The organism is Amycolatopsis azurea DSM 43854 (assembly GCF_001995215.1).
Classification (GTDB): domain Bacteria; phylum Actinomycetota; class Actinomycetes; order Mycobacteriales; family Pseudonocardiaceae; genus Amycolatopsis; species Amycolatopsis azurea.
The window spans coordinates 104,748-215,026 of sequence record NZ_MUXN01000023.1; the positions used below are offsets into that span (position 1 = coordinate 104,748).

The window sequence follows — 110,279 nt, forward strand, 5'->3', positions numbered from 1 at the left end:
GACGCCGCAAGCCCGCCAAGCTGCACGCCGACAAGGCCTACGACCAGAGCGCTCTCCGACGATGGGTCCACGACCGCGGCATCACAGTCCGCATCGCCCGCAAAGGCATCGAATCCGCGGACAAACTCGGCAAGCACCGCCGGGTGATCGAGCGAACCATGGCCTGGCTCACCGGATACCGCCGCCTCACCCTCCGCTACGAACGCAAAGCCGAACACTTCCTCGCATTCCTCACCCTCGGAGCCGCCCTCAGCTGCCACAAGAAACTCCGAAAACTCACCACGTAAGACACGCTCTTAATGCACTGACCAGGCGGAAACCATGGACAGTTCTTCACACACAACCCAATGATCATCCACGGGTACGGTGTACTGTCCGCCAGCTGAATGACATCACTTGATCCCGAATTTCCGCGTCCTTAAGCTCTGATTCCAGAGTGAGGTCTTGCAGCCAGCCGTCACCACTGGGCTCGGCTGCCCGGATCTGCTTCCGAAGGCCCGGCCTGCGTCGCACGGTGTGCCTGACCTCGAGGTTGGAGGCAGGGTGACGCCAAGCAAGATCGACCTCTCCCGGCTGGGCGTCGACGGGATCACCCTCTCCATGACGACCGCCGCCATCCTCGAGATGACCTGGTTCAGCGACGAGACCAGCGCCCGGCTTGACGACGACCAGTACTCGGCGGGAGAAGGGCCGGTCTTCGACGCCACCACCGGCCACGGGCCGGTCCTGTGTCCCGACCTCACAGCGACCTCTCGCTGGCCAGGATTCACCGCCCACGCCCTGAGGCTTGGCGTGCGTGCTGTCTTCGCCTTCCCCATGCGCCTTGGACCGATCTGCGTCGGCGCGATGATGTGCCATCGGCGAGAGACCGGTCCGATGAGCGACAAGCAGGTAGCCGCAGCCCTGGCATTCACCACTTTGCTCAGTTCCGAAACGCTGGCATGGAATTCCGGCAGCGGCGAAGCAGAGGGCACTACGTTTCATCGGGCGGAAGTACACCAGGCCGCCGGGATCCTGTGCCACCGCCTTGCCGCCCCGGTCGACGACGCCCTCGCCCGCCTCAGGGCCTACTCCTTCAGCCACCAGCGCGCGATCACCGACGTGTCCCGCGACATCATCGCCGGACGTCTCTGTCTGCCCCAGGACGACCTCTGACCACGATCCATTCCGAGCCCAAATGCAACCCACGAGACCCACCCAGCGCCCGGCGGAATAACCGAATCTTCGCTGACATGGCCGACACTGGAACGCTGTCAGGCACGAAGGCCCTCGCGGCCGAGGCTGGAGCGGGGCAGGACGAATACCACAAACGCATGCCGCGCCAAGCAGGCACAGGCCATAGCTGCACGCTACCCCGGCTATTGCTGCCGCAGAGGCAATAGCGAGAGACGATCTCATCCGCACTTGCGGATCCATCCTCTCGGGACGCTCGCGGAAAGCGGGGCCCAATCCGCGGCCCGTCGTGTACCGAGGAAGGTAAAGGTGTCCCGAAGGGAGATCGAGGTGGCGGACCGTACGTGGTCGGGTCGGGCGCTCGACCTGGCCTCGGTCGTGCTGCCCGGCGTCCGTCGTGTCCGCGCGCAGAAGATCCCGTTCGCACGCGCATGGTCGGAGGCGAACCAGGAAGCTCTCGTCTCCGGTAAGTCGTTGTGGGTCGCTCTCGGTGACTCGATGACGCAGGGCATCGGAGCCCGGACCGTCAGCGGCGGCTGGGTACCGCGCCTGGACGCCCGGCTCGGAGACCGCTTCGCGGTGGTGAACCTGTCGATGTCCGGCGCCCGGATCGCCGATGTCTTGGACGACCAACTCCCCCGCATGCTCGCATTGACTCCGGCGCTGGTGACGGTCCTGGTCGGCGCCAACGACATGCTGACCCCCGCCCGCCGCCGTGGTGTCGAGAAACGGTTCATCGATCTGCTCGACCGGCTCCCTGCCGGGCGTTCGGTGGTCGCCACGCTCCCGCACGGCAACGCCGCGGCGGACACGGTCAACGCGCTCCTGGACACCGCGGGCGCACGCGGCCGGATCCAGGTCGCGGATATGCGTGGGCCCGCGCTGGGGCCGCTGCGTGGCAGTCTCGCCGACGACTGGTTTCATCCGAATGACGTCGGCTACGCCCGGATCGCGGGGATCTTCGAAGGCCCGGTACGCGCGGCGACGTCATTCCGGGTCGGCGACTGACACCGCCCGGCGGATCTCGTCCGCCACCCAGGCCATGGTCGTACGGGCCCGGACCGGGTCATCGGTGAGAAAGTAGTGGTCCACTCCCGGCGTCCGGTCGTACACGACGTTCACTCGGGCTTCGCGCAGCCGGGCCGCGTACCGGTCACCGTCTCCGCGCAAGGCGTCGTGCTCGCCGGTGAGAACGACTGCGCGCGGCAAATCGGTCAGGTCGGGAGCCAGCAAGGGCGAGGCGTAGGGGTGCCGCCGGGTCGACGGGTCCGGGAAGTACACCCGGCGGACCAGGTCGCGCAGGCCCGGCGAGATCATCCCGCCCGCGGCCAGATCCGGGTCGCCCGCGAGATCCAGCGCGGGTACGCCGAGCACCTGAAGCGCAGGCCGCCACGAGCTCTCATCTCTGGCCTGCAGGCAGACGGCCGCCGCGAGCCCTCCACCGGAGGAGAATCCACCCACCACGACCCGTGCGCCAGTGGCCACCCAGGACGCGGCGTCGAAACACTGGTGCTGCGCCACCGGGAACGCGACGTAAGGGCCGCATCGGAAGTCGACGTTGTACACCGCCACCCCCGCTGTGGCCGCGACATAGCGGCACCACCAGTCGTCCATGGCCGGATACCGCATCAGCCAGGCACCTCCGTGAAAATGCACATACGCACCGCACGGATTCGGTGGCCGGTACACGTACACGCGGACTCGGCCATGCCGGGTCGGAACACGAATGACCGTCGGCGACGGCAGATCGCTCCCCGCGAACCGCAACTTTTCCCCGTACCGCACGGTCCATCGCGCCGACGCGTGCATGATCGTCGCCGCGAGCCTGTCCCTGAGCCTCATGCAGGTGGTTCGGATCCGCTCCTCCGGTGGACGGGTGCCGGCCGCCGCCGTGGCCATGGAGTGAACCAGCGACGGCGACGACCGGCGGAACGCTGCCGAATCAGCGTTCCCCCGCGCCAGGGCCACCTGCTCCCGGACGCAAGACAGTTCAGGTGGATTTCGGTTTCAGGACCTTGTCGATCACGAAGACGGTCGCATTCCTCTCGGGAACGTTGCCGCACAGGATCTTCGCGCCGTCGATCGTCATGTTCTCGCCGAAACCGTCGATCTTCACCGGGCCGCCGGTGCTGTCGAGACTCGGCACGGAACCGGCGACCGCGAGCCCTTTGGCGTCGTACCGCTTGCCGATGACGTGGAGGCGCAGGATCGGCTCCGGATCGGTGTCGCCGAGTGCCTCGTCAGCGGGAGCGAAGACCGTGACGGCGGTGCCTATCAGACCCGCTGCCCCTGCCGCGGCGAGAAATCGGGAAGGCTTCGAGGAACACTTCGGGCCGAAGACGTCCGCCGTGGTGGTCGAGCCGTCCGGCGATCCCGTGAGGCCCGCGGCGCCTGCGGGAACGGACTCCGGCGAGAACGTCATCCTGCCCGGTGGGCCAGCGACCTGCGTAGCGCTGCCGCACGCCGTGAGTGCCGCCGTGGCGGCAACGAGAAGCCCGACACCGAAGACCCGAACCTTGGCCACAGTCAGGCTCCAGTGATCCAGTCGTGGAGGATGCCTTCTCCGGGGAGACAAGGCACCCTCCACGACGTCCGATGTGGACAGTGGCTTACGCCGCCGGGGGCATCAGGACCGAGTCGATGAGGTACACGGTCGCGTTCGCGGTGTGCACGCCACCGCAGATCACGTTGGCGTCATTGACCTTCAGCGCGTCCTTGGTGCCGGTGACCTTGACGACACCCTTCTCGACGGAGGTCTGGTCGCCGACGATCTTGTCGGGCGCGATCTGGCCCGGAACCACGTGATAGGTCAGGATCTTCTTCAGCAGCGCGTCGTCGGTCTTGAGCTTCTCGATGGTGGCCGCGTCGATCTTCGCGAACGCGTCGTCCACCGGGGCGAAGACGGTGAACTCGCTGCCGTTGAGCGTCGAAACCAGGTCCACCTTCGGGTTCAGCTTCCCGGAGACCGCGGACACGAGCGTCTTGAGCAGCGGGTTGTTGCTCGCGGCGACGGCGACCGGGTCGGCCGACATGCCCGCGACGGAACCCGGGCCGCTGGGAACCTTTTCCGCGTAACCCGCACAACCGGGGCCGACGAGGTCCTTGGCCGGGTCGGCCATGGCGCTGGAGGACGGCTGCTGCATGGCGGAGGAGGACGGGGCCGGGGTGCTGCCCGCGTTGTTCGATCCGCTGTCACTGCCGCACGCCGCGCCCATGAGCGCGAAGGCGGCGAGACCGGTGGCCAGGGTGACGCGGCGAGTACTGCGCTTCATGACTGGTAACTCCTAATGACTGAGGGAATCGGCCCACAGGGCTTGATGTGCCTCGGCGCTTTCCCGAGGCGACGAACAACCTGGTTTCGAAGCCCCCACCGGGCCGGATAGGCGGGTTCGATCATCGAGACCGTTCTGTTACCCGATGCACACGATCGTGGACTCTCGGTCACTCGCGACGCAGGGAGAGGCAATCCGGAGACGGTCGTGCGACGAATGCCTTGTGTCACCCACCCCACTCGATCCGCCTCGGGGGCAATCGTGCTCACACTCGCGCTGATCGGCCTCGTCGGCGGATTGGTCACCGGCATCTCGCCGTGCATCCTGCCGGTACTGCCGGTCATCTTCCTTTCCGGCGGCGTACAGAACGCGAAGCCGACCGTCCACAAGGAACAGAGCGGCGGTGTCGCCACGGCGGAAGCTCCCGCCGAGACCAAGCCGCCGCGTTCGCGCCCCTATCTCATCATTCTGGGGCTCGTCGTCAGCTTCACCCTGGTGACCTTGTTCGGGTCGCTGCTGCTGTCGATTCTCGGCCTGCCGCAGGATGTTCTCCGCTGGGCGGGCCTGATCGTCCTGGCACTGATCGGGATCGGGCTCATCGTCCCGAAGTTCGAGCACCTGCTGGAGAAGCCGTTCAGCTGGATCCCGCAACGCCGCCCCGACGCCAACCGCGGCGGCTTCGCCCTCGGTCTCGGGCTGGGCGCGGTCTACGTGCCGTGCGCCGGCCCGGTGCTCGCCGCGATCACGGTCGCCGGGTCGACCGGGCAGATCGGCCTCGACACCGTCGTGCTCACCTCGACCTTCGCCATCGGTGCCGCGCTTCCACTACTGATCTTCGCCCTCGCCGGGCGCCGTGTCGCCGAGCGGGTGAAGGCCTTCCGCAAGCGGCAGCGCGGTATCCGGATCACCGCGGGCATCGTGATGATCGCGCTCGCGATCGGGCTCGTGTTCAATCTGCCGCAACTGCTCCAGCGGGCCGTGCCCGACTACACCAGCGGACTGCAGAACGACATCAACAACTCCGAGCAGGTCAAGAAGGCACTCAACCTCGGCGGCCTGGAGAACGACCAGAACAAGGACCTGGACCTCTGCACCGACGGCGCCAAGGATCTCGAAAGCTGCGGGAAAGCCCCGGACATCAAGGGAATCCAGCAGTGGTTCAACACGTCCGGCGGTGCCCCGGTCGATCTGGCGCAGCTGCGCGGCAAGGTGGTCCTGCTCGACTTCTGGGCCTACTCCTGCATCAACTGCCAGCGCTCGATCCCGCACGTCACCGCCTGGGACAAGGCCTACCGCGACGCCGGCCTCCAGGTGATCGGCGTCCACTCCCCCGAGTACGCCTTCGAGAAGGAACCGGGGAACGTCAGGGCCGCCGCGGACAAGTTCGGCATCGGCTACCCGGTCGCGCTCGACAACAACCTGTCGACTTGGACCAACTACCGCAACCGGTTCTGGCCCGCGCACTACCTCATCGACGCCGAAGGCACCGTGCGGCACATCAAGTTCGGTGAGGGTGACTACCAGACGACCGAGAAGCTCATCCGCGAGCTGCTCACCAAGGCGAATCCGGACGTGCGGCTCCCCGCCGCGACCGGCACCGCCGACGACACCCCGGACACCGCCGCCATCACCCGCGAGACCTACCTCGGCTCGACCAAACGCGTCAACTTCGCCGGAACCGAGGACTACACGGCCGGCGCCAAGACCTTCACCTACCCCGCCACCCTGGCACCGGACACCTTCGTCCTCCAAGGCGACTGGACACTCACGAGCCAGAACATCACCCCCACCGGCGCCGGCGGGGAGATCAAGCTCAACTACCGCGCCAAGGAAGTCCGGATGGTCCTCGCGGGCAACGGCACCGTCACCTACACCGCGAAAGGCCAGACCAAGACCATCCGGGTGACCGGCACCCCGAACTCCTACCAGGTTCTGTCCACAAAGGACATCGAAGCGGGCGCACTCGACGTCACCGTCGGCTCGGGCGTGCAGGCCTTCTCCTTCACTTTCGGCTGATCACACAGGAACGGAAGTCATGAGCATGCGATCCGTCACCACCGCCACCTTCGCCGCCGAGGTCCTCGAACAGGACAGACCGGTACTGGTCGACTTCTGGGCACCCTGGTGCGGCCCCTGCAAGGCACTGGCCCCCGTCCTCACCGAAATCGCCGAGGAACACCGCCACGAACTCGCCGTCGTCAAGGTGGACATCGACGACAACCCGGAGATCGCGGTCGGCTACGACGTCATGTCCATTCCGACGGTGATCCTGTTCGTCGACGGCAAACCCGCAGCGACGATCACCGGCGCCCAACCAAAGGCCAAGATCCTCGACAGCCTCACGCCGTGGCTCTAGCCGGATGCTGAAGGTTCATTTCACCGAGGATGATCTGCGGCTGGTCACAGTGTCCGCCGTGGCGGAACCGATGTGGGAACTCCTGGCCAGTCTCTACCGGCTCGGCGGGGGCATCGCCGCCGTCCGGTTCCGACCGAACGAATGACGTGACGGCCTGTGCCCAACCATTCCCGCGGTGGTCCCGAAAACCTCTCGACCGGTGTCGGCAAGGGGGTGGGATGGACGGGGATTCGGAATCATACTCGGAAAACGTCGAGCTCGAACTGGATCGGCTGATCCAACGGATCATCTGGACGGCAGAAGTCAAGATCAGCCTCGCGAAACGCCCCGAACGGCGTCGCGTGCGCTCGACGATCGCCAACTGCCTGGGTTTCGGCCGCAGCAAAGAAGAACCGCTCGGCGCGGTCCTCCTGGTTCTCGACGAACTGATCGCCAACGCCTATCAGCACACGACCACGCCGGGCGAACTCCGGGTCACCAGGCAGGCGCACGGTACCTTGATCGAAGTCACCGACGACGATCCCGACATCGAGAACCTGAATTCGAGAACCACGAACCTCCTCGGTCAGGGCTATCACGGACTTCGTCTCGTTGCCCACTTGGCGCTTAGCTGGGGCGTGCGGCCGGAAGAAGCGGGAAAAGTGGTGTGGGCGTTGGTTCCGGCCCAGATGTACGACGAGCGCTGACAGCCATCGGACTCGATCAATTCGACTCCGATCTCCGCCGCGACCGCCTGATCCGGTGATCTCGACCAATCCATTCCCCGCGCGGGCACGAAATGAACGGTCAACGAAAGATCCAGCCCGCGCGGCCCGCATCCCGCGACGCGCGGGATACGCCCGGTGCCGTGCGCAGTCACCCCGGGAGGGAAGGAGATCGCCCGTGTTTGGCAAGCGCTTCGCCGCGTCGATGATCAACCGCAGTGCCGAGAACGAGCCGGATCGCCGACGTTTCCTGCGGGCCGCCGGAGTGACCGGACTCGGTGTCGTCGGTGCCGGTGCCCTCGGCGGGCTCACCGCCGGGACGTCCGCCGCGGCCACCGCCCGCCCGGCCGCCACCGAAGCGGCGGCCGAGGGCGTCAGCGACGCCGCCGTCCTCAACTTCGCGCTCAACCTGGAATACCTTGAAGCCGAGTTCTATCTTCACGCCGTCACCGGAAAGGGGCTCGCCGACTCATCCACCACCGGAACCGGGACCCGCGGCGGCGTCACCGGTGGGCGAGCGGTGAAATTCAAGACCAAGGCCGCCAAACAGTACGCCCAGGAGATCGCCTCCGACGAGAAGGCGCACGTCGAATTCCTGCGGTCCGCGCTCGGTTCCGCCGCGGTCAGCCGCCCGGCGATCGATCTGCAGGCCAGTTTCACCGCCGCCGCTCAAGCGGCCGGCCTGGTCCGCAAAGGACAGAGCTTCGACGCTTTCGCCTGCGAGGAGAACTTCCTCCTCGCCGCCTATCTGTTCGAAGACGTCGGTGTCACCGCCTACAAAGGCGCCGCGCCCCTGATCACCAACAAAACCTACCTCGAAGCCGCGGCAGGGATCCTCGCCGTCGAGGCCTACCACGCCGCCAACATCCGCAGCGCCCTCTACCAGCACACCGGCGGGATCCTCGGTCTCGGCCTCCTGGGCCGCGACCTCCGCGAAGCCAGCGTCAAACTCTCCAACGCCCGCGACAGCCTCGACGGGAAGACCGACCTCGACCAGGGTGTCGTCGACGGCCAAGGCCGCGCGAACATCGTGCCGACCGACGGCAACGGCATCGCCTACAGCCGATCCCCCGGCCAGGTCCTCAACATCGTCTACCTGAACCCGAAAGCCGTCACCTCCGGCGGCTTCTTCCCCAAGGGTGTCAACGGCGACGTCAACACCAGCGACCCCAACGGCTGACCCGCGAAACGCTGAGGAGCACGGGTCACTCAGGCCCGTGCTCCTCGTCGTCTTCTTCCTCAGCGGTCACCAACGAGCCCGCATGCGACCAGCAGAAACACAGCGATGCAGAACCTGGGCTTCCGCCCCCCATACGGACTCGGGCAAGAGTGTTCCGGTCAACCGATTCCAGTCGACCTCGCCGTGATTGTCGGTGCTGGATGCCATGATCTTCACGCTCAAGATCCCCTTGGGCTGGGTGGGTACCCGGCTGGGTTGCGTCGTCCCCAAAGGGCGCAGCCCAGCACCCATGCATGAGGCCGGAGCAGCATCGGCACCGGATGAGCCGGTGGGCTACCGTGGAGGTGGCGCCATGCTCCGATTGTCGTCGTGATGTGAGGGGATCGCGTGGAGTCTCTGTGGACGACGCTCGGTGTCGTGGCCGTTGTGCTGATCGTCGTCTTCGTGCTGATCGCCCTGTTCCTCGGGATCAAGCTGGTTCGGAAACACCGTCAGGTCCATCGGCCGGACACCCCGGTGCCGACCAAGGTCGCCTACTGGCTTTCCCTGATCTACACGGTGTTCCCGTTCGATCTCTTGCCCGACCCGGTCTACTTCGACGACATCGTGGTCCTGACCGGTGGACTGATCTACGTCAGCAGGTCCCTCACCAAGAAGACGCGCGACGACCGCCAACTGGACTGAAGCTCGGCGCGTTCGATCCGTCGCATGATCCAGCTTCTGGCACGAACCGCTCGCGGAGGGCGACGTGGCTCGGCCGCGACGGCAGCGCGGGTCCCCTCTGGGCTGATGGCCGACAGCGCCACAGTGCCGGACCACCGCGTCGCGTCGGACTCAGCTCGGCGTCGACGGCGCCGCGGAGATCACCGTGTCCAAGGCCCGGCGGGACGTGGTGAGGTCCTCGATGGCCTGGTCGAGCCGGTCGCGTTCCCGTCGCAGCTGCGCGATGAGGTCCGGGCAGGTCGGCACCAGCCGCTCACCGTCATCACGGATGCACGGCAACACCGAGGAGATCGTCGCGGTGGACAACCCGGCGGCCAGCAGGCCACGGATCCGGCGTACCACGGCAACGTCGGAGGACGGGTACTCCCGGTATCCACTCGGTCGGCGTTGCGGGCGGAGCAGCCCCTGCTCTTCGTAGTAGCGCAACAGCCGATGGCTCACGCCGCTGCGCCGGGACAGCTCGCCGATCCTGATCGTCCGCACCGACACTGCGACTCCCGCCACACCAGATTGACTCTCACATCCGTGTGAGACTTTACGGTCCGCCGTATGACACCCGCAACGGCCGCACCCCGCACTCCGGCATCAACCGCGACGAGACGGGCCATTCCGATCATCGCCGGATTCCTCTTGTGCATCTTCGCGATCGGCACGGCCGAACTACTGGTGAGCGGCCTGCTGCCGCAGATCGCGGCCGGCGTGCAGGTGTCCGTCGCCAGCACCGGTCAACTCGTCACCGCGTATGCCCTCGGCGTGGTGATCGGTGGCCCGCTGATCACCGTGCTCACCGCGCGGATGCCCCGCAAAGGTCTGGTTCTCAGCCTGATCGCGCTGTTCATCGCCGGGAGCCTGCTCAGCGCGGCGGCCACCTCCTACGGCCTGCTGGTGGCCAGCCGCGTGCTGGCCGCGCTGGCCCAGGGCACTCTGTTCGCCATCTCCATGGTGGTGGTCACGACCGTCGTGCCGCCCGACCGGGCCGGGCGCGCGATCGCCATCGTGGTCTCCGGGCTCACCGTCGCGACCGTGCTCGGGGTTCCCCTCGGGGCGCTGCTCGGCCAGGCCTTCGGCTGGAGAATGCCGTTCCTGGCCATCGCGGTCATCGCCGCCGCGGGCGGCGCGGTCCTGGCCGTGGCGCTGCCTCGCACACCAGCGCCGACCACCGGCGCCCGGTCCGAGATTCAGGTCTTGCTGCGTCGCCCGGTGCTGCTGGCCATCACCACCACCGCCATCGGCTTCGCCGGGGTCGGTGTCGTCCTGACCTACCTCATGCCTCTGTTGACTCAGGTCAGTGGCTTCTCCGCGGGTATGGCATCCGCTCTGCTGCTCGCCTACGGCGCCGGCAGCCTGCTGGGCAACCTGGCCGCCGGCCGGCTCACCGATGTCTCACCGACCATGACGGCGCGGATCGTGTTCCTCGGCCTGACGGTGATCCTCGCCGTCCTGCCGTTCGCCGCCCCCTCGCAGCCGGCCACCGTCGTCGCCGTGCTCGCCTTCGGCTTGCTGGCCACCGCCACCATCGCTCCGTTACAGGGCCTGATCCTTCGGCACGCCGCGGACGCGCCCACCCTGTCGATCGCGGTCAACGTCAGCGGGTTCAACCTCGCCAACGCACTCGGCGCCGCACTCGGCGGAGGGATCGTCGCCGCGGGCGCGGTGCGCTGGACCGGCCTGGCCGGAGCCATCCTCGCTCTGGCCGGTCTGGGCCTGTCCTGCCTGGCCACATCACGCACGACGACCGCCTCGCAGGAGGTATGACGCGCGCTGTCCAACTCGACCGGCCCAGCCGCTTCGCGGCCGACTGGAAACCCATCGGTACCCCGCTCCGTATCGGTCGACGGCTGGGTGTCAGACCAGGAGGCGGGCCTTCAGCGCGTCGATGGTCGCGGTGTCGAGGCGGAGTCCTTGGCGTGCGTAGGCGTCCATGGACCCGTAGAGATGGTTGACCTCGTCGAAGGCCGCGCGAAGCCAGCTCAGCTCGACGGCCTTGGGGTCGCCCAGCTTGTCGTTGCTGAGCATGAAGTCGGCCTCGACGGCCGCACGCGGCACACCGAGCAGGCTCAGCAGGATCGCCGTTCCCCAGCCGGTGCGGTCCTTGCCGGCCGAACAGTGGAACACGGTGGCGCCGGAACCGTTGGTCGCGATGGCACGCAGGAGGTCGCCGAACGCGTAATCCGCGCCCACGAAGTCGACCATGAACGGGTAGCCGATCGACTGGCCGAGGTTGTCGGATCCGTTGAGCAACCCGGCCGCGATGGCCTTCACCAGGGTGACGGCGGCATTGTCGTGGAACCGCAGCCCGTGTTCGAGCGAGACCACGTCGGCCACCTGGTAGCGGGCGCCCGGTGGCACTCGGTCGGACTCGTCGTGGCGCTCCTTCACGTTGCGCAGATCGACATCCAGCGAGACGTTCATCGCGGTGAGCCGCTGGAGATCCGTGTCGGTGAGCCGGGAAAGCTTGTTGGACCGGAAGACCACGCCGGTACGAACCGTGCGGCCGTCGGTCGTGGTGTACCCGCCGACATCGCGGAAGTTCCTGGCACCCTCCAGGCTCACCGCGCCGGCGACGACGCCTGGGGCTTCGATGGTCGCCCACGCCGGCACGTTCGCCCCGCTGACGACCACGGTCACCGCAGTGACTGCCACGAACAGCTTTCTCACACGCATGTCGCTCCCTCCGACAACATCCGGACCGAACGCGAACGATTCCCGCATACGCCGGGGAGGACAACCGCAACCGACGAAGGATTCGCGGGGAGTTCAACGAGCGGACACCCGGTCCGCCGGACAGGCCCACTGGATCCGCGACGTTTCGGCACCGATCATGCTCGCCGACCTCGTCGCCGCAAGCCGCCACCGGCACGTCGTCACCGAAACCGTGCGGCGATCCGGACCGCTCGCACCAGCAGCGCATGAATACTAAGGTTCTCGCTCCAGCCGTCGCTTCACTATTGTCTTTATTTGTTCAAACCATTCCAGGTAGCCGACTCATACTGCGCCTCGTACTCATCCAGCCAAAGCTTACGGGCCAGCTCCTCCGTCAAGCTACTCCCCTTAAGCTCATCTAACTCCAGGAGCACTTGATTCGAGACCTCGAATGCTTCGTCCTTTACGAAAGTACTTACAACTTCCGCCGCATTCTCCCCATGCAGATCATGGTCTTGATGGAAGTACGCGGAAGCCAGACGTCACCGGGCGGCGGGCTGGAACAGCTCGACCGGATTGCCCGCCGGGTCGTCGAAAACGATCTGGCGGCCACCGGGTCCGGTGACGACGTCGCTGCGGAACCCGACACCCGCGGCGCGCAGCCGGGCGACTTCGGCGTCGATGTCGTCGACGATGAGGTGGATGCGATTCCAGCCGCCCGGAGCCGGTTTCGTGCCGTCCGGCATCGGACGGCCTGCCGAACTGGCCGGGCCGCTGAGGAGCAGCCGGAGATTCCCGCGCACCACGTCGGCGAACGCCGGAAGCGCGCTGGTGCGCACGGCGAAGTCCAGGTGCCCGGTGTAGAACTCGACGGCGGCTTCGACGTCGTCGACCAGGTAACGCACGCTCACCAGTTCCGAGGTCATGCTCTTTTCACCTCATCGATTCGGGCGGTCAGGAACCCGATCCGGCGGTCCAGTTCGTCGGCGAGGCGACGGAACGCCGGATAGGCTCCGCCCGCGTCATCGGTCTCCTCTGCCGGATCAGGCAGGCTCCAGTGGACGACGCGCGGGTGCCCGGGAAACTCCGGACAGACCTCGCGGACACGGTCACACAAGCTGATCACCCAATGGAATCGCCGATGCCGAAGACCGTCCACATGGGATGGTTCGTGCTCCAGTGCGATACCGCGCTCGGCGAGGGCGCGCACCGCGCCGGGATGCACCGGCTTCGGATGACTGCCCGCGCTGAACACCTCGACCGTCGAACCGGCCCGGTGCCGCAGCAGCGCCTCGGCCATCGGCGACCGGCCACTGTTCCCGGTGCACACGAACAACACCTTGATCCGGGACGCGGCTCTCGTCGCATTCGCGGAGCTCGACGCGAGAGCGGGATGCAGCGAACCCCCCGCCTCGGCGAGCGCGCCCGCACACCGCCCCAGATCGAGGTGGTAGTAGGTGTCACGACCGTCGAAACTGCTCCGCCGCGCCGTGACCAGCTCCGCCACCCGCAGCTTGCGCAAGTGATAGGACACCAGGTTCTGCGGCTGCCCCAGCGTCTCCACCAGCTCCCGCACGCGGCGGTCGCCGTGCGACAACTCGCACAGCAGCCGCCAGCGCAGCGGATCACTTGCCAGCCGTACGAACGGCGGCGGTTCGAGCGTCTCGACGTTCGCCACGCACCGAAGGTACATCAATCCAGGTTGATATATCCAGACCTCGGCGGACGAGAACCTCGAGAAACGGCAAGGCGGATGCGTCGGGTCGGGCTTGGAACCGAACGGGACCACTCCGCCGAACAACCAGCCGTAAAGAGGAGCTCCTTGACCAAGAGCCATCACTACCTCGCCACGGTGCGCTGGACCGGCGTCACCGGCCGACCGCGAACGTGCCCTCGCGGTCCCCGGACTACCCGGTTCTCGCCGATCTCGGCGGACGCACTTCGCCGGGAGGAATACGGGCTCCGAGCGCCCTCACGGGTACCGGATATGCGCCTCGCCTCAACGGACCGTTCTCGAAGAGGACGACCATCGAGAGGTCCGTGCCACCGACCCAGGCTTCGAGCAGGCGCTGTCCCTCTTTGTGCCCGGCACGATAGGTCGACTCGACAGTGCGCAGTTCGATCACACTGCCGTCCTGGAATTCGACGGTGATCACGGCGGGTTCGAACGGGCCGCCGTCCGGCCTCCGCACGTCGACCGACTTCGTCGCATGCCAGCCCGTTCTCCGCACCGCCCGATACCGTCTGCCCCACCCCCTCATCGCCGCCAAGCTCATCGGGACCGCGAACACGGACACCAGCACGGCGAGCATGTGCGCCGCCGCCGCGAAACCGGTGAAGGCACCGGCGCCCGTGGCGATGCTCGTGGCCGCCACCAGGAAGGCAAGCGCCCAGAACGCGGCGGAGAATCCCGCGTTACGGCTCAAGGCACGCAGCCGCATGGTCGCCGCCTCGACCGCCGTCCCCTGGGCCTCGCTCAGCCAGGTGGTCACCTCGGCCCGCCGGACCTGATTTCCTCGCCGTACGGCCGCGAGCACGGCGACCACGCCCAGCACGGCCGACACCGACATCATCGTCAGGTCGACCACGAACTCGGTCCCGCCCACCCACGACCGGCCGGACCGGTTCAGGCCACCCCAGAGCATCGCGCCGAAGACCAGGAAACCCACGGCGCCACCCACCGCCGCGCAGATCAGCTGAAAGCGCCGCCACATCGCCCCATCCATCGTGTGGGGACCTGCGACAGCGCTGTGAGGGGACGCCTCCGACGCAACCCCGCCTACCCGGGTACCCACGATCGGGGAACGATCACGGCTGCCACCTTCCGGGACTGTCTTCCGTTCCTGCGCGGCCCGTCGTTGCCGGCGGTTCAACGGCCTGCCCACCCGCTCCTCGGTCATACCAGGTACACGCCCGATCCCGGCCGAAGGTTGTCACGCAAGGCAATCGGGTGTTGGTGCACTTTTGCTGACCGCGGCTCACCTCTACGCGGCGGATTTGCGTGGTGCCGACCTCCGAGAACCTGCCGGCGACCGGCCACGCCGGCGGGCCCCTGCGAGTTCAGTCCACGATTCGTGAGGTTTCCGGGACTGACGTGGCCGCGGTGACGAAATGCGGGCGGCCGGTGATCGGGTGCGGGACGATCACACTGCGCACCCCGAACACCTCGGCCACCCGATCGGGTTCCAGCACCTCCGCAGGAGATCCGGCGGAAAGCACCCGGCCCGCTCGAAGCAGCACCAGGCGATCGCAGTAGGTCGTCGCGTGATCGAGATCGTGCAGGGCCACCACGGTGGTCAATCCGAGTTCGCGCACGAGATCGAGCAGGCCGAGCTGCGCGCCGATATCGAGGTGGTTGGTCGGTTCGTCCAGCAGCAGTACCGGGGTCTTCTGCGCCAGCGCCCGCGCCACCAGGACACGTTGCCGTTCCCCGCCGGAAAGCCGGGTGAAGACCCGCCGGGCGGCCCAGGTCATCCCCACCCGGCCGAGCGCGTCCCGCACGATGTCGCGATCACCGGCGTCGTCCCGTTCCAGGATGCCTTTGTGCGGGGTCCGTCCCATGAGGACGGTCTCCTCGACCGAGAACCCGTTGTCGAGATCGTGGTCCTGGACGACGACCGCCGCCCGTCGACCGGCCTCGCGCGCGGTGCCCCGCCAGACGTCGGACTCTCCGATGTGGACGGATCCGCGGACCGGTTTCAACGCGCGGTAGACGCAGCGCAACAACGTGCTCTTCCCGGACCCGTTGGGACCGATGAGCCCGGTCACGGTACCGGATTCGACGTCCACGTCCACGTCGCCGAGGATCGGGAGGTCGTCGATCACCACGGACACGTCCCGTATCTGGATCTTCACCGCGGCGCTCTCCTCCGGCCGCGCAGCAACATCAGGAAGAACGGCGCGCCGAGCGCCGCGGTGAAGATGCCGATCGGCATCTCGTTCGGTCTGTTCACCGTGCGGGTGGCGAGGTCGACCAGTACCAGGAACACCGCACCGCCCAGCAGGGACACCGGGATCACCTTGCGATGGTCCGGACCTACGACCAGCCGCACCGCGTGCGGGACCACCAGACCGACGAAGCCGATCCCGCCGGCGACGCTCACCACGGTAGCCGTGAGCAGGGAAGCCGCCACGAGCAGCAGGACGCGCAGGCGGTTGACGTCGACCCCCAGCCCGGCCGCGGTGTCCTCGCCTGTCGCGAGCGCGTTCATCATCCGGCCCCGGCTCATCAGCCACAGTCCGGTGACCGCGGTCGCGGCCGCCGGGATCGCGAGGTCGGCCCACGAGGCTCCGGCGACCGAGCCGAGCAACCAGAACATGACGCCGCGCAGCTCCGACGGATCGACCAGCAGCTGCATCAAGCCGGTGCCCGCCATGCCGAGATAGGCGACGGCGACCCCGGCCAGGACAAGGCTGGTACCGACGAGCCTGCCCCCGCGTTGCGCCATGGCGAAGACCACGAACAGACTCACGGAGGAACCCACGAACGCACCGCCCGCGACGCCGATCGCCGCCGCGACCCCGGTCGTCATCACCACGACGGCGCCCAGCGACGCGCCCGCCGTCACGCCGAAGGTATAGGGATCGGCGAGCGGGTTCCGGACCAAGGTCTGCAAGCACAACCCCGCCAGGCTCAGTCCTGCTCCCGCCACCGCCGCGAGCAGCACACGCGGCGTACGGAACGTCCACACGATCTGATCGGTCAGCGGATCCAGCCCCGCCGTGTCACCGGTGAGATGCGCCCAAACCACGGCGACGACCCGCCCGACCGGGACATCGACGGTGCCGACGCCGACCGAGAAAGCGACCGTCGCCGCCAGCGCGGCGCCGAGCCCGGCGAGCAGAACGGTGAAACCTTTGCCCTGCACCAGATGCGGGCGCCGCTGGTCAACGCGCGGCATCGGCGATCTTCCGGATCGCGACCGTGTTGAGCGGGCCGAGATAGAAGCTGTCGGAGACGCTGGTGAAGGTCTTGCTCTTCGACGCCTGCCAGTAAGGGAACTTCGCGAAAAGGTCCTGGGCCATCACATCCGCTTTCTCTCCCGGCTGGAACAACCCGACGACCAGCACATCGACCTGAGCCGAGGCGAGGGCTTCGGCGTTGATCTCGGCGAGCTGGGTGTTCGTCTTGCCAGCGAACGGATTCACCCCGCCCGCACGATCGACGATGTCGTCGGAGAGGCCACCGCCGAACACGGCGGGCAGGCCGTTGTTGTTCATCATCGACATGCCCGGGTAGACCACCAGGACGTGCTTGCGCTCCCTGCCCGCCACTTCTTTCCGAATGGCGGCGATGTCGGCGCGGGCCTTGTTCACCTGATCGGCGGCGCGCTGCTGAACGTCGAAGATCTCACCGAGACTCAAGAGCAGCTCGTACGACGACTCCACAGACTGCTTTTCGTACCGTTCCTTGTCCTCCGGACGGGCGTTGAGATCCCCGTTCGCGCAGTTGGACGGCGTGACGAAGCTCTTGATCCCCGCCGCGTCCAGCTGATCACGGGTGACCGAACCGATCTTGTCGTCGAAACCGCCCGCCCAGGTGGAAACCACCAGATCCGGCTTGAGCGCGAGAACCTGCTCACGCGGGACCTCGAAGTTCTCGTTGAGCTTCAGGTTCGCCCGGGGAATCGCCTTGATCCTGTCCACGAAGGACGGATCGTCCGACACTTCGTAGGACTGGCTGTTGGCCAGGATGTGATCCTGGATCCCGAGGACGATGAAGCTTTCCACCTCGGCCACCGAGGTTCCGTTGAGCAGCACCACGCGCTTCGGCGGCGCGTCGAAGGTGACCTTGCGGCCACAGTTGTCGATCGTCAGCGGATACGTGGTGGGTTTCGCCACGGCGGGTGGTGGCGCGCTCGTCGCCGCCTGCCGACCGGCACTCGGGGAGCTACCGATGCCGCACGCGGCGACCGCGGCGAACAGCACGACCGACACCAGGACGCGCGGGATCAGCCGTCCGGCGCGGCGTGCGCCGTCAAGAGAGGACATGTCCCAAAGGTCGTCCGTGCGCGGGAAAAAGTTCCCACGAAGGTGACGGAACCTCATGGCCGCTCGATCCGACCGAGGTGTTCGCAGCGGACCTTTTCAGGACACAGCAGGCAAATCGGTCACAGTCCGGCGAAGTTTCTCCATCGCGCCCGACTTTCGGGCCTACAAGCCCGTGCGCCCGAACACTTATCGTGACATGGTCTAGACCTCTCAGGAGAGGAACGCTGCGATGAAGTTTTCCCGCTCCGCCGTCAAAGTCGCGATACTGACCGCCGTGCTCAGCACGGTCTCGGCACTCACCGCCGTCCCCGCCCTCGCGCACGGTTCGATGGGCAACCCGATCAGCCGGATCATGCAATGTTTCCAGGAGGGGCCGGAGAACCCGCGGTCCGCCGCGTGCAAGGCCGCCATCGCGGTGGGCGACAGCTGGCCGATCTACGACTGGGACGAGGTCAACATCGGCGACGCCAGCGGCCGCAGCCGCGAGATCATCCCGAACGGCAAACTGTGCAGCGCCGGCCGGGGCAAGTACAAGGGGCTCGACCTGGCCCGCAACGACTGGCCTGCGACCACGATGCCGGGCAGCGGCCCGTACACCTTCAAATATCAGCTGACCGCCGCACACCCGGGCACCTTCGAACTGTACGTCACCAAGCCGAGCTACGACCCGACGAAACCGCTCAAGTGGTCCGACCTGGAAGACACCCCGTTCTACAAGCAGGACAACCCGCCGATCTCCGGCAACGCCTACCAGCTCAAGGCGAACCTGCCCGGCGGGCGCACCGGCAGGCACCTGATCTACTCGATCTGGCAACGCCACTGGCCCGACTCCGGCGAGGCCTTCTACTCCTGCTCGGACGTGATCTTCACCTGACTCCGAGGCCCTTGGCGGCTACCGCAATCAGCGTGCACACGAAGTCCTCCGGTCGGTGAAGCGGTTCCCGGACAGCTCCGCTTCACGACCGGAGGCCTTTGTCAGCACCTCCGCCGACCCCGGCGTCGCGGCGCTCCGCGGTCAGCAGGTCGAGCAGGCCAGGGAGCCGTCGGTCGATTTCCGCCCGGCGCAACCGGATTCCCTTCCGGTTCCCGTAATTGATCTCGTGGATGAGTCCGGCCTCGCGCAGAACCCGGAAGTGGTGCGTCTGCGTCTGCTTGGACACCGGGAGATCGAACGAGTTGCAGGTGCGCTCGCGGTCACTCCCGTCCGCCGCCAGTTCCGCGATCACGGTGCGGCGATGCTCGTCGGCGAGCGCGCGGAACACTGTGCCCAGGTCGGCATTCCCGGCATCGTCTTCGGCAGGACCTGACCCGGTCATCGCCTCACCTCTTTCAGGTACGTCTTGCATCGTACCTGACGTCCATGCTTGACTGAAGGTACGACGAGTTACGTACCTGAGCGCCGGGCTTCGCTCGCGCACGAAGCCTGCCTGCGCGCTCGTCGCTTCCCTCCTCGGAAAGGTTGCGGCCATGACGCCTGTTCGCGTCCTGATCCACGGTGCCGGTATCGCCGGCCCCGCTCTCGCCTACTGGCTGGCCCGGCACGGGTATCGGCCGACGGTCGTCGAGCAGGCCAAAGAGCTGAGATCCGGCGGCAGCGCCGTCGTCGTCAAGGAACCGGCGCTGACGGTCGCCAGGAGCATGGGCGTCCTCACGCGGTTGCGCGACGTCGCCACCGGCTCGAGCGCCCTCTCGCTCCTCGGTCCGGACGGGCGGCAGTTCCTCCGGGTCCCGACGACTTCCCCGCGGTCGGTCGAAGTGACCCGGTCCGATCTGTCCGCGGTGCTCCACCAGGCAGCGCGCGACGACGCGGAGTTCCTCTTCGACGACACGATCACCGGCCTCCGGCAGGACCGATCGGGGGTCGAGGTCACCTTCCGCCGGTCACCGCCGCGCCGTTTCGACCTGCTCGTCGGCGCGGATGGCATTCATTCCCCGGTGCGCCGCCTGGTCTTCGGACCGGCGGAGCAGTTCACGACCGGCCTGGGCATGTACGGCGCGACAGTGCCGGTGGAGCCCGGCGCACTCGATGACCCGGACGTGGCCGTGATGCTGACCGCGCCCGGCCGGATGCTCACGATCCACCCGTCCCGAGGGAAGCCACTCGCGATGTTCACCTTCCGCGGAGGGCGGGTCCCCGGCTACGACCGCCACGACACCGCACTCCACAAGCGCATGGTGGCCGAGGCGTACGCGGGAATCGGCTGGCGAAGCCCCGAGCTGGTCGAGGCGTACCAGAACCATCCCGCGCCCTTCTTCGATCCGCTCGCCAACGTGCGGATGGACAAGTGGTCGCGCGGCCGCGTGACCTTGCTCGGCGACGCGGCATCCGCGGTGGCCCTGCTCGGCGACGGGTCCAGCATGGCGATGGCCGGCGCACACACGCTGGCCGAAGCGCTCGCAGCGCATCCCGGTGACCATGCGCGAGCCTTTCAGGCCTACGAGGCGAAGCACCGGCGGCAGGTGGACCCGAGGCACCGGCGCGTCGGCCTCGTCGCCACGCTGCTCGTTCCGCGAACTCGGCACGGGCTGGCACTGCGCAATATCGCGGGCCGAGCCGTCGGCCTCGCCACCCGCACCCGGAACCCCGTGCCCGACAAGCAGAACAGCCGGGCCTGAGCGCCTGACGCGGGCGCTGGACAGCCCGTGTCCGGCGTGCGCTGACCAACGTCCTGGCAACGGCAGCTACCGGCCATCTCCGTGTACACGGGTGTGCGCGGAAGGTAAAGTTCCTGCTCAGTGCCCGACTTTTGGACCCTGGGGAGGGGGACGTGTCAGACACACCCGCCGGAGACGGTTCCCGGCCGCCTTCGGACAACAACACGAAACGGACGGCGGAGATCCTCGCCCTGATCACCGCGAGCCTCACCATTCTCGCCTGGCTGGGCATAGCGAACGGGAAGGAGCTCATTGCCTGGCTGGACAAAGATCACCCCGCTCCCAGCTCGACCGCCAGGCCGGCCGAGCCTCCCGTGATCAGCCGGTCACCATCACCTGTCCGGAAGACTTCGGAACAGGACGAGACCACACCCGAGACGACGCCGCCGACAAGAACACCGACGACGCCGACAACAACGACGAGACCACCGTCACCACCGGCCGACGTCGGGGACTGCGTCGTGGTCGACAGCGGCGGGCGGTTCGTGGCGATCGGGAACTGCGACGGCAGCCGGGGGACCTATCAGGTGAACTCCGTCAGATACCAGGGCAGTTGCGTCGACACGGAGTCCCCTTCCATCGTGAAGGACGGATACCGGCTGTGCCTGGAGATCCACCTGGTGCGGGAACGCTGCTACGTGATCCCGGCACGGGGCTGGATCACCGGCGCGCCCAGATGCCGGGAAGCGGGAACCGTCTCCGTCGTCGACATCGTCGCCGGAGCCACGGACGACTCCGCCTGTACCCGCAGGTACCAATGGAACAAGTGGTACTCGTTCGACCACCCACGGGTGGTCTACTGCGTGATGAGGTACTGACCCGGCCCGCACCTGTCCATAGTGGACAGAGGTGCGGTCAGAGGTTGACGGCCAGCCACAGCGCCAGCCACGCGAGCAAGGCGACGACTCCGCCCACCCCGACGGCCAGGAGCACACGCCTGATGCCGAGTGTTCGATCAACGGACACGGTGATCGCCGCTTCTGCCGCCGGTACTCCGACTTCATCGTTCATGATCGGGAGTACCTCGGACGAGCTGGTCCAAACCACTGACTTCACGCTGATCGGCGAACGCTGTGTCAGTGAGAGCTCGTGGCCGAAGTCTCGCTCTCGATCACGCCGACCTCCTCGGGGTTCCGCGGGCCCTCCATGTGGCGGATGCTCGGGCTTCCCTTGTGATCGTGGGCACGGGAGTACTGGGAATCCAGCACACTCCTCACTTTGTGCGCCGCACCGGCGTACGCCTCGTCCACGGTCGCCGCATGATGGGTGACCACGACGGGCTGCTTACCCGCGGGGCGCACTTCGATCACGCACTTCTTGTCTTCCGGCTTGGCGCCCCCGTCGTCGCTGAGGTGCACCTCCACCCTGGTCAACCATTCGCCGAACCGGGACAGGCTGTTCTCCAGGTCCGTCTTCACGTAGGTGGCCAGTCCCTCGCCGCCGTGGACGTTGTGGTCGGTGTTGACTTGGATCTGCACGAGCACCCTCCGCGGAAAGACAGCGATGATCTTCTTCAATACCACGGGAAAAGGCGGCTCAAACCTCCGGTCTCCGGCGTTTGACCCGGGGCAGGCTTGGGCATTGAAGTCGACGATCCCCATCGTGACGGCAGGTGCACACCCGCCGCGCCAAGAAAAGAGACCAACCATGATCGTGCTCGGAGTCATCATCCTCGTGATCGGCCTGATCGCCGGCATTTCCGTGCTGACCACCATCGGTGCCGTACTCGCCGTCGCAGGTGTCGTTCTCGCGATCCTCGGTGGCACGGGACGCAAGGTGGGCGGCCGCGCTCACTGGTTCTGAGCCCGCCCGTAGTCCGAACCGATGGCCCCGCTCCGGCCGGACCGGGGCCATCGGTCTTCCCGGACCGGCGCGTCCGGGAGAACCCGAGGAGACCAGGCATGCGCCCCACCAGGTCGCCTCGCCGAGCAAGCCACGCCACCGCACTGTGGTCCGACTACTCCCGTATCCCCATGCCCCGCGAGGGTTCCGAAGAGGCGGTCTGGCACGGCGACGCGCTGATCGTGGTGCTGCGCGGGGATTTCGACGCGACGCGGAAGGCATCGCTGCGTGCCTGTCTCGCCGCCGCGATCGCCGCCCGTCCCCGTGCCCTCCTGGTCGACGCGACCACGATGACCTTCGGGTCGGCGAGCACACTCTGGGAACTGCTGACGGCTCACGCGGACGCACGCCGTGACGGGGTGCCCTTCGCCATCCACACCACCGCGTACGCGATCTTGCGGCCTTTGCGCACGCTAGGGCTCAACGCCAGTTTGGCGGTCCATCGACGACCGTCCGACGCGCGCAGGTGGATTCAGGACGCCGGTGTGCACAGCAAGTGAGCGACGATTCGCGCGACGGCCTCGTTCGCCTTTCACAGGCCGCTCGCCGCTCGCATCACCCAGTAGACGTCGGTGTTCTCGACCGTCCCGCCCAATCGGGCGGAGCCGGGGCCTTCGGCGGTGACCGGGGTGTCGGCGCCGGTGTGGTCGTGGGTCGTCCAGTCCACCGTGAACCGCAGCTTCGAACCCGGTACGTCGAACGGACCGTCCTGGTCAGGGTCGGTGTCGTCGGCGTCGTAGTTCTCGATGCCCAACCCGCCGGTCTCGTGGTCGCCGCCGATGATCACCAGCGTGTCGGGATGCGCGCGGACGAACCTCAGGACCTCGGCGATCGTGGCGTCGAGCGCGCGGCCGGCGTCGATCACGCCGTGCGCGTTGTTCTCGTGCGACATCCCGTCGGTGCCCTCTTCCTCCAAGAAGAGGAAGAAGCCGCGCGGGTTCTCGGACAGCGTGTCCAGCGCCTTGCGCGCCATCTGCTGGAGCGGCACCCGCGGCGCGTACTTCCCGACGCCGTCCGGGCCGTAGTCGACCATGTCCTCGTTCGCGAACAGGCCGAGGATCCGGTTCGCCCGCGTGTTCCGCAGCTCGTCGCCGTCGCGCACGTAGGTGTAGCCCGTTCGCTGCGCGCGTTCGACCAGGTTGCCGTATAGGCTGCGGCTCTCCTCCCCCGGCTTGTCCGGCCAGAGCCCGGGGTTCCCCTTCGGGTACCACCAGTCCTCACCACCGCCGAGCAGGACGTCCGGACGGCTGTTCTCGATGTACTGCTTCGCGATGTCGCTCTGCGAATCCCGGCTGGGCACGTGCGCCGCGAAGGCCGCCGGCGACGCGCCCGTCACCTGCGCGGTGGTGACCAGCCCGGTCGACTTACCCGCCCGTTTCGCCCGCTCGAGGATCGTTTCCAGCGGACGTCCCCTGGTGTCCACCCCGACGGCGCCGTTGCGCGTCTTGTGCCCGGTGGCCAGCGCGGTGGCCGCCGCGGCCGAGTCGGTGACGATCTCGTCCTCGTCGTCGGACGACGTCCGCACGAGACCGGTGGCCGCGAGCCCGTCCATCGCCAGTTCGCCGTGCTTGCCCTTGAGCGCCAGCCGCAGCAGGTCGCGCTGGCCGAGGCCGAGGCCGTCGCCCTGGATGTAGATGATGTTGCGCGCCGCCCGCGCCCCGGACCCCGCCGTCGTCGTCTCCGCGACGGCGGCCGAACCACCGCAGAGGACCACCAGAACCGTCGCCGCCGCCAGACCACGTCCGCGCACATCGCCTCCCATTAGTTAGGAACCTTTCCTAACAGAGATGTCACGCGAAAACCAGAGCCTCCGCCCGTGGAGCCATACCCACGAACGGTGAGATCCAGACCACACGATCGGGTCGTGACGATCTTCTCCGGGCTGGGTCTATGGAGTGTGGGAGCGAACCGGGTGACCGCGAAACTTCCGCCACAGGCAATGGAATCCGAACCGAGGAGAGTGCGATGACGAACACCGCCACCACCGCCAAGCCGAGCTCGAACTCGAACTCCGCCGCTCCCGCCTCCGGGAACAGCGCGCTGGCCTCCGCTCAGGGCGTCACCACGATCGCCGACACCGTCGTGCAGAAGGTCGCCGGCCTCGCGACCCGCGAGATCACCGGCGTCCACGCGCTGGGCGGCGGCGCCGTGCGCGCCTTCAACGCGCTGCGCGAGCGCATCCCGGGCGCCACCGCGTCCGCTGGACAGGGCGTCTCCGTCGAGGTCGGCGAGCGCCAGGCCGCGGTCGACCTGCAGATCGTCGTCGAATACGGCGTCGCGATCGCGGATCTCGCCAAATCGGTGCGCCGCAACGTGATCGGCGCGGTCGAGCAGATGACCGGGCTCGAGGTCGTCGAGGTCAACATCAACGTCTCCGACGTGCACATCCCCGGCGACGACGACGCCGACGAGCACAACGAATCCGGCCGCGTCCAGTGACCACCGGCGCCGGCCCGCGCCCGACACAGCAAGGAGAACGTTCATGAACGCCACCCATCTCGGCCTGCTGACCGGTCTCGTGCTCGGCGTGGCCGGCGCGTTCGGCGGCTTCGGCGCTTTCCTCGTCGTACTCGTCCTCGCCGTCCTCGGGCTGCTGGTCGGCCGGTTCCTCGACGGCAAGCTCGACCTTTCGGCCCTGGCCGGCCGCGACAGGGGCTGACCGCCATGAAGACCATGACCGCCGCCGCGCCGGACACGGACGGGCGCGGCGGGCTGACCGTGGCCGGCGGTGCCGTCGAGCGGATCGCCGCACGGGCGATCACCGAACTCGACGGCATCGGCGGCGCGGCCTCCCGGGTGCTCGGGATCGCGGTCGGCGGCGAGGACCTCGGACAGGGCGCCAAGGTGAGCGCGAACGTCACCGGCTCGACGACCACGCTGGACGTCCGGCTCTCGGTGACGTACCCGCTTTCGGTCCGCGCCACCACCGAAACCGCGCGCGAGCACCTGATCCGCCGCGTCGGCGAGCTCTCGGGCCTGACCGTCACCCGGGTCGACATCACCGTCACGGCCCTGCACTCCGATGAAGCCGAAACGAGGAGGGTCCGATGAAACGACGTCCGCGCCGCAGCGTCCCATCCGTGCTCGTCGCCCTCGTGGTGCTCGGCGGTTGCGTGCTGGCCGCCGCCGTCGCGGTCCAGACGATCATCGGGGAGAAACCGTGGATCAGCTACGACGCCGTCGCGTCCGCGCTGCACGGCACCCGATGGAGTGATCCGCTGCCGGCGATCATCGGCGGTGGAGTCGCGCTGATCGGCCTGCTGCTCCTGGTGAGCGCGATCGTCCCGGGGAGGCCGACCGTGCTGCCGCTCGACGGCGGCCCGGATTCCGGTGCCTCCCGGCGCAGCTACCGATCGACGTTACGCACCGCCGCGTCCACTGTGGACGGCGTCTCGGCGGCGAAGCTGAAGCTCAAGCGACGCGGGATCGTCTCGGTGGTGACCACCGGGCGGACGAACACCGCGGGGCTCGCCGACGCCGTCCGCGCCGCCATCGAGCACCGCCTCTCCCAGATCGGCCCCGCGACCGTTCCGGCCGTGCGGGTCCGGGTCAAGGCCACCAGGAGCGCGTCATGAGCGACCTCAACCGTCCCGCCCGGCTGAACCGCACCCTCCTCGTCCTGACCGGGCTCGTGCTGATCGCCGGTGGCGCCTTCGCCGTCGGCACCCATTTCGGCAAGATCCCCCTGCTCACTCCCGCCACCACGCTCGTTCCCGGGACGGCCCTGCCGCCCGGCTGGGTCTGGTACGCCGTCGCCGGGGGCGCGGTCGTCCTCGGCCTCCTGACGTTGCGCTGGCTCGTCGCGCAGCCCGTCCGCAAACCGAAGTCCCACACCTGGCGCTTCGACCAGGACACCGGCCGGACGGCGCTGGCCGCGAGCACCGCGGTGGAACCGTTCGTGGCGGAGGTGGCGACCTATCCCGGCGTCCACGCCGCGCACGCCACGCTGGGCGGCACGCAGGACGCGCCGGTGCTGGCCGTGGTGCTGAGCGCCGAACAGGACGGCGATCTGGCCGCCATCCGCGAGCGGATCACCCAAGAGGGGCTCCCCCGGCTGTGTCAGGCGCTGGACCTCGACGAGCTCCCGATGACCATCGAGTTCCGCTTCTCCGCCAAAGCCGGTCCCCGCATCAAATAGCACCCGTCCGCTCCCCCCTCGGTTCCGAACGCCTCGTGAGAGGTGTTCGGGTGAGGGGAGCTGGGCGTGGTGAGTGGTGGCCAAGCGGAGCTGGAAGCGGAACTCGACCGACTGTGCCGCCGCGTCGCCGGCGCCGCGGAAGTCACGCTCGACCTGCGGAAACTTCCCGAGTTGAGGGATATCCGCGCCGTCGTCGCCGATCAGCTCGGCTTCGGCCGCGGCGAGGACGAGCCGCTCGGCGCCCTGCTGCTGGTGATCGACGAACTGGTGAGCAACGCGTACCGGCACACCGACGAGCCAGGCGAGCTGCGCGTCAACCGGCACGTCCGGAGCTTCATGGTCGAAGTCTCCGACGACGACCCCGACCTGGAAGCCTTGCGCTCCGCTTCCGGAAGCGCGCACTACGGACTCCGCCTGATCCACCAGCTATCCCTCGATTGGGGTTTCCGCGAGGAGCCGACCGGGAAAACGGTGTGGGCACTGGTTCCCGCCCAGCTGTACTACGAGCATTGAAAAGCGGAACGCTGAGGAGCGCCACATGTCCATCGTGACCCGAGCCGCCGACACCGTCCTGGACCGGACCCTGCTCGGTTACAGCAGCATCGGGCATTTCCTGCGACGCCGCTGGTGGCCCGAGGACCCCGCGCCGGACGCGCTCGCGGGCAAGGTCGCCGTGGTGACCGGCGCGAAGGCGGGCCTGGGCAAGGCGACCGCCATCGGGCTGGCGAGGCTGGGGGCGACCGTCCGGATCGCGGTCCGCGGCGACGGGGACGCCGCCCGCGCCGAGATCGAACGTGCCGCGCCCGGCGCCCGGATAGTCGTGGACCACTGCGACGTCAGCCTGATGTCGTCCGTCCGCGACTACGCGAAGGACCTCGACGGCGAGGTCGACGTCCTCGTGCACAATGCCGGCGTGATGCCCGCCGAACGCTCGGAAACGGCGGAAGGCAACGAGGTCATGCTGGCCACGCATGTGCTCGGACCGCATCTGCTCACCGCGTCGCTCCGGCCGAAACTCGCCGACGGCGCGCGGGTGATCTGGGTCAGCTCCGGCGGCATGTACGGACAGCCCCTGCGCACCGACGACCTCCAGTACCGCCAGGGCGAGTACAAGCCCGCCGCCGGATACGCGCGCACCAAACGCATGCAGGTGGTACTCGCCGAACTCTGGGCGGACGAGCTGGACGGCTCCGGGATCACCGTGCACAGCGCCCACCCCGGCTGGGCCGACACCCCCGGCGTCGCGACTTCCCTGCCGACGTTCCAGAAGCTGACGCGACCGATCCTGCGCAACGCCGAGCAGGGCGCCGACACCTTCGTCTGGCTCGCCGCGGCCGAGGAACCCGCCCGGTACAACGGGATGTTCTGGCACGACCGTGTCCAGCGGCCCACGCATTACCTCGGCAAGACCCGGGAAACCGCCGCGCAGCGCCAGGAACTCTGGCAGGCCTGCGGGCGGCTGACCGGCCTCTAAGCCAAGTTCACCATCACGACCGCCGGGACGGTGGGGGCGGGCGAGCCTCCGGCGGGTTCCGCGGTGATGCCGACCCGGTCGATCCCGCCCGGCAGGTCAGCGAGGACCGGACGAGTCCGATGTGGACCGTCCTCGGCCATCAGCCCGGCGGAATGGACACCGCTCTTCCCGATGAGCCAGACCTGATACGCCTTGCCGGGCGCCAGCGGCGGGAGATCACCCGCCATCACGACGATCTTGCCCTGGCTCCGCGAGGTCACGACCGTGGTCGTCCCGGGCACGGCACCCTTGACCGTCGAGGCGTCGGGCGCGGTGAGCACCGCGTTCACCGAGGCGAGTTGCCGCTGCGCGGGGTCCGTCCCCGGCTCGGTGTTCGCGGTGACCAGGCCGAACACCAGCGCTCCGGCGGCGGCCGCCGCGGCACCCCACAGCGCAATCCGTATCGGTGGCTTCTTCGCCGGCCGGGGCCGCCGGACGGCCGCGACCAGCGGAGGCCACTGGCGGGTCTGGGCGACCTGCGTGAGCGTCGCTTCCCGCATCCTCTGTGGCGGCACGGCGGCGAGCGCCGAGCCCAGGCGCGCCGCGGTCTCCCGAAGCTCCTTGACCTCCTGGGCGCACGCGGGACAACCACGCAGATGCTTCTTGAACGCCTCGGCCTCTTCGTCCGGGACGGCGTTCAGCGCATAGGCCCCGGTCAGTGTGTGCAACTCCGCGGTCATTGCCCCACCCCCAAGCAGTCACGCAACCGGATCAGGCCGTCGCGAATGCGGGTCTTCACCGTGCCTGGCGCGGTCTTCAGCACTTCCGCGACCTCCGGGTAGGTGTACCCGTTGTAATAAGCCAGCACGACCGATTCCCGTTGCAGGTCGGTGAGCGCGGACAGGCACTGGCGCACGCGTTGCTGCTCCAGGTTCGTGATCGTCGACTCGGCGACCTCGTCGAACGGCCGCCGGAAGTCGAGCCTGCCCGCACGGTCGTCCCGGTCGAGCGCGGCCTGATGCGAACGCACCCGGTCCACGGCCCGCCGGTGCGCGATGGTGAGCACCCAGGCCAGCGTGCTCCCCTTGCCCGGTTTGAACCGCGCTGCCGTCCGCCACACCTCCACCAGGACTTCCTGGGTGACCTCCTCGGCGAAGGTGCCGTTGCGGACGACCCTGTTCACCACTCCCCACACCGGTCCCGCGACGACGTCGTACAGGTCGGCGAACGCCTGTTCGTCACCGGCCGCGACCCGTTGCATCAGGCTCGTCCCGGCGGCTTCCGTCCCGGCCCCGCTGCTTTCGCGCGGACTCGTCCGCACACCCTCGACCATCAAGCTGCCTCCACCTCACCCGATGCCCGGCTACGCGGTTCCATGGCATCTGAGAGGGATTCGACGCCGAGGGCGGCGCGGACTGGTCGGCGAGGTGAGAACACCCGAACGGGCGCGGCTAGCCCTGCTCTTCGAGCACCTTGTCCATTGTGGACCGCAGATGGCGCAGAAAGTTCTCGAACCGCTCGATCTCTTCCGCCGGGTACTCCGCGACCAGCGCCGCGAGACCCGCGCTGAACGGGCCGAAGAACTCCCGCGCGGGCCCCTGGATGTCGGCGCCGCTGCGCAGGGTCACTTTCCGCCGGTCGGTGCTTTCCCGGGTCCGCACGACGTAACCGAGGCTCTCCAGCCGGTTCAGCAGGTTCGTGGTCGCGCCGGAGGTCAGCGCGATGCGTTCGCCGAGCAGGGCCGGGGAGAGCGGTGAGCCGGTGTCCTCGGCGTAGAGGATCTCCACGAGCGCGGCGGCGTCGGTGGGGTGCAGGCCGAGCCAGTTCGCGAAACGCCGGGTGAATTCGGTGTAGTTCGCCCCGAAGCCGCGGAGGCCGTCCAGCAGCGACGTGCTCCGCGCCACGACGTCGTCCTCCATCACCCCTCCTCGGATCCGTGCTTTGACAACCTACCGGCCGCAAATATACCTTCACCGTGAAGCTACTTTCACATGAAGGAGTTGCGTTGCTCCCCGATCCCTTCGCCGCGACGACCCGCGGCATCACCGAGCCCGACCCCGTCCGCCCCGCGCTGAGGGCCGCCGGTCCCCTCGTCGAAGTGGCCGCCCCGGCGGGCGGAAGCGCGTGGATCGTGACCGAGGAGGAGCTGGCCCGCGAAGTCCTCTCCGACCCGCGCATCGCCAAGGATCCGGCGCTCGCCCCCGAGGACTGGACCGGGCTCGAACAGACCGCCGCCGAACAGCCGTCCCTGACCACGCTGGACGGCCCCGGCCACTCGGAACTCAGGCGAGCGCACGCACCGCTTCTGAGCGCCAAACGGATCCAGGCGCAAGCGGACCGGATCCACCGGATCGCGCGTGCCCTGCTCACGGAACTCGGCGACGGAACCGTCGACCTCATGGACGGGTTCTCCACCCGCTTCCCGCTCACGGTGCTGCTCGACCTGCTCAGCATCCCGCTTCACCTGCTCGACACCGCCGTCGACGCCTGCCGCCGCATGTCCGACCCCGAGCCGGGCGCCCAGGGCAAGGCCATCGCCGCGATCGCGGACCTGGCCGCGGCGGGACTGGCCCCGAACCGGCAGGGGCTCGCGACGGAACTGCGCGACAGCCTCCCGCCCGAGACGTCCGAAAAAGACCTGCGGTATCACCTGTTCGCGTTGATCTTCGCCGGACAGCTGACCACCGACGCCTCGATCGGCTTCCTGATCTCGCGTCTCCTGAACGGGGACACCAGCCGCGAAAGCGCCCTGGTCCGCGAAACACTCAGGCTGCACCCGCCCGCCCCGTTCACGCTCTGGCGGTTCACCCTCGAGGAGATCGACCTCGGCGGGATCCGGCTCCCCTCCGGGGCCCCGGTGCTCGTCGACATCCAGGGCATCAACACGGACCCGGCCAGGCAACCGGGTCCGGACCTGACTTTCGGCGCGGGCCCGCATTTCTGCGTCGGCGCCCAGCTCGCGCAGCTCGAACTGCGGGCGGTGGCGACGGTTCTGCGCACGGACTTCCCGAAGGCCAAGCTCGCCGTGCCTTATGCCGACCTTCGGCAGACGTTCCTCGGCGGCATCCAGGGCACGCGGCTCACGAGCCTGCCGGTGCTCCTGCACGGCTGACTCGCGCGATCGAAAGGGCCGGGGCAAGCGCTTGCCCCGGCCCGGAACGACTCGCTACTTCTTGAAGGTGTCGCGGATCTTGTCGGCCGCGTCGCCGACGGCGTCCTTCACGTTCTCGACGGCGCCCTTGAGACCGGCCTTCGCCTGGTCCGTCTGGCCTTCCGCGCGCAGTTCCTCGTTGCCGGTGGCGTCGCCGGCGGCCTCCTTGGCCTTACCGCCGAGCTCCTCGGCCTTGTTGCTGATCTTGTCGCCCAACGACATCGGGTCCTCCTCCGTCCGTGGCGCGCGGATCGTGCGCCCTACCCCTGAAGGACACGCGAAGATCAGGAGTCGTCACGCGCACGGACGGGTGATCGCCCTCACCCCATGCGCCAGGGCATGTGCTGGAGTGTCCAGGTGTTGCCGTCCGGATCGCTGAAGGCCGCGTAGAAGACGCCGCCCATGTCCTCGACCGGCCCGACCTCGGCGCCCCTGGCGATGAGCGCGGCGCGGGCCTCTTCAATGTCGGCGACCACGAGGTGCAGCCCGCGCAGGGTCCCGACCGGCATGTCGAGTGACGCGAGCCCGGTGGTCAGGGTGATCGAGCAGGCCGAACCCGGCGGCGTGAGCTGGACGATCCGGACGCCGTCGGCGGGCCGGACGTCGACGTCGAGGTGGAAGCCGAGCCGCTCGGTGTAGAACTCCTTCGCCCGGTCGATGTCGCTGACCGGAACCGGCACGAGTTCGAGCAGGAACGTCCCCGGCGGGACCGGGGGTGCGGACGGGGTGTCGGTCACGGAAGTTCCTTTCGCCGAAGGGCTCCTACTAAAGCAGGGAAGCCACCGCTGCGGCGAACGCCTCAGGAGCCTCCTGGGGAACGTTATGTCCGACCCCCGACAGAACCCGATGCTCGTACGGCCCGGTGAAGAATTCGCGGTCGCTCTCGGCGCTGGGCCCGCCGATACCGTCGTCACCACTTTCGAGCACGACCGTCGGCACCGTGATGACCGGTTCCTTCGCGATCAGGTCTTCGAGCGCCTGATACCGCGGATCCCCTTCCGCCAGGCCGAAGCGGTGGCGGTAGGAGTGGATGACGACGTCGACGAAGTCCGGGTTGTGGAGGCTGGAGGCGCTGGCCGGGAACGCCGCGTCGGCGCCGGTCCAGGTCGGTGACCAAGTACGCCACAGCAGAGCGCACAGCTCTTCGCGGTTTTCCGTCAACCCGCGGCGGCCGCGCTCGGAGTGGAAGTAGTACTGGTACCAGTAGGTCCGTTCCCATTCGGGCGGCGCCGGTTCGCCCGCGTAGGCGAGGTTTTGGACGTTGTAGCCGTCCACCGAGACCAGTCCGCGCACGCGTTCGGGCCGGAGCGCGGACACGATGCACGCCGCGCGGCCGCCCCAGTCGTATCCGGCGACGACGGCCTTTTCCAGGCCCGTCGCGTCCATGAACTCGAGCAGATCCTGCGCGAGCGCGGCCTGCTGCCCGGAGCGGGGCGTGGCGTCGTCGAGGAACCGCGTCCCGCCGAACCCGCGGAGAAACGGGACGTACACCGAGGCACCACCGGCCGCGAGGACCTGGGCGACCTCGTCGTAGGCACGCACGTCGTACGGGAACCCGTGGAGCAGGACCACCGGCGGCGCGCCCGCGTCACCGACGTGTTCGTACTCGATCTCCAAGACCGGTGTGGTGACACTCTTCGAGGCCATCACCCGATCCTTTCACGAAGATCAGCCCGACCAGCCACTCAGCCGGGTCAGAAGCCGTTCCAGGACCTCGGGATCGGCGCCGACGGGGTCACCCGAGACGGGCTCGTCCACCAGGGTCCGGCGATCGCCCCGCCTCGGCAGCTGGACCTGTCCGGCCGACAGGCCACCGGGCAGCGGCAGCTCGCACCAGAAGGTCACGCCGCCGGTCTCGCTCGGCGCCACCCCGGTCCGCTCACCCGGCGCGGGGGTCGGCACGGGAAGCCCGTCCAGCTCGTGGTCGACCTCGATGACCAGCACGTCCGACCGCAGGCGCAATCTCAGCGTCAGGAACGGCGGCTCCTTCGGATCGGCGGCGTCGACCAGCGTGCCCACCAAAGCGGCGGCGGCGGTCTTCGCCTGATCGAGCAACGGCCGCAAGGACCAGTCCGACAGGATGAGACGGACGAAGAGCTCGGAGCACAACACCGCGTTCGGTTGTGCCACCAGCCGGAGGTCGTCCACCTGGGAAGTGCGCGCGCTCAAACCAAGGCCTTCCTCGTCGACGTGCGAGCGTGCATCATGCCACTCCATCCGGTGACGGACTCCGGCCGCCTCGATCAAGCCTTTGGTCCAGTGGAGTGAACCGGCTTTGGTCCTGTCCATCGGACCAAACTGCGCGCAAAGTGGTCTGCGTGAGCATCGCCTTCCTGATCACCACGCTGATCGTGGTCGCCACGCCCGGCACCGGCGTGGTCTACACCTTGTCCGCCGGACTGGCCCGCGGCCGACGCGCGAGCATCATCGCCGCGACCGCCTGCACCCTCGGGATCGTCCCCCACATGGTGGCCGCGGTCACCGGCCTCGCGGCGCTGCTGCACGCGAGCGCGATGGCGTTCGAAATCATCAAGTACCTCGGTGTGGCCTACCTGCTCTACATGGCGTGGGCGACGTTGCGGGACCGGGAAGCGATCGTCGTCGAAGGCGATCCCGAACCGGCGTCGGCGCTGCGGACGATCACCTCCGGCGTGCTGATCAACGTCCTGAACCCGAAGCTGACCCTGTTCTTCTTCGCGTTCCTGCCACAGTTCGTCCCGGCGGGCGAGCCCGGTTCCGTCCCGCGGATGCTGCTGCTGAGCGGGGTGTTCATGCTGGCGACGTTCGTGGTGTTCAGCGTGTACGGCGTCCTCGCCGCCGGCGTCCGCCACCAGGTCCTTTCCCGGCCGCGCGTGCTCGCCTGGACCCGGCGGGTCTTCGCCGGTTCCTTCGCCGCACTCGGCGCCAAACTCGCGTTCACCACCCAGTAGACAGGTCTCCCATGCGACTCCAGCACCACCCCGACGTCCGCGCCGAGCACCCCACCCTCGCCGTCGGCACGTTCGAAGCCATCGGTATCACCCCCGAAATGCCTGTCGACCTCGAAAAGTTCATCGAGCGGGCGACGCGACGGCTCGCGGACGGCCCGGAATCGGAATTCCCCGAGATCCAGGCCTGGCGCCGGGCGTTCGCCAAGATGGGCCTGAAACCCACGCAGTACCGCTGCGCGTCGGAATCGCTGCTGCGCCGTCTCCGGAAAGAGGGCACGCTCCCCCGGATCCATCCGGTGATCGACCTCTGCAACGCGGTCTCGGTCGCCTACGCCATCCCGGTCGCGGTACTCGACGTCGCGAAGATCGACGGCTCCCTCGAAGTCCGTCACGCGCGCGGCGACGAGAAGTACGTGACCTTCGGGGGCACGGTCGAGCATCCGAACCCGGGCGAGGTGATCTTCGCCGACGAAGACGGACAGGCCCACGCGCGGCGGTGGACGAACCGGCAGAGCGGGCATTCCGCCGTCTCCGCCACGACGTCCGACGTGCTGATCGTTTCCGAAGGGCTGCACGCGACGGCCGCCGAGGACGTCCGGCTGCTGATCGAGACCATCGCGGGCGAACTCAGGAGGCCTTGAGCGCTTTCTCCAGCCCGGCGCGCGTCATCTTCGAACGCCCCTTGATGTCCCGCTCCCGCGCGAGCTTCTCCAGATCCGCCTTCGACAACGAGGACAGGTCTTTCTTTCCTGGAGACTTCTTCGCCCCGGACTTCTTGGCCTCGGATTTCTTGGCCTTCCCGCTCTCCACGCTCTTCGACAGCGCCTCGAACAGGTCGACGACCTTCGTCGGCTCACCGGGCTCGGTGGCGGGCGTGATGGTCTCGCCCTTCTTCTTCGCCTTGATCAGCTTCCGCACACGTTCGGTGTAGGTGTCGCGGTACTCCTCGGGCCGCCAGTCGTCGCTCATCGCGTCGATCAGGTCGACGGCCATGTCGAGTTCCTTGCCGCGCGCCTTGGCCTTGCCCGGCAGATCCGGCAGCTCCTCGGCGGGATCCCGCAGGTCGGCGGCGAAATGCAGGGTGTTGAGCACCATGACGCCGTCCCCGGACCGGACCAGTGACAGGTACTCGCGGCCGCGCATGACGAATTTCGCGACCCCGGCCTTGCCCGATGAACGCATCGCTTCGAGCAGCAGCGCGTACGGACGCTCGAACTCGTCTTTCGCGGGCGCGAGCCAGTACGTCTTGTCGAAGAACATCGGGTCGACGGCGTTCAGCGCGACGAAACTCTCGATGTCGAGCGACTTCGACCGGCCAGGGGCGATCTCGTCGAGCTCGGCGGGTTCGACGACCACGTATTCACCGCTGTCGAGCTCGTACCCCTTGACGATGTCGTCGAAGTCGACTTCCTTGCCGGTGCGCTCGTTCACCCGCCGGTACCGGATGCGGTCCTCGGTGCCGCGCTGGAACTGGCGGAAGTGCACCGTGTGGTCCTCGACCGCGCTGTACAGCCGGACCGGCACCGTCACCAGACCGAGCGAAAGCGAACCGCTCCAGACCGGGCGCATGGGCACACTCCTCTCCTCAAGCGCCTGATACCCGGAACGGCGGTCGATCACACCTGGTCAGAGGCTGAACGCGAGAGACTGGAGAAGGACGACGGCGAGGAACACGAGGGTGAAGGCGAGATCGAACGCCACTCCGCCCGCCCGCACCGGGCGGACCACGCGGCGGACCGGCGCCAGCACCGGTTCGGTCACCCGGTGCGCGATCCCGCGCGCCCGGAAAGCCCAGGAAGGCAGCCTGGTGGCGAGGTTGACGGCCCAGTCCAGCACCATCCGGACGACGAGCACGATCAAGTACAGGGTGAGCAGGAAACCCAGCAGATCGCCGAGAGCACTCATGACGGCACACTCCTCTTTGGTCCAGTGTGCCGCGCCTTGCTGGGAGAAACCTGTGACGAAAGAAGGGGCTTCCAGGGCGGTTGGCCACCCCCAGTACGAAGGCCAACCGCCGCGGAGCCCCTACACACGGTTCGGCGCGCTGCCCCGTCGCGCCGTGCCCGTCAGCTGATGTCTTCAGCTTTCCAAGACCCTGCATCGGATTTACATCGGCTCGTCACCGGCGGCATCCGCGCAGTTCAGGGGTCGCCAGGCGTAGAATCGAACCGGTTTGAAGGCAGGCACGCGCCCGCCCGTTAGGCCGAATGCCGTACGGCGGACCCCGCGTCGATCTGGCTGGAGGCCGAGGCGGTGGGCTAGGGTGCCGGTCAGCCGGCGAACGGACTGGAGGTAGTGCGTGAGCACGCTCACGGCCTCGGACGACATAGTCGCATATGACCGCTGATCGTTTACCCGATTCGGCGGAATCCGCCCTAACCCCCGGCGATCCGAAACACCCCGGTCAGCGATCCCAGCTCAGCTTTTCCGTTCTCGGCCCGCTCGAGGCCGAGGTCGACGGCGTGCCCGTCCGGCTGGGCGGACGCCGTGAACAGCGCCTCCTCGCCGCCCTGCTGATCAACGCGGGCAGGCTGGTCCCGGTGTCGTACCTGATCGGCACGATGTGGCCGGAAGAGCCACCGAAGACCGCTGTCCGCCAGGTCAGCAACGCGATCGCGCGGCTGCGGCACGACCTCGGCGTGGCCCGGTCCGCCGTGGTCACCACCGGCTCCGCCTACCGGGTCGTCACCAGCAGCGCCTCGGTCGACTCGGTCCGCTTCGAAGCGGACTACAACCAGGGCGCCGAGCTTCTGGCGGCCGGGCTGATCTCCCAGGCGGCCGCCAAGCTCGCGGACGCGCTCGCGCTCTGGCGCGGCCCGGCCTTCGACGGTCTCGAAGGCGACGCCATCGAGCAGACGGCGCGGAGACTCGACGAAGAACGCCTCGCCGCGTCCGAGCTCCTGATCGGCGCCCGGCTCCGGCTCGGCGAGACCGAAGCGGCCGCGCGGGAAGCCTTCGACCTGGCCGCCTGGCACCCCACTCGCGAGACCCTCCAGGTCCTCACCATGCTGGCGCTCTACCGGGCGGGCCGCGGCGCCGACGCGCTCCGGACGTTCGACCGGACCAGGATCGCGCTCGCCGACGAACTCGGCGTCGACCCGAGCTCAGAACTGAGCACGCTCCACCAGCAGATCCTGCGCACCGACGCCGAGCTGATGCAGGACGGCGCCCTCGTCCGGTACGGCGTCGGCGGACTCCGGACCGGGATGGACACCGGCGGGCGCCGCGAGGACGCGGACGCGCAGAAGGCCCTCTTCCCCCGGCCCGCGCAGCTTCCCGCGGACCTCCCGGCGTTCGGCGGCCGCGCCGCGGAGCTGCGGACCGTCCTCGAAATCGGCCAGGACGACTCCTCGACGGGGCCGCGGCTGATCGCGATCGACGGGATGCCCGGCGTCGGCAAGACAGCGCTGGCCGTCCATTCCGCCCACCGGCTCGCCCCGCTGTTCCCCGACGGGCAGCTCTTCGTGAACCTCGAAGGGTTCTCACCGGCGGGCGACCCCGTCGACCCCGCGTCCGCGCTCGAAGCGCTGCTGCGGTCGCTCGGCATCCAGGGTTCGGACATCCCCGCCGGAACCGACCAGCGCGCGGCGTTGTTCCGCAGCTGCCTCGCCGGCAAACGGATGCTCGTGGTGCTGGACAACGCCATCGGGGCGACACAGGTGAGCCCGCTGTTGCCCGGTTCGGCGAGTTGCTGCGTGCTGATCACCAGCCGGACCCGGCTCGTGGACCTCGACGGCGCCGAACTGCTCTCCTTGGAACCGTTCAGCCGGGCCGACGCGGTGGACCTGCTGGGCCGGATCGTCGGGCCGTCCCGGTTGAAGCGGGAATCCCCCGACGCGGCGGACCAGGTCGCGAGCCTGTGCGGTGACCTTCCGCTCGCGCTGGCCGTCACGGCGAGCCGTCTGCGGGCACGGGCGTCCTGGACACTCGACTTCGTCGCCCGGCAGTTGCGGGACGAGCGGAACAGGTTCGGCGAGCTCACCGCGGGGGAACGCGACGTCGCGGGCGCTTTCCGAGTGTCCTATCTGAACTTGACCGAAACCGAGCGCCTGGTGTTCCGCCGGTTGAGCCATCACCCCGGTGCCGCGTTCGACCTTCACTCGACGGCGGCCCTGGCCGAAGTGGACCTCGGCGAGGCTCGCCGCCTGGCCGAACGCCTCGTCGACGTGAACCTGTTGCGGCAGCCGTCGATGGACCGGTACGAGATGCACGACCTCCTCCGCAGCTACGGGCGCGAACTCCTGCTCGCGGAGGAGCCCGAACACCAGCGCGAGGCGATGATGCGGCGGCTGTTCGACTACTACCGCAGCACCGTCGCGGCCGCGATGGACTTCATCGACCCGGACTCCGAAGACGAGCCGGGCGGCCTCGAAGTGCCGAAGAGCGAGTTCGGCCAGTACTTCGCCGACTACGACCAGGCCGCGAACTGGATGGACGCCCAATGGCAGAACGTCCTGCCGGTGGCCGTCGCGATGAACAACCATCAGCGCTACTCGGACCTCGTGCTCTTCTGCTCGGCGGTCTGGCGCTACTTCGACAACCGCGGCTACTACCGGCAGGCCAGGGAACTGGAGACCCTCGCCCTGTCCGCCGCGCGGGTCACCGGGAACGTGGTCCTCGAGTACCAGGCCCTGCACATGTACGCGCTGACCCTGTGGCGGCTCAACGAGTTCACCGAGGCGAACCGGCTGTTCAACGAGGTGTTCGAGCTGGCCTCGACCACCGGCGACGTGCGGATGCAGTGCCGGGCCAGGGGCAATTCGGGCGTCACCCACTGGCTCAAGGGCGAGTCCGACCAGGCGATCGAACACCTCGGCTGGGTCCGCGAGACCGCTCACACCCACGGCAGCGTGCTCATCGAAGCCCGCGCCCGGCACCGGATCGGGCTGATCCACACCGAGAACAGTCGCTATGCGGAAGCCGCCGAGGAACTCGACCAGGCGCTGAGACTGGCCCACGAGAACGAATCACCCGATCTCGAGGCGGAATGCCTTCTCGCTCTCGGTATCAATTCGCGTGCACTCGGCGATGGCGAACTCGCGGTCACCCAGTTCACGACCGCGATGGAAGTGCTCGAATCGACCGGGAATCGCAGCATGCTGCCCATCGCCCACAAGGAGTTGGCGTCCGCTTTCGACATTCTCGGTGAGCACCCGAATGCGGAACGTCATCGCCGGTTCGCTTTACGCTTATACACCGATCTCGGCATCTTGGAGTCGCCCGAAGCTCGCGAACTCAAACAGCACTTGAACGATTACTCGGCGTAATTCTCCGTTTCGCTCCGGTACTCTGATGGCGTAGGTATATTCGCTTGACCGGAGTAACCGCTCACGGAGAGGATCGGCGACATGCATGATGAAGACGACGATGAGTTCTTGTACGAGCTCGAAGCGGAGTACAAGGCACAGAGCACCTGGGGCGGGTTCGAGCCGCCGCCGAACGGCGGGCCTCCTTTCCGTTCGCGACACTGAATGACCTGAATTATTCTGAAAACATTACTGGGGACTGGGGCGCAAGACTTTCGATGCTGGTAAGGGTTTCCTCTTGCGGAACGCTCTATTGGTCCGACGGTGACCTCGTCTGGGACGATCACCTCGGACATCGCCAGCTCAAACTCGCCGAAGGAACTGAACGTGTCCTGCGATGGTTCAGTTCTTGGCGAGAACCGGAATCGATCCGTGAAGCGGACGAAAATCCCGAGACAGGGGAAAGACTCGTCCGTATCGCGCGAGCGATGATCCGGTACGACGTGCTGGTGGTCAAAGGTTCTTCCCGGCGACAAAGGGAAGAAGAGATCCTTCGGGATTGGGGTCCTTGGGGAACGTCCGTGCGGGCGTTTCACTTCGGCACCCGCTCCTTGCGTGAGACCGAGTTCACGACCAGCGAAATGACCGCGAAAACCTTGCTGGAGAAGGCGAAGGCCAGCCCTCCGCCTTCTCCGGTGAGGCCGTCGGGCGAATACGACGCGATAGCGCTGCCCGAGCCGTCACCGGAGCAGGTGAACGCGATCGGACTCGGCGACGCGCTGAGCAAGCGCAGAAGCGTCCGCGAGTTCGGCGAAGAACCCATGCGGCTGCTCGATTTGAGCACGCTGCTCACAGCGGCCCGGCCGACGAGGCCGGAAACTCATCCCGACATCCCCACCACCGGGAACATCTTCAAGACGAGCCCGTCGGGCGGGGCGAGGCATCCGACCGAGGTGTACGTCTACGCCAGGAACGTCGAGGGCCTGGAACAGGGGATCTACCACTACGACGGCTTTCGGCACGGGCTCACGCCTCTGGACGGCAAAATCGACGACGACGAACTGGTCGCCTTGGCCGGCGATCAGCAGTGGACCGGGAACGCCGGCGCGCTGCTGATCTACACCAGTGTCATCGAGCGGAACCAGTGGAAGTATCCGGTGAGCCGGACCTACCGGGTGCTGCTGATGGACGTCGGGCACCTCAGCCAGACCGTCTACCTGCTGGCGACGGCACTCGGACTGAACGTCACGTTCACCGCGGCGCTTCGCGACGAATTGGTCGAGGACCTTCTGGGGTGCGATCCGGCGAACGAACTGGTGCTCGGTATGTCGGTGCTCGGCACTCGCGTGTGATGGCCGCATTGCCGGATTGGCCGTAGCTCCGCTACGCCTTGCGCCTGCTGCGGGCTCGTTGTCGTTTCCGGCGAGGGTCAGTACGGTGGCGGCTGCTCGATCGGGGGCGCCGCCGGACGGGCTCATGCAGAGGCGGCGGCGTGCTGCAGTAGCTCTGTCCTGTCGGTGTCGTGATGGTGAGGGTGCCGTCGGGGCCGAGTGTGTAGATCCAGCCGGGTTCGTCTTTGAGGCGATGGTCGCGGCGGCAGAAAGCGGCGAGGTCGGCGACGTCGGTGTGACCGCCGAACTGCCACGGCACGGAATGGTCCAGGTCGCAGGCTTGGGCGACACGGTGACAGCCCGGTCTTCGGCACTCGCGATCCCGTACTCGTACGAACTCCGCCTGCCCCGCCGTCGGCCGATACCGCTCCCGGCCCAGATCCAGCACCTGTCCTGACAACGGGTCCGTGATGATCCGCCGCAAGACGGTGTCCGCACCCGACGCGATCTCCCGCGCCAACGACGCCGGAATGTGCCCGTGTCCGGCCAACTCGGCCGAATCGTCGTTCAAGCCGAGATACGTGGCGAGGTCCATGTAGAGGAACACCTCCGACCGTTCCCCGGCTCCACCCTGCCCACCGAGCAGGAGATCCAGCGCGACATCCGCGCGCAGCTGGTCCAGGGTGCGGGTCTCGCCGCCGGCTTTGAGTGCCCGTGCCTCGCGGTCGATCCGCGTGTAGGCGGCGGTCACCTTCTCCACCGGGCCGTCCTCGACCTCGACCGAAGCGACCCCCGTATCACCGTGGCGCAGTTTGAGCCGACGGCCCGCGCGGTTGCGCTCGGTACGCCGGGAGGCGCCTTCGCGATCGACGGCCGCCGCGGCGCTGTTCGCCGTACGCCGGATCTGCCTGGTGTTCTTCCCTTCCAGCCGGTCTTCGAGTAAGGCGTCAGCGGCGCGGGCGTTCTCGTCTGACAGCCACGCGGTCGCGGCGGCGACCTTCATGGCCCCGGCGCCACTGAGCAGCCCTCGATCCATCAGCCCCAGAGTGCGGGGTAGCCGGGTGGTCAACGCCTTGGCGGCGGACAGCAGCGCACCGGCATGACTGTCCATGACAGACAGCGCGAACGCGACTTCCTGCACGACGCTGGGAGCGCCGCCACGATGACGGTCCAGCTGAGCGATCGCGCGGAACCGGATCGCCTCCAGCCGGGCGATGTCCGCCGACACCGCCTGCGCGAGGTCCACGCATTCCTTGTCGTCAAGGGTACGAGGATCGACGTTTTCCTTGGGGGAAGCCATAAAGGCTGTGTTTTTGTCCACGAGCAGAACCGTACAACCGACCACCGACAATTTTCGGACGTCAGGGAATCAAGGCTGCCGTCAAACCAGTCCCGAAGCCAAGAACTGAGGCACAGCAACAAAACCGCCGAATTGGAGCTGCTCAGCCAGCCAGACCTCCCCCTCGGCAACGGAAACCGCCCCCACCCGAACGGCCGCCTCCACCAACCCGCGAACGAACGAATCCCCGCCGAAGAACCCGACGACGCCCTCCATCGAAATGTCGCGAAACCCGTTCGCCGCGAGCAGCCGGCGAAATCCGCGCGCGATCCGGGGCGCGGTGACCGCCGAGGCGCGAGCCCGCACGATCTCCCGCGTCAGCGCCGGATAGGAGGAATCGATCACGAGCGCGTCCCAGTCGTGCCCGGACAACACGATCCGCCCGCCCGGGACCAGAATCCGCCGGGCCTCCGCGAGAGCGCGCTCCGGTTCGGCCAGTTCGTGGAACACCTTGTCCGCCCGGTAGCCCGCGAACCCGCCGTCCACCGGCAGCGCGTAAGCATCGCCGAACCGGAAATCCGCTTCGGGCGAACGCCGTCGAGCCTCGTCGACCATCTCGGTCGAGATGTCGACACCGACCACGCGGACTCCCTGCGCCGACAGTTCGGCCACGGCCAGCCCGGCGCCACAGCCGACGTCGATCACCGCGGAACCGGGTTCGAGCCGGAGCAGCTCGTAGCTCCGGGCCCGCAGCTCGGCGGCTCCCGGCAGGGCATCGGCGGCGTCGAGCCGCTGCAACATGGACATACCGGGGATCGTCCGACTTAATGACGACATGAAGTCAAGCACCTTGAGCGTCGGCGAGGTCGCGGAGCGCTTCGGGCTGGCGACGCACGTCCTGCGCCATTGGGAGTCCGTCGGCCTCCTCAAGCCGGCGCGGTCCGGCGACCGGCGGCGGTACGACGACGGCGACCTGTACCGCGTCTCGGTCATCCTGCGCGCGAAGGAGGCGGGTCTCAGTCTCGACGGCATCCGCGAGATGTTCCAGAAGCCCGAAGCGCGGGAGGCGGTTCTCCGGCGGCACAAGGAGGAACTCACGCGACGCATCGCGGCCGCGCAGTCCTCGCTCGCGATCATCGACTGCGCTCTCGGATGCGAGCACGACGACTTCACCCAGTGCGCGCATTTCCGCGCGGCGGTGACGCGGGCCGGATGATTCCGGCCCGCGCCACCGTCGCACTCAGCCGAGCAGGGCGCGCATCTCGGTGATCTCGGCCTGCTGACCGTCGATCACCTTCTGCGCCAGGGCTTTCACTTCGGCATTGCTGCCCTGTTGCACCGCGGTCTTCGCCATCGCGAGCGCACCCTCGTGGTGCTTGACCATCATTTCCAGCCACTGTTTGTCGAACGCCGTGTCCTTGGCCTTGCCGAGTTTCGCGAGATCGTCCTCGGTCATCATGCCGGACATCGAGCCGTGCGCGGAGTGGTCGCCCGACGGCGCCACTCCCCAGCCCTTCAGCAAACCGTTCAGCTGCTGGATTTCCGGGTCCTGTGCCTGCTGGATCCGCGCGGCGAGGTCGACGACCTTCGCGTTGCGGGTGCGGCCGTCGACAAGCTTCGCCATCGTGAGCGCCTGCTCGTGATGCGGGATCATCCCTTGCGCGAACGTGACGTCGGCCTGGTTGTGACCGGCCCGCGCGGGATCCGGCGCCTTCATCGTGGACATGTCGTGCCCGCTGGACGCGGTGTCGGAACTGGCGCAGCCGGTGAGCACGGCGAAGGAGGCCAGGGCGGCAAGGACCGCCCCGACCAGTTTCCTGCTGGTCATGGTTCTTCCTCAAGTCGTTTTCGGGCAGGGCGAGACGAGCTCGCCTGTCACACCCGCAACACGCAGAGGAACGACAATCTCTTTGGAACCGGTCTCCAGCGCGGCGGATCACGCCCCGAAGCCGAACCGCCGCCCTGCCACGACGTCCACGTCCCCGCGATCCGTCCTTTCCGGACGAGCAGCCAGGTGACGATCAGCAGCACGGCCGCGGCGAGCACCGCGAGACACAGGTGCAGTCCGCTGTGTCCGCCGTCGTCATGCGAAGGCGTATCCGCGCAACAGGGATCGGCCATCGCGACGGCGGCGGTCTCGTGCCCCGCACCGTGACCGGATTCGGCGATGACGTGATGCATGCCGACCAGTCCCAGCGCCACCACGCACAACAACAGCCACCGCAGGGCGGCCGGGTACGAGGACTGGGTCACGCCTCCACCGTAGCCGACCGGCCGATGCGGTTTCCCCGCCTGGGGCCCGGACATGAGATCGTCACCGGGTGACGCTGTCCGACAACCACATCCGCGCTGTCCGCGCCCGCGCCCAACTGCTCGGCGACCCGGCCGCGGACGTGGTCTCCGTGGTCAGGTCCGTCGCCGCGATCCAGGCGCAGTCGAGTCCCGCCGCGAGGCTCGCGATCCGGGCTCGCAGCCGGGGCCTGACCGCGCCGGACGTCGACGCGTCCCGCGCGGTGGCGCGCACCTGGCTGATGCGTAAGACGCTCCACCTGGTGCCCTCGGCGGACCTCCGATGGCTGAACCGGCTGTTCGGCCCGCGCAACGCCCAGGCGGGGCGGGGACGCCGCAGGCAGCTGGATCTCACCGACGAACTCTGCGAACGCGCACTGCGGCTTCTCCAGGATCTGTTGCCGGGCAAGGCACTCACCCGCCAGGAGATCGTGGACGGCTTGGCCGCCGACGGTATCGTGCTCGACGCGGAGTCCCAAGCTCCGGCCCATCTTCTCGCGTACGCGGCCAATCGCGGTCTGCTCTGCCGAGGCCAGGACGCAGGCTCTGAGCCGACGTACGTACTCCTCGATGAGTGGACCACCGAAGACGACACCCCGGACGAGCCGGAGACGGAGCTCGCTCAGCGCTATCTGACCGCGTACGGCATCGCGACGGCCGAGGACTTCAGTGCCTGGTCCGGGCTCCCGCTCGGCCTGTGCCGCAAGGCTTTCGACGCGCTGGACCTCGCGTCTGCCAGCAACGGCTTCGCTCTCTCGCAGACCGAACTGTCCGCTTTCCCGTGTCCCCCGCGGCTGCTCGGCGCCTTCGACACCTACCTGCTGGGCTACCGCGATCGCGATCTGCTCCTGGACCCGGCCGAGGCGAAGCGGGTGAACGCCGGCGGCGGGATGATCGCGCCCACCGTGCTGGTCGACGGCAGGATCGCCGGAACCTGGCACACCAAGCGAACCGCGAAGCAGACGAAGGTCGTCGTCGAACCCTTCACCTCGCTTTCGCGGTCCGCCATCTCCGGGCTGGAGTCCGAAGTGAACGATTACGGCCGCTTCCTCGGGGAAGCGGCCGTCCTCGTCATGTGAGCGACCGGAAGAACTCCCGCACGTCCGCGACCAGGATCTCGGGCTCCTCCATCGCCGCGAAGTGACCACCGCGATCGACGTCGGTCCATCGGACGATCGTGTGCGCGTCCTCCGAGTATCGCCGGATCCCGACGTCGTGCGCGAAGATCAGCGCCGCCGTCGGCACGCCGGAGTTCTTCTCGACCGCTCCCCAGGTCTCCGCCTGCGCGTAGCCGACGTACGCGGACGAAGCCGCCGTGCCGGTGAGCCAGGTGAACATGACGTTGGTCAGCAACCGGTCCCGGCCGATGATCTCCTCGGGCAGTGTCGGGCGCGGATGCGTCCACTCGCGGAACTTGTCCATGATCCAGGCCAGCTGCGCGACCGGGGAGTCCACCAGCCCGTAGCCCAGCGTCTGCGGCCGCGTCGACTGGATCGCGATGTACCCGAACTCCTCCTGCATGAAGGCCCGGATCCGCTGGACGCGGTCGCGTTCGAGGTCGGTGAGCGAGGCGAGTTCCTCCTCCGACAGCGACATCGGGGGCATCGGCGTCAGACCGCCGTTGACGTGCACACCGATCACCTTGCCCGGCGCGAACCGGGCCACCTCCGGCGACACGGAAGCGCCGAGATCGCCGCCCTGCACGCCGTAGCGCTCGTAGCCGAGCCGCCGCATCAGCTCCGCCCAGGCGCGGCCGATCCTCGGCATGGTCCAGCCGGAATCCGTGACGGGGCCCGAGAAACCGAAGCCGGGCAGCGACGGGATCACGAGGTGGAACGCGTCCGCCGCGTCGCCACCGTGCGCCTTCGGGTCGGTGAGCGGACCGATGACGTCCAGGAACTCCACGACCGAACCCGGCCAGCCGTGCGTGAGGATCAGCGGCGTCGCACCGGCTTCCGGCGAGCGGACGTGCAGGAAATGGATGTTCTGCCCATCGATCTCGGTGGTGAACTGCGGGAAGCGGTTGATCTCGCGTTCGGCCGCGCGCCAGTCGTAGCCGTCGCGCCAGTACTCGGCGAGTCCGCGCAGCCACTCCACCGGCACACCGGTGTCCCAGCTGTCGCCAGGGAGCGGGGCCGGCCAGCGCGCGCTGTCGAGCTTCGCGTGCAGGTCGTCCAGCTGCGCCTGGGGGACGTCGAGGCGGAAGGGGCGGATCTCGGTGTTTTCCATAAAGCACACGCTACGAGGCATTGCGGACAGGTTCGGTCCTCGATTGGAACGGCTTTCCGGATACGGGAGGATGCGCGGGTGACGGACAAGTACCTGGCCTACGGCACGCTCATCCGCGACGGGAAGTTCCTGCTCATCCGGCGGCGGCCGGGGTCCTTCCTCGGCGGGCACTGGGAACTGCCGGGCGGGACCGTCGAGCCGGGCGAGCCGGCGGCCGAGACCGTGGTCCGGGAGTTCGCCGAAGAGACCGGGCTGACCGTCCGCGTCGACCGTGAACGCGGCACCCACAGCTGGGACGACGTCGCGGGCAGGCCGATGCGGATCCATGCCACGATGTACGCACTCACCGAGGAAACCCCCGCCGAAGTCGTGCTCGACCCGGAGGAACACGACGCTTTCGCCTGGTACACCAGGGAAGAAGCCGCAGGACTCGACCTCGCCGATCACTTCCGCGAAGCACTCGAAGACTGATTCCGGGACCAGTCCCGAATGGACCGCTCTACGCTGCCCCGATGCTCCGACGCGTCTTGGCATCGCTCGCCGTTCTCGCCCTGGTGGCGGGCTGCGGTCCGAACGCGCCCAAGCCCCCGAAGCCCGCGGACGGCGCCGATCTGGCTGCCTGTGCCGACGGTCTGTGCGAAGTGAGCGCGCGGGTGGGCGCCAAAGTGGAACTCCCCGCCGAGCAGACCAACGTCGAATCCGTGACCGTGCAGGCCGTCGACGCCGGAACCGTCATGCTGATCGCCAGGGGCATCGGGAAGCGGCAGGGCGGCTCCTGCTCCGGCAAATGCGAAGCCTCGGGGACGGGCAAGGACTTCAAGGCCAAGTTATGGACGGGCAGCGAGCTGACCTACAACGACCTCGCGATCAAACTTCTCGGCGTGGGCGACGGTGCCGCCGTCCTCAAGTTCACGCCGCAGTGACCTGGTCCGCTCCGCCCAGCGGACGGCGGGTGCGGTGAGCGTGCCCGCCAGCAGGAACAGCCCGCCCAGCACCACCCAGCCGAGCGCGCCGCCCACCAGGATCAGGCCGGTCAGCAGGACCGGGCCGAGCATCCGGGCGACGGCCGTCCCGGCACCGAAAAGTCCCTGGTACTGGCCCTGTCTTCCCTCTGGCGCGAGGCCGAAGCCGATCTCCCACGAGCCCGCCGCCTGCGCCATCTCCCCCACCACCTGCAACGCGGCCCCCGCGAGCAGGACCAGCGCCGCCGTCCACGCGGAACCGCTCATGGCGGAGAACGAGAAGATCAGGCAGGAGAAGAAGAGGAGCAGACCCGCGTACCGGGCATAGCGCGAGGCGCTGCGAAGACCGGTCACGCCGCGCGCCACCCGTACCTGGAAGACCACCACGCTCGCCGTGTTGAGCACCAGCATCGCCGAAACCAGCCAGCCGGGAGCCGCCGTCCTGGTCGAGATCCACAGCGGCAGGACCAGGCTGAACAGCGGCATGTAGAGCAACATGACCATGTTGAGCAGCGCCAGCAGTGCGTACGGGCGGTCGCGGAGGACGGCCACGGACGGCTCGCCGGTCTTCACGGGCACCGGTGACACCGAAGGCACCTTGCGGAGGACGAGAGCCGCGGCGACGAACGCCAGCGCGTCGAGGACGAAGACGGTCAGGAACGCTTCTCGCGTCCCGAGCGCCAGCGCGATCCCGCCGAGAGCCGCGCCGATCGCGATCCCCGCGTTGGACATCGCCTGCAGCCGGGCGCGGAACGTCGTGCGCTCGGCCGGGTCGATCAGGCCGGCCAGCAGCGCCTGCCTCGCCGCGCCGAGACCGCATTGGAAGCAGGCGTAGACGCAGGCCGCGATCACGAACGCGACGACCGAGCCGACGAAGAGGAACGCCGTGACCGACGCGGCGGTGCCGAGTCCCAGGAAGGCGGTCGTGCCCTTCGGCCCGCGACGGTCCGCCACCTGTCCCAGCGCGACGCCCGCCACCGAGCCGACCGCCCAGCCCACGGTGAGGCCGAGGCCCACCTGCGCGGGCGAAAGCCCGACGATCAGCGTGAAGTACAGGGCCGAGCCGACGTAGTAGGCGCCGTCACCGACGGAGCTGATCAGCTGGGCCAAGGCCAGTCTCTTCGTGGACTCCATGGACTCAAGTTAGGCGGCGGATTGGCCACATCCCAGCTCCAATCCCCCGCATTCCGGTTGGGCCAATATAGGCTCCGGGCGTGCCGTTCCACATCAGCCTCGACGGGCACACCGACCTGGCCGCGCGGATCTACCGCCAGCTCCGCGACGGGATCCTCGACGGGCGCCTGCGCTCCGGCGAACGCCTGCCGCCGACCAGGGAACTCGCCCGCGAGCTCGACGTCTCGCGCAACACCGTCGCGGTCGCCTACGAACGGCTGACCGCGGAAGGCTTCCTCGAAAGCCACGTCGGACGCGGGACGTTCGTCGGCGCCGATCCCGTGGCACGGACGGAGCGTGCCGCGCCGTCCGGCGCCGGAGTGCGGCCGATCGCCCGCTGGCGTTCGCTTCCGGCCGCGCTCGGTGCCGACCGGACGGCACCCGCCTTCGACTTCCGTGTCGGCGTCCCGGACCCGGCCCTGTTCCCGCTGCGGACCTGGCGGCGGCTGGTCAGCCAGGCGCTGCGGCCCTCGTTGCTGCCGCCTTCGGGATACGCCGATCCCGCCGGGCTCGAAGCGCTGCGGGTGGCGATCGCCCGGCACATCGGCGCTTCCCGGTCGGTGCGGGCCGGCGGCGAGGACGTCCTGGTCACCCAGGGGGCGCAACAGGCCCTCGACCTGATCGGCCGGGTCCTGATCGAACCCGGCACGCGGGTCGCCGTCGAGGTTCCCGGCTATCCCTCGGCCGAACGGCTCTTCACCGCTCTCGGCGCCCGTGTCGCGAAGGTGCCGGTGGACGCCGAAGGTCTCGACGTCACCGCACTCGTCAAGGGCACGCGCTTGATCTACACCACGCCGTCGCACCAGTTCCCGCTCGGCACGCCGATGTCGCTGGCCAGGAGGACGGCGTTGCTGGCGTGGGCGGAGCGGAACGACGCGGTGATCGTCGAGGACGACTACGACAGCGAGTACCGGTTCTCGGATCGGCCGCTCGAACCGCTCCAAAGCCTGGACCGTGACGGCAGGGTGCTCTACGTCGGCTCGTTCTCGAAGACCCTGCTTCCCCTGCTGCGGCTGGGTTTCCTCGTCGCACCCGCGTCGCTTCGTCCGGCGTTGAGGCAGGCAAAGCAGCTGATGGACTGGCACGGTGACCTGGTCACGCAAGCGGCGTTGGCGAGCTTCGTCGACGAGGGGCTGCTCGCCCGTCACGTCCGCAAGGCCACCCGGGCGTATTCGGCGCGGCGGGACCGGATCCTGGCCTTCCTGCGAGACGAGCTGTCGGATGTACTGGAAGTGGTCCCGTCGAGTGCCGGGCTCCATCTGTGCGCCTTGGTTCATCCACATGCGACGGTCACTGTGGACAGTGTCGTGGCGGAAGCCGCGCAGGCCGGGGTGGCGATCGAGAGCCTGGCCACGTACGGGGGAACGCGTGACGGGCTGGTGATCGGCTACGGGCTGGTCGGTTCCGAGCGGATCGACGAAGGTCTCTCGCGGCTCGGGGAGTGCTTTCGGTCCGCCGGGATGCCGTGAGAGGTGGATTCGGGCACTTTCCGCCTTGAACCGCCCTTTCCTGAGATCCGGCCGCCGCGGGACACCGGAAACTGTCGTACCCCGGTGGTCTCCTCTTCACAGGCGACAGCGGGCCCGGCCGGGCCCATGCGCGAAGCGAGGAGGAAAGTCCCATGGCCGGAGAAACGACGCTCACGGTGATCGGCAACCTGACGACCGATCCGGAGCTGAGGTTCACCCCGTCGGGAGCGGCGGTCGCGAACTTCACGGTCGCGTCGACACCGCGCGTGCTGGACCGCGCGAGCGGGGAATGGCGCGACGGCGACCCGATGTTCCTGCGCTGCTCACTGTGGAAACAGGCCGCGGAGAACCTGGCCGAATCACTCACCCGGGGCACCAGGGTGATCGTGCACGGCAGGTTGAAACAGCGATCGTACGAAACCAAGGAAGGCGAGAAACGCACGGTGGTGGAACTCGACGTCGACGAGATCGGCCCGTCGTTGCGCTACGCCACGGCGAAGGTGAACAAGGCGGGCCGGAGTTCGGGCGGCACTCCGTCGGACGGCGCGTGGGAGCGGACGCCGGTGACGGCGGGGAGTCAGGAGCCACCTTTCTGATCCGCCCCACGGCCCGCGTGGCCGGGGCTATGGTGGCGGAATGGCCACTGAAACCCTGGAAAACGTCGAAGGCCGCGACATCGGCTCCGGAGTCTCGATCATCCGCGAACGCACCGACGTCGACGGTTCCGGACCGAGGCTGCACCGGCATCCGTACCGCGAAACGTTCGTCATCATCCGCGGCCGGGCCAGGTTCACCATCGGGGACACCGAACGGGAAGGAGGGGCGGGCGAGGTCCTGGTCGTCCCCGCGGACACAGCGCACAAGTTCGCCGTGATCGGTCCGGAAACCTACGAGGCCGTTCACATCCACGAAAGCGACCGGTTCATCACCGAATGGCTCGAGTAAATTCTGTCGGCCGCAAGAAAACCCTTTCCCGGGCTAGAATCCGACGACGTGCTCGTGATCGACGGGCACCCGAGGCGACGGGAACCGGGAACTGTGACCGACGTGGCGGACCGCAGCGGTGACGAAACCCGCCAGGTGGACAGATTCGATCAGCGACGTGCGCAACTGGCGATGTCGGCCTTGGTCACGTTGTCCGAATTGGGGTACGCCCGCACGAGCCTGCGGGAGATCGCGCAGAACTCCGAGTTCTCCCATGGAGTACTGCACTACTACTTCCGGAACAAGGCCGAGCTGATCACCTACTGCGTCAAGCAGTACAAGACCGAATGCGTCACCAGGTACGACCGGATAGTCGAGACCGCGGAGACCCCCGAAGAGCTGAAGCTGGCCTTCGGCGCCGCGACGGCGAGTACGTTGCGCGAGAACGCCCGGCTGCATCGGCTCTGGTACGACCTGCGCAACCAGAGCCTGTTCGAGAAACTGTTCCAGGCCGACGTGCTCGCCATCGACGAGACACTCGAACTGATGATCTGGCGGGTCGTGTCCCGGTACGCGGAACTGCTGGGCAAACCGCTGGATCTCGCGCCTTCGACGACGTACGCGCTCTTCGACGGCCTGTTCCAGCAGGGCCTGCTGAAACACCTCGCCGGCCGGGAGGACGCGGCGAGGTGTCTTCAGGAGTCGGTCGGGCAGGTGCTGGCGCGGCTTTTCACCACTTGACGGTCGGGTACCAGATGACGCCGGTCCGGCCGAGCACGCGCAGATCCCAGTACAGCAGCGTGAACGTGCCGGCGACGAGCAGCGCGGCGCCGGTCACCACGGCGATCCTGGTGGGTTTCGCGAGCATCCACCGCTGAAGCCGTCCGCCCGTGCCGTGGGTGAGCAGCAGGAACAACAACGCCATGACCACGATGTTGCCGACCGATTGGAGGGCGAACGCGGCCGCGCCGTAGAAGACGTTGTGACTTTCGGCCGCGCTGCGGAACATCATCCGGAACAGCGGGAACGGCCTGCCGATCAGGAACCCGCCGATGAGCGCGCCCATCAGGACGAGCGGCGCGTGCGGGAACCGGCGGGTGAGCCCGGCGATCGGGTTGCGGACGATGCCGACGGAAGCCAGCCCCAGGACGATGAACACGATCCCGATCACGCCGTAGACGATCATCGACTGGATGTTCCGCGGCGTGAGACCACTCGGTGACGAAGCCGTCGAGAACTGCGGCATCCGCGTGCCGACGAGCGCGACGATCACGCCGTACACCACGGAAACCGTCAGCATCCCCGTCGCGATCCAGCCCAGCGGCTTCAGGGTGTCGACGAATTTCGGCCGTCCGGTGGTCTCTCCGCCGACGAGCGGGGCGACGGCACCGAACGCGGCGATGTTGCACGCGGTGAACGTTCCGGCGAGTCCGGAGACGAACGCGAAGAGCGTCCCGGCGAGCACACCGCCGATCGGGGTCTCCTTGGCGTTGTGTCCCAGGAGGGTGTTGGCGACGCTGTCACCGATCACACTGTCCACAAAGGGCGCGGACCAGATCACCGTCAGCGCGAAACCGGCGAGGACGGACCAGAGCACCACTCGCCACCGATGCTCCGGATACGGTCCGGAACCGAGGAAATTCGCTTGTGGGGCAACGGGAACGCGTTCGGTCACAGACATTCGTTCCTCCAGCGGCAGACGGCTTCCCCCTGCTGCTCATCGTTGTTCCACCGAGGGGAGACCGCCACCTCCAAAGTGCCCATCCGGCCTTGGTCCGACCGGCTCCGGGCAATCCGGATTCACCGGTCCGGCGGGTGGCTCCGGGAAAGCCGATACGCTAGAAGCGCACGGTGGCCCAGAACGGATCTTCGCCTCTCGGCATTCGCCGCCGAACTCCGCCAATCGCCCTACTGGCGTCGGCCGACACTCTCCAGCACCGGTCGGCGGCCTTGATCCGAACGGAGCCGTGAAAGCCATGAGTGGTCCGATTCCCAACGCCGACGCGGTCCGGACCGCGTTGACCCGCCTCCGGACCCGGACCGGGCTGAACGCGGCCAGGCTGCGTTCGACCGAGGTCGGTGTGCGCGCCCTCTTCGACCTGCCGATCGTCAAACAGGCCACGTCCGCCGACGGCCTCGAGCCGGAGGCGGCGGACACCGTGATCCGGCGGATCGCCGGTCAACTGCCCCTGACCGAACTCGCGATCGTCGACGCCGCGCTTTCGCTCGGCCTGCTCGCGGAACGGCTGCCCGGCCGCCAGGAGATCGCCTCGCTCTATGCCGCCGACGTCGGCGAACGCCGCGAGCGCCTGGTCGAGCTGTGGGGCCGGATCCACGAATGGCTCGGGGTGCCACCTCCGGACACGTCGATGACCGTCCGTGGCCTGCGCACGACGCAGGAGGCCGACGCGATCGAGAAGCTCGCCGAACTGTGCGTCCGCGAGTCGTGGCCGGATCCGGTCCCCGCCGAGCCGGGCAGGTCCCGCGACGGCAACGCCGGGGCGACGCTCACGGTGATCGGTTCCGCGGTGATGGACCAGATCTACGTCACCGACCACCTCCCCGAGTCCGGGGCGTCGGCGGAACTGGAAACGTACGAGACGCATCCCGGCGGTAAAGGCCTCGTCCACGCCGTGGCGAGCGCGCGGATGGGGATGAACGTGCAGCTCATGACCGCGATCGGGGACGACGCGCCGGGCCGGGAGCTGACCGGCTACATGGATCGCGAGGGGTTGAGCACGGAGCTGGTCAAGATCACGCCGAACGCGATGTCCCCGGTCGTCGCGGTGCTCAAGACCCCCTCCGGACGGGGCAGATACCTCTCGTGGGCGAACCAGGAGCTGGTCCGCCTGGTCCCCACCGATTTTCACACCAGGAGACTGCGGAGCGCGCTCGAAGCGTCGGACGCGGTCGTGCTCACCTTCGAACAGCCGCTCGACACGACACGCGCCGCACTGCGCGCGGTGCGTGAATCGGAGAACGAACCTCTCGTCGTCGTCAGGCCGTCACCTCCGGTGAAGGATCCCCGGGCGCTTTACGACCATTTCAAGGACATCGACTTCTTGATCGGCGACCGCTGGGAGCTGCGGAAGCTCATGCCGGGCGCGCAAGGAGAACTGAGCACCGAAGAGCTGGCGAAAGGCCTGCGGGAACTGGGTGCCCGTGGAGTCTGCGTCACGGAGGAATTCGGCTGCGTCGTCCGCTCGGAGAACACCGATCTGGACATCGCGCGGTTCCCGGCCCGGCTGCGGGACACTCCCGGTGCTCGCGAGGCGTTCAGCGCGGCCTTGATTCACCGGATCCTGGCGAAGAAGCGGAATTTCGACCACACCGATCTCGAATGGGCCACCGCCGCGATGAGCGCGTCGCAGTCGTCCGGCGGCGTCGCCGATTCGATGCCCGACGTCCACAAAGTCGAGCGGGCCGTTGAGGCGAGAGTGGAACGTGACCGGATATCCCCGAAAAGCTGAAAGCTCCGGAGTCTCGTGGGATCATCGTCAGACGTGACAACCACCTGATCTGCCCCTGCGGAGGACGATGGACTTCGACGAGGTCGCGGACGAGCTCTACGCCGGCGATCCGGCCGAGTTCGTCCCGGTGCGCAACCAGCGGGCGAAAGAGGCCAAGGCGGCGGGTGAAGCGGCGTTGGCCGAACGGATCCGCGCGCTCCGGAAACCCACACTCGCGGCCACGATCCTCAATCGCCGGGCAGGCTCCCCAGAGCTGGCGGAACTGGCCCGGCTGGGTGACGACCTGCGCAAAGCGCATTCGGCGCTGGCGGGTGCGGAGCTGCGCAAGCTCACCCGGCGACGTCAAGAACTGGTGAACCGGATCCTCCAGGACGAGCGCTCGATGAGCGAACCCGTCACCCGCGAAGTCGAAGCGACCCTCGAAGCCGTCGTGGCCGATCCCGAAGTGGCGGCGCTGGCGCTGGCCGGTCGCCTGAGCAGCGGCGCGGACAGCACCGGCGACCAGTGGCTGACCAGTGGCTTCATCCCGCAGCCGAAGCGGGAGAAACCCGCACCGGAGCGGGAAAAGCCCGCCACCGTGTCGCATTTGGACGATCGTCGCAAAGCGAAGCGGGCAGCCGCCGAGAAGGCCGAGCAGGAGCGGATCGCCAAGGCTCGCGAAGAGGCCGAACGCGAACAGAAACGGCTGGCGGAATTCAACCGGCTCCGGCGCGAGGCGGCCGATCTCGCGAAGGCCTGCAAACAGGCCGAGATCGACCTCGTCCGCGCCGAACGCCGGACCGAAAAGGCCACCGAGAAGGCGAACGATCTCAGGCGGCGGCTCGCCGACGCCGAACTCGAGGAACAAGCGGCGAACGGTGAGGCCACTTCCGCGCAGACCGTCTTGGACGATCTGCGCGCCGAAGCGGACCGGATCGACGAAGCCCTCAAACAGTTCTAGACGGGCTGACGTTCGCGGGCCGGCTTGGCGGTCACCCGGCGTCCGTAAGCCGTCTTCCCGCCCGGCTTGTACACCGACAGCACGGTCATCGTCAGGTACATCGTCGAGGACACGATGATGGGATAGAACCCGTCCACCCGGCGGCCCGCCGACACCAGCACACCGTCCATAGTGGACTCGGCCGCCGCCGCCAGCTCACGGAGCCCAGGCAGCAGGGAGAACAGTGTCAGCCCGGTGGCGATCAGGGTCAGCAGCAGTTTGATCGCGACCCACTTGTAGCGGATCAACCCCCATCTCGTGCCGACGCCGAGCACGATCCCGCTGATCAGGGCGGTCAGGCTCACCGGCACCAGGAGGTAGCCGCCGATCTGGTCCATCATCAGGATGGCCGCGTGCTGGCGCCGGGCGTCGCCGGTGAACACGGAGGTGAAGGTCAGGACCGCGTTCACCAGGGTGATCCCGAGCCAGCCGAGCGACGAGACGACATGGACGACGAGGACGAACTTCCGCCACCGCGGGGTGAGCGTCATCGGCGGTCGCCGCACCGTGGAAGTACTCATGCGCCCAGTGTTTCGGCGCGCGGGGTTCCCGTCGTCCGTCGAGGAGCGGCACCTCGGCTACGTACCGCGGAGTACGAGCCCACGGACGTACGCGGCCTGCCCGGCGTGCTGGAGATCGTCGGAAAGCACGCTGACCAGGCGAACCCCGAGGGTGACGGGCGGGTCCCAAGCGTCGTCGACGATACGGTCGAGGTCGTCCTCGGTGAGACCGGCGACCCAGGCCGTCGTCGCTTCGTGCGCCGCGTCGTGGTACCCGGTCAGCAGGTCGGCGGAATCGACCCGGACCGCGTCGACGTCGTCGGGACGGTGCCCGTACCCGATGTCGGCCGCCGGGAACGGCAGGGCGAACCGGTCCAGCCAGCCCTGCGCGGTCCAGAGCTGCTCGGTGCCCATGAGATCGGCGACGTGATCGTCCTGCACCCGGGTCAGATGCCAGACCAGCCAGGCGATCGTGTTCGCGCCCGGTGCCGGGCTCCAGACCAGCTGCCCGCCGTCGAGACCCTCGACGGCCTCGTGCACGACCTCCTGGACGCGGCCGAATCCGTCGGCCAGCACTTCGGCCAGTTCCATCGAATCCCCTTCCGACGTCTCCCGCCCACGATGCCACCGCGAGGTGACCCCTGCCTTACATCCTTGACTTATATAAGCCCAGGCCGTGATAGTTGCCGGATGCACGCGTTCGACGTCCTGGGGGATCCGGTGCGCCGCCGGATCCTGGAACTGCTGACGGGCGGGGAACTGAGCTCCGGCGACGTGACCGCGGTGGTGCGCGCCGAATTCGGCATCTCCCAACCCGCGGTGTCCCAGCATCTGCGCGTCCTGCGCGAGAACGGTTTCACCACGGTCCGCGCCGAGGGCGCGCGACGGCTCTACTCGGTCGATCCCGGCCCGCTCAAGGAGATCGACGGCTGGCTGGAGCAGTACCGGCGGTTCTGGGCCGGGCCGCTCGACGCGCTCGCCACGGAAATCGCGCGCGGTCGCCGCGAACGCCGGAAGGCCTCCGAAGAGGGCTAGGCTTCCCCCATGCGCAAGCGGTGGGGGCGCGCGGTGGCGGTCGCGGTGGCGAGTGTCGTCATCGTGCTGGGGCTCGTTTTCGCGGTCACGGTGCGGAGCGGGAAATCCGACGGCACACAGTGGCTCTCGGCCGGGCAAGCCCCGCTGACGACACCGAGGACGCCGTCGTATTCCACCGCGGCGCCGATGCCCACGACGCGGCCGACGTTGACCGTCGACAGCGGCTGCCGTCTCGGTCAGGGGCCCGCCACGCTCGAACCGGTCCCCGCGGCCACCACCCGCCGGGTGAACGCCGCCTGGGATCGCGTCGAACGCTGGCTCGAGGCCAAAGCGCCGGCGACGGCGGCCACCCTCCGCCCGCCCGCGACGACCGCCCGGATCACCGAGGCGCAACGACAGAGCGGTGTCGCCTTCCCCGCCGAACTCGTCGCGTCCCTTCTCCGGCACGACGGCGTTGCGGACGCGGGCGAAAGCTTCGACCTTCCGCCGTTCCACCAACCCGTTTCCGCGGAAGGCGTGGAGGGCCAGGCGAAGGTCATGTGCGACGTGCTGACCTCGAGCGGGATCGACGACAACGTCGGTTACTGGTGGCACGGGCGCTTCGTGCCGTTCGCCGTCGACGGCGGCGGCGACGGGTTGTTCCTCGACCAGCGCACCGGCACCGGGCGGCTCGGCGAATGGAACCACGAGGGATCGGTGAGTTTCGACCGCTGGCCGCCCACCCTGACCGAGCTGCTGGAGCAGACCGCGACGGCGCTCGAAACCGGCGGGCCGGTGATCGACGGCTACCGGCCGGTCGTCACCGAAAAACGGGCGCTGGACTGGGACATCCCGCGCTGAGGAGCGCGGGCGCGTCGACTGTCGGACCCCGCCCCTAGAATCGTCCGGGTGGCAGCCCCCGACATCGGTACCTCGGAAGCCCTCGAAACGCTGAACCGCGTCTTCGGTTACGACGACTTCCGCGGTGACCAGCACGCGATCGTCGAACACGTCATCGCGGGCGGTGACGCGCTCGTCCTCATGCCCACCGGCGGCGGGAAGTCGCTGTGCTATCAGATCCCGGCCCTGGTGCGGCCCGGGGTCGGCGTGGTGATCTCACCGCTGATCGCGTTGATGCAGGACCAGGTCGACGCGTTGCGCAACCTCGGCGTGCGCGCGGGTTTCCTCAACTCGACGCAGGACTACGCCGAGCGGAACAGGGTCGAGGCCGCGTTCCTCTCCGGTGAGCTGGACCTGCTGTACCTGGCACCGGAACGGCTCTCGGTCGAAGCCACGGTGCGGCTGCTCGACCGCGGCAAGATCTCGCTGTTCGCCATCGACGAAGCTCACTGTGTCTCCCAGTGGGGGCACGACTTCCGCCCCGACTACCTGATGCTGTCCGCGGTGCACGAACGCTGGCCGGACGTGCCGAGGATCGCGCTCACCGCGACGGCCACCAAGGCGACGCACGCCGAGATCGCGTCCCGGCTCAACCTCGAGGACGCGCGGCACTTCGTCGCGAGTTTCGACCGGCCGAACATCCAGTACCGGATCGTCGGCAAGAACTCGCCGCAGCGCCAGCTGCTGGAGTTGCTGCGCACCGAGCACAAGGGTGACGCGGGGATCGTCTACTGCCTGTCCCGGAATTCGGTGGAGAAGACCGCCGACTTCCTCGTGGAGAACGGGATTCCGGCGGTGCCCTATCACGCCGGCCTGGACGCGCGGACGCGCGCGAAGCACCAGTCGCGGTTCCTGCGCGAGGACGGGCTGATCGTGGTCGCGACGATCGCGTTCGGCATGGGCATCGACAAACCGGACGTCCGGTTCGTCGCGCATCTGGACCTGCCGAAGTCCGTCGAGGGCTACTACCAGGAGACAGGCCGCGCGGGCCGGGACGGGCTGCCGTCGACGGCGTGGCTGGCGTATGGCCTCCAGGACGTCGTCCAGCAGCGCAAGATGATCGACACCTCGGAGGGATCCGAGGCGCACAAACGGCAGCTGAGCGCCCACCTGAACGCGATGCTGGCGCTGTGCGAGACGGTCGAATGCCGCCGCGTGCAGGTGCTGAGCTATTTCGGGCAGAAGAGCGAGCCGTGCGGCAACTGCGACACGTGCCTGACCCCGCCGGAGACCTGGGACGGCACGGTTCCGGCGCAGAAGATCCTGTCCACCATCGTCCGGCTGCAGAACGAGCGGCGGCAGAAGTTCGGCGCCGGGCAGATCGTCGACATCCTGCTCGGCAAGACGACGCCGAAGGTGACCCAGCACGGGCACGATTCGCTGAAGGTGTTCGGGATCGGCACGGAGCTGAAGGAACCCGAGTGGCGGGGCGTGGTCCGGCAGCTGCTGGCGCAGGGGCTCGCCGCGGTCGAGGGCGACTACGGCTCGCTCGTGCTCACCGAAGGCAGCTCGGAGGTGCTCAGCGGGCAGCGGAAGGTCCAGCTGCGGCGTGAGCCGGAGCGGGCGGCCAAGGCCGCGGCCCGGTCCAGCGCGAAGAAGGCGGCGGCCGCCGACATGCCCGCCGAGGCGGCGCCGGTGTTCGAACTGCTGCGTTCGTGGCGAGCCGCGGCGGCGAAGGAGCAGGGAGTGCCCGCGTACGTGATCTTCCACGACGCGACCCTGCGCCAGATCGCCACCAAACGGCCCGCCACGCTACAGGAGCTGGGTACGGTCAGCGGCGTCGGCGAGAACAAGCTCGCGAAGTACGGCGAGCAGATCCTCGAGACGCTGGCCGAGGCCTAGGAGCTGTCCGTTTCCTGACTCAGGGCTGGTACGGGCGGCGCGGCCGTCCGGTCATCCCGTCGACCTTGCGCACCGCGCCGTCGATCTGGTTGTGGTACTTGCCCTTGGTCTTGTGGTCGACGAAGGTCGCGGCCTTGTTCACGGCCTTGGACACCTTCTCGGGGTTCTTGCGCACGTAGGCGCGCACGGCCCCGGCGGTGCCGGCCAGGGCGGTCAACTTCCGCAGTAGAGCCACGATGGTCCCTTTCCTCGGGGTCGTCTGGTTGTCCTGCTCAACGACCGGTGATGGCCGCTGGGTTCCCCGCAGCGCGCCAAATCACTCATTTCGGATATCGGGCACCGGGAAAACGGGGAGCGCGACGAGTGCCGCTGCCGCTAGGTTCGGGCTCATGCGGGATCTTTCGCTGCTACCCAAGGCCCATCTGCACGTCCACCTCGAGAGCACCGTCCGGCCGGACACGCTCCGTGACATCGGCGAGGCGAACGGCATCCCCGTCCCCGCGGAACAACCCGTGTTCGACGGATTCCGCGCGTTCGGCGACTACAACGGGCTGCTGCGCTCCTGCCTGCGGCGGCCGGAGGACTTCGAACGGGTGGCGCGCGAGTTCTGCGAGGACCAGGTCGCCGACGGCGTCCGCTACGCCGAGGTCACCTTCACCGCGGCCTCGCACGGCGAACGGCTCGGCGAGCCGGACATGCCGCTCGCGTCCGTCCTCAAAGGACTTTCGGCGGGCACCGCCGAACACGGGCTCCACTGGCGGGTGATCCTGGACCACTCGCGCCGCCGGTCGGTCGAACGCGCCCGGCGCACCCTCGACCTCGCCCGCCGGTACGCCGGGGACGGGGTGTTCGCGATCGGCCTCGCCGGGGAGGAGAAGTACCCGCTCGCGCCGTTCGCCGGGATCTGCGACGAGGCCGCGGAGGCGGGGTTGCGCCTGATCCACCACGCCGGGGAGGACGCCGGTCCGCCCAGTATCCGCGAGGCCCTCGAAATCGGCCGCAGCGAGCGGATCGGCCACGGGATCCGGATCCTGGAGGACGTCGCGCTGGTCGCCGAGGTGCGGGAACGCGGTATCGCGCTGGAGGTCTGCCCGTCGTCGAACGTGACGATCGGTCTCGTGCCGTCGTTCGAGGAGCACCCGCTCCCCCGGCTGGTCGACGCCGGGCTCGTGGTCACCCTCAGCACCGACGTCCCGTCGATCACCGGGACGACGCTGACCGACGAGTTCCTGCGCACGCGGGAGGCGTTCGCCTACGACGACCTCGCGCTCGCCGGTCTCGCCCGGGCGTCCGTCGACGCGTCCTACGCGCCCTCCGAGCTGAAGCGTTCGATCCACGCGGAGATCGACACCTGGCTCGCCTGACGGGTGGTTCAGCTCACCCGGGCGGCGGGCCACACAAGTTCTCCACAACCGTCACGTACCGTGGATGCGGTGACCGCTTCGTCCCCTTCGGCACTGGACCTGATGGATCAGTGGCAGCCCCCGCCCAGGAAACGCGGCCCGCGCGGCTGCGTGATGCTCTCGCTCCTGGTCGTGGGCGCCTTGGTGGCCGGTGCCGTCTGGGTGGTGGTCAGTCTCAACGACCGCGAGCCGGTACCGGTCAAGCCGGTGTTCACCGTGCCCGCGCTCTCCCCCGCGCCTCGGTCGGCGATCCCCGGCGACGCCGGACCGCTGCCCGCTGAGCCCGCGAAGGACGCCTGGATCGCGAAGGTGTCGGAGAACACGGACATCCCCTCGCGCGCCCTGCGGGCGTACGTGAACGCCGCCGAGAAGACCGCGAAGACCACGCCGCGCTGCGAAATCACCTGGGCGACCATCGCCGGGATCGGCCGCACCGAGTCCCAGCACGCCCGGCACGACGGCTCCCGCGCCGGTGAGGACGGCGTCGTGACGCCGCCGATCATCGGCATCCCGCTCGATGGCTCCCCCGGCGTGATGGCGGTCGTCGACACCGACAAGGGCGCCCTCGACGGTGACGCGAAGTGGGACCGCGCGGTCGGCCCGATGCAGTTCCTGCCCGCCACCTGGAAGCGGTACGGCCTCCGCGCGAGCGGTGACGGCGCCGCGCCGGACCCGCAGAACATCGACGACGCCGCGCTGACGACCGCGCGGTACATGTGCGCGAGGGGCGGCGACCTCGGCGATCCGGGCGGCTGGTGGACCGCGGTGCTGACCTACAACAACTCCACCCAGTACGGGCAGGAAGTGTTCAGCAACGCCGACGCCTACGGGAAGGCCGCGCTCAAGCCGGAACCCGCGCCGGCACCGCGCTGAAGCCTTACAGAACACGGCCTCAGGCGGGCAGAAGCCGGGTCACCAGCTTCGTCAGCTGGTGCACGTTCCGGCATTCGTGCATCTCGACGACCTCCGCGTAGGCGTGCGCCTCGGAGTCGCCGGTGGACCACAGCGCGGTCCGCTCGGGGTTGAGCCAGTACGTGTGCCTCGCCGCGGCGGCGATCCCGCGCACCGCGGCCAGGTTCGGGTCGCCGCCGTTGGTCCTGGCGTCCCCGAGGATGAGCATGGAAGTCCTGGGGCCCACGGCGTCCGGGTACCGCTCGACGAATTCGCCGAGCGCGTGCCCGTAGTCGCTGTGCCCGTCCCAGCGCGTCAGTTCGGCGTCGGCGAGGATGCGCGCGCCGAGGTCCTCCGGATCGGCCGCGCCGGTGTCGACGAGGTGGGTGATCTCGTCGCACGCGTCGATGAACGCGAACACCCGCACCTTGCTGAACTGGTCCCGCAGGGCCTGCACCAGCAACATGGTGAAGTTCGCGAATCCGGCCACCGAGCCCGACATGTCGCACAGCAGCACGATTTCCGGCCTTCCCGGCCGGTGCCGCCGGTACGACGGCCGCATCGGGACGCCGCCGGTGGACAGCGAGCGCCGCAACGTCCGGCGCAGGTCGATCTGCCCACGCGCGTGCCGCCGTCGCCGGGCTGCCAGCCGGGTGGCGAGCTTGCGCGACAACGGCTGCACGACCCGGCGGAGTTCGGCGAGTTGCGCGCGGCTGGCGAGCAGGAAGTCGACGCGGTCGGCGGCCGGCGGCACGGCGTGCCGCGAAACCCTTTCCCTGCCACGGACTTCCGCCACTCGCCGCCGCGCTTCGGTGCGCACCGATCCGCGGAAGCCTTCGACACGACGGCGGACGTCGTCGCGGTCCAGTCTGTCGGTGAAGTCCTCCGAAGCGCCCGCGCGGATGGCTTCGAGCACGCGGACCACGAGCGTCTGCGGCTGGAGCCGTTCCAGCGTCTGGTGCGCCGACCAGCCCCCGGCGCCCGCCGTGCCGCCGTACTCCCCCAGCATGTCGACGGCGAGCCCGGCCAGCTGCGTCAGTTCCGTCTGGTCGTTCGCGGCGAGCGCGGTGGCGAGCCGGTCGCGCAAGGCGGCCAGGTCGTCGACGGGGTCCTGCGACGGCGCGCCGACGCCGAGCGGGAAGTAGATGTCGAACGTCGCGTCGAACACCGCGCGCTGACCGCCGCGCCGGACGAGCGCCGCCGCGAGCCCTTCCCGCATCTGCTCGCGGGAGGCCAGGCCCAGCACTTCGAGTGCCGCGGCGGCGTCGACCGTCTCACTGGGTCCCGCCGGGATCCCGTGTTGCCGCAACGCTTCCACGAACTCGACGAGCCTGCCCGGCACGCCGCTCACGAGTCGAGGACCTTGCCGAGTTCCAGCCGCGCGTCCGCCTTCACGACGTCGTCCTGGTGTTTGAGGATGACGCCGAGGCTCGCGCGGACGACGTCCTCGCCGAGGCTGTCCGCGCCGAGCGCCAGCAGGGTCCGGGCCCAGTCGATGGTCTCCGCGACCGACGGGGCCTTCCGCAGTTCCATCGCCCGCAACGCGGTGATCACCTTGACCACGGACGCCGCGAGCGCGTCGTCGACACCCGGGACCTTGAGCCGCACGATGCGCTGCTCCAGTGCGGCGTCGGGGAAATCGATGTGCAGGAAGAGACACCGCCGCCGCAGCGCCTCGGAGAGTTCCCGGGTCGCGTTCGACGTCAGCACCACGAACGGCTTGCGCCCGGCGGTGATCGTGCCGAGTTCCGGGACGGTGATCTGGAAGTCGCCGAGCACCTCCAGCAGGAGCCCCTCGATCTCGACGTCGGCCTTGTCGGTCTCGTCGATGAGCAGGACGGTCGGCTCGTCGCCCTTGATGGCCGTCAACAGCGGCCGGGCCAGCAGGAACTCTTCACCGAAGATGTCGTTGCGGGCCTCGTCCCACGTCTCGTCCTTGCCCGCGGTGATCCGGAGCAGCTGCTTCGCGTGGTTCCACTCATACAGCGCCCGCGACTCGTCGACGCCTTCGTAGCACTGCAACCGCACGAGCCGGGAGCCGCTCGCCTGCGCGACCGCCTTCGCCAGCTCGGTCTTGCCGACCCCCGCGGGGCCCTCGATCAGCAACGGCTTGCCGAGGGCGTCCGCGAGGAACACCGTGGTGGCGACGGCGGCCGAGGCCAGGTAGCCGGTGTCGGCGAGCTTCGCCGTCACGTCTTCGACGGATGTGAAGTACCCGGTCCCAGCCACACGGCCTCCCAGCTCGATCGCCTACCCGGCCGACTCTACGTCGCGGATCCGCTGGGGCAGCAGGAACCCGACCGCGAAGGTGAGCATCACCATCACCGCGACCACCCAGAACGTCCGCTGGGCGGCGTCGGTCGGATCCACGGTCCCGGCGTCGAAGAACACCGTGCCCAGCAGCGCCATCCCCAGCGCGCCGCCGACCTGCTGGAGCGAGGTCAGCGCGCCCGACGCCGAACCCGCCTCCGACGGTTCCACCCCGGACAACGCGATCTCGAAGTACGGCCCCATGATCAGCCCGGACCCGATCCCGACCACCAGCAACGCGGGCGCGAGCAGCCACGGACCGGCGTCCGGGCCGAGGAGCGACAGCAGGGCGACCACGCCGGCGGCCATGATCAGCGCGCCGGTGTGCAGCACCTTGCGGCCGTGCTTGCGCACCACCTGGACCAGGCCCATGCCGACGATCATCCCCAGCGACATCGGCACCCCGGTCAGCCCGGCCTTGAGCGGCGAGAAACCGAGCCCGAGCTGCAGGTACAGCGTGAAGACGAGACCGAAGCCGGAGAACGCGGCGAAGTAGATCGTCCCGGTCGCCATCCCGGCGAGGAAGCTGCGCTTGCGGAACAGGCTGGGCTCGACCAGCGGGTCACCGCCGCGGCCGCTCTTGCGCTTCTCGAACCACGCGAACACCCCGAACACCACGACCGAGGCCGCCATCATCGCGAACGCCCACAGCGGCCAGCCGTACTCACGCCCCTGGACCAGCGGGAAGACGATCAACAGCGCGCCAGTCGTGGCGAGCAGCGCGCCGGGGATGTCGAGTTTGAGCGAGCCGCCGGGCCGGGATTCGGGGAGGAACTTCACCGCGGCGAGCACGGCCAGCGCGCCGATCGGGAGGTTGATCAGGAAGATCATCCGCCAGCCGGTGCCGAACAGGTCGGCGTCGACCAGCCAGCCCGCCAGGATCGGGCCGCCGACCGCGGCGAGCCCCATCACCGGGCCGAACATGCCGAACGCGGACTGCAGCTCCTTGCCCGCGAACATCTCCTTCATCATGCCGAGGCCCTGCGGGACCATCGCGGCGCCGAACAGGCCCTGCACCACCCGTGCGGCGATGATCATCTCGGGGCTCACCGCGACCGCGCAGAGCAGCGAACCGGCGACGAAGCCGATCGCGCCGATCAGGAACATGCGCTTGCGGCCGAAGATGTCGCCGAGCCGTCCGCCGGTGAGCAGGCCGGACACCATCGCGAGGGTGTAGGCGACCCCGAGCCACTGGATCATCGCCGTGCCGCCGCCGAGCGAGGCCCGCATGACCGGTCCGGCGATGCTCGTGACCGTCATGTCGAGCAGTTCCATCACCGACCCGGTCAGGATCACGAACAGCGCGGGCCAGCGCCAGCGGTACTGCTTCTCGTCGGGCGTGTTCTCCGTGGTCACGGCGCCCGGGGCATCCAGTGTCATCGTCATGGGGACAACGCTAAAGTCAATTCCGGCCACTTTCTGACCGGAATCGGAGCGAACCTGGATCCATGGCGAACACGAGCGCGCGGATGCTGCGATTGCTGTCCCTTCTGCAGACACACCGCTTCTGGACCGGGATCGAACTGAGCGACAAGCTCGAAGTGAGCGAACGGACGCTGCGGCGCGACGTCGAGCGGCTGCGCGAGCTGGGCTATCCGGTCAACGCGAGCCGCGGCGTCGCGGGCGGCTACCAGCTGCGGTCGGGCACGGTCATGCCGCCGCTGCTGCTGGACGACGAGGAGGCCGTGGCGATCGCGGTCGGCCTGCGGACGGCGGCGAGCGGTTCGGTGGAAGGCATCGAGGAGACGTCCGTGCGGGCGCTGACGAAGGTCGTCCAGGTGATGCCGCCCCGGCTGCGCAGACGCGTCGACGCGCTCCAGGCGTACACGACACCCGCCGCCGTCACGGGTCCCCGGGTCAACGCCGCCAGCCTGACGGTGATCGCGCAGGCCTGCCGGGACGACGAGCGCCTGAAGTTCGACTACGCGGCACGCGGTGGCGAGGAGTCCGCGCGGCTGGTCGAGCCGCATCGGCTCGTCTCACTCGGACGGCGCTGGTACCTGGTGGCGTGGGATCTCGACAGGGTGGACTGGCGCACGTTCCGCGTCGACCGGCTCAGCGACCCGCGCACCACCGGCGCCCGCTACCGGCCGCGCGAGATCCCCGGCGGGGACGCGGTCAAGTTCGTCGAGGCCCAGATCAAGGCCAGGCCGACCACACACACGCTGGTCGTCCGGGTCGACGCGCCGAAAGCACAGGTCAAGGCGGCGGTGCGGTACCTCGGCGGCATGCTCGAAGCGATCGACGAGACGTCCTGCCGCCTGACGATGAACGTCGACACCTTCGACTGGCCCGTGCTGATCCTCGCCGCCATCGGCGCGCCCTTCGAGGTCGAGAGCCCTTCCGCGTTCAAAGATCATCTCGGCGCCGTCGCCACCCTCTTCTCCCGAGCGTCCGGCGATGGAAACGAAAGTGGCGGTGAAGGGTGAGCACCCTTCACCGCCACTCGTGTTCGACTCAGTCGTGTCCGGTCAGCCCCTGGCGGGCGTCAGGTCAGCAGAGACCGGTGTACCACGCGTTGTCGGCGTTGTAGCCGAGCTTGGTGATACCCGGCGTGACGCAGAGGTCCTCGTCGCTGCCGACGTTGTAGGTCACGTGGATCGAGACGTTGGTCGAGCCGCAGTGGTTGTAGTAGCTGATCAGGCCCTGCTCGTAGTAGCCGCACACGGCCATGGTTCCCAGGTCGCCCTGGGGAGTGGCCTCAGCGGCGGACGCGGTCGTGGCGGCGCCGAACATCAGCGCACCCGCCGAGGCGGCGACCGACGCGGCGACGGCGGCCCTGGTGGCGATCTGCTTCAACATGGCTGTTCCCTCCAGATTGGTTTTCCCGAGTCCGAGCAATTCCGGAAAGACCCTTTCCCCAATGAGCGCGCGGGGACTATTCCGCTCTTCCGGGAAGGGGGTCGGCATTTCCGCCGGTTGCGGTCGGACCTCTCAAAACTTATGAATTCGGCTCGCGGGTGACAAGCCCTTTCACCACTGCCTGAAACCGCGATCACGGCCGGAGCAATGCGGACCCTCTTCGCGAGATCCGGTGCACCGCCGCGCCGTTCGTCCGCGCCGTCTGCACCAAGCCGGCGTTGCGCAGCACGGTCGTGTGCTGGCTGGCACCGGCGAGGGAGATGCCGAGGGCGTTGGCGAGATCGGTGGTGTTGACCTGCGGCAGATCGGCGATCGTCCGCAGCACGGTGGCCCTGGTCCGGCCGAGCAGGGCGGTCAGCGAGCGGGCGCGCACCGCCTCCTCGTCCGTGTTCGCCGCCCAGCCCGGCGAGCGTTCGACGGGGTAGACGAGCATGGGTGTGGCGGAGTCGACGGAGAGCGTCGTGATGGGACCGCCCCAGCAGAAGAACGACGGCACCAGGACGAGACCACGGCCGTCGAGGTGGAGATCCTGTTCGACGGGATAGTCGACCTCGAGCACCGGTGAACGCCATCGGACGGCGGGATGCAGCCCGGCGAGAACGGCCTCGAAACCGACGGAGGCGACGACATCCGCCCTGCTCCGCCGGTCCAGCTCGACGTGGTGACGGATACCCGGCCAGAACGGCTCGATGGCCTCGCGATGGTACGCGCGCAAGGCGCCGGCCAGCCGTCTCAGCGACTCCACCTCGCCGTCGGCGATCTCGCCCACCCACGCCGGGAGCACCCGGTGCCGGGCGAGTTCGGCGATGTCGGTCTTCAGCTTCGTCCTCGTGGTACCGAGGAGCAGGTCGATCCCGGTCTCCAGATCGGGGATGTCACCGGACGGCGTGAGGAAGTCCGGCGAGTAGCCCGTGGGTCTCGCGAGCACGGTGAGCAGCCCGGTGCTCGACGGCAGCCGAGGCCGCAGCCTCCGCCGCCAACCACCGAAAACCGGCTGGTCCTGATCGGTCTGGACCAGATGAAGGCTCAGCAGGACCTCCCACATCCGATGTGGTTCGGCCAATAGCCGGATCCTGAGCAGATCATCCGTGGAAAAGTATATGCGCAGCATTAATGGAACCCCCAGTTCGTTCCGTTACCTTGGCAGGATAGCCCCTTTCACCGGTCCGACCACCCACCCATTCCGGTATTGCCCGACTAGTTCGAATACCTTCGAACTAGCGGGCTTCCGTTAGCCGTGCCCGGCCGGGAATACGCGACCGAGACGGCGGGAGGCGAGATGTCACACTCGGCGGCGCGCTTCCTGCGGCTAGCATCGGGCCCGTGAGCACCTATGTCGCGGCCGAGGGCCGATACGAGAGCATCCCCTACCGCCGCACCGGGCGCAGCGGCCTGAAGCTGCCCGCGATCTCGCTGGGCCTGTGGCACAACTTCGGGAACGACAAGCCCTTGGGCACCCAGCGGGACATCGCACGGCGCGCGTTCGACCTGGGCATCACCCATTTCGACCTCGCCAACAACTACGGCCCGCCCTACGGCTCGGCCGAGGAGAACTTCGGCAGGCTGCTGGCCTCGGACTTCAAGCCGTACCGCGACGAGCTGGTCGTCTCGACCAAGGCGGGCTACGACATGTGGCCCGGCCCGTACGGCGAATGGGGTTCGCGCAAGTACCTGCTGTCCTCTTTGGACCAGTCGCTCGGCCGGATGGGCCTGGACTACGTCGACATCTTCTACTCGCACCGCTTCGACCCCGAGACGCCGCTCGAAGAGACCGTCGGCGCGCTCGACACCGCCGTCCGCTCCGGACGCGCGCTGTACGTCGGCATCTCGTCGTACTCGTCGGAGAAGACCGCCGAGGCCGCGCGGCTGCTGCGGGAACTGGGCACGCCGCTGCTGATCCACCAGCCGTCGTACTCGATGTTCAACCGCTGGCTCGAAGGCGACAAGCTGCTCGACACGCTCGAAGCCGAAGGCGCGGGCTGCATCGCCTTCTCACCGCTGGCCCAGGGCCTGCTGACCAGCCGCTACCTCGACGGCGTCCCGGACAATTCCCGTGCGGCGCAAGGGAAGTCGCTCAACCCGGACACGATCACCGAGAGCACCCTCGGCAAGATCCGGGCGCTGAACGAGATCGCCCAGCGGCGTGGCCAGACGCTGGCGCAGCTCGCACTGGCGTGGGGCCTGCGCGACCCGCGGATGACGTCGGTGCTGATCGGCGCGAGCAGCGTCGCCCAGCTGGAGGACAACGTCGGCGCGCTGAAGAACCTGCACTTCACGCACGAGGAGCTGGCCGAGATCGACCGCTACGCCACCGAGGCCGACATCAACCTGTGGAAGCGGTCCACCGACGCCGGATAGGGTGCACGTCGCGAAAACGCGTTGCCCCACCGGCGGGCGGGACCGAGACTGCGGACATGACGTTCGAAGATCAGCTCGCCGAAGGAGCGGCCGTCCCGGTCGAAGGCTGGGATTTCTCGTGGTTCGAAGGCCGGGCCACGGAGGAACGGCCGCCGTGGGGCTACTCGCGGCTGCTCGGCGAACGGATGGCGGCGGCTTCGGCGGGACTCGACCTGCAGACCGGCGGCGGCGAGGTGCTCGCGGGCATCCCGGAACCGCCGCCGGTCCTCGCCGCCACCGAGGGCTGGCCGCCGAACGTCGAGGTCGCGCGGAAGAATCTCGCGCCCCTCGGCGGGCAGGTCGTGGAGGCGACGGACGACGCGCCGATCCCCTTCCCCGACGAGTCCTTCGACCTGGTGAGCAGCCGCCATCCAGTCGAGAACCCGTGGCGGGAGATCGCCCGGGTGCTGCGACCGGGCGGCACCTTCCTGTCGCAACAGATCGGCGCCGGCACCGTCCGCGAACTGAAGGAGTTCTTCCTCGGCCCGCAGGACTACGGCGACTGGACGCCCGACGTGCTGCGCGTCGAAGCGGAGGCCGTCGGGCTGCGGGTGGACCGGCTCGAACCGGCGAAACTGCGGATGGAGTTCTTCGACCTCGCCGCGGTCGTCCACTTCCTCCGGAAGGTGATCTGGATCGTGCCGGGGTTCGAAGTGGACAAGTACCGCGACAAGCTCGCGGAACTCCATCGGTTGATCGAAACCGACGGGATGTTCGTCGCGCATTCCCGGCGAGTGCTTGTGGAGGCCGTCAAGCCCGGCAACACGTTCGGGTGATCACCACCGGGATGCCTTGAGCGGACCCGCTCGCGGGTGCGATACCTGCGGACGTGTCCAGCTCCGCACCGCGCCAGCTGGCGCTCATCTCCGCCGCGCAGATCCTCGCCATGGGGCTGTGGTTCTCCGCGTCGAGCATCGTCCCGGCCCTGCGCGCCGAATGGACGCTGTCCACGCAGGACACCGTGTTGCTCACCGCGTCGGTGCAGGTCGGTTTCGCCGCGGGCGCGCTGGCGTCGGCCGTCGCCAACCTCGCGGACCGGCTCCGGCCCGAGCGGCTGCTGGCCGCGAGCGCCGCGTCTGGCGCCGTCCTGACATGGCTCTTTCCCTTGTGTGGCAACCAGTTCTGGATCGCGGTGCTGCTGCGGTTCGGTACCGGGATGGCACTGGCCGGGGTCTATCCGGTCGGTATGAAGATCGTCGTGTCGTGGTTTCCGGACAGCCGCGGACTCGCGCTCGGCGTGCTGCTGGCCGCACTCGCCCTCGGTTCGGCGTCACCCCATCTGCTGGCCGGGAACCTGCCGGACTGGCGGACGGTACTCGACGTCGCCGCCGTGCTGGCCCTCGGCGCGGCGGCGCTCGCCGTCCTTTTCGTCCGCGCCGGCCCGGCCGCCCGGCGTTCGCCGCCGTGGGAGCCGCGGTACCTGATCACGATGGCGCGTGACCGGCGCCAGCGACTGATCGCGTTCGGCTATTTCGGCCACATGTGGGAGCTTTACGCGTTCTGGACCTGGATCCCGGCGTACGCCGCCGCGGCTTCGAAGGCCGCACCGGGCACGGTGAGCCTGTTCGCGTTCACCGTCATCGGCGTCGGCGGGGCGATCGGCTGCCTGCTCGGTGGCGCGCTGTCGGACCGGTTCGGACGGATCGACGTCGCGCTCGCGGCACTGGCCGTCAGCGGAGCCTGCTGCCTGGTCTCGGCGTCCGTCTTCGGTGCCCATCCCGCGGTGCTCGGCACGTTGCTGTTCGTCTGGGGTGTCGCCGCGATCGCCGACTCCGGCCAGTTCTCCGCCGCGTTGAGCGAAGCCGCGGATCCCCGCTATGTCGGCACCGCGCTCACCGCGCAGACCGCGATCGGGTTCCTGCTCAGCGCGCTGACCATCCAGGGCCTGCCGGTGCTCGCCGACGCCGTCGGCTGGCGGGCCGCGGCGCCCGCGCTGGCCGTCGGGCCGCTGATGGGCGTGGTCGCCATGACCCGGCTCCGCCGTCCAACACTTGACCAGATTTCAAAATCAGTCATAAACTAGCGCGGTGACCGAAGACCGGCGGGAACGCGCCGAACGCATCCTCGACGCCGCCGCCGACCTGCTCCTGCGGCACGGCTACCGGCGGGTGACCGTGGAGGACGTCGCCGAACACGCCGGCGTCGGCAAGGGAACCCTGTACCTGCACTGGAAAACCCGCGAACAGCTGTTCCTCGCGGTGATGCTGCGCGAGGCCGCCCGGTCCATCGAGGATCTGGCACAGGCGATCGAAGACGATCCGGACCTCACCCTGCTGCATCGGATGACCCGCACCCAGTTCCTCAACGTCGTGCGCAGGCCGCTGCTCCACGCGCCGTACCTCGCCGACTCCGGCGTACTGGGCAAGCTCGCCGCGAAGCTCCACGAAAACCAGGATCCCCGGCACCACGAGGCGTTCCTGGACTACCTGAGGCTGCAGGCCGAGCACGGCCTGATCCGCACCGACCTGAAGATCGAAGACCTGGCGACGGCGTATCAAGCCGTCCTGCACGGGTTCCTGCTCGCCCCGGCGGCGGCGGATCCCGAGGCCGCGGCCGAACTACTGGCCGACACCGTCGCCCGCGCCTTCCAGCCGACGGCCACTCCCCCCGCCGCGCGGGTGCGCGCGGCGGCACCGGGCGCCATCGCCCTCTTCCGCGCGACCGCGGAAATCGACCGCGCCAACCTCCGGCGCGCCTACTGACGGGAGCCGCGCATGCGGACCGGAATCCTCCTCGACGAAATCGGTGTCCCCTTCCACGAAGTCGTCACGCAAGCGAAAGAGGCGGCCAGGCTGGGCTACGACGCGATCTGGCTCGCGCAACGCGGCGGCTGGGACGCGCTCACCGCGTTGACCGCGCTCGGCTTGGCCGCACCGGGTCCCGCGCTGGGCACCTCGGTGATCCCCACTTACCCCCGGCACCCGATTTCCTTGGCGGCACAGGCTTTGACCCTGCAAGCCGCCACGGGCGCGCCGGTCTCCCTCGGTGTCGGGCTGAGCCACCGGCCGATCATCGAAGACCAGTACGGTTATTCCTTCGACCGGCCGATCCGGCACCTGCGTGAATACCTCCAGGCGCTGAACCCGTTGCTGCACCACGAAAATGCCGATGTGCACGGCGAGACCCTGACCGCCGTGGGCACCATCGAGGCACCCGGCGCCGAGCCGCCTTCGGTCGTCGTCGGCGCGTTGAGCCCGCTGTCACTGAAGGTCAGCGGGGCCCATGCCGACGGTGTGGTGTCCACCTGGGCAGGCGCGCGTTCGCTGGCGGAGTACATCGTCCCGACGCTGTCCAAGGCCGCGTCCGGGGCCGGGCGCCCGGCACCGCGGATCGTCAGCGGGCAGCTGATCTCCGTCACCGGCGATCCCGACGGACCGCGGAGCTGGGTCGCCGAGAACTACGGCATGGCCGCGAACATCCCGGCGTATCAGGCGGTCTTCAGCCGGGACCGGGTCGACGGTCCCGGCGGTACGGTGATCGCGGGCGACGAGGAGTTCGTCCGGGCGCGGGTCCGCGAACTCGAGGACGCCGGTGCGACGGAACTGCTCCTGATGCCGGTGGGAACACCCGAAGAGCAGGCGCGCACCCGCGAACTGTTCGGTTCCCCAGCAGCCGCAGGTGCTCGTCCGTCAGCTTGACCTCGGTGAAGGCAGATGCGAGGTGTCCGGGAACATGTGGAGCGCGCGCAGGGCGGCGCCGAGTTCGGCGATGTCGGCCGGGTCGGTCAGCGAACGGCCCAGTTCCTCGGAGATCCGCTTCAGCCGGTGCCGGATCGTGTTGGGGTGACAGAACATCCGCTCGGACGTCAGTTTCGTGGAGCCCTGGCATTCGAACCACGCCCGCAACGTCAGCAGCAGCACGTTCCGGTCGTCGCCGTGCATCTCCAGGATCGGCCGCAGCACGTGGTGCGCGAGCTGGACCGACGCCTCGGGCGCGCTGGCGACGAGCCCGGCGAGCGGCGATTCGTTGAACTGCACCATTCCCTTCGTGCCCGGCATCATGCTGGAGAGCGCGACCCGCGCGAGGTGCAGGGCGCGGGAAGTGTTCCCGAGACCGGTGAAGACCGGGCTCACACCGATCCGGCCGGTCTGGTTCTCCCGCAGCAGCTCGATGATCACCGGGGACGCCGACGGGTCCCGCATGGACACGACCCCGACCTGGAGGTCGGGGGTGAGCCGCCACGCGGACGCGAGATGCCGGTCGCGGAGCCGGTTTTCGATCTGGGGCAACGGTTCGTGCCCGACGCGCGGGGTCTCCGCCGCGACGACGACGTAGGTCCCGTCGAGCGAGAGTTCCAGCACCCGGGCGATGTCCCACAGCGTGCCTTCGGTGGCCGCGCCGCCGGCGAACAGCGCCTCGATCAACGCGGAGCGCCTGCTTTGGTGCGCCAGCATGACTTCGGCGGTGGTGTCGCGGTAGGTCGTCGTAAGCGCTTCGGCGTAGTCGTCGATCAGCGCCCAGATCGCCGACGTCGCGGCGACGAGGCCGCGCAGGTCCTGCTGCTCGCCCGCGGAGGTCAGTTCGACGAACCGGTTCCACACCTCGGTGAGCCCGATCCGGTACGCCCGCAGGAGTTCCGGCAGCGGCGCGCCCTGCAGCGCGCGTGCGCGCCCGGTCGCCCGCGCCTGCGCGAGGTCGGGTTCCTCGGTGCCGCGCAGGGTGCGCATGACGTACTCGAGGTTGTTCCGCACCGATGTCCGCAGTTCGGCGAGGGTGACGAACTGCGCGTCGTGGTACACCGGCATTTCGGCGCGGATCTGCTCGACGGTGGTCTCGATCATCCCGGGCAGCTGTTTTTCGACCTCGACGGCCAGCTCGGCGACGATGACGGCCGAGCCTTCGCGGAGCACGGTTCGATAGTGCATGGACGCCCTCCGGGGCAGGGACACCTCGTCGAGCCCCTGGGGACGTCATCTAACACGACTTGCCCGGAAGTGGCCTGTCGAAGCCGGGCAACTCCGCCGGTGCGGCGAAAGCCTCGGAATTTTCGCCGCACCAGCGGGTTTTCACATCTTCGCGGCGGCGCTCTTGATGGCTTCGCGGATCCGGAAATAGGTGCCGCAACGGCAGACGTTCTGGATCGCGTCGATCTCGGCGTCCGTCGGGTTCTTCGTCTTCTTCAGCAACGCGACGGCGGCCATGATCTGCCCCGGCTGACAGTAGCCGCACTGCGCGACGTCCTGCTCCAGCCAGGCCTCCTGGACCGGGTGCAGGTCCTCGCCGTCGGCGAGGCCTTCGATGGTGGTGACGTCCTTGCCCGAGCAGTCGGACACCGGCGTCACGCACGGGTTGAACGCCTCGCCGTCGAGATGGCTGGTGCAGGCCTTGCAGACGTTGATCCCGCAGCCGTACTTCGGGCCGCGGACGCCGAGCTTGTCCCGCAGCGCCCACAGCATGGGCAGATCGGCGGGCGCGTCGACGGTGACGGTCTTCCCGTTCACCGTGAAGGTGTAATTGGGCATCGGAACTCCTTGGCGGGGAAGGAAAGTCAGCGGGGGAACGGGTCGAAGTCGATCGGGAAGTTGATCGGGAAGCTGCGCGGTTTGATCCCGGTGGCCCGCGCGTAGGCGTTCCCGATCGCGCCGACCGGCGCGGGTACGCCGAGTTCCCCGGCGCCGCCGATCTCGCCCGTCTCCGGCATCACGTGCACCTTGACGTCCATCGGCGAGTTCTTCTGCCGCGCGTAGTGGAACTGCGAGTAGCTGCCCTCCAGCGGGAGCCCCTTGTCGATGTGCAGCCCGGCGGTCAGCGTCGTGGAGATGCCGTCGGTCAGGCCGCCGAGCATCTGCGCCTCGATCCCGCGCGGGTTGATCGGCTTGCCGACGTCGACGGCGATGGTCGCCTTGGTGACGCGCGGGTTCTTCGGGTCACGGGCGTCCATTTCGACCAGGCAGGCGGTGTAGGACTTGTATTCGCCGTGCACCGCGACACCCTGCGCGAAGCCCTTGGGCATCTTCTTGCCCCACTCGCCGAGTTCGGCGACCTTGTCCAGCACGGCGCGCTGCCGGTCGTTCTTGATGAACTCGCGCCGGAACGCCACCGGGTCCTTCCCGAGCTTCGCGGCGATCTCGTCGACCATGATCTCTTCCGCGCCGCGCGTGCTCGACGAGTACACCGACCGCCAGGCGCCGGTGTGGAAGTCCACCGGGACCTCGTTGAGCAACTGCGTGGTGACCCCGAAGTTGTACGGCGACTTCACCGTCAGCAGGAACACCGTCTGCGCGAAGCTCAGGTTGCCGCCGACCGGGAGTTCGGCGGCGAAGGCGGTCAGGACCTCGCCGAGCCCGTGGCTCCAGTCGGTCTCCACACTGGCGACGCGGTGCTCGAAGGTGAGCACCTGGCCGAGCGCGAAGGTGGCGCGGATCTTGTGGTGGCTGGCGGCGCGGGCGCGGCCGTGGCGCATGTCGTCGATGCGGCTCCACATCAGCCGCACCGGCCGCTTCATCGCCTTCGAGATCCGCGCGGCTTCGATCGCGCCGTCGGAGAACAGGCGGCGGCCGAACGACCCGCCCGCCTGCTGGACGTGCACGGTGACCTTGTTCTCCGGCAGCCCGAGTTCCCGCGCGATGTTCTGCTTCGCGAGGATCGGGACCTTCATGCCCGACCAGATGGTCGCGCTGTCCTCGCGCACGTCGGCGACCGCGGAGTTGGTCTCCAGCGGCGCGTGGCTGGCGAAGGCGAAGTCGAACTCGCCGTCCACGTACTGGGTCAGCAGTGGCGGCACGACGAACGGCAGCGCCGCGGCCTGGAGCTTCTTCTTGATCGTCGCGTTGTTCTCGCCGTCCACGGTGCCCGTGTTCCAGGTGACGTCGAGGGCGTTCTTGCCGTCGAGCGCCTGCCCGAAGGTCTCGGCCAGCACCGCGACCCCGGTCTTGATGACGGCGATGTCGAGGATGCCCGGCATCGCGCGGACGGCGGCCTCGTTGTTGACCTTCTTCACCGTGCCGTTGATCGTGGGCGGGCGGCGGACCATGGCCGGCTTCGCGCCGGGGATGTCCAGATCGAGGGTGTACTTCAACTGCCCGGTGACCATCGCGCGGGCGTCCTTGCGCGACTGCGGCGTGCCGACCAGCTTGTGCGCGGATTCCGCCTTCGGGGTCACGGTGAGCTTGCCCAGGTCGGCGCGGGCGGCGGGCCTGGACAGCGCGCCGTAGTCCATGCGGCGGCCGTCGGGCGCGATCACCGCGCCGTCCCTTGTGGACAGCCGGTCGGCCTGGGCTCCCCACTGCCGCGCGGCGGTCGCGACCAGCCGCGCGCGGGCGGCGGCGGCCGCGGTCCGCACCGGGGTGTAGAGCGAGCGCATCGTGTTGGAGCCGCCGGTCAGCTGGTTGAACAGCAGTTCCGGGCGGGCGTCGGAGAGCACGACGTCGACGCGGTCGAGCGGCAGGTCCAGTTCTTCGGCGACCAGCATCGCGTTCGCGGTGGTGATGCCCTGGCCCACCTCGGTCCGCGGCAGTTCCAGCCGCACGCGGCCGTCTTCGCGGACTTCGAGTACGAGCAGACCGGCGGTCGGGGCGTTCGACAGGATCAGGACGTCGCCGAGGTCGAGGATCTCGGCCGGTCCGGGCAGGGTCGGGATGACGGCTTCGGCCTCTTCGGGCGCGACGGTGTCGAGACCGATCTTCGTGGCGATCGTGAGGGTGGGCGCGGCGACGAGGAAGCTCAGGAACCGGCGACGGCCGAGGCCTCCGGGGTCCTGCTCTTCGGTTCCAGTGGTGGGGCTGGCCATCGGGAAGATCCCTTCGAGAGCGCGCGGTGAAGGCGGGGACCCTCGCGCGGCCTGGGGTTGGATGGCGACACGCTAGGCATCGGCATTTGGCCTAGTCAACGCGGAGTAGTCGTGTCAGCTCATCTGTGTGACGAGGTGACAGCGAAGAGCCCCAAATGTGTGACGCGCCACAGCGTGGCCTAGATGGAGTCGCGCTCGCGGCCTGCTTCGAGCAGGTCTTCGCGGGCTCGCGCGATACGCGAGCGCACGGTGCCGACCGGGCAGCCGCAGATCTCGGCGGCCTCGGCGTAGGAAAGGCCCAGTACTTGGGTGAGGACGAGGACCTCGCGCCGTTCCGGGTCGAGACCGTCGAGCAGCATCCGCAGCTCCACGAGGTCTTCGAAGCCCGCGACACCCTCCGCCTGACGGGCACCGCGACGCTCGGCGGTGGCCTCCCAGTCGACGTCGGCGAGCTTCGGACGGGCCGAAGCCGCCCGGATGCGGTCGACGACCACGCGGCGCGCGATCGACAGGAGCCAGGTCCGCGAGGAGGACCGGCCGGCGAACCGGCGCAGGCTGCCGAACGCGCGCAGGTACGTCTCCTGAGTGAGATCGTCGGCGGCGGCGACGTCGGCGAGGTGCGCGACGAAACGCCAGACGTCGGCCTGGGTGGCCCGCACCCAGTCCTCGAGCGCCCGCCGGTCGCCGCGGGCGGCGGCGAGAGCGAGCTCGGTCACCCGCTCGTCGTCGTGGTTGCGCGGCCCGGCCATACGAGAAACGTAGCAGCGTCCCGGGAACCAGGGCAGGCCCGCGCCCGACAAGTGAGACGTGAAGTGCGTGACTTGCCGTGAAGCCCTGTCGGCCCGGCTCGACGGCGAAACCGAACCCGTCCCGCCCGAGGTGGTCGACCGGCACGTGGCCGGCTGCGCCGCCTGCCGGTCGTGGCTCGCCGGCGCCGAGCGGCTGCACCGGACGATGCTGCTGCGCCCGGCTCCCCCGGTCCCGGACCTCACCGCCGTCATCCTGGAACGCACCCCCGCCCCGCCGAGTGAAGGCTGGACGGCCAGGATCGCCCTCGCCGTGGTCGCGATCGCGCAGCTCGGCCTCGCCTTCGCCCAGTTGCTGGGCATCGAGGACCACGCCGCCGGTCACGGCTCCGAATCCCTGATCGGGCACCTTTCCCACGAGAGCAGCGCGTGGAACCTCGCCGTCGGCGTCGGGCTCGGCTGGGCGGCCGTCCGCACGAAGGCGGCGGCCGGGCAGCTGCCGGCGCTGACCGGTTTCGTCGCGCTGCTCCTGGCCCTGTCCGCGGGCGACCTCGTCACGGGACAGGTCACCGCCGGGCGTGTGCTCACCCACGGTCTGGTCGTCGCCGGGCTCCTGTTGCTGTTCGTGGTGAACCGCCAGCACCGCCTGCGCAACCGCCCCAGCCCGGCGACGACGGCAGGCGACTCGGAGGGGTACCCCGCGGAATCAGGCCACGAAACGGACGAGGCCCCCGAACGGCCTCGCCAGCACGGGGGATTCCGGCGTCCGGCGAGCCGTCACGTCGCCTGATCATGCTGGTCTAGACCATTACCGGTCACTGGGAGCACCCGCGCGGACACCGGGTGAATCACCGGATTTCGCGCGCGCCCTGCGCGATTTGCGACCCGGACACGTTTACTGTCACCGGGAACCATCGAATGTAAACCTTCTTGCCCTTTTCGGGTCGGACCCGGCTAACTTTGGTGGAACACCTTGTTCGACAGGAGGCGAAGCTCGTGGTTGGCGCAGAAAGTCCGCCCGTCGGCACCCCCGCCGGGATGCGGAAGATCAATCAGCGCGCCGTGCTGGACCTCCTGCGCCGCACCGGCCCTGCCACGCGGCCGCAAGTCGCCAAGGACACCGGTCTTTCGAAACCCACGGTGAGCCAAGCGTTACTGGCTCTCGAAGCGGCCGGGCTGGCCAGGGCGACCGGGCACACGTCGACCGGCACCGGCCGGTCCGCCGTCCTGTACGAAGCGGATCCCACGGCCGGATATGTCCTGGGTGTCGACATCGGACGCGAGCACCTCCGCGTCGCCGTCTCGGATCTCGGCCACACCGTGGTCGCCCGCCGTGACGAGCGGAACACGTCGCGTTCGGGCACCGCTCTCGTCAGCGCCGTGGGCGCCCTCGCGGCGGCGACGGTCCGCGAGGCGGGGCTGAGCCAGGCCGACATCGTCGTGCGCGTCCTCGGCTCGCCCGGAGTCGCGGATCCGGACAAGCGCTGCTTCCGGCACGCGCCGAACCTGCCCGGCTGGGGCAAGGCCGGGCTGCTCGACGAACTCGAAGGCGTCCTCGGCCCGGATCTGATGGTCGAGAACGACGCGAACCTCACCGCCGTCGGCGAATGGGAACGCGGTGCCGCGCGCGGCGCGTCCGTGTTCGGCTTCATCACCATCGGCACCGGTGTCGGCATGGGCGTGATGGTCAACGGCCAGGTGTTCCGCGGCGCGACGGGCGCGGCGGGCGAGATCGGCTACCTGCCCTACGGCCAATCGCACGCGGCGGGCGAGGGCGAAGACGCGCCGCCGGTCCGCGGTCACCTCGAAGAGGCGACCGCGGCGCAGTCCGTCGTCCGCGGGGCGCGCGAACTCGGCCTCGGCACGGCGAAATCGGCCCGCGAGGTCTTCCGGCTGGCCCGCGACGGCGACGAACTTGCCCTGCGCGCCGTCGAAGCCGAGGCGGACAGGCTCGCCTACACCGTGGCGTCGGTGGCGGCGGTGATCGACCCGGAACTGATCGTGCTCGGCGGCGGCATCGGCACCGCGGCCGATCTGCTGCTCGACCCGATCGACCGCGCCCTGCGTTCGTTCACCCCGCTCGTCCCTTCGGTCGTCCAGGGCGAACTCGGCGACGACGGCGTCCTGACCGGCGCGATCAGCGTCGGGCTGCGCGCCGCCGAGGGCCTGGTCTTCGAACGGAAGGTGGGCGCCGCCTAACCACCGCGCCGCCACGCCTTGCCGCCCGTGCCGATCCGCCACGGCGTCAGCCTCAGCACGGTGATGCCGGGGTCCAGCGGATCGTCCCCGCCCATGATCTTCGGGTCGAACCCCAGCGGTTCCGGCGTTTCCGACGCCAGGCGCCACAGGTGCCGTCGCGTTTCCTCGTCGTCGGCGTAGACGGCGCCGCATTCGGCGACGGCGACCTCGTGCGCCGGGTCCCAGTACGAGCAGGAGACGAACGGCGTGCGCGCCAGGTGCGCCTTCTTCAGCGGTGTCGGCCGGGTGAACAGGTGCCCGATCAGTTCGCCGTCCCGCTCCTCCCAGATCGGATGCACCACCCGCGACCTCGGCCTGCCCTGTCTGTCGACCGTCGCGAGCGTGCACCAGACCACGCGGTGGGCGACGCGGACGAATTCCGCCAGCAGTTCCGGCGGAGCCGTGCCAGACTCCACAACCATGGTTGTGGATCCTACGCCGTCGAATCTCGACCTGTCACTCGTTTCGCTGTTCGCGGGCTGGGCGATGGGCGGCGAGGTCCAGCGGCGGCTGGCCGCCGACGGACACGGCGAACCGCGGTTCAACGACGGCGTCGTGTTCCAGCACGTGCTCGCGGGGCCGTTGTCGATCTCCGCGCTCGCCGAACGGATGGGCGTGACCCAGCAGGCGGCGTCGAAGGCCGTCGCCGAGCTGGAACGCCGGGGCCTGCTGCGGCGCGGACCCGATCCGGCCGACGCGCGGACCCGGCTGCTGCACCTGACGGACCAGGCGGAGAACGCGGTCGCGGCGGCGCGGAAGCACCGTGCCGCACTGGAAAAGGAACTCGCCGTCGAATTCGGTGAAGAACGCGTCGCGGACGCGAAAGCCCTACTGGCAGGGATTCTCAGTCGCTACGGGGACGCGGAAGCGATCCGCGGCCGCAGGGTATTACCTCCGCGGTAATCGACGGCGCCGGGCCCGCGCGGAACGATGAGCGTATGACCACAGCCAAGAAGATCGTCCTCGATTGCTTCGAGAACATGTTCGTACACAAGGATTTCGACGCCGCGAGCGCGAACGTGCACCCGGATTTCGTCACCCACAGCCCGGGTTTCCCCTCCGGCCGTGAGGCTTTCGTCGAAGCGATGCGGAATTCGCCGATGGCGGGCGCGGATGTCGCCGTCAAACGCGTGATCGCCGACGACGAGCACGTCGTCGTGCACCTGCACGTCGTCCGGCCGGGTGAGGAACTCGGCGCGGCCGTCGTCGACATCGTCCGCGTGGCGGACGGGCTCATCGTGGAGCACTGGGACGTCAAGCAGCCGGTGCCGCCCGGCGCGGAAATGTTCTAGGGCTTGATGATCAGGCAGGTGCTCGACGCGGTCGCGAGCACCTTGCCCTCCGCGTCGCGGATGTCGCCCTCGGCGAACGCGACGCGCGAACCGGCCTTCACGACCCAGCCGTGCGCGCGGATCTCTCCCACCGAACCGGAAATGGCGCGCAGGTAGTTCACCTTCAGCTCGACCGAGGTGTACCCGACCCCGGCAGGGAGGGTCGAGTGCACCGCGCACGCCACCGCCGAATCCAGCAGGGTCGCCGCGACGCCGCCGTGCACGGTCCCGATCGGGTTGTACAGCGACTCGTCCGGCGTCGCGGCCAGCACGACGTCGCCCTCGGCCACGCTCACCCAGCGCATGCCGAAATGCGCCGAGATCGGCGCCGGCGGGATCCGCCCCTCCGCGATCCCGGTCAGGTAGTCGAGCCCGGACAGCTCGCGGCCGAGCCGGGCGGTGGGCAGCGGATCCTGCCAGGTCACGGTCTTCTGCCGGGTCTCCGCGGTGGCGTCGACGGTCATACCTGCCTCCTAAGACGATCGTCCTAGACTTTCCTAAGACAGTCGTCCTAGTCAAGGACTACGCTGCAGCACGTGTCCGACACCACCACCCGCGAGCGCATGATCGAAACCGCGATGACGCTCTTCCGCCGCGAGGGCTACCAGGCGACCTCGTGGCGACGGCTGGTCGAACAGGCCGGGACGCCGTGGGGGTCGGCGTACCACCACTTCCCCGGCGGCAAGGAACAGCTGGCGGTCGCCGCGATCGAACTCGGCACCGCCGTCGTGGCGAAGACGGTCCGCCGCGCCTTCGAGCGCAACGAGACCGTCGAGGACGCCGTGAGCTGGTGGTACCGCAAAGCGGGCGAGGCGCTGGCCGCCGACGACTACCGCGGCGGCTGTCCGCTCGCCACGATCACGTTGGAGATGGCGCACGCCTCGCCCGCGATCACCAAGGCGTGCCAGGACGCCTTCGCCGCCTGGCACGTGCTGCTGGTGGAACTACTCACCGGCCACGGCGCCGGGAACGCCGAAGACCTCGCGACGGCCATCGTGAACAACCTCGAAGGCGCCCTGCTGGTCAGCAGGATCCGCCGGTCACCCGATCCGCTGGAGCGGGCCGCGCGGCACGTCGCACTCGTGACCCGCGCGGGCACCGGCGAGCCGGGGTAGCGTTCGGAGGCATGATCGGTCTGCCCGGCACCATCACGGCCTGCCTCTTCGACCTCGACGGCGTGCTGACCGGAACCGCCGCCCAGCACCGGGCAGCGTGGAAACGCACGTTCGACGACTTCCTGCGCACCCGCGACGGTGACACGTTCTCTCCGTTCACCGACACCGACTACGCGTCCTACGTCGATGGAAGGCCCAGGGCGGACGGCGTCCGCGCCTTCCTCACCTCGCGCGGGATCGAGCTGCCGGAAGGAAAGCCGGACGACGGCGTCGACGCCGCCACCGTCAACGGGGTCGGGAACCGCAAGAACCAGCTGGTACTGAAGATCATCGACGACGAGGGTGTCACCCCGTACCCGGGATCCGTGCGGTACCTGGAGGCGGCGAAGGCGGCCGGACTGCGCATCGGCGTCGTCACGTCCTCGGCCAACGGCGCGAAGGTCCTCGACGCCGCCGACCTGACCAAGTACGTCGAAGCGCGGATCGACGGCATCGTGATCTCCGAGAAGGGGTTGCGCGGCAAGCCCGCCCCCGACTCGTTCCTCGCCGGCGCCGAGGCGTTCGGTGTCGCACCGGAGAACGCGGCCGTCTTCGAGGACGCGCTCGCGGGCGTTCAGGCCGGGAAGGACGGCGGATTCGGTTACGTGGTCGGGGTGAACCGCGCGCACCAGGCGGGAGAGCTGCTCTCGCACGGTGCCGATGTCGTGGTGGACGACCTCGCCGAACTACTGGAGGACCGCAAGTGACCGAATCGTTTCTCCGCGGCTACGAGGTCTCGCCCTGGGAGCTGCGCTGGCACGGTATGGACGTCGACGCGTTGCAGCGCACCGAATCGGCGTTCGCGGTGTCCAACGGGCACATCGGCCTGCGCGGCACGCTGGAGGAGGCCGAGCCCCGCGGCCTGCCGGGCACCTATCTCAACGGTTTCTACGAGCAACACGACCTTCCCTACGCGGAGACCGGGTACGGCTACCCGGAAGAGGGGCAGACCGTCGTCAACGTGACCGACGGCAAGATCATCAGGCTGCTGGTCGAGGACGAGCCGCTCGACATGCGGTACGGGCAGGCGACCGAGCACGACCGCGTCCTCGACTTCCGGAAGGGCACCCTCGCGCGCGACACCGTGTGGTCGTCGCCGACCGGGCGCCGGGTCCGGGTGAAGACCGAACGCCTGGTCTCCTTCACCCAGCGGGCCGTCGCCGCGATCCGGTACGAGGTCGAACCGCTCGACGACGAACTCCAGCTGGTCGTGCAGTCGGATCTGCTGGCGAACGAACCGGTCGAGTCCGACACGCGTGATCCGCGGGTCGCGGCGGCGCTGGAGTCGCCGCTGGTCGCGGAGTACCAGCACGCCGAGGAGTACCACGCCGTGCTGATGCACCAGACTCGCAAGTCCGGGCTGCGGATGGCCGCCGCGATGGACCACAAGATCGACGTCTCCGACGGCGTCCGCACGCATATCGAAGCCGAAGAGGATCTGGCACGGCTCACGATCGCCGTGGACGTGCCCAAGGGCGGACGGCTGCGCATCACCAAGTTCCTCGCCTACGGCTGGTCCGCGCAGCGTTCGGTGCCCGCCGTGCGCGCCCAGGTCGAGGCCGCGCTGGCCGGAGCCCGGCAGACCGGTTGGAAGGGCCTGCTCGCCGAGCAGAAGGAGTTCCTCGACGACTTCTGGGCGACCTCGGACATCGAGATCGACGGCGATCCGGAACTCCAGCAGGCGGTGCGGTTCGCGCTCTTCCATCTGCTGCAGGCCGGGGCCCGCGGCGAGACGAGGGCCTTGGCGGGCAAGGGGTTGACCGGCCCCGGTTACGACGGGCACGCGTTCTGGGACACCGAGACCTTCGTGCTGCCCGTGCTCACGTACAGCATGCCGGACGCCGCCAGGGACGCGCTGCGCTGGCGTCACTCCACTTTGGACAAAGCGCGGGAAAGGGCGGCGCAGCTCGGTTTGCGCGGCGCCGCGTTCCCCTGGCGGTCCATCAACGGCGCGGAATGTTCGGCGTACTGGCCGGCGGGCACGGCGGCGTTCCACGTCAGCGCGGACATCTCCGACGCCGTCGTGCGTTATCTCAACGCCACCGGCGACGACGACTTCATGCGGACCTGTGGCGCGGAACTGCTCCTCGAAACCGCGCGGATGTGGTTGTCACTGGGGCATTTCGACCGGCGAGGCCGGTTCCGGATCGACGGTGTCACCGGCCCGGACGAGTACTCCGCGGTGGCGGACAACAACGTCTACACGAACCTCATGGCGCGCCGGAACCTGTTCTACGCCGCCGAAATCTGCGGTGCGCACGAGGACGTGGCGACCGCTTTCGAGGTCACCCAGGACGAGGTCGCGCAGTGGCGCAAAGCAGCCGAAGCGATGTTCGTGCCTTACGACGAGGATCTCGGCGTCCACCCGCAGTCCGAAGGGTTCCTGGAGCATGACGAGTGGGATTTCGAGGCCACGGACGCCGATTTCTACCCGCTGCTGCTGAACTTCCCGTACTTCGACCTGTACCGCAAGCAGGTGGTCAAGCAGGCGGATCTGGTGCTCGCGCTGCACCTGTGCGGGGATTCCTTCACCCCGGAGGAAAAGGCACGCGACTTCGCCTACTACGAGGCGCGCACAGTAAGGGATTCCTCCCTCTCGGCGGGAACGCAGGCCGTGGTGGCGGCGGAGGTCGGACATCTCGACCTGGCTTACGACTACCTCGCCGAGGCGGCGCTCACCGACCTGCACGACGTGCACAACAACGTCCGCAACGGCCTGCACCTGGCCTCACTGGCGGGCGCTTGGCAGGGCACCGTCGCCGGGTTCGGCGGGCTGCGCGACCACGGCGGACGGCTGACCTTCGCGCCGCGCCTGCCGCCGCGGCTGCGGCGGATCGCGTTCCGGCTGACCTTCCGCGGCACCCGGTTCCAGGTAGAGATCGATCGTGAGGGCGCGACGTATCACGTGATCACCGGGGAGCCGCTGGAACTGGCGCACCACGGTGAGACCTTCACGGTGAACTCCGAGCCGGTGCGGCTGCCGATCCCGGCGCTGGACCCGGGCCCGGCCCCGGTGCAGCCCGAGGGCCGCGCTCCGGCCCGGCGACGACCGAAGGGCAGGTGAAGGCGCTCAGTCCGGAGGTTCGATCGGTACTTCGCCGCCACCCGGGACGTCGTCGACCTCCTGGGTGCCGTGCGGGCCGGTGTCCCGGTTGGGCGCGCTCGGCACGTCGGTCTTCGGCTGGATCCCGCGGAGGTCGTCGAGGTCTTCCTCGTCGTCCTGCCCGAAGCTCTTCTTGCTTTCCCTCATATGTCCGGGGTACCCGTTCGCGGCCGGATATGCCAGCCTTCAGGCCGCTTTCGCCGGTTTGCCGTCCAGCGTGACCAGTCCGTCGAGCATCCCGAGCAGCAGACCGTCCCTGGTGGACCACGGGCAGATGGCGACCTGGCCACCGGAAAGCGTCAGCAGCGCCTCGGCGACGATCGCGCCCGCGAGCGCCTGATGCGAGCGCTGTCGCGAGATGCCGGGCAGTTCGGCGCGGCGTTTCGCCGGCAGTTTCGCCAGCCGCGGGATCCACGCGCGGAGGTCGTCGAGGTGCAGTTCCCGGGAGCGGGACGGCCTGTCCCCGGCGAGCCGGGCGAGTTGCCGCAGCACCTTGGAGCAGCCGACGGCGCGGTGATCGCGGATCTGCGGCAGGACTTCCTGCATCGCGTCGCGGACCTCGTCGAGCACGTGCTCCCGCATCGCCCGCACGACCTTGGGCGACGGGCATTCGGTGGCGAACCAGTCCCGCGTCAGCGAGCGGGCACCGAGCGGGAGCGAATGCGCGAACCCGGCCTCCTCGGCCTCTCCCGCGGCGAGTTCGACGGTACCGCCGCCGATGTCGAGCACCAGCAACCCACCGGCCGAAGCGCCGTACCACCGGCGCGCGCCGACGTAGGCCAGTTCGGCCTCGCGGCGGCCGGTGAGGAACCGCAGTTTGACCCCGGTGGCCTTCGCGACGTCGCAGACGACCTGCTTCACGTTGGCCGCGTCGCGGATCGAAGACGTGGCGAGCGGGTACACGTCCTCGACACCGTGCTTGGCGGCCATGGTCATCCCCGCCTCGACGGCGGAGGATACCGCGTCGATGCCGCGCCTGGTCAGGTTTCCGTCATCGTCGAGTTCCCGGTCGAGCCGCAGCCGCGTCTGGTGGCTCAGCACGGGATCGAGCGGCGAACCACCCTTGGCCAGAACCACCAGCCGCGCGCTGAACGACCCGACGTCCAGGACCGCGGCGGACGGCTCGCCGATCTGCTTGCGCACGCGAGGCACCTCACCTTCGTCGCGAACGTATTCCCCCGAGGTCTCGCTTTCACTCCTGATAATGGCGGATTTTCCGGCCGTTCAGGCGTGGTTTACGTTCCCTTTCCACCGGGAGGACGTTTTTTGACCACGATGGGGCTACACCGGCGCAGGTCAAGTATACCGTATCGATACAGGTGAGGTTCGACTCCTTCGCGTGGCTAACCAACGAGTTCGCGCAACTTCGAAACCTGCGCGACGCGGGCTTCGCGACCGGGCAGCAGCGGGTTGACCACCAACGTGGTCGCGCCGGCCTCACGGAAGGCGGCCAGCCGCTCCTTGACGTAGCCCTCGGGACCGATCAGCGAGATCGCCCTGATCAGCTCCTTCGGCACCGCCGCGGCGGCCTCGTCCTTCTTGCCGTCCAGGTACAGGTCCTGGATGAGCTTGGCTTCGGCTTCGTAGCCGTACCGCTGGGCGAGACTGTTGTAGAAGTTCTTGCCGCGCGCGCCCATGCCGCCGATGTAGAGCGCCAGCATGCCGCGCAGGTGGTCCAGCATCCCGTCGACGTCGTCACCGATGGCCAGCGCGGTGCCGACGAAGGTGTCCAGCTCGCCCAGCTCCGGGTCACGCTTCGCCTTGCCCTCGGCCAGCGACGCGCCCCAGACGTCGGCGGCCTTCTCGGGGTGGAAGAAGATCGGCTCCCAGCCCTCGGCGAGTTCGGCGGTGAGCGCGACGTTCTTCGGACCGATCGAGGCCAGCAGGATCGGGATCCGCGTGCGCACCGGGTGGTTGATCAGCTTCAGCGGCTTGCCGAGTCCCGTGCCCTGCTCGGGCGGCAGCGGGATCGTGTAGTGCGTGCCGGAGTGCACGACCTTCTCCCGCCGCCACACCTGACGGCAGATGTCGATGATCTCGCGGGTGCGGCCGAGCGGCGCGTCGTACTTCACGCCGTGGAAACCCTCGATGACCTGCGGGCCGGACGCGCCGATGCCGAGGGTGAACCGGCCGTCGGAGACGAAGTCGAGCCCGGCGGCGGTCATCGCGGTCAGCGTCGGCGTCCGCGTGTAGATCTGGAAGATGCCCGAGGCGATCTGGACGCGCTCGGTCTTCGCCGCGACGTAGCCGAGCTGGCTGACCGCGTCGAACGAGTAGGCCTCCGGGACGAAGACGATGTCGAGGCCGGCCTTCTCCAGCTCGACGATGTCCGCCACGCTCTCGGCGAACCCACCGGCGTAGCTGATCGCGGTCCCGATCCTCATCGTCTTCTCCTCGAAGTTACTGAGCGGTTGCTTAGTGACAGTGTCGCGTGAGACCTCCGCGAAGGCAAGACGGCGGGCACCCGGGGGCACCCGCCGTCTTCACCTTCAGTGCGCGGCCACCCAGGCCTTCACCACGTCGTCCAGCACCCGCAGCGGCAAGATCCCGTTGCTCAGCACGACCTCGTGGAAGCCCTTGATGTCGAAGCGGTCACCGAGGGCGGCCTCGGCCTCGGCACGGATCCGCTCGATCTCCAGCCGTCCCACCATGTACGACAGCGCCTGCCCGGGAACCGCGGCGTAGCGGTCGATCTCGGCCTCGATCTCGACCCTGGCCATCGGCGTGTTCTCGGCGAGGTAGTCGACGGCCTGCTGACGGCTCCAGCCGAGCGCGTGCATCCCGGTGTCGACGACCAGGCGACCGGCCCGCATCGAGTCCTGGGTGAGCATGCCGAACCGGGTCAGATCGCTGGAGTACAGGCCCATCTCGTCGGCGAGGCGCTCCGAGTAGAGCCCCCAGCCTTCGACGTAGGCGTTGACGTCCGCGTGGCCGCGCAGCATCGGCAGGCCCTTGAGCTTGTGCGCGATGCAGATCTGGAAGTGGTGCCCCGGAACCGCTTCGTGGAAGGCGATCGCCTCGCTCGTGTGCTTCGGGCGCTGCTCGGCCTCGTGGGTGTTCGCGTAGTAGGTGCCCGGCCGCGTGCCGTCGAGCGACGCCTCGATGTAGTAGGCGAGCGTGCCGCCCGGGGCCTCCGCGGGCGGGACCGGCTCGACCTGGCACCGCTCCTCGGGGATGGTCGAGAACCATTGCGGGGCAACGGCTTCGGCGCGGGTGATGGCGTCACGCGCGGCGTCGAGCAGTTCGTCCCCGTCCCGCCAGCGCAGGTCCGGGTCGGTGCGGAGCCGCTCGAAGATCTCGCCGAGATCCTTGGTACCGAAGATCTTCTCGCCCAGCTCGCGATACTGGTCGGCCAGCTTCGCGATCATGTCGAGCCCGGTGTCGTGCAGATCCCGCGCGGTGCGCTCGGTGGAGGTGTGCGCCCGGATCAGCGCGGCGTACTTCTCCTGCCCGCCGGGAAGCGCGCACAGGCCCGGCTCCTTTTCGGACTTCGCCACGGGACGCAGCTCGGTGGCGAGGAAGTCGCGGTACCGGGTGTACGCGGGACGGACGACCTCGGCCAGCAGCCGGTCCCGTTCGGCTTCGTAGCCGTCCACGGAAACGGACGCGGTGAGCGCCAGCGGGTCACCCGCCTCGTCGCCGAGATAGCGCTCCACGTAAGCGATCCCGCCTTCGACAAGGAAGCCGGGCGGGATCAGCCCGTCGACCGCCGCCGCGCGCTGGCGCACGATCAGGGCGTCCAGGTAGGCACCCAGCCCGTTCAGCCGCTCCAGGTACCCCCGGACCTTCTTCTCGTCGTTCAGCGTCAGCACCGCGAGTTCGTTGAGCATGAACAACGCGGGCGAGGCCAGTCCGTCACTGACCGAGAACTCCGCGGCGCGGGCGTCGATCACGTCGACCATCGCCTTCGCCTGCTGGATCACGACCTCGCGGGTGACCGCCTCGGCCGCGGAAAGTCCTTCGGTGCCCAGCGCTTCGGCCCGTTCGGCGATGGCGACCGCCGACGCGCGCTGAGCGGCCGCGGCCTCCGCGCTCGGATCCGGCATCGAGCCCTCGTCACCGGGGAGCCCGAGCAGCGAACGCCACAGCGGGAGCTCGTCGAACTTGAGCTCCATCAGCTCTTCGGCGAGGCTGTTCGGGGTGTCGCCGTGGCCGGCGACCCAGTCGCGGACCACGCCGTCCAGCACCGAAAGCGGGAGCGCGCCGCCGCCGAGGACGACGTCGTGGAAGGCCTTGATGTCGAACCGGCCGCCCAGCGTCAGCTCGGCTTCGGCGCGGATGCGCTGGATCTCCAGCCGTCCCACCATGTACGACAGCGCCTGGCCGGGGAAGGCGATGTACCGGTCCACTTCGGACTCGATCTCGACCACCGCCATCGGCGTGTTCTCGGTGAGGAAGTCGATGGCCTGGCGGCGGCTCCAGCCCAGCGCGTGCAGCCCGGTGTCCACGACCAGGCGGCCGGCGCGCATCGAATCCATGGTCAGCATGCCGAGCTTCGCGACGTCGTCGGAGTACAGGCCCATCTCGTCGGCGAGGCGCTCGGTGTAGAGACCCCAGCCCTCGGCGTACGCGGTGAAGTCGCCGATGCGGCGCAGCAGCGGGAGTTCGGTGAGGCTCTGCGCGAGACTCAGCTGGAAGTGGTGGCCGGGGATGGCCTCGTGGAACGCCGTCGCCTCGGCCGCGTGCCGGAACCGCTCCTCGGCCTTGTGGGTGTTGGCGAAGTAGATCCCCGGCCGGGAGCCGTCGACCGCGGGCCACATGTAGTACGCGGCGGGCGCGCCGGGCGCGGATTCGGCGGGGACCGGTTCGACCGTCCACGGCTGCGGCGGGATCCGGCCGAACCAGTTCGGCGCCTCGGCTTCGGCCCTGGTGATGGCCGCGCGGGCGGAGTCCAGCATCTCCTCGGCGCCGGACCAGCGCAGGGCCGGGTCGGTGCGGAGCTTGGTGAAGATCTCGGCGAGGTCGGTGGTGCCGAAGACGCGCGAGCCGTACTCGCGGTACTCGCCGGCGAGGTTCGCGATCACGTCGAGCCCGGTCTGGTGCAGCTCGCGCGGGGTGCGGACGGTCGTGGTGTGCATCTCGGCGAGCAGGGCGTAGATGCGCTCGCCGTCGGGCAGCCAGCAGACGCCGGGCTTGTCCTCGGGACGGCCGTGCGGCGCGATCTCGTTCGCGAGGACCTCGCGGTACTCGGCGATCGCGGGCCGGACGACGTCGCGCAGCAGGTCGGCGCGGCGGGTCTCGAAGTCGTCGTCGGGCGCGGGCTGGCGCAGCAGCGGGTCGGCCGACGGGTCGGCGAGGTACCGGTCGAGGTACGCGACGGTGGCGTCGACGAGGTACGCGACCGGGACCAGGCCGCGGGCGACGCCGTCACGATGCCGCTGCGCGGCCTGCCGCAGGTACTCCGGGATGGCGACGATCCGCCCGAGATGCGCCTCCGCCTGCGCGCCCGTCCCCACCGACATCATCGGCAGCACGGTGAGCACCTCGGCGGCGGGCGAGATGAACAGGTCGCTGACGGTGAACTCGACGAACCGCGAGTCCAGCAGCGCGATCCTCGCCCGCGCCGTCGCGATCAGGACGTCGCGGGTGGTCTTCTCCTCCGCGCTCAGGCCGTCGGTGCCGAGCGCCTCGGCCCGCTCGGCGAGCCCGGCCAGCTTCGCGCGGAAGGCGTCTCCCGCGGCCTCGCTGAGATCGGCGAGCCCGGTCGATTCGGGACGGAAGCCCTGCAAGGCGGGCGTGACCGGCTCGGCGTCGAACAGGACTTCGACGAACTCGTCGGCGAGGGCGGAGACTTCGCTCATGTTTCTTCCCAGGGGTCGGTGGAGGCGGTGCCTCCGACCCTAATGGAGAGCGCGTACTACCGAAGCCGGGTTTTGCCGCGGGCGGACGGCCACTCCCACGGCGCCGGGGGCGAGACGGTAGCGTTCCCGGACGTGGCCGTGACCGATCCCGTGGACATCCGCCTGCTCGCCGCCCTAGCGGACCTGGGCAAGGCGGCCGTGCACGAACTCGCGGCCAAGGTCGGCATGGACCCGCGTGAGGTCGCGTACCGCTTGGTCGCGCTCTCCGGCAGCGGGTTGCCACTGCTCGTGGGCGTGGAGAGCGACCCGAACGGGTTACGGGCCGCCATCGCGAGCTCGCCGCCTTCGTGGGCCCAGCAGCCCCCTCAGCCACAACAGCCCCCTCAGCCTCAGCGTCCGCCGGGACACTCCGGGCCGCACAACGTCCAGGGCACTCCCTCCGGGCCGTACAACGTCCAGGGGACGCCGTCGGGCGCGTACAACGTGCACGGCACGCCGTCGGGCCGCTACCCCGGGCCGCCGTCGGCGCCGGTGCGGCAGCCGATGGCGCCGCCTCAGCAGTCTCAACAGCCTCCGCCGCCCCAGCGTCCGCCCGCCCCGCCGCAACAGCAGTTCGCGCCCCCGCCCGCCGACCCGGTGATGAGCACCTGGGGTGTGCCGCAGACCGCGTCGTGGGCCCGCGGCGACGAGCAGCAGCCCGTGCCGCAGCAGGCCCCGGAGGGCAAGAAGGGCAAAACCGGCGACGTCATGGAGACCCAGGGCCTGGAGGGCGAGCAGCTCACCGTCCAGCTGCTGGAGGTCCAGGACCCGGCGGACTACCTGTTCAGCGCGGCGGGCTACTCGCTGGAGGCCGGGGAACGGTCGGTCGTGGTGCACACCGAGATCACCAACCGCGGGAACATCCCGTTCGTGTCGCTGCCGGACAACTACCTCGAACTGCTCACCGCGGACGGCAAGCCGATCGCGAAGGCGCCGGTCTCCCTGACCTCGCGGCCGCCGCACAAGATCGGCGTCCGGCCGGGCGAGACGCTCGGCGGGCACACCGTCTACGTGCTGCCGGACGCCACCCGCGTGGTCGCCGTGCGCTGGTCACCGCGGCCGGAACCCGACGAACGCACCCTGACCTGGTCGATCGACGACTGACGCGTTTAGTCCTCTGAATGCAGACCGCATTCAGAGGACTAAACGCGCGGGAGCTCTTCAAGTACATGAAGGGGTCCTTCACGGAGCCAGGCGCAAGCAAGGGGGCCTTCATGTACTCGGCACCCGCGCCCCGCGACAGCCCAAGCCCGCAATCAGAGGACGAAATGCGCAGTGGTTAGTTCTCGTCCTGCAGGATCCGCAGCGCGTTGGCCAGGTCGTCCGGGTACTCCGACTCGAACTCGACCCAGCGCCCGTCGGACGGATGCGCGAAGCCGAGCGTCTTCGCGTGCAGCCACTGCCGGGAAAGCCCCAGCTTGCGCGCGAGCACGGGGTCGGCGCCGTAGGTCAGGTCGCCGACGCACGGATGCTTGAGCGCCGAGAAGTGCACGCGGATCTGGTGCGTGCGACCGGTCTCCAGCTTGATCGTGGCCAGCGACGCGGCGCGGAAGGCCTCGACGACCTCGTAGTGCGTGACGCTGGGCCGTCCGCCCTGGACGACGGCGAACTTGTAGTCGTGCCGGGGGTGCCGGTCGATCGGCGCGTCGATGGTGCCGCGCGTCGGATCCGGGTGGCCCTGGACGATCGCGTGGTAACCCTTGTCGACGGTGCGTTCCTTGAACGCCCGCTTCAGCACGGTGTACGCGTGCTCGCTCTTCGCCACGACCATGACGCCGGTGGTGCCCGCGTCCAGCCGGTGCACGACGCCCTGGCGTTCGGCCGCGCCCGAGGTCGCGATCCGCAGCCCGGCGGCGGCGAGCCCGCCGACGACGGTCGGGCCGGTCCAGCCGGGGCTCGGGTGCACGGCGACACCGACCGGCTTCGCAATCACCACGATGTCGTCATCGTCGTGCAGGATCTTCATGCCCTCGACGGGTTCCGCGACGACCTCGATGGCCGAGGCCGGGTCGGGCAGCGTCACTTCGAGCAGCCCACCGGCGGACAGCCGGTCCGACTTCCCGGCGGGCCTGCCGTCCAGGAAGATCTCGCCGGATTCGGCCAGTTCCGCCACGACCGTGCGGGAAAGTCCCAGCAGTTTCGCCAGTCCCGCGTCGACGCGCATGCCGTCGAGCCCGTCGGGGACGGGCAACATCCGCGCGCTCATTCGCTCGCCGCCTTCTTCTTGTCCTTTGTGGATGATCCGTCGTAGTCCTTGCCCAGCAGGGAAAGGATCACGATGAGTACGCCTCCCACACAGATCGCGGAGTCGGCGACGTTGAAGATCGCCCAGCCCTGCCCGTTCGGCGCGAACGCGGAGATCATGTCGACCACGTGCCCCTGCAGCGGGCCGGGGGCACGGAAGATCCGGTCGGTCAGGTTGCCGAGCGCGCCCGCCAGCACCAGGCCGAGGCCGATCGCCCAGCCGACCGAGCGCAGCCGCCGGGCCAGCCAGCTGATGGCGACCACGACGGCGACCGCGACCAGCGCGAGCACCCAGGTCAGCCCGGTCGCCATCGAGAAGGCGGCACCGGGGTTGCGCACCAGCTGGAAGTACACCAGTCCGCCGAGGAACTCGACCGGCTGCTTGCCCTCCAGCGTCGACACGGCGATCTGCTTGGTGAGGAGGTCGATCCCCCACAGCACCGCGGCGACGACGAACACGACGGCGACGCGCTTCTTGGGCAGCGGCGGCGCCGGTGGCGCGGTTTCGGGCTCTGTACTCACTCCCCCATTGTCCACTGAGCGTGCTCAGGTCTCCTCGGCGGCCGCCTTCGGCCTGCTCAGCAGGGCCGCGAACGCCCCGGCCAGCGCGACAAGGGACGACAGCATCAGCGCGAGCGGTCCTTGCGCGAGCACGACGGAGCAGAGCACGAACGCAGCGGCCACCACCAGTACGAGCACGCTGCGGTCCAGCCAGGCGAGTGCGACCAGGCCCAGCGTGAGCATGACCGCGGTCCGCACGTCACCGGGCATGTCGAATTCCGAGAAACCGACCAGATCCGCCAGCAGGATGGCGACCAGTCCCCCGACGGCGATCAGGGCGACCTTCCACCACGGCATCCCGTTCCCCGCGCGCTTCGCCAGGACGGCGTAGAAGAGCACCGTGCCGACGAAAATCGCGAACGCGGCGAAGAACCAGCCGTCGATCCGGCCGACGTCGCCGATCGTGACGGCGATGGCGGTGTTGCTCTCATGGCTCATCTCCACGCCGTAGAGCCCTTGGTAAATCCCGTAAGGCGTGACGGGCGCATAGGTGAACCATCCTTCGGATCGGCTCGAACCGACGGACGAGGCCACCACCGCCAGTTGGGCGAATCCCAGTAGTGCCAGCGGAAACCAGTAACGCGGTCGCTCGTTCCCCATGCGGGGTGAGGGTAGTGGGTCAGGCGCAGAACGGGGGAAGCTCCCGCGGATCGTTCTCCGGCACCCAGCGGCCCTCGGGCTTCTCGTACTGCCAGCGCGCGCCGCGGGCGACGATCTGGCGCAGCGCCAGGACGAGCCGGTCGACGTGTTCGGCGGTGCTGCCGAGGCCGAGGCTGACCCGGACGGCCTGCTGCCCCGTCGAACCGGCGGCGGAGATCAGCCGTTTGGTCGCCACGTGCGCGCAGAACGCGCCGTCCCGGACGCCGATGCCGTACTCCGCGGACAGGACCGCGGCGAGCCAGCCCGGGTCGAAGCCGTCAACGAAGAAGCTGAGCGTGCCGACCCGGTCGACAGGCGCGTCGAACAGCCGCAGCTCGGCGAATCCGGGGACACCGGCGAGGCCGCGACGCAGCCGTGCCAGCAGTTCGTCCTCGTGGGCGACGATCGCGTCCCAGTTCCCGGCCAGCGTCTGGCAGGCGACACCGAGCGCGTAGACGCCGACGGTGTTGGGAGAACCGGCTTCGTGCCGCTCGGCGCCGGAATTCCAGACCACACCGAAGTTTTCGGCGTCGCGGGTGACGAGCTTCGTCGCGCCGCCGCCGGCGAGGTACGGCTGGGCGGCGCGCAGCCAATCGGCGCGGCCGATCAGCGCGCCGGCGCCGAAGGGCGCGTACAACTTGTGGCCGGACAGCGCGACGTAGTCGACGTCCAGTTCGCGCACCGAGATCTTCCGGTGCGGCGCGAGCTGCGCCGCGTCGAGCGCGATCCGGGCGCCGTGCCGCCGCGCGACGGCGGCGATCTCCTTGACCGGCAACAGTTCCCCGGTCACGTTGGACGCGCCGGTGAGGACGACCAGCCGCGGTCCCTGCGGGCAGTCCGCGAGCGCTTCGTCCACAGCGGACACCGCGGCGAGGCGGGTGCGAGGGGTCTGGATCCGGCGGACGTTCGGGCCCTTCCACGGCAGCAGCGCGGCGTGGTGCTCGGTGTCGAACACGACGACCGAGGTGTGCTTCGGCAGGCTGCGGGCGAGAAGGTTGAAGGAATCGGTGGTGTTGCGGGTGAACACGACGGTGTCGGTCGACCTCGCGTCGACGAAGTCACGCAGGATCCCGCGCGTGCGCTCGTAAAGCTTGGTGGAGACCTGCGAAGCGAACCCGGCGCCGCGGTGAACGCTGGCGTACCAGGGAAGGAACTCGTCGACGGCGTCGCGCACCTTGTCCAGGCAGGGCGCGCTCGCCGCGTGATCGAGGTTGGCGTAGCCGATGTCGCCGCCGGTGACCAGCGGAACCCGCAGACCGGCACACGCCACCGTCGGGATTTCCTGCGAAACAACGGTTTCTGCGACGGTTTCCGAAACAACCTCGGGGGTGTTCGTGCGTTCGAGAGCGAGAGTCATCGTCATCCTCCGGGCCAGGGGACCCGACGAGGATCCCGCGCTTGCCCGTCGCACCACGCGACGAGCCAGGTCCTCACCCGGGGCACCCCACCGCGGTAGGAGGGTTGCCGGTCAGCTAGCCGGGGCTTGACGCTGACACTCGTGACCTAGGGACGAAGTTAGCGGACGCACCGGCGATCGAGCCACCCCTTGTCCGGATGTTGAGACGCCGGTCACGCGTTCCGCGGTCGGAGAGCACCGTTGCCCGGCGCCGCGCCGCGCCGGGCAACGGGAGGTCAGACGCGGAATCGGCCCGGCAACGGAACGATGGAACGCGAAGAGACCTCGGTCGCGGTACCGGAGTACTGCTCGGTGCCCGCGGTGAACTGCCAGCCGCCGAAGGTCTTGCCGTCGACGGCCTCGCCGTAGGCCTCGGCGACCTTGGTCGAGACCTCGTCGTAGGACATGCCGTTCCAGTTGCCCGCGCCGACGCCGAAGTCGCGCGAGTCGCCGCCCTGGGCGGCGGCCGCGGGCAGGGTCCACAGGGTGAAGTGCACGTGGGCGCCGGTGCTGCTGCCACCGCAGGGCAGCGCGTTGCCGGTCCGGCCGAGGGCGTCGCCGGGAGCGACCTTCTGGCCGTCGGCGACCGAAATGTTCTCCATGTGGTAGTACCCGGTGCGCCAGCCGCCGTCGTGGTCGACGGTCACCCAGTCGCCGCCGGAGCAGTGCTGGATCCGGACCGTGCCCGCCAGCGGGGCGCGGACGGTCTTGTCGCCGGGGCTGAAGTCGATGGCGTTCTTCACGCCGGAGTTCCCGTTGTCCGAGTGGATCCCCGCCGAGTAGACCGACTGGCCCGCATCGAAGGGCAATCCGAACGCCGGGAACGCACCGGCCGCCGTGGCCGCCGGCGCGGCGAGAACCACTCCGACGAGTGTGGCCGCGGCCCCCAGACCGGCGAACCGTGCAGGAAGTTTCGTCACCTTGCGTACTCCTTACCCCGTGACACTCACCCATTCGATGGAGTCGATTGCCGGGAAAGTAATCCAAAAGGAGTACAAAAGGGAAGAATTTTCTGAGATCAACCGACGAACAGCTGGTGCCGGTTCGTGACCTACTGGCCGGATTCGCCCTTCCACCTGGCGAGGCGTCCGGCGCGGTCGACCGCCCGCAGGCGTCGTTCGGCCGCGTCACGGACGTCGGCGGTGGTCACGACGAGTAACTGGTCGAGTTCCTGGAGCCGGGTGTTCTTGTTGGGCGTGAAGCCGGCGCCGTCGCGGACGAGGAGGCTGATCGTCGCCCCCACCGGCAGCCGCAGTTCGGCCAGGTAGACGCCGTGCATCTTGGACCCGGCGTTGATCCGGACCTGGAGGAGTTCCGCGCCCATCTCGTCGAGTGGCGCGGAGTCGACGTCGATCTCGTGCGCTTCGGCGTGCTGGGCCAGCCCGAGTGCTTTCGCGAGCGGGGTCAGCGTCGCGCCCTGGAGCAGCGTCAGCACGATGACCAGCACGAACACCGCGTCGACCAGCTCCTGGGCACCGGGCACACCGGACGACAGCGGGATCAGCGCGAGCACGATCGGGACCGCCCCGCGCAACCCGGCCCAGGACAGGAACACCTGTTCTCGCCAGGGGACCTTGAACGGCAGCGACGACAGCAGCACCGACAGCGGCCGGGCCAGCAACAGCACCACCGCGCCCGCGACCAGGCCCTGGACCAGGCTTTCGAAGATCCTGCCCGGCGAGGCGAACAGGCCGAGCAGCACGAACAGCCCGATCTGTGCGAGCCAGCCGAGCCCTTCGGCGAAGGACAGCGTGTCCGACCGGTGGGGCAGTTTCGAGTTCCCCAGCACCAGCGCCGCGACGTAGGTGGCGAGCAGGCCCGAAGCGTGCGCGAGCTGCCCGCTCGAATACGCCACGACGCAGACCGCCATCGTGGCCAGCGGGTACAGACCGGTCGCCGGGAGCGCGGCCCGTCTCAGCGCCTGCGCCCCGATCCAGCCGAAGGCCAGGCCGATCACCAGTCCGGCCGCGAGTTCGTAGACGACCAGCAGCGGCAGCGACCAGTCCACCGTCGTGCCCTCGGCGAGGACGACGACGGCGATGTAGGCCGGGGCGTCGTTGATCCCCGACTCGATCTCCAGCGCGCCGACGAGCCGCTTCCCGATACCCGCCGATCTCAGCACCGAGAAGACCGCGGCGGCGTCGGTCGAGGCCAGCACCGCACCCCACAGCAGGGCCATCCGCCAGTCCAGGCCCAGCAACCAGTGCAGGGCGGCGCCGGTGACCGCGATGCTCACCGCCACGGCCACTGTGGACAGTGCGATCCCGATGCCCAGCGAGGGTTTCACGGCCGACCACCGGGTGGTGAGGCCACCTTCGGAGAGGATCATCACCAGTGCGGCGAGGCCGAGGGACTGGGTGAGCTCGGGGTTGTCGTAGTGGATGCCGAACCCGGCTTCGCCGAGCAGGACCCCCATCCCCAGGTACAGCAGCAGCGAGGGAAGGCCGACCTTGATCGACACCCGGACGGCGATCACGGCGACGAGAAGCACGGCACCGCCGGTGCCGAGGACGAGCGGGAGCTGCTCCATGTCGCCTCCCGTCCGGTCGCCGTGAGGGCTCCAGAGTAGTGAGGCGGTGGTCGTCACTCGATCGTGTACCGGTCGAGAACCGTCCGGATAGCCTGTGTTACAGACTGTCCTTTACGGACGGCGCAGGGACATCAGGTCGACACCGAGGTCCGCGAACGGTTTTTCGGCCGCGGGCAGGACTTTCACCGCGCGGTTGCCCTCACGCGACAACCAGCCGGCGCTCACTCCGTGAGACAGTAACGCCGCCGGAACGCGGCCCGCCAAATGATCACGGCGCACTGTCCAATCGAGACAGTCACGCAACATCGCCCGGCGCCCGTCGGCGATCTCCACCCCGAGCGCGCCGAGCACCTCGCGTCCGCGACCGGTCAGCGTCAAGCCGTCGGCCTCGTCGATCAGCCCGGTGGCGAGCATCCCGTCCCGCAGCGCGACGCCGACCGTGCCGGCGAGGTGGTCGTAGCAGGTCCGGGCGAATTCGAGCCGCTTCACCCGGACCGACGAGCGCAAGCCCTTCACCGGACGGTGTTCGGCGTGCTGCGCCAGATGTTCGATCAGCTCCGCCACCCGGGGGTCCGCTATCCGGACGTAGCTGTGCCTGCCCTGTTTGACCCGGACGACGAACCCGGCCTCGGTCAGCTTCGTCACGTGCTCGCTCGCCGTCGACGCCGCGACCTCGGCCGCTCCGGCCAGTTCGGTCACCGTCCAGGCACGCCCGTCGAGCAGCGCGAGGCACATCGACGCGCGGCTCGGGTCGGCGAGCACGGCCGCGACCTCGGCCAAGGCGATCGTTTCCATGCGCTCACCGTAGAAGACCCACGGTTCGGCGAGGACCGAAACGTCAGCCCGCCAGGAACTTCGCCGCCAGCCCGACCGCGGGTCCGGAGTCGTTGGAGCCTTCGAGCAGGACGGCGAAAGCGACGTCCCCGCGATAGCCGACGAACCAGCCGTTGGCGTCGGCGCCCGAGCCGAACTGCGCGGTCCCTGTCTTGCCGAACACGGCGCCGCTGCTCTTCAGCGCCTTCGCGGTCCCTGTCGTGCAGACCTCGCGCATCATCGCCCGGACCTGGTTCAGCACTCCCGCGGGCGGGGCCTGGTAACCGGCGTTGACCTTGGTCTCCAGCCCCTGCCACAGCTTCGGCACCACCGGTTTCCCGGTGGCGACCGTGGCCGCCATGAGCGCCGCGCCCAGCGGACTGACCTGCACTCTTCCCTGTCCGATGCCGGCTTCGACCTTCTCGTCCCCGCTGCTCGACGGTTCGACCTTCCCGGTCTCGGTGGCCAGCCCCGGGATCTCGAAGTCCGCGTTGAGGCCGAGCTGCGTCGCCGCCTTCGCGAGGCCGTCCGCGGGCAGCTGCCCGGCGAGCCGTCCGAAGGTCGTGTTGCACGACGCGGCGAACGCGGTCTTCAGCGAAACGGTCCCCAGGTCGAACGCGTTCTCGTTCTTGAGCGTGCGGGTCCCGATCTGTTCGCTGCCCGGACAGGCGACGGGCGCGTCGGCGGAGACCCCGCCCTGCTCCAACGCCGCGGTCGCGGTGGCGATCTTGAAGGCCGAACCCGGCGAGTAGAGGCCGCTGAGCGCCTTCGGCTGGTTCCCGGCCGCGCCGTTCTGGGCGACCGCCAGGAGTTCGCCCGAAGTCTTCATCGCGACGATGATCGCCGGCCCTTTGAAGCCGTCGACGGCCTTCTGCGCGGCCGTTTGGGAGGCCACGCTCAACGTCGAGACCAGAGGTTTGTCGGTCTCCGCGGCCTGCCCGAAGAGCGTTTCGACCGGTTTGCCCGAGGCGTCGAGCCGGGACACGGTGACAGTGGCCGGAGCCCCGGTGCCGCCGTTCTGCTCGGACGCGATCTTGGACAGCGCCCCCTGCAGGAGCGGCGCGACACCGGCCGCGTCACCGCCGACGAGGGCTTTACCGTCCCTGTCCGCCACGACCGGTTTGGCCGAAACAGGCGCGACGGAGAGCTGCTGACCGGCTTCGAGCTTCGGGTGGATCACCGACATCGCCCAGCGGACCACCCATTTCCCGGCGTTGCGGACGAGGTCCAGCTTGCCTTCGTACTTCCAGACACTGTTGCCGGTGAAGGTCCACGCGGCGTGGAAGGTGGCCGACGTCGAGGTCGCGTCCCCCGGCGTCGTCGGGACCTCGCCCAGTGACGTCTTGACCGATGCCGCGCTGAGCGCGCCGCGCGTCGCGGACAGGGCGGCCGTGGCCGCCGCCGGGTCGTCGACCGGCGCACCGGTCAGGTCGCCGGTGTCGAACTGCCGCAGGAACCGGGCGGCGACCTGGGCCGGGCTTTCGTTCGCGCTCTCGGTGGACTCCCCCGGACCGCCGCCGGAAGCGGCGGGTGCTCGTTCTTCCCTGATCAGCAGCACCACCGCGGCCACCACGACGGCGACGACCGCCAGCGCGGCGCCGATCAGGATCCCTCTTTTCCGGGCAGGACTCATGAACTCGCTCTCCCCCAGTACGGCGCGCGCCCCTCGCGCGCGCCCCCGGGCGTCAGCCTGCCGATTGCGCACGTGCAAGGCGGCCCGGGGGCGAGAAAGCGACTGTTCCGAATCCGTTTCGTGATCCCGGTGATCGGGACCGTGGTCAGGCCTTGGTGACCGCCACGGTCACCTTGGTGCCCTCCCCGACCGTGCCGGCCGAGCCGTCGGCGACGTCGCCGTAGGCCACCGAAGTCGCCAGCGTCTCCGAAGCGATGAACTCCTCGTGCGTCTTCGCGGCCGTGACCACGTCTTCCGGCGCGTCGACCGTCAGCGCGATCCGGTCGGCGACGTCGAGCCCGGCGTCACGGCGGGCCTGCTGCACGACCCGGACCAGGTCGCGGGCCAGGCCCTCGGCCGCCAGCTCGTCGGTCACCTCGGTGTCGAGCAGGACCAGTCCGGCGCCGCCGGGCAGTTCCGCGGCCGCGCCGCCGCCCTTGGCGACCAGACGCCGGTCGTACTCGCCTTCGACGAGTTCGATCCCGGCGGCCACGACGGCGCCGCTCTCCGACGTCGTCCACTCGCCCGCCTTGACGGCCTTGATCACCGTCTGGACGTCCTTGCCCAGCCGCGGTCCGGCCACACGGGCGTTCACCGCGACCTCGAAACCGCCGTGGGCGGCGACGTCCGTGGTCAGCTCGACGGACTTGACGTTGACCTCGTCGCGCAGGATGTCGGTGAACTCGCGCAGCGAGTCGGCCTCGTGCGCGGCGACGACCAGCTTGGCCAGCGGCAGCCGCACCCGCAGCTTGTTCGACTTCCGCAGCGAAAGCGCCGAAGACGCCACCTGGCGCACCCGGTCCATCGCCGTCACCAGCGCCGCGTCGGCGGGCAGGTCGAGCGCGTTCGGCCAGTCGGCCAGGTGCACCGAACGGCCGCCGGTCAGCCCGCGCCAGACGACCTCGGTGGTCAGCGGCAGCAGCGGCGCCACCACCCGCGACGTCACCTCCAGCACGGTGTGCAGGGTGTCGATCGCGTCCTGCTCACCCGCCCAGAACCGGTCGCGCGACCGGCGCACGTACCAGTTCGTCAGCACCTCGAGGAAGTCACGGACGGTCGAGCAGGCACCGGCGACGTCGTAGGTGTCGAGCGCGTGCTCGACGTCGGTCACCAGCTCGTGCGTCTTCGCCAGCACGTACCGGTCGAGGATGTGCTTCGAATCCGTGCGCCACTGGCCTTCCACGCCCTCGGCGTTCGCGTAGAGCGCGAGGAAGTAGTACGAGTTCCACAGCGGCAGCACGGCCTGGCGGACGGCGTCGCGGATGCCCTTGTCGGTGACGACCAGGTTCCCGCCGCGCAGGATCGGGCTCGCCATCAGGTACCAGCGCATCGCGTCGGAACCGTCGCGGTCGAAGACCTCGTTGACGTCCGGGTAGTTGCGCAGCGACTTGGACATCTTCTGGCCGTCCGAGCCGAGCACGATCCCGTGCGAGATACAGGTGCGGAACGCCGGCCGGTCGAACAACGCGGTCGCCAGCACGTGCAGCAGGTAGAACCAGCCGCGGGTCTGCCCGATGTACTCGACGATGAAGTCACCCGGGTAGTGGTGTTCGAACCACTCGGTGTTCTCGAACGGGTAGTGCACCTGGGCGTACGGCATCGAACCCGAGTCGAACCAGACGTCGAACACGTCCTCGATCCGGCGCATGGTGGACTTCCCGGTCGGGTCGTCCGGGTTCGGCCGGGTCAACTCGTCGATGAAGGGCCGGTGCAGGTTCTCCAGGCGGACGCCGAAGTCGCGCTCCAGTTCGTCGAGCGAGCCGTAGACGTCCGTGCGCGGGTACGCCGGGTCGTCCGACTGCCACACCGGGATCGGCGTGCCGAAGTACCGGTTGCGGGAGACCGACCAGTCGCGGGCGTTCTCCAGCCACTTGCCGAACTGGCCGTCCTTGACGTTCTCCGGATACCAGGTGATCTGCTGGTTCAGCTCGATCATCCGGTCCTTGAACTCGGTCACCGCGACGAACCACGACGAGACGGCGCGGTAGATCAGCGGGTTCCGGCAGCGCCAGCAGTGCGGGTACGGGTGCTCGTAGGTCTCGTGGCGCAGCAGCACCGCGCCCTGGCGGCCGGCGGAACCGGTGCCGTTCTTGAGGTCCTTGATGATGTTCGGGTTGGCGTCGAACACCTGCTGGCCCGCGTAGTCCGAGACGGTCGCGTCGAACTTGCCCTGCGCGTCGACCGGCGTGACCGGGACGATGCCCACCGCGTCGGTGACGGCCTTGTCCTCTTCACCGTAGGCGGGCGCGATGTGGACGACACCGGTGCCGTCCTCGGTGGTCACGTAGTCCGCGGACAGCACGCGGTGCGCGTTCTCGTGTCCGGCGAAGTACGGGAACGGTGGGGCGTAACGGGTTCCGAGCAGTTCGGTCCCGGTGTAGTGCCCGACGACGGTCGGCTCCTCGCCGAGCTCGCGAGCGTAGGACGCGACGCGCGCTTCGGCGAGCAGGAACCGCTTGCCGTCGCTTTCCACCACGACGTAGCGCACGTCGGGGTGCACCGCGGTCGCGAGGTTGGACGGCAATGTCCACGGCGTCGTGGTCCAGATCAGCAGGTACGTGCCGTCGAGCTCGTTGTCGTTGCCCTCCAGGCGGAAACCGACCGTGACGGCGGGGTCCTGGCGGCTGGCGTAGACGTCGTCGTCCATGCGCAGCTCGTGGTTGGACAGCGGGGTCTCGTCGCGCCAGCAGTAGGGCAGGACGCGGTAGCCCTCGTAGACGAGGCCCTTGTCCCACAGCTGCTTGAACGCCCAGATGACCGACTCCATGTAGGACAGGTCGAGCGTCTTGTAGTCGTTGCCGAAGTCGACCCAGCGGGCCTGGCGGGTGACGTAGTCCTGCCATTCGCCGGTGTAGCGCAGCACGGACTCGCGGCAGGCGTCGTTGAAGACGTCGATGCCCATCGCGTCGATCTCGGACTTCTCGGTGATCCCGAGCTGGCGCATGGCCTCGAGTTCGGCGGGCAGGCCGTGGGTGTCCCAGCCGAAGCGGCGCTCGACGCGCTTGCCCTTCATGGTCTGGTAACGCGGCACCAGGTCCTTCACGTACCCGGTGAGCAAGTGACCGTAGTGCGGGAGGCCGTTGGCGAACGGCGGGCCGTCGTAGAAGACGTACTCGTTCGAGCCGTTGACGCCGGGGTCGCGGGCGTCGATGGAGGCCTGGAAGGTCCGATCGGATTCCCAGTACGCGAGGACGCGCTTTTCCGACTCGGGGAACGAAGGCTGGGACGGGACGCCGGTCTCGCCGTCCACCTGTGCCTTGGGATACATCTTCGGTGCTCCTCAGATCCGACACTGCTCGTCTCGTACGGGCTCTCACCCACACGGGGACGAGACGGCCGGTTCCGGCGCGTTCCGCGGTACCACCCCGCTTGCCCGGCCGGTGGTGTTCCGGCTGGGCCGCTCATTCGACGGCTGTGACGGGCCGTACCCGTCCGGTTCTACTGGGGGCGCGGGCCCTGTTCTTCCGGAGGCTCCCCGGTGATGGCCGGATCGGTGCCAGTTGAGTCAAGGGTAGCGCGCGGGGGCAACCGGGTTGTCCGGGGTGGGCGGAAACCCGGAGGCGGCGGGCGGGCGCCGTGGTTAGGCTGCCGCCCGGCGGGAGGGTGATGGACACCGAAGAACAGTTGTGGCGCCAGATCCGGGTCACCGACCGGATGTGGGAGGGCGCGGGGCAGATCGCCGCGCTCGAGAAGGTGACGCGTCGGGTGGACGCGCTGGGGCTGACCGCGCATCGGCACGAGGCACGCGTCCGGCTGGCCACCGCGTACCTCCTCGGCGGCGAGCCCGCGAAGGTGTTCGAGCCGCTCTCGCGGTGCCTGGACTCCGGCGATCCCGAACTCCGGCCGGTGTTCGACTACCTGGCCGAGGCCTTCACCGAAGACCCGCGCGTTCCGCTCGCGGACACCCTCGCCGCGCTCGATGAGGGCGAACGTCTCTTCGGCCCGATGCCCGACAACCGCCTGATCGTCGCCTCGCATCTCGGCTCCGACGCGGACGTCCGGTACGAGGCCCCGCCGGAAAGCTCGCGGTGCGCCCAGTGCGACACCGGCCTGCGGATCGACCACCTCCTCCGGATCGGACACCTCGCCGACGCCGCCGAGCTCTTCTCCGACGAGGACTACTGCTCCCGGCAGCCTCACGCGATGCGCGCCGCGCTGATGCTCCCGTTCGTCCGGCTGGAGCGGCTCGACGACGCGGTGGAAGCGTTCCGGGAGTCCTATTCGGCTTTCTGGAGCGATCCTTCGGAGCTCGGCTCGCTGGCTCGGCACGTCGAATTCTGTGCGCGCACGGGGAATCCTTCCGCGGCTCGGAAATTGGTGGACCGGCACGGCGGATGGCGATCGACCCCGCTCGCGGAAATGGACTTCCACGCCGCGGCGGCTTTGGCGACGGGATCCGTTTTGGACCATGCCACCCGCGCGCTGGAGATCGCCGCGCGGTTCGACGCCCGCAACGGGAACTCCGCGCAGAGCGACCGGATCCGGGCACTCCTCGCCGCGGAACCGGTGCGGGGCTCGCTGGATCTGGGTCTCTCGTTGCTCCCGCGCACCAGGCAAATCGGCTCGGTGATCCTGATCTACCCGACGACCGTGGAGGAACTGGCTTCCCGGGCCGAACGCAAAGCGGACGATCCGGAGTTCGCGGCCGCGCTGTGGGAACGATTCGACGACCTGCTGCCGAATCCCGAAGGCGTCCTGCTCGCCCGCCGTCTCGCCGGTTCCGGCGATCTCGTCGAGGCGGCACGGGACGATCCCGGGACACGCGCGTTCCGCCGCGCCGCGCTGACCCTGGGGCAGGATCCCCCGCGCGCCTTGGCTCTGGCCCGTGAGGCCGTCGGCCTCTTCCAGTCGGAATGCGACTACGTGAACGCCGCCCGCGCCCGGCTGATGGCGGTCTGGATCCTCGCGTTCACCGGGGACCTTCAGGCCGCTCTCGACCTGAGCGGCGAGTGCGACGCCGTGGGCGGGAACCACGAGGTACAGGCCGAGATGCTGTACACCCACGGCAAGCTTTCGCAGGCACTCGGCGATCTCGACGAAGCCGCGTTCCGGTTGCTGATGGCCGCCGAAAGCTTCGGGTCCGCCGGGAACACCGCCGCACTCGGCCGGGTCCGCGCCGATCTCGCGGAGCTCTTCTTGACGATGGAGCGTTTCGAGGACGCCGCCGATGCCGCCGAAGAGGCTGTCGCACTGGATCCTGCTTCGCCGCGGGCGCGTGAGCTACTGGAACGGGCTTACCGGTCGCGGGCTTAGCTTTCGGGGGTCAAGCAGCTTCGAGATCAAGCAGCTTCGGGGATCAGGCGGACCAAGCCGACCCACGCGGCTTCGCCTTTCGTGTGGATGGCGCGAACGGTGAACCTTCCTTTCTCGATCTCGACGTACGCCTGCTCCGGCTTTCCGCCGGCGGGATACTCGACGCCCAGTTCCGCCCCCGCGGTCACCGAGTCCATGAGGACCGCGGGGCCGTCGGTTTCCCAAGGACCGCAGTCCTCCCACGGCGTGACGGGATCGGCGAGGAGTCGTTCGGCTTCGGCGAACAGGTCGTCCTCGGAGTCGGCCGCGAGCCAGCGGAGGAAGGCGCGGTGCTCCGGGAGGTAGCAAGTGGTGGCGGGTTCATCGCCGAGGACCAGGCCTGCCGCCGTGCCGATGGGGAGTGTGCCCGCGAGCGCGTTCACCGCGCAGGTAGATGTTCGGTCACGGCAAAGTCGTCTTCGCCGGAAGACCGTTCCACTACTGGTTGACGACACCGCATGGTCTTCGGGCGCTCAGATGCTCTTCGAGTTAAAGCTCGCGGACAATACGGATCCGCGACGCGACTCAAGCGCGGACGTGTAGGTCGTTATACAGGCGGCAGATCGGCCCATGTCCTCAGGTGCATGGTGTTACGCCGAGGTTGTCCGGTGGGGTCGAGGTAGGCAGGGGCGGTGAACTCCGGCAGGCCGTCCTGGGCGATCCGGACTTTCCACTCACTGTGATGGATCAGCCGATGGTGCTTGGTACAGAGCAGAACCAGGTTGTCGATTTTCGTTTCACCGTGGTGTCGCCAGAAAACGATGTGGTGAGCGGTACAGCGTGGGACTGGCATGTCGCAGCCGGGGAACGCGCAGCCTCCGTCGCGGATCGTCAACGCGTACTTCTGAGCCAAGGAGACGGTGCGTTTGGAGCGGCCGATGTCCAAGGGTTCGCCTGCGGTGCCGAGTACTCCGGGCCGGACGCGGGCGTCGCAGGCGAGGATCCGGGCATCGGTGGCGCTGATCGGCCCGACGAGATCGAGGTGAGCCTCGCCGAGGTCGTTGATCAAGTCCTCGTAGGACATGGTGACCAGGATGTGCGTGGCCTCCCCGGCCTGGCCGGGGAGGTTCCGGCTGGCGGTCTTCAACCGGACGTAGTCGGTGAAGGCGTCGCCATAGCGCTCGTCCTGCGTGCGGGAATCCCGCACCCCGTCGATCGCCTTGTGCGGCTTGGCCAACGGATCCAGATCCGACTTCAACCGGGCATACGTTTCGAGGTCCAAGGTGGCTTTCAGGCCGAGGGTGCCGTCGCGGTGTTTGACGAACCGCAACTCCGGCCGCACATCCTTCGGATCCTCATTACGGGGTTCTTTCCCATCGGGATCAAGCTTGTCCAACAGACGCCGCCCAGCCCGGGCGATGACACGGGGCCCGGCACGGCGGGCGAGGTCGACCAGGATCTTCTCACCGCCCCGCACCTCCTCTTCTGGCACGAAAGACGGGATGCGGGCCAGAGTGCGGATGATCGCGTCGATCTGCGAGCCACCGATCGCGCCTTCTGCGGCCGCCTCGGCGGTCAGAGGTGCGAGTGGCGGGACAGGATCACCGCCGATAGACGGGCCGGCATGCAGGGCGAGTACCCGATCCGCGCGGTCCTTGGCCTCCTTCTCCGTCACATGGAAGTCCTCGAAAATTATCCCCGCCAACGTCGAATGCCCGCTACATCCCCGAACCCCACGCACATTGATTTCCGCGAGAATCGCGTTCTGCTCGGCATCCAACTGACGCTTCAAGACTTCAAGTTCCTGCTTACGGGCATGCAACACAGCAGTGTCGACGCGCCACCACTCGGCGGGCGTCGTCTGAGGTCTGTCGCTGCTGGCCACGCCAACAACACTACCCGCAGTCGAACACCCGTTCTATAGCATATTCAGACTATATCGAAAGTTGGAGAAGGGTCACTCACCCGGTTTGCCGAACAGAGAACCCTCGGAGGGCTTTCTCTTCCTCAACAGGAAAATCCCGAAGAACAGCACCGTGAGCCCGAAAGAACAGAGCAGCAGGCCACCGATCTTCGCCTCGACGTCGGTGTCCATCTTGCGCGATTTGCTGGTGACGGCGTCCGGATCGACGATCCCCTGGATCCCGCCGAACAATAGGACCGCGGCGAGAAGGATCAAGACGATCCCACCGATGACGCGCTTGGCGGTACGGCGCGGCGGACCAGCGTCTTCGCCGTGATCAGGGGCGTTGGACTCTGACATGGGCCGCAACGTATCAAAGCCCGAGTTGCCGTCCCCGCCGCCGCATCTAGGTTGACGGTATGTCGATCTACGGGGTCCGATGAAAGGGCCCGGACTCCTCGTCGTCCTGCTGGTGGTCCTCGGCGGCGTCAGCGGACTCGGTTTCCTGCTGGGACTGGGCAACGCGGCCGTCCTGGCGGCGCTCACGGCGCTCTTCTGTCTCATGGCGGCGGTCGGCGGGCCGCTGTGGGCGGATCTGCGGCTGCTGGCGTGGTTCGCGCCCGCACTGATCCTCGCGGTCGGCGTGCCACGGCTGCTGGGAGCGGTGTCGCAGTGGGCGGCGATCGCGTTGCTGGTGGCGATCGTGGTCGTCGCCGGACTGCTGCCCGCGCTCGGGGCGCGGTTCGTCACGGTCGGGCTGGGGCTCGGGATGGCGTCGCTGTTCGGGTACGGCTTCCAGCTGACGGGGACGGCGTCGGCGGGGCAGATCCTGGGCGCGCCGGCGCTCGCGGTGGGCGTAGTGCTCCTGCTGCGCGTCCTGATGGGCGCGAAGGACCCGGCCAAGCCGACCCGGGAAGCGCTGGCCGACGCACTAGCGTCGAGTACCTCCGAAACGCAGGAACGCGCGGCGAAGCTGTGGCTCGCGGACCGGCCACGTCGCTGGACGGGCAGGGTTCTCGGCGGTACGTTCCGCTACCGCGCGGCCTCCGGCTTGCTCGAGATCCGCCGGAAACGGCTGAACCACGACGAAATCGGCGAAACGCTCGACGCGGCCAGGGAAGAGGCTATCAGGCTCGCCGAGGCCGTACGAAGCACCACAGCGCCGGACCACGTCGAACCTGTGCGGCGCAGGGAACCCGCGGAGCTACCCGGCGCCACGGCCAGGCTCGTCGCCGCGCTCTGGGATTCTCTCGACACCATCCGGGCCGCGGCGACCGAACGCGACGAGTCGCGTGTGGACGTTCCGAAAGGACTCCGTAAGGAAGTGCGCCGGATCGAGTTGAGCGGCACGTTCTCCTGGCGGTCACCGCAGTTCCGGCACGCGCTCCGCTGCGGTCTCGGGCTGGCGTTGGCGCTCGTGGTCGCGAGTTTCCGGCCAGGCGACCCGCTCACCGTGTCCTTCCTGCT

121 protein-coding genes, 1 pseudogene and 1 riboswitch (1 of these 123 only partly in view) are annotated in these 110,279 nt (G+C 68.8%); of the genes and pseudogenes, 60 read left to right on the forward strand and 62 right to left on the reverse strand.

Going from position 1 to position 110,279, the window contains the following annotated elements; translation table 11 throughout:
• The 3 genes from B0293_RS28850 to B0293_RS28860 form a co-directional block, all read left to right on the forward strand.
• Positions 1-287, forward strand: a 287-nt coding sequence (locus B0293_RS28850; protein WP_083755231.1) for a transposase, incomplete at its 5' end; no start/stop codon positions are given.
• Between the two features lie 256 nt (positions 288-543).
• Positions 544-1,155: an ANTAR domain-containing protein gene (locus tag B0293_RS28855; protein WP_143254664.1), complete on the forward strand. Its 612-nt coding sequence runs from the start codon at positions 544-546 to the stop codon at positions 1,153-1,155.
• A 348-nt stretch (positions 1,156-1,503) separates the two neighbouring features.
• On the forward strand, positions 1,504-2,181 hold the full coding sequence (locus tag B0293_RS28860; protein ID WP_039916996.1) for an SGNH/GDSL hydrolase family protein: 678 nt from the start codon (positions 1,504-1,506) through the stop codon (positions 2,179-2,181).
• Here the strand turns inward: B0293_RS28860 and B0293_RS28865 are convergent.
• Positions 2,161-2,982 carry an alpha/beta hydrolase fold domain-containing protein gene (locus B0293_RS28865; RefSeq protein ID WP_063936630.1) on the reverse strand — a complete coding sequence of 274 codons (822 nt, stop codon included), beginning with the start codon at positions 2,980-2,982 and terminating at the stop codon, positions 2,161-2,163. The two genes, B0293_RS28860 and B0293_RS28865, sit on opposite strands and share 21 nt — an antisense overlap.
• Here B0293_RS28865 and B0293_RS44360 point away from each other — a divergent pair.
• Positions 2,900-3,079: a hypothetical protein gene (locus B0293_RS44360; protein ID WP_005154943.1), complete on the forward strand. Its 180-nt coding sequence runs from the start codon at positions 2,900-2,902 to the stop codon at positions 3,077-3,079. The genes B0293_RS28865 and B0293_RS44360 overlap by 83 nt on opposite strands.
• A gap of 84 nt (positions 3,080-3,163) precedes the next feature.
• On the opposite strand, the gene B0293_RS28870 is transcribed toward B0293_RS44360, so the two are convergent.
• On the reverse strand, positions 3,164-3,697 hold the full coding sequence (locus B0293_RS28870) for a fasciclin domain-containing protein (protein WP_039916878.1): 534 nt from the start codon (positions 3,695-3,697) through the stop codon (positions 3,164-3,166).
• Between the two features lie 85 nt (positions 3,698-3,782).
• Positions 3,783-4,445 (reverse strand): fasciclin domain-containing protein, encoded by a 663-nt coding sequence (locus B0293_RS28875; protein WP_005154945.1) that lies wholly within the window; start codon positions 4,443-4,445, stop codon positions 3,783-3,785.
• Positions 4,446-4,706: 261 nt separating this feature from the next.
• On the opposite strand from B0293_RS28875, the gene B0293_RS28880 reads away from it, so the two are divergent.
• From B0293_RS28880 to B0293_RS28900, 6 genes are all read left to right on the forward strand, one after another.
• Positions 4,707-6,461, forward strand: a complete 1,755-nt coding sequence (locus B0293_RS28880) for a cytochrome c biogenesis protein DipZ (protein WP_005154946.1) — start codon at positions 4,707-4,709, stop codon at positions 6,459-6,461.
• A 19-nt stretch (positions 6,462-6,480) separates the two neighbouring features.
• Positions 6,481-6,801 carry a thioredoxin gene (trxA, locus tag B0293_RS28885; protein ID WP_005154947.1) on the forward strand — a complete coding sequence of 107 codons (321 nt, stop codon included), beginning with the start codon at positions 6,481-6,483 and terminating at the stop codon, positions 6,799-6,801.
• Positions 6,802-6,805: 4 nt separating this feature from the next.
• Positions 6,806-6,946: a hypothetical protein gene (locus tag B0293_RS43580; RefSeq protein ID WP_005154949.1), complete on the forward strand. Its 141-nt coding sequence runs from the start codon at positions 6,806-6,808 to the stop codon at positions 6,944-6,946.
• A 73-nt stretch (positions 6,947-7,019) separates the two neighbouring features.
• On the forward strand, positions 7,020-7,487 hold the full coding sequence (locus B0293_RS28890) for an ATP-binding protein (RefSeq protein ID WP_005154951.1): 468 nt from the start codon (positions 7,020-7,022) through the stop codon (positions 7,485-7,487).
• A 196-nt stretch (positions 7,488-7,683) separates the two neighbouring features.
• Positions 7,684-8,685: a ferritin-like domain-containing protein gene (locus B0293_RS28895; protein WP_005154953.1), complete on the forward strand. Its 1,002-nt coding sequence runs from the start codon at positions 7,684-7,686 to the stop codon at positions 8,683-8,685.
• Positions 8,686-9,072: 387 nt separating this feature from the next.
• Entirely contained in the window at positions 9,073-9,369 is a 297-nt protein-coding gene (locus B0293_RS28900; RefSeq protein WP_005154954.1) for a YkvA family protein, read from the forward strand.
• Between the two features lie 150 nt (positions 9,370-9,519).
• Here the strand turns inward: B0293_RS28900 and B0293_RS28905 are convergent, their stop codons facing one another.
• On the reverse strand, positions 9,520-9,882 hold the full coding sequence (locus tag B0293_RS28905; protein WP_039916998.1) for a MerR family transcriptional regulator: 363 nt from the start codon (positions 9,880-9,882) through the stop codon (positions 9,520-9,522).
• A 75-nt stretch (positions 9,883-9,957) separates the two neighbouring features.
• Here B0293_RS28905 and B0293_RS28910 point away from each other — a divergent pair, with 75 nt between their 5' ends.
• Positions 9,958-11,163, forward strand: a complete 1,206-nt coding sequence (locus B0293_RS28910; protein ID WP_077241417.1) for an MFS transporter — start codon at positions 9,958-9,960, stop codon at positions 11,161-11,163.
• Positions 11,164-11,253: 90 nt separating this feature from the next.
• On the opposite strand, the gene B0293_RS28915 is transcribed toward B0293_RS28910, so the two are convergent.
• From B0293_RS28915 to B0293_RS28945, 8 genes are all read right to left on the reverse strand, one after another.
• Positions 11,254-12,072, reverse strand: coding sequence for a tyrosine-protein phosphatase (locus tag B0293_RS28915; protein WP_039917004.1), 819 nt, complete (start codon positions 12,070-12,072; stop codon positions 11,254-11,256).
• Positions 12,073-12,362: 290 nt separating this feature from the next.
• A complete protein-coding gene (locus B0293_RS44900; RefSeq protein WP_158081886.1) occupies positions 12,363-12,590 on the reverse strand; it encodes a contact-dependent growth inhibition system immunity protein in 228 nt (75 codons plus the stop codon).
• Positions 12,591-12,593: 3 nt separating this feature from the next.
• A complete protein-coding gene (locus tag B0293_RS28920) occupies positions 12,594-12,977 on the reverse strand; it encodes a VOC family protein (protein ID WP_005154971.1) in 384 nt (127 codons plus the stop codon).
• Positions 12,974-13,744 carry an arsenate reductase/protein-tyrosine-phosphatase family protein gene (locus B0293_RS28925; RefSeq protein WP_052014389.1) on the reverse strand — a complete coding sequence of 257 codons (771 nt, stop codon included), beginning with the start codon at positions 13,742-13,744 and terminating at the stop codon, positions 12,974-12,976. Before B0293_RS28925 ends, B0293_RS28920 begins: the two co-directional genes overlap by 4 nt.
• A 214-nt stretch (positions 13,745-13,958) precedes the next feature.
• A complete protein-coding gene (locus B0293_RS28930) occupies positions 13,959-14,765 on the reverse strand; it encodes a hypothetical protein (protein WP_005154974.1) in 807 nt (268 codons plus the stop codon).
• A gap of 346 nt (positions 14,766-15,111) precedes the next feature.
• Positions 15,112-15,906 carry an ABC transporter ATP-binding protein gene (locus tag B0293_RS28935; protein ID WP_005154975.1) on the reverse strand — a complete coding sequence of 265 codons (795 nt, stop codon included), beginning with the start codon at positions 15,904-15,906 and terminating at the stop codon, positions 15,112-15,114.
• Complete coding sequence (locus B0293_RS28940) at positions 15,903-16,952, reverse strand: FecCD family ABC transporter permease (RefSeq protein WP_005154976.1); 1,050 nt, start codon at positions 16,950-16,952, stop codon at positions 15,903-15,905. Before B0293_RS28940 ends, B0293_RS28935 begins: the two co-directional genes overlap by 4 nt.
• Positions 16,939-18,042, reverse strand: a complete 1,104-nt coding sequence (locus B0293_RS28945) for an ABC transporter substrate-binding protein (RefSeq protein ID WP_005154977.1) — start codon at positions 18,040-18,042, stop codon at positions 16,939-16,941. The genes B0293_RS28940 and B0293_RS28945 overlap by 14 nt, the downstream gene beginning before the upstream one ends.
• 229 nt (positions 18,043-18,271) lie before the next feature.
• On the opposite strand from B0293_RS28945, the gene B0293_RS28950 reads away from it, so the two are divergent.
• On the forward strand, positions 18,272-18,916 hold the full coding sequence (locus B0293_RS28950; RefSeq protein WP_005154978.1) for a lytic polysaccharide monooxygenase auxiliary activity family 9 protein: 645 nt from the start codon (positions 18,272-18,274) through the stop codon (positions 18,914-18,916).
• Between the two features lie 82 nt (positions 18,917-18,998).
• Here B0293_RS28950 and B0293_RS28955 read toward each other — a convergent pair whose 3' ends face one another.
• Positions 18,999-19,358, reverse strand: a complete 360-nt coding sequence (locus tag B0293_RS28955) for an ArsR/SmtB family transcription factor (protein ID WP_005154979.1) — start codon at positions 19,356-19,358, stop codon at positions 18,999-19,001.
• Between the two features lie 151 nt (positions 19,359-19,509).
• Here B0293_RS28955 and B0293_RS28960 point away from each other — a divergent pair, with 151 nt between their 5' ends.
• Together B0293_RS28960 and B0293_RS43240 are read left to right on the forward strand one after the other, a co-directional pair.
• A complete protein-coding gene (locus B0293_RS28960; RefSeq protein WP_005154981.1) occupies positions 19,510-20,658 on the forward strand; it encodes an FAD-dependent monooxygenase in 1,149 nt (382 codons plus the stop codon).
• Positions 20,659-20,810: 152 nt separating this feature from the next.
• Complete coding sequence (locus B0293_RS43240) at positions 20,811-21,515, forward strand: hypothetical protein (protein WP_005154983.1); 705 nt, start codon at positions 20,811-20,813, stop codon at positions 21,513-21,515.
• Positions 21,516-21,552: 37 nt separating this feature from the next.
• On the opposite strand, the gene B0293_RS43590 is transcribed toward B0293_RS43240, so the two are convergent.
• Both B0293_RS43590 and B0293_RS28975 read right to left on the reverse strand, forming a co-directional pair.
• Positions 21,553-21,708 (reverse strand): hypothetical protein, encoded by a 156-nt coding sequence (locus tag B0293_RS43590; RefSeq protein ID WP_005154984.1) that lies wholly within the window; start codon positions 21,706-21,708, stop codon positions 21,553-21,555.
• A 65-nt stretch (positions 21,709-21,773) separates the two neighbouring features.
• Positions 21,774-22,175, reverse strand: a complete 402-nt coding sequence (locus B0293_RS28975; RefSeq protein ID WP_005154985.1) for an HPF/RaiA family ribosome-associated protein — start codon at positions 22,173-22,175, stop codon at positions 21,774-21,776.
• Between the two features lie 25 nt (positions 22,176-22,200).
• On the opposite strand from B0293_RS28975, the gene B0293_RS43775 reads away from it, so the two are divergent.
• The gene (locus B0293_RS43775; protein WP_167334541.1) at positions 22,201-22,500 is read left to right on the forward strand and encodes a hypothetical protein; all 300 of its coding nucleotides are present in this window, start codon (positions 22,201-22,203) and stop codon (positions 22,498-22,500) included.
• A 98-nt stretch (positions 22,501-22,598) separates the two neighbouring features.
• Positions 22,599-23,039, forward strand: coding sequence for an STAS domain-containing protein (locus B0293_RS28980; RefSeq protein WP_077241418.1), 441 nt, complete (start codon positions 22,599-22,601; stop codon positions 23,037-23,039).
• Positions 23,040-23,071: 32 nt separating this feature from the next.
• On the opposite strand, the gene B0293_RS28985 is transcribed toward B0293_RS28980, so the two are convergent.
• Positions 23,072-24,289, reverse strand: a complete 1,218-nt coding sequence (locus tag B0293_RS28985) for an alkaline phosphatase (protein ID WP_005154988.1) — start codon at positions 24,287-24,289, stop codon at positions 23,072-23,074.
• 215 nt (positions 24,290-24,504) lie between these two features.
• Here B0293_RS28985 and B0293_RS28990 point away from each other — a divergent pair, with 215 nt between their 5' ends.
• From B0293_RS28990 to B0293_RS29015, 7 genes are all read left to right on the forward strand, one after another.
• Positions 24,505-24,978 (forward strand): Asp23/Gls24 family envelope stress response protein, encoded by a 474-nt coding sequence (locus B0293_RS28990; protein WP_005154990.1) that lies wholly within the window; start codon positions 24,505-24,507, stop codon positions 24,976-24,978.
• Positions 24,979-25,021: 43 nt separating this feature from the next.
• Positions 25,022-25,198 carry a hypothetical protein gene (locus tag B0293_RS43780; RefSeq protein ID WP_005154991.1) on the forward strand — a complete coding sequence of 59 codons (177 nt, stop codon included), beginning with the start codon at positions 25,022-25,024 and terminating at the stop codon, positions 25,196-25,198.
• A 5-nt stretch (positions 25,199-25,203) separates the two neighbouring features.
• Positions 25,204-25,590: an Asp23/Gls24 family envelope stress response protein gene (locus tag B0293_RS28995; protein WP_005154999.1), complete on the forward strand. Its 387-nt coding sequence runs from the start codon at positions 25,204-25,206 to the stop codon at positions 25,588-25,590.
• A complete protein-coding gene (locus tag B0293_RS29000) occupies positions 25,587-26,114 on the forward strand; it encodes a DUF6286 domain-containing protein (protein ID WP_005155002.1) in 528 nt (175 codons plus the stop codon). The genes B0293_RS28995 and B0293_RS29000 overlap by 4 nt, the downstream gene beginning before the upstream one ends.
• Entirely contained in the window at positions 26,111-26,677 is a 567-nt protein-coding gene (locus B0293_RS29005) for an alkaline shock response membrane anchor protein AmaP (RefSeq protein ID WP_005155003.1), read from the forward strand. Before B0293_RS29000 ends, B0293_RS29005 begins: the two co-directional genes overlap by 4 nt.
• A 66-nt stretch (positions 26,678-26,743) precedes the next feature.
• A complete protein-coding gene (locus tag B0293_RS29010) occupies positions 26,744-27,190 on the forward strand; it encodes an ATP-binding protein (RefSeq protein ID WP_005155004.1) in 447 nt (148 codons plus the stop codon).
• Between the two features lie 25 nt (positions 27,191-27,215).
• Positions 27,216-28,151 (forward strand): SDR family NAD(P)-dependent oxidoreductase, encoded by a 936-nt coding sequence (locus tag B0293_RS29015; RefSeq protein ID WP_005155005.1) that lies wholly within the window; start codon positions 27,216-27,218, stop codon positions 28,149-28,151.
• Here the strand turns inward: B0293_RS29015 and B0293_RS29020 are convergent.
• The 3 genes from B0293_RS29020 to B0293_RS29030 all read right to left on the reverse strand — a co-directional run bounded on the left by B0293_RS29020 (position 28,148) and on the right by B0293_RS29030 (position 30,049).
• On the reverse strand, positions 28,148-28,870 hold the full coding sequence (locus tag B0293_RS29020; RefSeq protein WP_005155006.1) for an anti-sigma factor: 723 nt from the start codon (positions 28,868-28,870) through the stop codon (positions 28,148-28,150). The genes B0293_RS29015 and B0293_RS29020 overlap by 4 nt on opposite strands.
• A complete protein-coding gene (sigK, locus tag B0293_RS29025) occupies positions 28,867-29,463 on the reverse strand; it encodes an ECF RNA polymerase sigma factor SigK (protein WP_005155012.1) in 597 nt (198 codons plus the stop codon). The genes B0293_RS29020 and sigK overlap by 4 nt, the downstream gene beginning before the upstream one ends.
• A gap of 118 nt (positions 29,464-29,581) precedes the next feature.
• The gene (locus B0293_RS29030) at positions 29,582-30,049 is read right to left on the reverse strand and encodes a MarR family winged helix-turn-helix transcriptional regulator (protein WP_005155013.1); all 468 of its coding nucleotides are present in this window, start codon (positions 30,047-30,049) and stop codon (positions 29,582-29,584) included.
• Positions 30,050-30,135: 86 nt separating this feature from the next.
• On the opposite strand from B0293_RS29030, the gene B0293_RS29035 reads away from it, so the two are divergent.
• A complete protein-coding gene (locus tag B0293_RS29035) occupies positions 30,136-31,242 on the forward strand; it encodes a cytochrome P450 (protein WP_005155014.1) in 1,107 nt (368 codons plus the stop codon).
• Between the two features lie 54 nt (positions 31,243-31,296).
• Here the strand turns inward: B0293_RS29035 and B0293_RS29040 are convergent, their stop codons facing one another.
• The 4 genes from B0293_RS29040 to B0293_RS29055 form a co-directional block, all read right to left on the reverse strand.
• Positions 31,297-31,503: a CsbD family protein gene (locus B0293_RS29040; protein WP_005155015.1), complete on the reverse strand. Its 207-nt coding sequence runs from the start codon at positions 31,501-31,503 to the stop codon at positions 31,297-31,299.
• 98 nt (positions 31,504-31,601) lie between these two features.
• On the reverse strand, positions 31,602-32,018 hold the full coding sequence (locus B0293_RS29045) for a VOC family protein (RefSeq protein ID WP_005155016.1): 417 nt from the start codon (positions 32,016-32,018) through the stop codon (positions 31,602-31,604).
• A 28-nt stretch (positions 32,019-32,046) separates the two neighbouring features.
• Complete coding sequence (locus B0293_RS29050) at positions 32,047-32,928, reverse strand: alpha/beta hydrolase (RefSeq protein ID WP_005155017.1); 882 nt, start codon at positions 32,926-32,928, stop codon at positions 32,047-32,049.
• 21 nt (positions 32,929-32,949) lie between these two features.
• Positions 32,950-33,450 carry a hypothetical protein gene (locus B0293_RS29055; RefSeq protein WP_005155018.1) on the reverse strand — a complete coding sequence of 167 codons (501 nt, stop codon included), beginning with the start codon at positions 33,448-33,450 and terminating at the stop codon, positions 32,950-32,952.
• 149 nt (positions 33,451-33,599) lie between these two features.
• Between B0293_RS29055 and B0293_RS29060 the strand changes: the two genes are divergently transcribed.
• Positions 33,600-34,211: a LysE family translocator gene (locus tag B0293_RS29060; protein WP_005155020.1), complete on the forward strand. Its 612-nt coding sequence runs from the start codon at positions 33,600-33,602 to the stop codon at positions 34,209-34,211.
• 11 nt (positions 34,212-34,222) lie between these two features.
• The gene (locus tag B0293_RS29065) at positions 34,223-34,852 is read left to right on the forward strand and encodes a B3/B4 domain-containing protein (protein ID WP_005155021.1); all 630 of its coding nucleotides are present in this window, start codon (positions 34,223-34,225) and stop codon (positions 34,850-34,852) included.
• Here B0293_RS29065 and ku read toward each other — a convergent pair.
• Positions 34,839-35,780 carry a non-homologous end joining protein Ku gene (gene ku / locus B0293_RS29070; RefSeq protein WP_005155022.1) on the reverse strand — a complete coding sequence of 314 codons (942 nt, stop codon included), beginning with the start codon at positions 35,778-35,780 and terminating at the stop codon, positions 34,839-34,841. The two genes, B0293_RS29065 and ku, sit on opposite strands and share 14 nt — an antisense overlap.
• 57 nt (positions 35,781-35,837) lie before the next feature.
• Positions 35,838-36,116: a YggT family protein gene (locus B0293_RS29075; protein WP_005155023.1), complete on the reverse strand. Its 279-nt coding sequence runs from the start codon at positions 36,114-36,116 to the stop codon at positions 35,838-35,840.
• Positions 36,117-36,547: 431 nt separating this feature from the next.
• On the opposite strand from B0293_RS29075, the gene B0293_RS29085 reads away from it, so the two are divergent.
• The 3 genes from B0293_RS29085 to B0293_RS29090 all read left to right on the forward strand — a co-directional run bounded on the left by B0293_RS29085 (position 36,548) and on the right by B0293_RS29090 (position 40,809).
• On the forward strand, positions 36,548-39,478 hold the full coding sequence (locus tag B0293_RS29085; RefSeq protein WP_005155024.1) for an AfsR/SARP family transcriptional regulator: 2,931 nt from the start codon (positions 36,548-36,550) through the stop codon (positions 39,476-39,478).
• A gap of 81 nt (positions 39,479-39,559) precedes the next feature.
• Complete coding sequence (locus B0293_RS44725) at positions 39,560-39,682, forward strand: hypothetical protein (protein WP_005155025.1); 123 nt, start codon at positions 39,560-39,562, stop codon at positions 39,680-39,682.
• A 416-nt stretch (positions 39,683-40,098) separates the two neighbouring features.
• Positions 40,099-40,809 carry a SagB/ThcOx family dehydrogenase gene (locus tag B0293_RS29090; protein WP_245191911.1) on the forward strand — a complete coding sequence of 237 codons (711 nt, stop codon included), beginning with the start codon at positions 40,099-40,101 and terminating at the stop codon, positions 40,807-40,809.
• Between the two features lie 77 nt (positions 40,810-40,886).
• Here the strand turns inward: B0293_RS29090 and B0293_RS29095 are convergent.
• Positions 40,887-42,088 (reverse strand): annotated as a pseudogene (locus B0293_RS29095) (DUF222 domain-containing protein).
• Between the two features lie 81 nt (positions 42,089-42,169).
• Entirely contained in the window at positions 42,170-42,874 is a 705-nt protein-coding gene (locus tag B0293_RS29100; protein WP_005155030.1) for a methyltransferase domain-containing protein, read from the reverse strand.
• A 28-nt stretch (positions 42,875-42,902) separates the two neighbouring features.
• Between B0293_RS29100 and B0293_RS29105 the strand changes: the two genes are divergently transcribed.
• Positions 42,903-43,283, forward strand: coding sequence for a helix-turn-helix domain-containing protein (locus tag B0293_RS29105; protein WP_039916899.1), 381 nt, complete (start codon positions 42,903-42,905; stop codon positions 43,281-43,283).
• A gap of 24 nt (positions 43,284-43,307) precedes the next feature.
• On the opposite strand, the gene B0293_RS29110 is transcribed toward B0293_RS29105, so the two are convergent.
• Together B0293_RS29110 and B0293_RS29115 are read right to left on the reverse strand one after the other, a co-directional pair.
• Entirely contained in the window at positions 43,308-43,895 is a 588-nt protein-coding gene (locus B0293_RS29110) for a DUF305 domain-containing protein (protein ID WP_005155034.1), read from the reverse strand.
• A gap of 47 nt (positions 43,896-43,942) precedes the next feature.
• On the reverse strand, positions 43,943-44,320 hold the full coding sequence (locus tag B0293_RS29115; RefSeq protein ID WP_005155037.1) for a DUF6153 family protein: 378 nt from the start codon (positions 44,318-44,320) through the stop codon (positions 43,943-43,945).
• Positions 44,321-44,388: 68 nt separating this feature from the next.
• Between B0293_RS29115 and B0293_RS29120 the strand changes: the two genes are divergently transcribed.
• Positions 44,389-45,435 (forward strand): winged helix DNA-binding domain-containing protein, encoded by a 1,047-nt coding sequence (locus tag B0293_RS29120; RefSeq protein WP_005155040.1) that lies wholly within the window; start codon positions 44,389-44,391, stop codon positions 45,433-45,435.
• On the opposite strand, the gene B0293_RS29125 is transcribed toward B0293_RS29120, so the two are convergent.
• Positions 45,428-46,585 carry an epoxide hydrolase family protein gene (locus tag B0293_RS29125; protein ID WP_005155042.1) on the reverse strand — a complete coding sequence of 386 codons (1,158 nt, stop codon included), beginning with the start codon at positions 46,583-46,585 and terminating at the stop codon, positions 45,428-45,430. The genes B0293_RS29120 and B0293_RS29125 overlap by 8 nt on opposite strands.
• Positions 46,586-46,663: 78 nt before the next feature.
• Here B0293_RS29125 and B0293_RS29130 point away from each other — a divergent pair, with 78 nt between their 5' ends.
• Positions 46,664-47,056 (forward strand): NUDIX domain-containing protein, encoded by a 393-nt coding sequence (locus tag B0293_RS29130; protein WP_005155045.1) that lies wholly within the window; start codon positions 46,664-46,666, stop codon positions 47,054-47,056.
• A 41-nt stretch (positions 47,057-47,097) separates the two neighbouring features.
• Entirely contained in the window at positions 47,098-47,508 is a 411-nt protein-coding gene (locus B0293_RS29135) for a hypothetical protein (RefSeq protein WP_039916902.1), read from the forward strand.
• Here the strand turns inward: B0293_RS29135 and B0293_RS29140 are convergent.
• The gene (locus B0293_RS29140) at positions 47,413-48,681 is read right to left on the reverse strand and encodes an MFS transporter (RefSeq protein WP_005155047.1); all 1,269 of its coding nucleotides are present in this window, start codon (positions 48,679-48,681) and stop codon (positions 47,413-47,415) included. The two genes, B0293_RS29135 and B0293_RS29140, sit on opposite strands and share 96 nt — an antisense overlap.
• 80 nt (positions 48,682-48,761) lie before the next feature.
• Here B0293_RS29140 and pdxR point away from each other — a divergent pair, with 80 nt between their 5' ends.
• The 4 genes from pdxR (at position 48,762) to B0293_RS29160 (ending at position 51,854) form a co-directional block, all read left to right on the forward strand.
• Positions 48,762-50,189 (forward strand): MocR-like pyridoxine biosynthesis transcription factor PdxR, encoded by a 1,428-nt coding sequence (gene pdxR, locus B0293_RS29145; protein WP_005155054.1) that lies wholly within the window; start codon positions 48,762-48,764, stop codon positions 50,187-50,189.
• 152 nt (positions 50,190-50,341) lie between these two features.
• The gene (locus tag B0293_RS29150; protein WP_005155056.1) at positions 50,342-50,785 is read left to right on the forward strand and encodes a single-stranded DNA-binding protein; all 444 of its coding nucleotides are present in this window, start codon (positions 50,342-50,344) and stop codon (positions 50,783-50,785) included.
• A gap of 40 nt (positions 50,786-50,825) precedes the next feature.
• Positions 50,826-51,134 carry a cupin domain-containing protein gene (locus B0293_RS29155; RefSeq protein ID WP_005155057.1) on the forward strand — a complete coding sequence of 103 codons (309 nt, stop codon included), beginning with the start codon at positions 50,826-50,828 and terminating at the stop codon, positions 51,132-51,134.
• A gap of 93 nt (positions 51,135-51,227) precedes the next feature.
• Complete coding sequence (locus B0293_RS29160; protein ID WP_039916906.1) at positions 51,228-51,854, forward strand: TetR/AcrR family transcriptional regulator; 627 nt, start codon at positions 51,228-51,230, stop codon at positions 51,852-51,854.
• Here the strand turns inward: B0293_RS29160 and B0293_RS29165 are convergent.
• Positions 51,844-52,794, reverse strand: coding sequence for a hypothetical protein (locus B0293_RS29165; protein WP_039916908.1), 951 nt, complete (start codon positions 52,792-52,794; stop codon positions 51,844-51,846). The genes B0293_RS29160 and B0293_RS29165 overlap by 11 nt on opposite strands.
• A gap of 295 nt (positions 52,795-53,089) precedes the next feature.
• Between B0293_RS29165 and B0293_RS29170 the strand changes: the two genes are divergently transcribed.
• Positions 53,090-54,583, forward strand: coding sequence for a PfkB family carbohydrate kinase (locus B0293_RS29170; RefSeq protein ID WP_005155070.1), 1,494 nt, complete (start codon positions 53,090-53,092; stop codon positions 54,581-54,583).
• 67 nt (positions 54,584-54,650) lie between these two features.
• On the forward strand, positions 54,651-55,523 hold the full coding sequence (locus B0293_RS29175) for a hypothetical protein (RefSeq protein ID WP_005155073.1): 873 nt from the start codon (positions 54,651-54,653) through the stop codon (positions 55,521-55,523).
• On the opposite strand, the gene B0293_RS29180 is transcribed toward B0293_RS29175, so the two are convergent.
• A complete protein-coding gene (locus tag B0293_RS29180) occupies positions 55,520-56,083 on the reverse strand; it encodes a hypothetical protein (protein WP_245191913.1) in 564 nt (187 codons plus the stop codon). The two genes, B0293_RS29175 and B0293_RS29180, sit on opposite strands and share 4 nt — an antisense overlap.
• Before the next feature lie 57 nt (positions 56,084-56,140).
• Positions 56,141-56,653, reverse strand: coding sequence for a mycothiol transferase (locus B0293_RS29185; protein WP_005155076.1), 513 nt, complete (start codon positions 56,651-56,653; stop codon positions 56,141-56,143).
• Positions 56,654-56,752: 99 nt separating this feature from the next.
• On the opposite strand from B0293_RS29185, the gene B0293_RS29190 reads away from it, so the two are divergent.
• The 3 genes from B0293_RS29190 to recQ are packed head-to-tail and all read left to right on the forward strand — an operon-like array spanning position 56,753 to position 59,818.
• The gene (locus B0293_RS29190) at positions 56,753-57,097 is read left to right on the forward strand and encodes an ArsR/SmtB family transcription factor (RefSeq protein WP_005155077.1); all 345 of its coding nucleotides are present in this window, start codon (positions 56,753-56,755) and stop codon (positions 57,095-57,097) included.
• Positions 57,098-57,106: 9 nt separating this feature from the next.
• Positions 57,107-57,937 carry an SMI1/KNR4 family protein gene (locus tag B0293_RS29195; protein WP_039916911.1) on the forward strand — a complete coding sequence of 277 codons (831 nt, stop codon included), beginning with the start codon at positions 57,107-57,109 and terminating at the stop codon, positions 57,935-57,937.
• A 48-nt stretch (positions 57,938-57,985) separates the two neighbouring features.
• Positions 57,986-59,818: a DNA helicase RecQ gene (gene recQ, locus B0293_RS29200; RefSeq protein ID WP_005155082.1), complete on the forward strand. Its 1,833-nt coding sequence runs from the start codon at positions 57,986-57,988 to the stop codon at positions 59,816-59,818.
• Between the two features lie 19 nt (positions 59,819-59,837).
• On the opposite strand, the gene B0293_RS29205 is transcribed toward recQ, so the two are convergent.
• A complete protein-coding gene (locus B0293_RS29205; RefSeq protein ID WP_005155084.1) occupies positions 59,838-60,053 on the reverse strand; it encodes an antitoxin in 216 nt (71 codons plus the stop codon).
• Positions 60,054-60,207: 154 nt separating this feature from the next.
• On the opposite strand from B0293_RS29205, the gene add reads away from it, so the two are divergent.
• Together add and B0293_RS29215 are read left to right on the forward strand one after the other, a co-directional pair.
• Positions 60,208-61,182: an adenosine deaminase gene (add, locus tag B0293_RS29210; RefSeq protein ID WP_005155085.1), complete on the forward strand. Its 975-nt coding sequence runs from the start codon at positions 60,208-60,210 to the stop codon at positions 61,180-61,182.
• A gap of 69 nt (positions 61,183-61,251) precedes the next feature.
• Positions 61,252-62,094, forward strand: a complete 843-nt coding sequence (locus tag B0293_RS29215) for a transglycosylase SLT domain-containing protein (protein WP_005155086.1) — start codon at positions 61,252-61,254, stop codon at positions 62,092-62,094.
• Positions 62,095-62,113: 19 nt separating this feature from the next.
• Here the strand turns inward: B0293_RS29215 and B0293_RS29220 are convergent, their stop codons facing one another.
• From B0293_RS29220 to B0293_RS29230, 3 genes are read right to left on the reverse strand one after another with little or no spacing between them, the layout of a single operon-like run.
• The gene (locus B0293_RS29220) at positions 62,114-63,463 is read right to left on the reverse strand and encodes a vWA domain-containing protein (RefSeq protein WP_005155087.1); all 1,350 of its coding nucleotides are present in this window, start codon (positions 63,461-63,463) and stop codon (positions 62,114-62,116) included.
• Positions 63,460-64,341 carry an AAA family ATPase gene (locus B0293_RS29225; RefSeq protein ID WP_005155088.1) on the reverse strand — a complete coding sequence of 294 codons (882 nt, stop codon included), beginning with the start codon at positions 64,339-64,341 and terminating at the stop codon, positions 63,460-63,462. The genes B0293_RS29220 and B0293_RS29225 overlap by 4 nt, the downstream gene beginning before the upstream one ends.
• A gap of 21 nt (positions 64,342-64,362) precedes the next feature.
• On the reverse strand, positions 64,363-65,808 hold the full coding sequence (locus B0293_RS29230; protein ID WP_052014392.1) for an MFS transporter: 1,446 nt from the start codon (positions 65,806-65,808) through the stop codon (positions 64,363-64,365).
• Positions 65,809-65,870: 62 nt separating this feature from the next.
• Between B0293_RS29230 and B0293_RS29235 the strand changes: the two genes are divergently transcribed.
• Positions 65,871-66,851 (forward strand): helix-turn-helix transcriptional regulator, encoded by a 981-nt coding sequence (locus B0293_RS29235; protein ID WP_005155090.1) that lies wholly within the window; start codon positions 65,871-65,873, stop codon positions 66,849-66,851.
• Positions 66,852-66,915: 64 nt separating this feature from the next.
• Here B0293_RS29235 and B0293_RS29240 read toward each other — a convergent pair whose 3' ends face one another.
• Together B0293_RS29240 and B0293_RS29245 are read right to left on the reverse strand one after the other, a co-directional pair.
• Positions 66,916-67,224 (reverse strand): DUF6355 family natural product biosynthesis protein, encoded by a 309-nt coding sequence (locus B0293_RS29240; RefSeq protein ID WP_005155091.1) that lies wholly within the window; start codon positions 67,222-67,224, stop codon positions 66,916-66,918.
• Positions 67,225-67,417: 193 nt separating this feature from the next.
• Positions 67,418-68,347, reverse strand: coding sequence for an ArsR/SmtB family transcription factor (locus tag B0293_RS29245; protein ID WP_005155092.1), 930 nt, complete (start codon positions 68,345-68,347; stop codon positions 67,418-67,420).
• 260 nt (positions 68,348-68,607) lie between these two features.
• Between B0293_RS29245 and mgrA the strand changes: the two genes are divergently transcribed.
• Genes mgrA through B0293_RS29270 form a run of 5 tightly spaced genes read left to right on the forward strand, consistent with a single transcriptional unit; the run spans position 68,608 to position 73,319 of the window.
• Entirely contained in the window at positions 68,608-69,642 is a 1,035-nt protein-coding gene (gene mgrA / locus B0293_RS29250; protein WP_005155093.1) for an L-glyceraldehyde 3-phosphate reductase, read from the forward strand.
• A 56-nt stretch (positions 69,643-69,698) separates the two neighbouring features.
• Positions 69,699-70,457 carry a class I SAM-dependent methyltransferase gene (locus B0293_RS29255; RefSeq protein WP_005155094.1) on the forward strand — a complete coding sequence of 253 codons (759 nt, stop codon included), beginning with the start codon at positions 69,699-69,701 and terminating at the stop codon, positions 70,455-70,457.
• Positions 70,458-70,510: 53 nt separating this feature from the next.
• Complete coding sequence (locus tag B0293_RS29260; protein ID WP_005155095.1) at positions 70,511-71,704, forward strand: MFS transporter; 1,194 nt, start codon at positions 70,511-70,513, stop codon at positions 71,702-71,704.
• Between the two features lie 4 nt (positions 71,705-71,708).
• The gene (locus B0293_RS29265) at positions 71,709-72,383 is read left to right on the forward strand and encodes a TetR/AcrR family transcriptional regulator (RefSeq protein ID WP_005155096.1); all 675 of its coding nucleotides are present in this window, start codon (positions 71,709-71,711) and stop codon (positions 72,381-72,383) included.
• A gap of 12 nt (positions 72,384-72,395) precedes the next feature.
• Positions 72,396-73,319, forward strand: a complete 924-nt coding sequence (locus B0293_RS29270; RefSeq protein ID WP_005155097.1) for a TIGR03564 family F420-dependent LLM class oxidoreductase — start codon at positions 72,396-72,398, stop codon at positions 73,317-73,319.
• Here B0293_RS29270 and B0293_RS29275 read toward each other — a convergent pair.
• The 4 genes from B0293_RS29275 to sigC form a co-directional block, all read right to left on the reverse strand.
• A complete protein-coding gene (locus tag B0293_RS29275; RefSeq protein ID WP_005155098.1) occupies positions 73,311-74,546 on the reverse strand; it encodes a PucR family transcriptional regulator in 1,236 nt (411 codons plus the stop codon). The genes B0293_RS29270 and B0293_RS29275 overlap by 9 nt on opposite strands.
• 141 nt (positions 74,547-74,687) lie before the next feature.
• Complete coding sequence (locus B0293_RS29280) at positions 74,688-75,143, reverse strand: (2Fe-2S)-binding protein (protein ID WP_005155104.1); 456 nt, start codon at positions 75,141-75,143, stop codon at positions 74,688-74,690.
• Positions 75,144-75,169: 26 nt separating this feature from the next.
• Positions 75,170-77,410 (reverse strand): xanthine dehydrogenase family protein molybdopterin-binding subunit, encoded by a 2,241-nt coding sequence (locus tag B0293_RS29285; protein ID WP_005155106.1) that lies wholly within the window; start codon positions 77,408-77,410, stop codon positions 75,170-75,172.
• Positions 77,411-77,589: 179 nt separating this feature from the next.
• Positions 77,590-78,159 carry an RNA polymerase sigma factor SigC gene (gene sigC / locus B0293_RS29290; protein ID WP_005155108.1) on the reverse strand — a complete coding sequence of 190 codons (570 nt, stop codon included), beginning with the start codon at positions 78,157-78,159 and terminating at the stop codon, positions 77,590-77,592.
• Positions 78,160-78,217: 58 nt separating this feature from the next.
• On the opposite strand from sigC, the gene B0293_RS29295 reads away from it, so the two are divergent.
• Both B0293_RS29295 and B0293_RS29300 read left to right on the forward strand, forming a co-directional pair.
• Positions 78,218-78,946 (forward strand): zf-HC2 domain-containing protein, encoded by a 729-nt coding sequence (locus tag B0293_RS29295; RefSeq protein ID WP_039916921.1) that lies wholly within the window; start codon positions 78,218-78,220, stop codon positions 78,944-78,946.
• 206 nt (positions 78,947-79,152) lie between these two features.
• Positions 79,153-80,355, forward strand: a complete 1,203-nt coding sequence (locus tag B0293_RS29300) for an ROK family protein (protein ID WP_005155115.1) — start codon at positions 79,153-79,155, stop codon at positions 80,353-80,355.
• On the opposite strand, the gene B0293_RS29305 is transcribed toward B0293_RS29300, so the two are convergent.
• Positions 80,352-80,816 carry a pyridoxamine 5'-phosphate oxidase family protein gene (locus B0293_RS29305; RefSeq protein WP_005155116.1) on the reverse strand — a complete coding sequence of 155 codons (465 nt, stop codon included), beginning with the start codon at positions 80,814-80,816 and terminating at the stop codon, positions 80,352-80,354. The two genes, B0293_RS29300 and B0293_RS29305, sit on opposite strands and share 4 nt — an antisense overlap.
• On the opposite strand from B0293_RS29305, the gene B0293_RS29310 reads away from it, so the two are divergent.
• On the forward strand, positions 80,815-81,297 hold the full coding sequence (locus tag B0293_RS29310) for a MarR family winged helix-turn-helix transcriptional regulator (RefSeq protein ID WP_005155118.1): 483 nt from the start codon (positions 80,815-80,817) through the stop codon (positions 81,295-81,297). The genes B0293_RS29305 and B0293_RS29310 overlap by 2 nt on opposite strands.
• 35 nt (positions 81,298-81,332) lie before the next feature.
• Entirely contained in the window at positions 81,333-81,686 is a 354-nt protein-coding gene (locus B0293_RS29315; RefSeq protein WP_005155120.1) for a nuclear transport factor 2 family protein, read from the forward strand.
• On the opposite strand, the gene B0293_RS29320 is transcribed toward B0293_RS29315, so the two are convergent.
• Positions 81,683-82,189 carry a PaaI family thioesterase gene (locus B0293_RS29320; RefSeq protein WP_005155123.1) on the reverse strand — a complete coding sequence of 169 codons (507 nt, stop codon included), beginning with the start codon at positions 82,187-82,189 and terminating at the stop codon, positions 81,683-81,685. The two genes, B0293_RS29315 and B0293_RS29320, sit on opposite strands and share 4 nt — an antisense overlap.
• A 72-nt stretch (positions 82,190-82,261) precedes the next feature.
• Between B0293_RS29320 and B0293_RS29325 the strand changes: the two genes are divergently transcribed.
• From B0293_RS29325 to B0293_RS29335, 3 genes are read left to right on the forward strand one after another with little or no spacing between them, the layout of a single operon-like run.
• Positions 82,262-82,840 carry a TetR/AcrR family transcriptional regulator gene (locus B0293_RS29325; RefSeq protein ID WP_005155126.1) on the forward strand — a complete coding sequence of 193 codons (579 nt, stop codon included), beginning with the start codon at positions 82,262-82,264 and terminating at the stop codon, positions 82,838-82,840.
• An 11-nt stretch (positions 82,841-82,851) separates the two neighbouring features.
• Positions 82,852-83,586, forward strand: coding sequence for an HAD family hydrolase (locus B0293_RS29330; protein ID WP_005155127.1), 735 nt, complete (start codon positions 82,852-82,854; stop codon positions 83,584-83,586).
• A 56-nt stretch (positions 83,587-83,642) separates the two neighbouring features.
• A complete protein-coding gene (locus B0293_RS29335) occupies positions 83,643-85,943 on the forward strand; it encodes a glycoside hydrolase family 65 protein (RefSeq protein ID WP_085939634.1) in 2,301 nt (766 codons plus the stop codon).
• Between the two features lie 6 nt (positions 85,944-85,949).
• Here B0293_RS29335 and B0293_RS29340 read toward each other — a convergent pair whose 3' ends face one another.
• The 4 genes from B0293_RS29340 to B0293_RS29355 all read right to left on the reverse strand — a co-directional run bounded on the left by B0293_RS29340 (position 85,950) and on the right by B0293_RS29355 (position 91,783).
• Positions 85,950-86,129 carry a hypothetical protein gene (locus tag B0293_RS29340; protein ID WP_005155130.1) on the reverse strand — a complete coding sequence of 60 codons (180 nt, stop codon included), beginning with the start codon at positions 86,127-86,129 and terminating at the stop codon, positions 85,950-85,952.
• A gap of 39 nt (positions 86,130-86,168) precedes the next feature.
• On the reverse strand, positions 86,169-87,125 hold the full coding sequence (locus B0293_RS29345; RefSeq protein WP_005155141.1) for a Ppx/GppA phosphatase family protein: 957 nt from the start codon (positions 87,123-87,125) through the stop codon (positions 86,169-86,171).
• Between the two features lie 200 nt (positions 87,126-87,325).
• Positions 87,326-88,366, reverse strand: coding sequence for an LLM class F420-dependent oxidoreductase (locus B0293_RS29350; protein ID WP_005155144.1), 1,041 nt, complete (start codon positions 88,364-88,366; stop codon positions 87,326-87,328).
• Between the two features lie 105 nt (positions 88,367-88,471).
• Positions 88,472-91,783 (reverse strand): DUF885 domain-containing protein, encoded by a 3,312-nt coding sequence (locus B0293_RS29355; RefSeq protein WP_005155145.1) that lies wholly within the window; start codon positions 91,781-91,783, stop codon positions 88,472-88,474.
• Positions 91,784-91,915: 132 nt separating this feature from the next.
• Here B0293_RS29355 and B0293_RS29360 point away from each other — a divergent pair, with 132 nt between their 5' ends.
• Complete coding sequence (locus tag B0293_RS29360; RefSeq protein WP_005155146.1) at positions 91,916-92,926, forward strand: AsnC family protein; 1,011 nt, start codon at positions 91,916-91,918, stop codon at positions 92,924-92,926.
• A 175-nt stretch (positions 92,927-93,101) separates the two neighbouring features.
• Here the strand turns inward: B0293_RS29360 and B0293_RS29365 are convergent, their stop codons facing one another.
• The 9 genes from B0293_RS29365 to ileS all read right to left on the reverse strand — a co-directional run bounded on the left by B0293_RS29365 (position 93,102) and on the right by ileS (position 104,945).
• A complete protein-coding gene (locus B0293_RS29365; RefSeq protein WP_039916927.1) occupies positions 93,102-94,028 on the reverse strand; it encodes an RluA family pseudouridine synthase in 927 nt (308 codons plus the stop codon).
• A complete protein-coding gene (gene lspA, locus B0293_RS29370; RefSeq protein WP_005155148.1) occupies positions 94,025-94,588 on the reverse strand; it encodes a signal peptidase II in 564 nt (187 codons plus the stop codon). Before lspA ends, B0293_RS29365 begins: the two co-directional genes overlap by 4 nt.
• Positions 94,589-94,612: 24 nt before the next feature.
• Complete coding sequence (locus B0293_RS29375) at positions 94,613-95,227, reverse strand: hypothetical protein (RefSeq protein WP_143254666.1); 615 nt, start codon at positions 95,225-95,227, stop codon at positions 94,613-94,615.
• A 19-nt stretch (positions 95,228-95,246) separates the two neighbouring features.
• Positions 95,247-96,623 (reverse strand): aminotransferase class V-fold PLP-dependent enzyme, encoded by a 1,377-nt coding sequence (locus tag B0293_RS29380; RefSeq protein WP_005155151.1) that lies wholly within the window; start codon positions 96,621-96,623, stop codon positions 95,247-95,249.
• Positions 96,624-96,655: 32 nt separating this feature from the next.
• Positions 96,656-96,770, reverse strand: a riboswitch (SAM riboswitch).
• Between the two features lie 128 nt (positions 96,771-96,898).
• Entirely contained in the window at positions 96,899-97,582 is a 684-nt protein-coding gene (locus B0293_RS29385; RefSeq protein WP_005155155.1) for a M23 family metallopeptidase, read from the reverse strand.
• 131 nt (positions 97,583-97,713) lie between these two features.
• Positions 97,714-99,192 (reverse strand): potassium/proton antiporter, encoded by a 1,479-nt coding sequence (locus B0293_RS29390; RefSeq protein WP_005155157.1) that lies wholly within the window; start codon positions 99,190-99,192, stop codon positions 97,714-97,716.
• 111 nt (positions 99,193-99,303) lie between these two features.
• Complete coding sequence (locus B0293_RS29395; RefSeq protein WP_005155162.1) at positions 99,304-99,987, reverse strand: ArsR/SmtB family transcription factor; 684 nt, start codon at positions 99,985-99,987, stop codon at positions 99,304-99,306.
• A gap of 43 nt (positions 99,988-100,030) precedes the next feature.
• On the reverse strand, positions 100,031-101,638 hold the full coding sequence (locus B0293_RS29400) for a penicillin-binding transpeptidase domain-containing protein (RefSeq protein ID WP_005155164.1): 1,608 nt from the start codon (positions 101,636-101,638) through the stop codon (positions 100,031-100,033).
• A 145-nt stretch (positions 101,639-101,783) separates the two neighbouring features.
• Positions 101,784-104,945 carry an isoleucine--tRNA ligase gene (gene ileS, locus B0293_RS29405; RefSeq protein ID WP_005155165.1) on the reverse strand — a complete coding sequence of 1,054 codons (3,162 nt, stop codon included), beginning with the start codon at positions 104,943-104,945 and terminating at the stop codon, positions 101,784-101,786.
• A gap of 338 nt (positions 104,946-105,283) precedes the next feature.
• Here ileS and B0293_RS29410 point away from each other — a divergent pair, with 338 nt between their 5' ends.
• Positions 105,284-106,930: a hypothetical protein gene (locus B0293_RS29410; protein WP_005155166.1), complete on the forward strand. Its 1,647-nt coding sequence runs from the start codon at positions 105,284-105,286 to the stop codon at positions 106,928-106,930.
• Positions 106,931-106,956: 26 nt separating this feature from the next.
• On the opposite strand, the gene B0293_RS29415 is transcribed toward B0293_RS29410, so the two are convergent.
• The 3 genes from B0293_RS29415 to B0293_RS29425 all read right to left on the reverse strand — a co-directional run bounded on the left by B0293_RS29415 (position 106,957) and on the right by B0293_RS29425 (position 109,172).
• Positions 106,957-107,424: an Imm21 family immunity protein gene (locus B0293_RS29415; RefSeq protein WP_077241419.1), complete on the reverse strand. Its 468-nt coding sequence runs from the start codon at positions 107,422-107,424 to the stop codon at positions 106,957-106,959.
• Positions 107,425-107,516: 92 nt separating this feature from the next.
• Complete coding sequence (locus B0293_RS29420) at positions 107,517-108,794, reverse strand: HNH endonuclease signature motif containing protein (protein ID WP_039916931.1); 1,278 nt, start codon at positions 108,792-108,794, stop codon at positions 107,517-107,519.
• Positions 108,795-108,866: 72 nt separating this feature from the next.
• A complete protein-coding gene (locus B0293_RS29425) occupies positions 108,867-109,172 on the reverse strand; it encodes a hypothetical protein (protein ID WP_039916933.1) in 306 nt (101 codons plus the stop codon).
• 79 nt (positions 109,173-109,251) lie between these two features.
• Here B0293_RS29425 and B0293_RS29430 point away from each other — a divergent pair, with 79 nt between their 5' ends.
• Positions 109,252-110,279, forward strand: partial view of an FUSC family protein gene (locus tag B0293_RS29430; protein ID WP_005155174.1) — the 5' portion only. It continues 790 nt past the right edge of the window; 1,028 of the gene's 1,818 nt are visible here — the first part of the coding sequence; the start codon lies at positions 109,252-109,254; the stop codon falls past the right edge of the window.

Excerpts from the sequence above, each read along its gene's own strand:
- B0293_RS44360 (WP_005154943.1), top strand. The coding sequence starts at position 2,900 with ATGACCGTCGGCGACGGCAGATCGCTCCCCGCGAACCGCAACTTTTCC.
- B0293_RS28865 (WP_063936630.1), bottom strand. The coding sequence starts at position 2,982 with ATGCACGCGTCGGCGCGATGGACCGTGCGGTACGGGGAAAAGTTGCGG.
- B0293_RS28875 (WP_005154945.1), bottom strand. The coding sequence starts at position 4,445 with ATGAAGCGCAGTACTCGCCGCGTCACCCTGGCCACCGGTCTCGCCGCC.
- trxA (WP_005154947.1), top strand. The coding sequence starts at position 6,481 with ATGAGCATGCGATCCGTCACCACCGCCACCTTCGCCGCCGAGGTCCTC.
- B0293_RS43580 (WP_005154949.1), top strand. The coding sequence starts at position 6,806 with ATGCTGAAGGTTCATTTCACCGAGGATGATCTGCGGCTGGTCACAGTG.
- B0293_RS28890 (WP_005154951.1), top strand. The coding sequence starts at position 7,020 with ATGGACGGGGATTCGGAATCATACTCGGAAAACGTCGAGCTCGAACTG.
- B0293_RS28910 (WP_077241417.1), top strand. The coding sequence starts at position 9,958 with ATGACACCCGCAACGGCCGCACCCCGCACTCCGGCATCAACCGCGACG.
- B0293_RS28915 (WP_039917004.1), bottom strand. The coding sequence starts at position 12,072 with ATGCGTGTGAGAAAGCTGTTCGTGGCAGTCACTGCGGTGACCGTGGTC.
- B0293_RS28920 (WP_005154971.1), bottom strand. The coding sequence starts at position 12,977 with ATGACCTCGGAACTGGTGAGCGTGCGTTACCTGGTCGACGACGTCGAA.
- B0293_RS28925 (WP_052014389.1), bottom strand. The coding sequence starts at position 13,744 with ATGTACCTTCGGTGCGTGGCGAACGTCGAGACGCTCGAACCGCCGCCG.
- B0293_RS28930 (WP_005154974.1), bottom strand. The coding sequence starts at position 14,765 with ATGTGGCGGCGCTTTCAGCTGATCTGCGCGGCGGTGGGTGGCGCCGTG.
- B0293_RS28940 (WP_005154976.1), bottom strand. The coding sequence starts at position 16,952 with ATGCCGCGCGTTGACCAGCGGCGCCCGCATCTGGTGCAGGGCAAAGGT.
- B0293_RS28945 (WP_005154977.1), bottom strand. The coding sequence starts at position 18,042 with ATGTCCTCTCTTGACGGCGCACGCCGCGCCGGACGGCTGATCCCGCGC.
- B0293_RS28950 (WP_005154978.1), top strand. The coding sequence starts at position 18,272 with ATGAAGTTTTCCCGCTCCGCCGTCAAAGTCGCGATACTGACCGCCGTG.
- B0293_RS28955 (WP_005154979.1), bottom strand. The coding sequence starts at position 19,358 with ATGACCGGGTCAGGTCCTGCCGAAGACGATGCCGGGAATGCCGACCTG.
- B0293_RS28960 (WP_005154981.1), top strand. The coding sequence starts at position 19,510 with ATGACGCCTGTTCGCGTCCTGATCCACGGTGCCGGTATCGCCGGCCCC.
- B0293_RS43590 (WP_005154984.1), bottom strand. The coding sequence starts at position 21,708 with ATGAACGATGAAGTCGGAGTACCGGCGGCAGAAGCGGCGATCACCGTG.
- B0293_RS43775 (WP_167334541.1), top strand. The coding sequence starts at position 22,201 with ATGATCTTCTTCAATACCACGGGAAAAGGCGGCTCAAACCTCCGGTCT.
- B0293_RS28980 (WP_077241418.1), top strand. The coding sequence starts at position 22,599 with ATGCGCCCCACCAGGTCGCCTCGCCGAGCAAGCCACGCCACCGCACTG.
- B0293_RS28990 (WP_005154990.1), top strand. The coding sequence starts at position 24,505 with ATGACGAACACCGCCACCACCGCCAAGCCGAGCTCGAACTCGAACTCC.
- B0293_RS43780 (WP_005154991.1), top strand. The coding sequence starts at position 25,022 with ATGAACGCCACCCATCTCGGCCTGCTGACCGGTCTCGTGCTCGGCGTG.
- B0293_RS28995 (WP_005154999.1), top strand. The coding sequence starts at position 25,204 with ATGAAGACCATGACCGCCGCCGCGCCGGACACGGACGGGCGCGGCGGG.
- B0293_RS29000 (WP_005155002.1), top strand. The coding sequence starts at position 25,587 with ATGAAACGACGTCCGCGCCGCAGCGTCCCATCCGTGCTCGTCGCCCTC.
- B0293_RS29005 (WP_005155003.1), top strand. The coding sequence starts at position 26,111 with ATGAGCGACCTCAACCGTCCCGCCCGGCTGAACCGCACCCTCCTCGTC.
- B0293_RS29015 (WP_005155005.1), top strand. The coding sequence starts at position 27,216 with ATGTCCATCGTGACCCGAGCCGCCGACACCGTCCTGGACCGGACCCTG.
- B0293_RS29020 (WP_005155006.1), bottom strand. The coding sequence starts at position 28,870 with ATGACCGCGGAGTTGCACACACTGACCGGGGCCTATGCGCTGAACGCC.
- sigK (WP_005155012.1), bottom strand. The coding sequence starts at position 29,463 with ATGGTCGAGGGTGTGCGGACGAGTCCGCGCGAAAGCAGCGGGGCCGGG.
- B0293_RS29030 (WP_005155013.1), bottom strand. The coding sequence starts at position 30,049 with ATGGAGGACGACGTCGTGGCGCGGAGCACGTCGCTGCTGGACGGCCTC.
- B0293_RS29040 (WP_005155015.1), bottom strand. The coding sequence starts at position 31,503 with ATGTCGTTGGGCGACAAGATCAGCAACAAGGCCGAGGAGCTCGGCGGT.
- B0293_RS29050 (WP_005155017.1), bottom strand. The coding sequence starts at position 32,928 with ATGGCCTCGAAGAGTGTCACCACACCGGTCTTGGAGATCGAGTACGAA.
- B0293_RS29065 (WP_005155021.1), top strand. The coding sequence starts at position 34,223 with ATGCGACTCCAGCACCACCCCGACGTCCGCGCCGAGCACCCCACCCTC.
- ku (WP_005155022.1), bottom strand. The coding sequence starts at position 35,780 with ATGCGCCCGGTCTGGAGCGGTTCGCTTTCGCTCGGTCTGGTGACGGTG.
- B0293_RS29075 (WP_005155023.1), bottom strand. The coding sequence starts at position 36,116 with ATGAGTGCTCTCGGCGATCTGCTGGGTTTCCTGCTCACCCTGTACTTG.
- B0293_RS29085 (WP_005155024.1), top strand. The coding sequence starts at position 36,548 with ATGACCGCTGATCGTTTACCCGATTCGGCGGAATCCGCCCTAACCCCC.
- B0293_RS44725 (WP_005155025.1), top strand. The coding sequence starts at position 39,560 with ATGCATGATGAAGACGACGATGAGTTCTTGTACGAGCTCGAAGCGGAG.
- B0293_RS29090 (WP_245191911.1), top strand. The coding sequence starts at position 40,099 with ATGACCGCGAAAACCTTGCTGGAGAAGGCGAAGGCCAGCCCTCCGCCT.
- B0293_RS29100 (WP_005155030.1), bottom strand. The coding sequence starts at position 42,874 with ATGTCCATGTTGCAGCGGCTCGACGCCGCCGATGCCCTGCCGGGAGCC.
- B0293_RS29105 (WP_039916899.1), top strand. The coding sequence starts at position 42,903 with ATGAAGTCAAGCACCTTGAGCGTCGGCGAGGTCGCGGAGCGCTTCGGG.
- B0293_RS29110 (WP_005155034.1), bottom strand. The coding sequence starts at position 43,895 with ATGACCAGCAGGAAACTGGTCGGGGCGGTCCTTGCCGCCCTGGCCTCC.
- B0293_RS29125 (WP_005155042.1), bottom strand. The coding sequence starts at position 46,585 with ATGGAAAACACCGAGATCCGCCCCTTCCGCCTCGACGTCCCCCAGGCG.
- B0293_RS29135 (WP_039916902.1), top strand. The coding sequence starts at position 47,098 with ATGCTCCGACGCGTCTTGGCATCGCTCGCCGTTCTCGCCCTGGTGGCG.
- B0293_RS29140 (WP_005155047.1), bottom strand. The coding sequence starts at position 48,681 with ATGGAGTCCACGAAGAGACTGGCCTTGGCCCAGCTGATCAGCTCCGTC.
- B0293_RS29150 (WP_005155056.1), top strand. The coding sequence starts at position 50,342 with ATGGCCGGAGAAACGACGCTCACGGTGATCGGCAACCTGACGACCGAT.
- B0293_RS29155 (WP_005155057.1), top strand. The coding sequence starts at position 50,826 with ATGGCCACTGAAACCCTGGAAAACGTCGAAGGCCGCGACATCGGCTCC.
- B0293_RS29165 (WP_039916908.1), bottom strand. The coding sequence starts at position 52,794 with ATGTCTGTGACCGAACGCGTTCCCGTTGCCCCACAAGCGAATTTCCTC.
- B0293_RS29170 (WP_005155070.1), top strand. The coding sequence starts at position 53,090 with ATGAGTGGTCCGATTCCCAACGCCGACGCGGTCCGGACCGCGTTGACC.
- B0293_RS29175 (WP_005155073.1), top strand. The coding sequence starts at position 54,651 with ATGGACTTCGACGAGGTCGCGGACGAGCTCTACGCCGGCGATCCGGCC.
- B0293_RS29180 (WP_245191913.1), bottom strand. The coding sequence starts at position 56,083 with ATGAGTACTTCCACGGTGCGGCGACCGCCGATGACGCTCACCCCGCGG.
- B0293_RS29185 (WP_005155076.1), bottom strand. The coding sequence starts at position 56,653 with ATGGAACTGGCCGAAGTGCTGGCCGACGGATTCGGCCGCGTCCAGGAG.
- B0293_RS29190 (WP_005155077.1), top strand. The coding sequence starts at position 56,753 with ATGCACGCGTTCGACGTCCTGGGGGATCCGGTGCGCCGCCGGATCCTG.
- B0293_RS29195 (WP_039916911.1), top strand. The coding sequence starts at position 57,107 with ATGCGCAAGCGGTGGGGGCGCGCGGTGGCGGTCGCGGTGGCGAGTGTC.
- add (WP_005155085.1), top strand. The coding sequence starts at position 60,208 with ATGCGGGATCTTTCGCTGCTACCCAAGGCCCATCTGCACGTCCACCTC.
- B0293_RS29230 (WP_052014392.1), bottom strand. The coding sequence starts at position 65,808 with ATGACGATGACACTGGATGCCCCGGGCGCCGTGACCACGGAGAACACG.
- B0293_RS29235 (WP_005155090.1), top strand. The coding sequence starts at position 65,871 with ATGGCGAACACGAGCGCGCGGATGCTGCGATTGCTGTCCCTTCTGCAG.
- B0293_RS29240 (WP_005155091.1), bottom strand. The coding sequence starts at position 67,224 with ATGTTGAAGCAGATCGCCACCAGGGCCGCCGTCGCCGCGTCGGTCGCC.
- B0293_RS29255 (WP_005155094.1), top strand. The coding sequence starts at position 69,699 with ATGACGTTCGAAGATCAGCTCGCCGAAGGAGCGGCCGTCCCGGTCGAA.
- B0293_RS29270 (WP_005155097.1), top strand. The coding sequence starts at position 72,396 with ATGCGGACCGGAATCCTCCTCGACGAAATCGGTGTCCCCTTCCACGAA.
- B0293_RS29275 (WP_005155098.1), bottom strand. The coding sequence starts at position 74,546 with ATGCACTATCGAACCGTGCTCCGCGAAGGCTCGGCCGTCATCGTCGCC.
- B0293_RS29280 (WP_005155104.1), bottom strand. The coding sequence starts at position 75,143 with ATGCCCAATTACACCTTCACGGTGAACGGGAAGACCGTCACCGTCGAC.
- B0293_RS29285 (WP_005155106.1), bottom strand. The coding sequence starts at position 77,410 with ATGGCCAGCCCCACCACTGGAACCGAAGAGCAGGACCCCGGAGGCCTC.
- sigC (WP_005155108.1), bottom strand. The coding sequence starts at position 78,159 with ATGGCCGGGCCGCGCAACCACGACGACGAGCGGGTGACCGAGCTCGCT.
- B0293_RS29310 (WP_005155118.1), top strand. The coding sequence starts at position 80,815 with ATGGTTGTGGATCCTACGCCGTCGAATCTCGACCTGTCACTCGTTTCG.
- B0293_RS29305 (WP_005155116.1), bottom strand. The coding sequence starts at position 80,816 with ATGGTTGTGGAGTCTGGCACGGCTCCGCCGGAACTGCTGGCGGAATTC.
- B0293_RS29315 (WP_005155120.1), top strand. The coding sequence starts at position 81,333 with ATGACCACAGCCAAGAAGATCGTCCTCGATTGCTTCGAGAACATGTTC.
- B0293_RS29320 (WP_005155123.1), bottom strand. The coding sequence starts at position 82,189 with ATGACCGTCGACGCCACCGCGGAGACCCGGCAGAAGACCGTGACCTGG.
- B0293_RS29330 (WP_005155127.1), top strand. The coding sequence starts at position 82,852 with ATGATCGGTCTGCCCGGCACCATCACGGCCTGCCTCTTCGACCTCGAC.
- B0293_RS29335 (WP_085939634.1), top strand. The coding sequence starts at position 83,643 with ATGGACGTCGACGCGTTGCAGCGCACCGAATCGGCGTTCGCGGTGTCC.
- B0293_RS29340 (WP_005155130.1), bottom strand. The coding sequence starts at position 86,129 with ATGAGGGAAAGCAAGAAGAGCTTCGGGCAGGACGACGAGGAAGACCTC.
- B0293_RS29350 (WP_005155144.1), bottom strand. The coding sequence starts at position 88,366 with ATGAGGATCGGGACCGCGATCAGCTACGCCGGTGGGTTCGCCGAGAGC.
- B0293_RS29355 (WP_005155145.1), bottom strand. The coding sequence starts at position 91,783 with ATGAGCGAAGTCTCCGCCCTCGCCGACGAGTTCGTCGAAGTCCTGTTC.
- B0293_RS29365 (WP_039916927.1), bottom strand. The coding sequence starts at position 94,028 with ATGAGCGCGCGGATGTTGCCCGTCCCCGACGGGCTCGACGGCATGCGC.
- B0293_RS29375 (WP_143254666.1), bottom strand. The coding sequence starts at position 95,227 with ATGGGGAACGAGCGACCGCGTTACTGGTTTCCGCTGGCACTACTGGGA.
- B0293_RS29380 (WP_005155151.1), bottom strand. The coding sequence starts at position 96,623 with ATGACTCTCGCTCTCGAACGCACGAACACCCCCGAGGTTGTTTCGGAA.
- B0293_RS29390 (WP_005155157.1), bottom strand. The coding sequence starts at position 99,192 with ATGGAGCAGCTCCCGCTCGTCCTCGGCACCGGCGGTGCCGTGCTTCTC.
- B0293_RS29395 (WP_005155162.1), bottom strand. The coding sequence starts at position 99,987 with ATGGAAACGATCGCCTTGGCCGAGGTCGCGGCCGTGCTCGCCGACCCG.
- B0293_RS29400 (WP_005155164.1), bottom strand. The coding sequence starts at position 101,638 with ATGAGTCCTGCCCGGAAAAGAGGGATCCTGATCGGCGCCGCGCTGGCG.
- ileS (WP_005155165.1), bottom strand. The coding sequence starts at position 104,945 with ATGTATCCCAAGGCACAGGTGGACGGCGAGACCGGCGTCCCGTCCCAG.
- B0293_RS29410 (WP_005155166.1), top strand. The coding sequence starts at position 105,284 with ATGGACACCGAAGAACAGTTGTGGCGCCAGATCCGGGTCACCGACCGG.
- B0293_RS29425 (WP_039916933.1), bottom strand. The coding sequence starts at position 109,172 with ATGTCAGAGTCCAACGCCCCTGATCACGGCGAAGACGCTGGTCCGCCG.